The following is a 113108-nucleotide window of genomic DNA, read 5'->3' as shown; positions in this document are numbered from 1 at the left end:
GTGGCCTGGTGCTGAGCAAGCGCATTGCCGAGGCGTTGGTGGAGCGCGGCGGGGTATTTGCCCACGGCCTGACCTATTCCGGCCACCCGGTGGCGGCGGCAGTGGCCATCGCCAACCTGAAGGCGCTGCGTGACGAAGGCATCGTGCGCCAGGTGAAGGACGACACGGGGCCGTACCTGCAGCGCATCCTGCGGGAAGTGTTTGCCGACCACCCATTGATCGGCCAGGTGCAAGGGGCCGGGCTGGTGGCGGCGCTGCAGTTCGCCGAGCACAAGCCGACGCGCAAGCGCTTTGCCAACGAGAACGACCTGGCCTGGCAGTGCCGCACCTTTGGTTTCGAGGAAGGGGTGATCATTCGCTCGACCCTGGGCCGGATGATCATGGCCCCGGCCTTGATCGCCAACCACAGCGAGCTGGATGAGCTGGTGGAGAAGACCCGGATAGCCGTAGACCGCACGGCGCGGCTGGTCGGCAAGCTCTAAGCCGCTGACAAGGGCAACGCACTTCCCTGTGGGAGCGGGCACGCCCGCGAACACCGGCGAAGCCGGTGCCATCCACCGTGTCGCCTGATTCGCGGGCATGCCCGCTCCCACAGAGGGAGTGCGGCGTGCTTGCGGACTGTGTGGTACCTGTTACTTGCGCAAGAAGGACCGCCACGACGGTCGTCTGGAGTACAAATGTACACTCTCGAATTCTGGCAACAACGCGCCTCGGACCTCTACCTTCCGGCCCATGCACTGATCGACGGCAAACCCGTCAACGCACAGGATGGCGCCACGTTCGCAGCCATCAACCCCGCCACCAACAACGTAATGGCACAGGTTGCCGCCTGCGGCCATGCCGAGGTCGACCTGGCTGTCGCCAGCGCCCGTCGAGCCTTCGAGCAAGGCCCCTGGCCGCGCATGGCGCCGGGCGAGCGCAAGAAAGTGCTGCTGCGCCTGGCCGAGCTGATCATGGCCCATCGTGAAGAACTGGCATTGCTGGACTCGCTGAACATGGGCAAGCCGGTGATGGATGCCTACAACATCGACGTGCCGGGCTCGGCACATGTGTTCGGCTGGTACGGCGAAGCGCTGGACAAGCTGTATGACCAGGTGGCGCCCACTGCTGCCAATGCGCTGGCCACCATCACCCGCGAAGCCCTCGGCGTGGTCGCTGCCGTGGTGCCATGGAACTTCCCGCTCGACATGGCCGCCTGGAAGCTGGCCCCGGCGCTGGCTGCCGGCAACAGCGTGGTACTCAAGCCCGCCGAGCAATCACCGTTCTCGGCCCTGCGCCTGGCCCAACTGGCGCTGGAAGCGGGGTTGCCGGAAGGCGTACTGAACGTGGTGCCGGGCCTGGGCGAGCAGGCCGGGCAGGCGCTGGGCCTGCACCCGGATGTGGACTGCCTGGTATTCACCGGCTCCACCCAGGTGGGCAAGTACTTCATGCAGTACTCGGCGCAGTCCAACCTCAAGCAGGTGTGGCTGGAGTGCGGCGGCAAGAGCCCAAACCTGGTGTTCGACAACTGCCAGGACCTGGACCTGGCGGCGGAAAAGGCCGCCTTCGGCATTTTCTTCAACCAGGGCGAGGTGTGTTCGGCCAACTCGCGGCTGTACGTGCAGCGTGCCATCCACGATGAGTTCATCGAGCGCCTGCAGGCCAAGGCTCGCCAGTGGCTGCCCGGTAACCCGCTGGATCCGGCGAGCCGCGCCGGGGCCATTGTCGATGCCGGGCAGACCGGCCGCATCGAGGCCGCCATCGTGCGTGCCGGGCAAGAGGGCGCGCGATTGGTGTGTGGCGGCCGACGCCTGACCATCGAAGGTTCGGACAACTACATCGAGCCGACCATTTTTGCCGGTGTCGAGGGCCGCATGAGCCTGGCGCGCGAGGAGGTGTTCGGCCCGGTACTGGCGGTCAGCGCTTTCGACACGGAAGAAGAAGCCGTGCGCCTGGCCAACGACAGCATCTATGGCCTGGCAGCCTCGGTGTGGAGCGACGACTTCAACCAGGTGCACCGGGTAGCCCGGGCGTTGAAAGCCGGTACCGTATCGGTGAACACAGTCGATGCGCTGGATGTGACGGTGCCGTTCGGTGGGGGCAAGCAGTCGGGGTTTGGCCGCGATCTGTCACTGCATTCGTTCGACAAGTATTCGCAGCTCAAGACCACCTGGTACCAGTTGCGCGGCTGATGTATTGATCATTGACCGCGTCGTCTGCTTCGCGGGCATGCCCGCTCCCAGGTTTCAGCACAAGTCTGAGGGTTGTGCTGGACCTGTGGGAGCGGGCGCGCCCGCGAAGAGGCCGTATCTGGCGCCGCAGCGGGACCCGGTTAGAAGTCCACGCTAGCCGAAAGCTGATAGGTCCGCGGCGCCCCCAACCCCAGGGTCTGGGTCAGTGGCACACCCCAGTAGTCCTTGTCCCCCAGGTTGGCGATGTTCGCTCGCAAGGTGACCGGCTTGTTGGCGACCTGGGTCACAAAGCGGGCGCCAACGTCGAAGATCGTGTAACCCGGAATCGACAGGCTGTTCTCGGCATTGATGTATTGCTTGGACTGTGAGGTCACGTTGCCGGTCAGGGTCAGCCCATCCAGGCCGGGGATGTCCCACTCCATGCCCAGCTTGCCCTGCACCTTGGGGTAGGCCGTGGCGGTCTTGCCATCGTTGGCACCGCCTGCGGTCTTGGTCAGCTTGGGGTCGACATAAGCCACGCCCCCCATCAGGCGCACGTCGGGCAGAGGGGCACCGAAGAAGCTCCATTCCACGCCCCGATTACGCTGCTCGCCACCGAACGAAAAGATGTTGGTGACCGGGTCGGTATAGCTGCCCGGGCGCTTGATTTCATACAGCGCCAAGGTGTGGCTGAAGGTGCCCAGGTCGAGCTTGAGGCCGATTTCCTTCTGTTTTGATTTGTACGGCGCGAACACGTCGCCATAGTTGGCAGCGGTGATCGGTGCGGCCGCGCCTTTGCTCAGGCCTTCGATGTAGTTGGCGTACAGCGACAGCTCATCGGTCAGCTTGAACAGGATGGCCCCGGCAGGGGTGGTGGCGTGGGTGTCATAGCCTGGTTTGTTGCGGGCACCGGTATTGGTGTTGTAAGTGTCGGTGACCACTTCCTGGCGACGTACGCCGAGGGTTAGTTGCACCCGGTCATCCAGCACCGACAGGGTGTCGGCGATGCCATAACTTTTCAGGTCGTTTTCCGTGTGGGCAATCAGTGGCCAGGCCTCCGATACCTTCGGGCCCCAGACAGGGTTGTAGATATTGGTCGTCCAGTTCGAGCCGGCGGCGCGGCGGCCGAAGTCCTTTTGCGTGTCGCTGTACTGGGTGGCGTTGACCGACCATTGGTGGTTGATGCCGAAGGTGTCGAAATGGCCACGCAGCCCCACCTCGGCAGAAGTCTTGTGGATCTCCATCTGCAACTGGCCCATCGCGGTGGTGAAATCACCGGCGCTGTTGTTCACCGTTGCTGTGAGTGCGCCGCTGTAGCGATAGTCCGTCTTGCTGGTGCCGACCGCGCCATAGGCCAGCAACTGGTCGTTCAGCTCGTACTCACCACGCAGGATGACGCCCTTGTCCTTGGTTTCCACATAAGCCCAGTCGGGGTTGAGCAGTGTGTCGTTTTTTGGCGGTTTGGGGACTGGTACCCCAGCGGCCAGGCCCATGCCGCGGTTCTGGCCGCTGATGTGGTCGTCGGTATCGAACAGGTCGAGCGACAGCTTGCCACGTTCGCCACGCCAGTCCAGGGCCAGAGAAGACAGCACATTGCGCTGGCGTTGATCGTCGATGGCAGTGTCGCCGTCGCGGTACATGCCGTTGAAGCGCACGCCAAACTGGTTGCCCTCACCGAAGCGCCGGCCAACGTCGACATGGCCGCCAAGCTGGGCATCGGAAGCGTAGGTGGCGGTCAGCCGGGTCAGCGGCGTGTCGCCAGCGCGCTTGGGAATCAGGTTGACAATACCGCCCACCGAACCGCCGGGCGGCATGCCGTTAAGCAGCGCCGACGGGCCTTTGAGTACTTCGATGCGTTCGTACATTTCGGGTGAGGCGCGGTAGTAGGGGGCCATGCCGAACAGGCCATCGATAGTCATGTCACTGACGCTGGTCTGGAAGCCGCGGATCGAGTAGTTCTCGCTGTAGGTGCCGGTCAGGCCGTTGCTGAACACTGACGGGTCGGTGGCGGCGATAACGTCGGTGATGTCCCGGGCCTGCAGATCCTGAATGTAGGTGTCGGTGTAGCTGACGGTGCTGAACGGCGTTTCCATGAAGTCTTTGTTGCCCAGCAGGCCCACCCGCCCGCCGGTGGCCACCTGGCCGCCGGCATACACCGGTGGCAGTGGATCGGCAGCGCTGGCTTGGGCGTCGATCAGGGTGGCGGGCAATTCCGGGGCGGCGGTTTTTTCTTCAGCGGCCTCGTGGGGGTTGGCTGCGTCGGCGTGTGCGGCGATTGGCGCCAGTGTGCAGCTACCAAGGGCCAGGCCAATGAATACGGCATGTGCCAGCGGGGTGCGCGGCAGCGCAGGCAATGCCAGGGCAGGGGACGAGAGTGTGTGCAAGGTACGGATGGACACGCGATGGCTCCAGAGGGACAGATGGCGGGTTGTGTTTTTGCATTTAAAAAGCGAAGACGTAAGGCAAATGAGAATCACGTGCTAACGCAGTAGCAGGCATTTGCAAAAAGGCAGTGCCTAGTCCTGATAGCCCCTGATCACGTCATCCGCGATCAAAGCCAGTGAGGTCGGGCTGGCGGCCGTGACGTACCAGGCCTGCGGGTCGACGAACACCACGCGGCCGTGCTTCCAGGCGTTGGTCTGGCGCAGCAGGGGGTTGTCCAAGGTGTCTGCCGTCATCATTGGGCGGTGCTCCATGACGGCGGTGCGATCCACCACATAGAGGATGTCGGGGTTGGCCTGCTGGATGAACTCACTGGAAATCGGCTGGCCATGCAGGCCGGTATCCAGGGTAGTGGTGGCCGGCTTGACGCCCAGGTCATTGAAGATGAAGCCGTAGCGCGACTGCACGCCGAAGGCGCTGAAGGCGCCGTTGTTGTGCAGCACCACCAGGGCCCGCTCCGGGCGGTCGCGGGTGACGCTGCGCACCTGGGCCAGCTTGGCCTCCAGTGCGTCAGCCTTGCGCTGGGCCAAGCCTTGCTTGCCGAACACCTGCCCAAGGCTGAGCAGGTGCTGCCTGACCATGGCGACATGCCCGGTTTCGCTGTCGCGATAGTCCACATCGAAGTGCAGGGTCGGCGCCATTTCGCTCAGTTCGTCATAGTGGTTGGCCTGCAGCGAGGTGATCAGGATCAGGTCAGGCCGCGCCGCATGCACCCGCTCCAGGTTGGGCTGCACGATCGAGCCGACATCTGCCGTTTGCCCGGCATCCTTATAGCGTGCAAGAAAGTTCGGCACGAAGTCCTTGGGCATGCCCGCCACGGGTACGCCCAACTGGTCGAGGAAGTCCACTTCGTTCATGTCCAGAGCCACCGTGCGCTGTGGCAGTTGACTGATCACTGTGGTGCCCAGTTTGTGCTGTACGGTTAACGGCGTGTAGTCGCCATGGTGCGTGGTGTTCGCCGGTGCCGCTGTGGCTGCCGTGGGCTCGTTGCAGCCGTGCAGGGCGAAGGTGGCGGCTAGCAGTAGCGCCAATGGCCAGCCGTTGGCGGGGTGGTTGCGGTTCATTGCTGTTCTCCGGGTGGGTTGAAGTAGTTGCACAGGCGGCCGCGCGCGCTGTGGGTGATGTCGAAATCCAGCCCGTACAGCGCGTGCAGCTGTCGCTCGGTCACAACCTGCTCGACGCTGCCGCTGCAATGCACACGGCCACCCTGCATGGCGACGATGCAGTCGGAGTAGGCGGCGGCAAAGTTGATGTCGTGCACCACCAAAATCACCGTGCGGCCGAACTCGTCGCACAGCCGACGCAGGGCGCGCATGATCTGCACGGCGTGGCGCATGTCGAGGTTGTTCAACGGCTCGTCCAGCAGCAGATAGTCGGTCTGTTGGGCGATGGTCATGGCCAGAAAGGCCATTTGCCGCTGGCCGCCGCTGAGTTCATCGAGGTAGGCCTGGCGCAGCGGCTCCAGGGACAGAAAGGCAATGGCCTGGTCGATGGCCCGACGGTCTGCAGCGGTGAGCGCACCACGGCTGTAGGGGAAGCGGCCGAACGCGACCAGTTCGTCGACGGTCAGGCGCAGGTTGAAGTCGACCGACTGGCGCAGGGTGGCCACGCGCCGGGCATAGTCGCCGATGGCGATGCTGTCGATGCTTTGCCCGTCCAGGCGTATGTCACCGCTGGCAGGCGCCAGCAGCCGGGCCAGCATCATCAGCAAGGTGGACTTGCCGGCGCCATTGGGGCCGATCAGCGAGGTCAGCTGCCCGCGCGGGAAGCTGGCGCTTACCCCGCTCAACACCTCTTTGCTGCCATAGGTTTTGTGCAGGTCGTGGACAGTAATCATGCGGCTCCCCGGTTGCGCACCATCAGGGCGAGGAAGTAGGTGCCACACACCAGGTTCACGAGGATGCCGACGGTGGTCCTGTAGTTGAAGACATGCTCGACCAGCAACTGGGCGGCAATGAACACGGCAATGGCCACGGCGCTGCCGAGGGCCAGGGTGACCCGGTGGCGGAAGGTACCGGCCATCGCATAGGTGATGTTGGCGACGAACACGCCCATGAATGCCGTGGGCCCCAACAGGCTGGTCGACACCGCGACCAACGCTGCGATCAGCGCCAGCAGCAGGCGCACGTTGCGCCGGTAGTCCACGCCCAGTGAAATGGCCTGGTCGCGCCCGAGTGCCAGCACGTCCAGCACCGGTACGGCCCGGGCCAGCAGCACACACACGCCCGCCACCAGCACGGCCGAATACAGCAGCAACTGCGGCGATGCCCGGTTGAACGAAGCCTGGGTGTAGCCCAGCAGCATCGAGAACTCGCCGGGGCTGACTTTCAGCTGGACGAACTGGGTGAACGTGGCCATGACCATGGTCAGCACCAGGCCGACCAGCAGCAGGAAGTACACGTTGTTTTTGCCGTCACGAAACAGCCAGCGGTGCAGGGCCCAGGAGTAGCCGAGCATCAGTAGCATCGAGAGCAGGAAATTGCCGTCACTGCCGAGCACGATCAGCCCCTGCACGCCCATGCCCAGCACCAGCAGCGCCTGCAGCAGCAGGTAAACGGCTTCGTAGCCCATGATCGCCGGGGTGAGGATGCGATTGCCGGAAAGGGTCTGGAAGGCGATGGCGGAGCAGGCCACGCACACGCCACCGATCACCATGGCCGCCAGGCGCACAAGGCGCTTGGGGATGAGGTATGCGAAATCCGCCCCGGCGTTGACGAACACGAACAGCGTGGCCAGAGCGACCACGGCCAGCCACAAGCAGTGTCGGCCTTTCATCGCTGCCTCCAGATGATCAGCCCGAGGAAGATCAGCCCGCCCAGGCCGCCTGCAGTCAGGCCGATGGGCACTTCGAACGGGTAGATCAGCAACCGCCCGAGCAGGTCGCAGACCAGCAGCAAGGCCGCACCGCCCAGCGCCACCAGTGGCAGGGTGCGGCGCAGGTTGTCGCCATGGCGCAGGGCGACCAGGTTGGGCACCACCAGGCCGACGAAGGGGATGGCGCCGACGATGATCACGCTGGCCGACACCGTCACTGCTACCAGCAGCAGGCCCACCGTCACGTTGGTGGTGTAGTTCAGGCCCAGGCTGGTGGCCATGCCTTCGCCCATGCCCAGCACGGTGAAGCGCTGTGCGTACAGGTAGGTGAGCAACACGATCGGTACAATCAGGTAGAGAATTTCGTAGCGGCCCTGCACCACCTTGGAAAAATCACCCAGTAACCAGCCCTGCATGCTTTGCAGCAGGTTGAAGCGGTAGGCGTAGAACTCGGCCAGCGCACTCAGCACGCCGCCGTACATCAGGCCGATGACCGGCACCAGCACCGCGTTGCGGGCGCGTATGCGGCGGATGAGGGCGACAAACAGCAGGCTGGCGGCAAAGCACACGGCCAGTGCCAACAGCATGCGCAGCAGTGCCCCGGCCGCGGGCGCCAGGCCCAGCGACAGCAGGATGCCCAGGCGCGCGGCATCGAGCCCGCCGGTGGTGCCGGGTTCAACGAAACGGTTGCGCACGATCTGCTGCAGGATCACACCGCATACCGCCAGCCCGACACCCACCAGTATCAATGCGGCCAGCCGTGGCAGGCGGCTTGCGGTCAGGGTCAGCCAGGCGTCGCCTTGCAGGGTAAGCAGCTGAGACCAGGCCAGCTCACGAACGCCGACAGCCAATGAGGCCGCGCACAACACCAGGAACAGGATGAGGCATGCAACACGCATCAGTCGTGTTCCACCCTCGGTGCCCCGATGCGCCAGCCGTTGGCGGCGTGGCGCTGTTCGAGCATGCGTGCATAGTGCCCGCCATTGGCGCGCAGTGTGGCCGGTGTGCCTTGCTCGACAACCTGCCCGGCGTCCAGCACCACGATATGGTCGGCCATGGCCACGGTGCTGAGCTGGTGTGCGATGACCACCAAGGTGCAACGCCCATGCAGGCTGTGCAGCGTCTGGGCAATCACGGCCTGGTTCTCGGCATCAAGGGCGGCGGTGGCTTCGTCCACCAGCAGTACTGGTGCTTGCCTGATCAGCGCACGGGCAATGGTCACACGCTGGCGTTCGCCACCGGAAAGCTGCGCACCACCTTCGCCCACGGACGTATCGAGGCCCCCGCGCAGCCGTTCGAGGGTGTGTCCCAAGCCGGCCATGTGTGCCGCTTGCAGTACCTCGGCGTCGCTGGCATCGGGTTTGCCGATACGGATGTTGTCGGCGATGCTGCCCTGGAACAGCCAGGTGTCCTGCAGTACTTGGCTGACTGTGTCGGTCAGGCTGGCGCGGGCCATTTGCCGCACGTCGACGCCGCCAATGCGCACACTGCCTTCGGTGGTATCGAAGAACCGTGCAATCAGGCGCATCAGTGATGTCTTGCCTGAGCCCGAGGCGCCGATGACGGCGGTCATGCTGCCTGCCGGGATGTGCAGGTTCACGTTTTGCAGCACGTCGGGCCCGGTGGGGTTGTAGCGCAAGCTCACCCCTTGCAGGTTGATTGCGCCGCCCGCCGGCCGGTGGGGCGAGACGGGTTCTGGCAACGGCTTGGCTGCCAGGATCCGTTCGATTTCCTGCAGCTGGCCATGGGCCCCGCGCAGGATCTCGACATGGCTGGCCACGTCCTGCAGCGGGTCGATGAAGCGGCACACCAGCACCAGTGCCACGATCACCGCAACTGCGTCCTGCGCTTGGCCACCCGCCTGATCGCCGAACCACAGGCCGGCGGCCACCAACAGCGCGGCAAATGTTGCCTGCACGGCCCAACTGTTGAGCAGTGCTGACAGCGAAGCACGAATGATCAGGCCCATGCCGCTGCTGCGCTGGCGCTCCAGGCTTTGCGCCAGCAACCGTGTGCCCCCACCCTCCCCATTGAAGGCCCGCAGCACCGACTGTGCCTGGGCGAACTCCACCATACGCTGGCTGGCGGCGGCGAAGTGCTGGTGAAAGGCGTGATCGGCCCTGCGCCCCAGGCGTGCGCTAAACAGCAGCACTGCAGCCAGCGCCGGCAGCGCTAGCAGGGCGACAAGCCCCAGCGGCGGGTGCAGGATGAACAGTGCTACCAACAGCACCAGCGGCGTGACGCTGCCACTGATCAAGGGCGTGAGCACATGGGCCGGCAGTTGAGCCACAGCCATCGTGCCCTGGGTGATCACATGCCCGAGCCGCGCGGTGTTGTCAGGGGTGAACCAACCCAGTGGCAGCTGTGCTACTTGGGCGCCAATGTGCTGGCGGCCGCCTTGCAGCACCGCTACCGCCAAGCTTATGCCGGCCTTTTCCACCTGGCGTCGCCAGGCCCAGCACAGCGTCATGCCGGCGGCCAGCACGACCAACCAGGCACTGGCAGCGTGTATTTCGCTGTTCAGCAGATGCAGCATGAGCGGCGCCAGGGTACTGATGGTCAGGCCACTGAATACCCCGTACAGCACGGTCATCAGCAGGTAACGGCGCCAGGCCGGGGCGCATTCGCCCAGCAGTCGAACGAAGGTTTTCAGCATGCTGGCAGCGCCTTTTTCACGGTGTCCTGATAACCACCCTGCGCCCACAGCCGTGCATAAAGGCCTTGGCGGGTGAGCAATTCGCTGTGGCGCCCTTGTTCACACAGGGCGCCTTGGTCCAGCACCAGGATCTGGTCGGCATGCATCACCGTGTCCAGCCGGTGGGCGATGACCAGTAGGGTGCGACCCCGGGCGAAACGCGACAAGGCATCCTGGATCGCCGCCTCGCTCTCGGCGTCGGCGGCTGCGGTGGCCTCGTCCAGTACCAGCACGGGCGGGTCGAGCAGCACGGCGCGAGCAATGCTCAGGCGCTGCTGTTCGCCCCCGGACAATTGCGCGTCTTCGCCCACCACTGAGTCATAGCCACGCGGCAGTTGCAGGATGCGTGTGTGAATGTTGGCCAGGCGCGCAGCCGCTTCGACTTGTTCGCGGGTTGCAGCCGGTTTGCCCAGGGCGATGTTGTCGGCCACGCTTGCATGGATCAGCCGCACCTCCTGCAGCACGAAACCTATGCGTCGGTACAGTTCGCGGCTCTCGATCTGCCGCAGGTCGACGCCACCCAGGGTGATGCGCCCGGCGTCTGGGTCGAAAAACCGTAGCAGCAGGCGCGCCAGGGTCGACTTGCCGGCGCCAGAGGGGCCGACGATGGCGGTCGTGGTGCCGGGGGCCAAGGTGAAGCTGACGTCATCGAGCACGTTGTTGCCGGGGGCGTAGGCATGGCTCAGTTGCTCCACGCGCAGTTCGCTGCCGTTGGGCAGGCTGCCAACCGCAGGGGCCGGCAGCACCGGGGTGTCCAGCAGGGCCTGCACCCGCTGGGCCGCCCCTACCGCGTTGTTGAGGTCGTGGGTGATGTAGTGCAACAACTGTAGCGGCGCGCACAACCCAGGTGCGACCAAGGCAAAGGGCAGTATCTGTAGCGGCTCTATCCAGCCCAGGGCCACGAACGCCATGCCTGCCAGCAGCACCACACCCACTACCGTCACCGGCGCGATCAAGGCATTGGCCCGTGCCATCGCCGCAACCAGTGGGCGGGTGAAACCGGTGAAGGTGTTGGCAAAGGCATCGACCGCGGCACGGTAGCGGTCCTGCGCGTTGCCGCGCCCGCCGAATGCTTTGACCAGCGGCATGCCATTGACGAACTCGACCACCGCGTTGTCGATGCGCGCCATGCCCGCAACCACATCACCCATATGCGCTGCGCTGGCCTTGATGGCACGGTGCAGAAACAGGAAGAACGCCGGGAAGGGCAGCAGCACGACCACGGCAAGGCGCCAGTCCATGGCGAACAGGTAGGCCACGGAAATCAGCACGGCGCCCACGGTGCGGCCCAGTGTGGTGAAAAAGTGCGCGGTCAGGCTGTGCAGTGTGCCGATGTCGTCCTGCATGGCCCGTTTCACTTCGCTTGATGCCCGCTCGCTGAACCAGCCGAGCGGCACTTGCATCAGGCGCTGGCCGATCGCCACGCGCAGGTGATGGGTGATGTGGTTGTCGGCCTGGTGCGCCAGCATTTCGGCTGCGGTGATCAGGGTCATGCCAGTGAACAGGCTGGCGATGCTGGCTGCGATGGCCCGGCCAATGGCGCCCGATGTGGCGGTTTCGCTCAACGCCAGGTGTGCGATGTGCGCAATGCCTGCCAGCGGTACCAAAGCCAGCATCGAACCCGCCGCAGCCAGCACCGCCGACAGCGCCAGCCGCCCGCGAATGGGGGAAAGCACACGGCTGAGCGGGCTGCGGGCTTTGTTTGTTGAAGGGGCGGCATCGTCAAGGGGCGTTGATGAATCGGACATGAAGCGGGCCTGGAAAGCTGCAAATTAATTAGTTGCATGACTATAAACTAATTTGCGAAAACCCGACAAGGCAGCTACAAGACTGTCTTCACAAAGCCTGGAGGAACCGATGCAACCACCACAACGCACCCCCGGACGCGGTCGCCCTCGCACCATCACCCGTGAACGGATTGCCGACGTGAGCATCGCCATCGGCTTGCCCAACCTCACGTTCGTTGGCGTGGCCGCTGCGTTGGGCGTAAGCCACATGGCGCTGTACAAGCATGTGCCGAACATCGAAGCACTCAAGTGCCTGGTGGCCGAGGAGATCTTTCAGCGCTGGCAGATCCCTAGGGCAGACGGGAATTGTGTAGAAGGGTTGCAGTCCTACCTGACGCGCTTTGCCACGTCGGTACAGGCATTCGTCAAGGCCCACCCGGGTCTGACGCCCTATGTGATCCGCAGGCTGGCAGCGACAGAAGCGATGATCGACAAGATCAATGACCACCAGGCGCACATCGCCCAGGCCTACGGCCTGAGCCTGGAACAGGCGCGCTGGTTGTTGTCGACGGTGGCGTTCCATGGCTTTGCCGTGGCCGATACGGTGTACACGGTGTCGGGGCGCGAGCCGCTGCTGGAGGCCGACCGGGCTGGCGAAGAATCGGAGATGGAAGTGGAGTTGCTTGAGGGCATGCAGGCGCTGATTGTCGGGGCGTTGGTCATGCTGGAGCAGCGGGGTTGAGCCTCATGTAACGGCTGTGCGCCTTTTACTGCCCAGGTTAACTTTTTTGCCATCCCGGCAGAAAGCCCACGTACGCTCTACACTGCTGCCAAGATGGACCAGGGCAGCTTGCCAACATTTGGCCCGTCACGCTGCCTGCGAATGGCCCTGGCCTGCATGATCGTTCTGGCTGCTCCTTCAAACTGCCACACATGGAGTACCTGGAATGGGCTGCGTGTCGAATGGCCGTGTTGCCGGTAAAGCCGGGCGTGGCATCTCGCTGCAATGGCTGGTGGCGCTGGCCATCGTGCTGGGCATGCTGCTGCTCGGCGCCGCCCTGGCCTGGCAGGGTTACCGCGGAATTCGCCAAACCCTCGTGGCCGCCGCTGGTGATGCCGCCCAGCAGGTTGCCAAGACGATCGACGAGCGCGCCAGGCGCCTGATCGAGCCGGCGCAAAGCAGCATTCGCCTGCTGGCCCACAACACGACGGTGCACACCCAGGCACAGCGCCTGGATCGGCTGCCACAGCTGGTGGAAATGCTGGACGCCAACCGCATGCTCAGCGCCGCGTATCTGGGTTACCCCAGCGGCGAGTTCCTGTTGGTGCGTCGCCTGCGTGACCCACAGCTGATGCAGCGTTTCGCCGCTCCACCGGGCACGGCTTTTCTGGTGCAGAGCGTCAGCCATGGCGACGGCGCCAAGGTGCAGGGCGAGTGGCGCTTTTATGATCGGGCGCTGAACTTGTTGCAGGCCCAGGCCAAACCTGACTATCGCTACGATCCACGCCTGCGCCCCTGGTTCGCTGAAGCCACGGTACAACCCTCTACTGTGCTGACGCGCCCCTATGTGTTCTTCACCACCCGCGAGGTCGGCTTGACCATGGCCCAACGTAGCGTCGACGGTGGGGCCGTGATCGGCCTGGACGTTTCGGTCAACGACCTGGCCAGCGAGACTCAGGACCTGCGCATGACCCCGGGTACCGAGATCGTGGTGGTCGATGACCAGGGCAACGTTGTGGCCTATCCGGACCCGCAGCGGGCAATCGTGCACGAAGGGCAAGGCGTGCGCCTGTCGCGGGTCGCCGAGCTGGGCGCTCCCAGCCTGGCGCAGCTATACGCTGACCTGCCGAAGGGCAACCAGCCTCAGCCTTATCAGGTGGACGGCCAGACCTGGTATGGCATTCGTGTGCAGCTGACCACCCTGGCCGGGCACGACTTGCACGTGCTGATTGCCGTACCAGGCCAGGAGCTGCTGGTGGGGGCACGCAAAGTCTTGTTCGAGCAGTTGCTCTGGACCGTGGCGCTGATGGCCGTGTTGCTGGTGCTCGGCGGTGTGCTTGGCCGGCGCATTGGCCGCCCGCTGCGGCTGTTGCGCGAGCAGGTTCAAGGTTTGGCCAGTTTTGATTTCAGCCGTGAAGTGGGCGTGCACTCGCGGGTTTCCGAGGTGCGTGAGCTGAGCCGTGTGCTGAGCCGCATGTCCGGTACTATTCGCCACTTTCAGGCGATTACCCTTGCGCTCAGCCGCGAGCGAGACCTCGAGCGCATGCTCGATGGCGTGCTGAGCCATCTGGTAGAAGCTGCCGGGGGCGACGCCGGCGGGGTTTACCTGTACGACGCTGAACAGACTTTGCTGCGCCTGGCCGCCTCGTGCCGCGGTGAACACTACCCAAGCGAGCTGGCAGTGGATGAAGGCGCCCGGCAGCACTTGGCTGCAACAGTGACCCAGGCCCTCGGCCTGCACGAGCGCAGCCTGGCCGTGGTGCTTAATGACCGTAGCCGGGCACTGTTGGGCATCCTGGTCCTGCAAATGGACGAAGAGCAGGCGCAGGAGCGGGTGGGCGAGGCATTTCGGCGCTTTGTCGAGGAATTGTCCGGAGTGGCTGCGGTGGCTATCGAAACCCGCCAGTTGGTCGAAGCCCAGCAACGCCTGCTGGACGCCATGATCAAGCTGCTGGCAGACGCCATCGATGCCAAGAGCCCCTATACCGGTGGCCACTGCGAGCGAGTGCCTCAGCTGGCGCAGATGCTGCTGGATCAGGCAGTAGCAGCCGACAGCGGTCCGTTCGCCAGCTTCAGCATGACCGAGGCAGAGCGGTACGAGTTCCGTGTGGCAGCGTGGCTGCACGATTGTGGCAAGGTCACCAGTCCCGAGTACGTGGTGGACAAGGCGACCAAGCTGGAGACCCTTTACAACCGCATCCACGAAGTACGCATGCGTTTCGAAGTGCTGTGGCGCGATGCGGAGCTGGCCTACTGGCAAGGCCTGGCCAGTGGCGCCGACCAGCAGGTGCTGAAAGCCGCACTGCAGCGAAGCCAGGCCGAGCTGCAGGACGACTTCGCTTTCGTCGCCCAGGCCAACATCGGCGGCGAGTTGATGCAGGACACCGATATCCAGCGCTTGCAGGTGATCGGCAAGCGCCGCTGGCTGCGCCATTTCGATAACCGCCTGGGCATCTCCCGTGACGAGGCGGAACGCCTTGTTGGCGTGCCGCAGCCTGAACTACCGACAGAGGAGCCATTGCTGGCCGACCGCCCCGAGCACTGCGTGCCCTGGGGTACCCGCACGCCGCCGGTGGTGAAGGGCGACCCGCGTAATATCTGGGGGTTCGACATGCACCTGCCAGGCCACGCCAGCAACTACGGCGAGCTGTACAACCTGTCGATCCGCCGTGGCACGCTGACTGACGAAGAACGCTTCAAGATCAACGAACACATCGTGCAGACCATCATCATGCTCAGTTCACTGCCGCTCCCGCGCCACCTCAAGCGGGTGCCCGACATCGCCGGCAACCACCACGAAAAGATGAACGGCAGCGGCTATCCGCGCCGGTTGGACGGGCAGGACCTGGGCATCGCCGAGCGAGTGATGGCGATTGCCGACATCTTCGAAGCACTGACGGCAGCAGACCGGCCATACAAACCCCCGAAAACGCTGTCCGAATCGGTGAAGATCCTGGTGTCCATGGCCCGCGAGGGGCACGTAGACGGGCAACTGCTACAGCTGTTCCTCAGCAGCGGGGTATACCGCCAATATGCCGAGCGCTTCCTGCGCACCGAGCAGATCGACGAGGTGGATGTGGCCTACTGGCTGGCGCAAATTCAGGAGCGCAGCGCGGCGAGACCTGTGAGCTGAGGGGCGACAGCACTGAACAATCAGACCGCGTGGCGCTCGATTCAAGCGTCACGGCCTTTCCCTGCGTCCTCCAGCAGAGCGCCGACCACCCGGGTATTGTGGGTCAGCTCACTCATACCCCTGCACCCCGGCAATGTGCCGTCCGGCGACATAGCCAAAGGTCAGCGCCGGCCCCAGGTTGATACCGCCCGACGGGTACCAGCCACCAAACACGCTGGCCATGTCGGTACCTGCTGCGTACAGGCCTGCAATCGGTTGCCCGGCCTCATCCAGTACACGGGCATTGCCGTCGGTGCGCAATCCGGCAAAGGTGCCAAAACAGCCGGGCTTTACTTTCACCGCATAGAACGGCCCGTGCTCGATGGGCGCCACGCAAGGGTTAGGGCCCTTGTGCTGTGGGTCACCCTGCTTGCGGTTGAACGGCGTGGAACCACGGCCAAACGCCGGGTCCTGGCCGTTACGGGCATGGCTATTGAAGTCAGTGACCGTGGCGCGCAGCCCGGACGGGTCAATGCCGCAGGCCTGGGCGAGCTGCTCGAGCGTGGCGCCGCGTTTCAGGTAGCCGTTGCGCACATGCGGCCCTACCGGCAGCGGTGCCGGGCGGGCATGCCCCAGGCCATAGCGGCGCAAGAAGCGATGATCGCAAACCAGCCACGAGCACACCTCCTGACCCTGCGGCACTGCAGCGACCATGGCCGACACATAGTCGTAATAGCCATGCGCTTCGTTGACGAAACGCTTGCCGTTGGCCAGCACGCCGATAACGCCCGGTTTGCCGCGCTCGATAATGTGCGGGAAGTGGCCGATGCTGCCGTCGCGATGCGGCACCTGTGAAACCGGTGCCCAAGCCACTGGCGACCTCAGGTCGGTATCAACCACACCGCCGGCGGACTCGCCCAGCCGCAGGCCATCGCCAGAACACCCCTTGGGTGGCAGCGCCAGATTGTCGTGGCCGCTGGCATCGCGCGGGAACAGTTGCTGGCGCCGGGCGTTGTCATTGGGGAAACCACCTGCCGCCAGCACCACGGCCTTGGCGCGTATCAGCTGCTCGCCCTGTGGCGTCGCGACCCACGCCCCGCGCACCTGGCCATCCTCGATCAGCAGGCGTTTGGCCGGCGCCGACGCTTGCAGGTGTACACCCAGGTCCTGTGCCGATTTAGCCAGGCGCGCCACCAGCGCCACACCGTTGACCAGGTGCATGGCCCGACCATGGCGGGCCAGGTGGTACAGGTGGCGGCCAAAGCGCTTGCACACGTGCAGCAGGGCTTTGGGCGAGCGGGTCATGTTGAGGAAGGCGGCAAGGTCGGCACCGGCCATGATCGGCATGCCCATGAACGAGGTTTCGCGCATGGTCTTGCGCAAGCGTGGCAGCAGGGCGCCAACCTCGCGGGCATCGTAGGGCGCGGCGATCACCTGGTGGCCGCCAAGGGCTGCCCCTGGCGTATCGCCATGCATGTCCGGGATGCCGTTGCCGTCGGCAAACTGCAACGCCGTGTACTTCTCGAAAAACGCCACCATGTGCGGGCACGCCTCAAGGAAGGCATCGACGCGCTCGGCATTGTAGTTTGCCCCCAGCTCATGGCGCAGATAAGTCCGCGGCTGTTCGATGTCTTCCTCGATGCCGGCCCTGCGCGCCAGCGGGTTGCGTGGCACCCAGGCCCAGCCGCCGGACCAGGCGGTGGCACCGCCAAACACCGGTTCTTTCTCCGCCACGATCACCTTCTGCCCATGCCAGGCAGCCGTGACGGCCGCCGCCAGCCCGGCGGCGCCAGAACCTATGACCAGTACATCGCATTCGGTTTCGAGAGGAGCGGAAGGCATTGCGGGTTTCCTGTGCTTTTATTAGAACAATGTTCCACATTCTTATCAGCAGCGGGTGGTCCTGCAAGGTCAGGTTGGTCATGTCAGGCAAGAACTGGGCGATCATCGGACATTCGAGGTGGCCCGAGCTGCGCTGGCTAGCGACGATGTGGAATCATCTTCTAGAATTCGCAAAAAAATCAGGGACCTGTGACATGGCTGGTAGTCAGATCGAACGCGCCTTCAGTCTTGTAGAAAGCCTTACCGGTGAACCCCAAGGGCTGCCGTTACAAACCCTGGCCGAGCGCCTGGACATTCCCAAAAGCGCCGCCCACCGCATGCTCACTGAGCTGGTGCGGCTGGGCTACGTGCGCCAGAACCGGGAAAGCAGCCGCTATCAGCTGTCGGCCAAGCTGGTAGCGCTGGGCTTTCGTTACCTGGCCAGCAGCGGTGCCGACATCATTCAGCCGATTCTTGACCGCCTGGCCCAGGACAGCGGCGAACTGGTGCGCCTTGGGGTGATCGACGGTGCCCGGCAAATCTGGATCGCCAAGTCCCAAGGGGCCCGCTCCGGACTGCGCTACGACCCGGATATGGGGCGCGACGCGCCGCTGTTCTATACCGCCTCCGGGCATGCCTGGCTGGCCAGCCTGGACGATGAGCAGGCGCTGCAGATGGTGTTGCGCCAAGGTATAGCCGACCCCGACCAGTTCGGCCCGAACGCGCCACGCTCCACCGACGAGCTGCTCGCCTACCTGCACCGCGCGCGCGAGCGCGGTTATGCCTGGGTCGAGGAAACGTCCGCCATCGGCACATCAGCCCTGGCCGCAGTGGTGCGCCGCCCGCAAAGTGACGAGGTGATCGGCGTGCTGAGCATCGCCGGGCCCAGCGCGCGGCTGGCACAGAGCCGCCTTACAGCGCTGGCACCGCTATTGCTGGCGGCGGCAGAAGAGCTGTCGGCGGCCAGTCCCGCCAGCGAGCTTTTTGCCTGAGGGGATATTCCGGTCGATTACCGCACAGTCTGTTCCGCCTGTTCTTCTGAAAAGCTGAACTTGGTTCTAAATTGTCGAGTGTGAATTGTGGAACCAGGTTTCAGAATTTCATGACAACAATGACAAGAGGACAGGCTGTTGAACGCACCCCTTCGTATTGCCTTGATTGGCGCCGGCATCATGGGCCGGCAGCATTACCAGCATTTGCGCAATGTGCCGCAAGCCCAACTGTGTGCCGTGGCCGACCCCGGCCAGCAGGCCGAGGCCTTCGCTGCCGAGTGCGGCGTGCCCTGCTTTGCCGACCACCGGCAAATGCTGGAGCAGGTGCGCCCTGAGGCAGTGATCGTCGCCAACCCCAACAACCTGCATGTCGCCACCGCCCTGGATTGTGTCGAGGCCGGGGTGCCGGTGCTGGTGGAAAAACCGGTGGGCGTGAACCTGGATGAAGTGCGTGCACTGGTGGAAGCCTCACGCCGCCGAGGTGTACCGGTGCTTGTAGGGCACCATCGCCGACACAATCCGCTGATCGCCAAGGCGCACCAGGTGATCAACGAAGGCAAGCTTGGCCGTCTGATCAATGTCACCGCGCTGTGGCAGCTGCAAAAGCCCGACAGCTATTTCGAAACGCCCTGGCGCCGCGAGCCAGGGGCCGGTTTCTTGCTGACCAACCTGATCCACGACCTTGACCTGTTGCGTTACCTGTGCGGCGAAGTGGTGCAGGTGCAGGCCTTCACCCGCAACGATGTACGCGGTTTTGCCAACGAAGACAGCGCCGCGGTGCTGCTGCAGTTTGCCAACGGTGCCCTGGGCAGCCTGACCGGGTCCGACGCGGTGGCTGCACCGTGGAGCTGGGAGCTGGACGCTGGCGAAAGCCCCGTGTACCCGCGCCAGGATGGCCAGCCGTGCTATCTGCTGGCCGGTACCCAAGGTGCACTGAGCATTCCCCAGCTCAAGCGCTGGCATTACGCCGAGGCAGGCTCGGGCTGGCATACGCCCCTGTTGCAAAGTTCGGAAAGCATCCCTGCCGGCGAGGCATTGACCCTGCAACTGCAGCATTTTGTGCGGGTTGCCCGGGGTGAACAGGCGCCGCTGATCGACGCTGCCGACGGAGGGCGCACACTGGCGCTGATCGAAGCGATAAGGCAGGCAGCCCAGAGCGGTCGGGCTTGCGCGCCCGCGCACATTGGCTGATGCAACCTTACTATTGCTGGTGATGATTAATGACTGATCGAATTTTTTCCCTCGCGGCCCTGACGGTGCTCGAGCTGTCTCCACCGGACATGGTCGAGGCCGCCGCCCGAGCGGGTTACAGCCATGTCGGCCTACGGCTGGTGCCAGCCACCGAACAGGAGCGGCATTTCCCGTTGATCGCCGATGCCGAACTGCGTCGGCAAACCCAGGCGCGCCTGCGCGACACGGGCATCAAGGTGCTCGACCTGGAGATCCTGCGTCTTGAGCCGGCAACCTGTGTGGCCGATTTCGAAGCGATCCTGGCGGTGGGCGCCGAGCTGGGTGGCACTGAATTGCTGGTAGCGGGCAACGACCCCGACGAAGCGCGCCTGACCGAACGCTTTGCCGCATTGTGCGAGCTGGCGTCGCGCTACGGCATTCACCCTCACCTGGAGTTCATGCCCTGGACCGACGTACGTGACCTGCGCCAGGCCATGCGGGTGGTGGCCAACGCCGACCGCGCCAATGGCTGCGTGCTGGTGGATGCCTTCCACTTCAACCGCTCTGGCTCTTCGTTGGACGACCTGGCGCAGCTGAAGCCGCAGCGCATGCGCTATGCCCAACTGTGTGACGTTGCTGGCCCGGTACCGGCCGACATGGACGAGATCCTGCGCCAGGCGCGTAACGAGCGTCGCTTCCCGGGTGATGGAGATGCCGACCTGGTTGGCCTGTTGCGCGCCTTGCCGCCGAGCGTGCCGCTGAGCCTGGAAATCCCCACGCGGCAATTGCTGGAGCAGGGCATCAGCGGCGAACAGCGCGCGCGCATGGCGCTGGAGAAAGCCAAGGCGGTGTTGGCCACCGTCTGATCGAGCGAACGTGGCGCCTGTCACCGACTGCGTCACGTTCGTGAGTGAACCCACACCGAACGCTGCATTGTCGTTGTCCGCTTCTCAAGAAACGCCAAGCCAAAAAAAGGGCCCGCAAGGGCCCCGTAGAGGTAAGTGGCTAGCGCTCTCAGGCGCTCTCGACCTTGCGCGGTGCCATGAAATACATCCACACCAGCGCCAGGAAGTACATGGCGGGGATCATGGTAAACAGCACGGCATAGTTGTTGTTGGTAGCGGTCAGCACGCTGCCGACAATCTGCGTCATGAACATTCCGCCAATTGCCGCACACATGCTGCCGAAGCCGAATACGGTGCTCACCAGATGCTTGGGTGTGTAGTCCATCACCAGGCTCCAGATATTCGCCGTCCACGCCTGGTGCGCGCCTACCGCGATCGAGATGGCCGCCACCGCGACCCACAGTCCACTGGCGTTGGCGGCAAAGATGACGCTGAGCATGGTGCAGGCAAAGATCAGCATGGACACCAAGCGCGCTGTCGTGGCACGCACGCCCCGGCCGATCAGCCACGACGACAGGATGCCTCCCCCGATACTGCCGAAGTCTGCCGTCAGCCAGATGATGATGAGCGGGATGCCCATCTGGGTCACGTTGATGCCCAGGCTGTATTGCTGGTTCAGGAACGGCGGCAGCCAGTACAGGTAGAACCAGAACACCGGCGCGGTAATCGCATAGGCCACTGCAAAAGCCCAGGTGCCACGCAGGCGCAGGATACGGCTGAACGGCACGCGGGTCGGCTCGGGCTCGTCATCCTGCTGGATGTACTGCACCTCGCTCTGACGCACGCGGGGGTGGTCTTCAGGGTTGTAGTACTTCAGCACCCAAAACACGACCCACACCAGGCCCAGGCTGCCCATGGCGATGAACGCAGCCTGCCAGCCCCACACAGCCAGGATCAGCGGCAACAGCGCGGGGGTGACCATGGCGCCAACATTGGTACCGGCGTTGAACAGCCCCGTTGCAATGGCCCGCTCACCCGCCGGGAACCACAGGCGCACGGTCTTGACGCAGGCCGGGTAGTTGGCGGCCTCGGTCAGGCCGAGGATGAAGCGGCAGACCATGAAACCTGCCGCCGAGGTGGCCAGGCCGTGGGCACCCGTGGCCAGGCTCCACAGCAGTACAGCGAAGAAGAACGCCCGTTTGACCCCGACCTTGTCGATCAGCCGGCCTTGCAGCAGAAAACCGATGGCGTAGCCGACCTGGAACCAGAAATTGATGTTGGCGTAGTCCATCGCCGTCCAGCTCATTTCCTTGGCCAGCACGGGCTGCATGATGCCGAGGGCGGCGCGGTCGATGTAGTTCAGGGTGGTGGCGAAGAACACCAGGGCGAGCATGCCCCAACGGGTCTTGCCGACGCCGAAGGCGCCGCGGAGCTTGTCGCCGATCGAGCCCTGGGACATCCGGGGCGCGGCGGGGGGGATCTTGGAGTGGTTCATAGACTGCTCGTTTCTTGAAATTGTATTCAGCTGCGGTGCTACGGGTACGTGACCGTTTCCCAGGCAGGGGGGGCACGCAAGGCCGGTGCATGGTGAGCAGTGAAGACGGCAGCGTCAATTCAAGAGACGGGCTACTGTTCGGTTATCGAACGGTTGCGTTGGCCGGCGGGCGCGGCAGGTATTCACCTCACTGAAGGGTAGAAGGCTTTGGCCCTGGTTGCCTGATGCGCGCAAAACCGACATCAATGATGCGCACAGCCCCCGCTCAACGCTCTACCGGCCAGATACCCGAAGGTCATCCCTGGGCCAAGGGTAATGCCGCCGCTCGGGTAGTACCCACCCATCACGCTGTGCATGTCGTTACCCACTGCAAACAACCCGGGTATCGGCTGCCCTGCGTGGCCCAGTACGCGGGCCGAGGCGTCTGTGTCCAGGCCGGCGAAGGTGCCAAGGCTGCCTGGCAGCAGTTTCACCGCATGGAACGGCCCCTTCAGCAACGGCCGAAGCGACGGGTTAGGTGCCTGCTGCGGGTCGCCTTGGGCCCGGTTGTAGGCCGACGCGCCACGCAGAAAGGTAGGGTCTTCACCTTGTGCTGCGTGATGGTTGAAGCCCTCCACCGTGCGCTGCAACTGCTCGGCGTCGATCCCGCAGCGCTGCGCCAGTTGCGCCAGGGTAGCGCCGCTGTGCAAATAGCCACTGCGCTGATAGAAGCGGGTAGGGAAGGGAAAGGGCTTGGCCCAACCGATGCCATAGCGCCGTTGCGCAGCATGGTCGCAGATCAGCCAGGCCTCCGGCTGCTCAGCCTGCGGCGTGGCGGCGAACAGCGCGTTCATGAAGTCGTGGTAGCAATCGGCTTCGTTGACGAAGCGCCGACCATCGCGGCGCACGGCGATGAAACCGGGCTTGGCACGGTCGATCAGGTGTGGGAAATGGCCGAAATGGCCATTGCGGCGCGGTACCTGCGATACCGGCGCCCAGGCGCCCCCGTGGGCGCCTGCCGCAGACACCCGCCCACCCGCCTGTTCGCCCAGGCGCAAACCATCACCGCTATTCTCCCTGGGCGCAGCGGAGTAATGCTGGTCACCGTCCGGCGCGTGCGGCATCAGTTGCGAGATACGCTGGCGATCATGTGGGAAGCCACCGCAGGCCAGCACCACACCACGCCGTGCGTAGATCGCTTGGCCATCGGCAAACAGCGCGCCGTTGACCCGTTCTTCGCACAACAACAGACGGCTGGCCGCTTTCTCGGTCAGCAATGTCACGCCACGATCAAGGGCGCTGCGCAGCAGGCGCGCCACCAGCGCGTTGCCATTGACCAGATGCAAGCCGCGACGGTGCAGCAGCAAGTCTCGGCCATGGCGCAACAGGCGCTTGCCAACATGCAGCGCTGCCTTGGGCGAGCGTGTGGCGTTGAAGAAGGCAGCCATGTCGGCGCCCCCGGCAATGCCCATGCCGGCCAGGCTGACGATGTCCAGCGGTGGGCGTAACTTGTGCAGCCAAGGCCCTAGCCGTCGCCCGTCGTAAGGTAATGCACACAGCGAGCGACCGCCGCGTGCACTGCCATCGCCTTCACGCATGTCGGGCATACGGCTACCGCACTGGAACTGCACGGCTGTGTGTTGCTCGAAGAACGCCACCATTTCCGGACCATGGCGCAGGAAGGCGCGTTGACGCGGGTCCAGCTCGCGGGTGTGGGTTTGCGCACGCAGATAGCGCTCCGGGGCATCGTCGGCTTCGATGATGCCTTCGGCGATGGCCAGCGGGTTGCGCGGTATCCACAACCAGCCCCCCGACCAGGCGCTGGTGCCGCCCAGCTGGCTGGCTTTTTCCGCGACGACCACTGTCAGGCCATGATGCGCGGCGGTTACGGCGGCAGCCAGGCCAGAGGCGCCGGAGCCGATGACGAGTACGTCACATTCAAGGGGGGGCATGGAAGGGGTCCGCTCGGATGTTGGAAGAAGTGGCGTGTGGCTTACTGCAGCGGCGAGAAACCGGTCGGGCGCAGCAGCCGCGATTGCAGGCGCAGTACCGCGCCCAGCTCGCGGTTGCGTCGCGAGAATTCCGCCCAGCGCGAGTCTGCCGCCATGGCTGACCGGCCTGCCATGCCGGGTCGGCCAGCAGCTTGCGCTGCTGTTGCAAGGTCTCGCTGGCCTGTGCCAACAACGGCGAAGCCGGGTAACGCTGAAGAAAGGCTTGCCAGGCTGCCGCGCTGGTGGCACTCACTGCTTGCCCGGACAGGTAGTCGAACTCGCGCTGGGCAGCGGCATCCCGTGCACCCTTGGCGCCATAACAACGCCAATAAGGAGGTAAGCATGATTCGAGGTTCCACTGAACTGGTCGCCATCGTCGGTTCGCCCATCGCCCAGGTGAAGTCCCCGCAAAACTTCAACACCTGGTTCAACCACAACAACTGCAACCTCGCCATGCTGCCCATCGACCTGCACGAGGCGGCGCTGGACAGCTTTGCGGGAACCCTGCGTGGCTGGCAAAACCTGCGCGGTTGCGTGGTCACCGTGCCTTACAAGCAGGCGCTGGCCAACCGCGTGGACGGCCTGAGCGTGCGCGCAGCTGCCCTGGGTTCGGTCAATGTGATACGCCGCGAGCGCGACGGACGCCTGCTGGGCGACAACGTGGACGGCGCCGGCTTCCTCGGCGCTGCGCACAAGCATGGCTTCAAGCCGGCGGGCAAACGGGCACTGGTGATCGGTTGCGGCGGTGTTGGCAGTGCCATTGCCTATGCACTGGCTGAGGCAGGGACCGCCAGTATTACCCTCAGCGACCCCAGCACAGCACGCATGGGTGCTGTATGCGAACTGCTCGGCAACGGCTTCCCCGGGCTTACGGTCAGCACACAGTTCAGTGGGCTGGAAGACTTCGACCTGGTGGCCAACGCGTCCCCAGTCGGCATGGGCACCCGCGCAGAGCTGCCGTTGTCCGCCGCCCTGCTGGCTACCCTGCTGCCAGACACTCTGGTTGCCGACGTGGTCACCTCACCCGAGATCACCCCGCTGCTGAACCGCGCGCGGCAAGTAGGTTGCAGGATCCAGACTGGCCCGGAAATGGCCTTCGCCCAACTGGGCCACCTTGGCGCCTTCATGGGCGTCACGCCGTTGGAGATCTGAGGCCATGACGACTCTGGAGCACACACACAACAGCTTCGACCTGGTTGTGCTGGGCAGCGGTGCCGGTGGTTTTGCCGCTGCCGCCACCGCGGCCCGCCGTGGGCTGAAGGTGCTGATGGTGGAAAAGGCCGAACGCTTTGGCGGCACCTCGGCGATTTCTGGCGGCGCGGTGTGGCTGTACGGCACCGACCAAGCCCGTGATGCCGGCGCCAAGGATTCCCCCGAGGCAATGCGCACCTACCTCAAGCAGGTCATCGGCGACGGCTACGACCCCGCCTTGGGCGACGCCTTCATCGAGCATGGCCACCAGGCGCTGCGCTGGCTGGAGCAGAACACCGAACTGCGTTATGCCCTGCGCCCACTCTCGCCCGACTATTACCCGGATGCACCCGGCGCCACTCAGTTCGGCCGGGCGCTGGAAATGGTCGAGTACGACGGCAAGCGCCTGGGCACACGCTTCAAGGACCTGCAGATGCCACCACCCGGCATGCTGCTGTTCGGCGGCATGATGGTCAACCGGGTGGATATCCAGCATTTCCTCAGCATTCGTCGCTCACCCAGGTCGCTGTGGCATTGCCTGAAGTTGATGGCGCGTTACGCGCGCGACCGCCTGCAGCACCCACGCGGCACCCGGCTTACCACCGGCAACGCATTGATCGCCCGCCTGGCCACCAGCGCCTTCGCCCACGGCACGCAGTTGTGGTTGCGCAGCGAAGCCGTGGAGCTGATCGCCGAGCACGGCGTGATCACGGGCGTGGTCGTACAGCGCGAAGGCCGACGTGAGCGGGTAATGGCCCGTGGTGGCGTGGTGTGCGCCATGGGCGGATTCGCAGCAGGCGCAATGGCCGCCGACTACCGCCCGGCTCAAAAGGCGCCGCACCTGACCCTGTCACCACCGGCCAACGACGGAGCCGCCCTGCGCCTTGCCCAGGCCGTGGCAGCAGCCGAGGGCGAGGGCCTGGCGGCCAACTTCTTCTGGGCACCGGTTTCCGAACTGCGTCATGCCGATGGTGAACGTGAGCGCTTCCCGCACCTGGTCACCGACCGCGCCAAGCCGGGCGTGATTGCGGTAGACCAAACCGGGCGGCGCTTCGTCAACGAGTCCGACTCCTACCACCACTTCGTGCACACCATGTTCGCCAAAGGCATTGCCAGCTGCTGGCTGGTCTGCGATGCCGAGGCAATGAACCGCTACGGGCTTGGCCTGGCGCGGCCCAAGCCCGTCAACAACCAGGCGTTGATCGACGCAGGCTACCTGTATCGCGCCACCACATCGCAGGCACTGGCCCTGGCCATCGGTGTCGATCCACAGGTGTTTGCGCAAACACTTGCACAGTTCAACAGCGATGCCGGCAATGGCATCGACCGCGCCTTTGGCAAAGGCGGCAACAGTTACAACCGCTACATGGGCGACCCACAACATACGCCCAACCCATGCTTGGCACCCCTTACCAAGGGGCCGTTCTACGCCATCCGCATTCACACCGGCGACCTCGGTTCAGCCCGTGGCCTGGTGACCAACGCCGATGCCAACGTGCTGAACCGCAGCGGCTTGCCGATTCCCGGGCTGTATGCGGTGGGCAACGACATGAACTCACTGATGAAGGGCACCTACCCCGGCCCCGGCATCACCCTGGGCCCTGCCCTCACCTTCGGCTGGCTTGCTGCCAACCACGTCACCGCGCGCCTGCAGGCGCCGGCTACCCCTACGGAGAACCCGGCATGTACTACGAACTGAGAACCTACACCCTCGACCCATTGAAAATGGCCGACTGGCTGGCCCTGTACCAAAGCCACGCACTCGAGGTGCAGAGCGAACATCTGGGCAACCTGGTGGGCTTTTTCACCAGCGAGTTCGGCGACGTCAACCAAGTGGTGCACATCTGGGGCTATGCCAGCCTCGACGACCGCATGGCACGCCGCGCAACGGGGTAAGGCATTGCTCGACAAGGGCCGTAATGTCGAAGCCGAAACGCAGCTGCGCCGCGCCCTGCGCCAGTACCCGGGCGATGCCAGCCTGCATGGGGCCCTCGGTTATGCGTTGATGCGCCAGGGCCGCCATGGAGACGCCCATGCGGCGTTTCGCGCGGCGAGCGCCAAGGAGCAGGACACCTACTGGATCAGCCAATGGAAGGACCTGGAGTCGTCCAGCCAGTATTGGGCCCTGCTGAAAAAAGCCGAGCGGGCCCTGGAGGTGAAAGACGTGCGCGGTGCGCGCGCACTTTACCAGCAGGCTCGCCAGCAACGGCCAAAGGATGAATACGCGTTGTTGGGCCTGGCAGATGTCTCGCTGGCCGAGGGCGATGTGGCGGCTGCCGAGCGGCAGTACCTGCAGGTACGGCGTATGGCGCCGGATAACGAAAGTGCCGTGCGTGGCTTGATGCGCGTTTACCAGGCGCAATCGCCAGACAAGGCGCAGGCATACCTGGACAGCCTGCCACCACGGCAGCAGGCGCAGTTCGCCAGCCTGCGACGCAGCCTGGAACTTGCGCGGCTGCGCCAGCAAGGGGACGAAGCCCTGCAGCGCGAGGACTGGTCGACGGCCAGCCACGTGCTGGGCCAGGCTTCGGCCCTGGCCCCCGATGAGCCTTGGCTGGTGTATCAGCTGGCCAACAGTCTGCGTCACCAAGGGCGCAATGGCGAGGCCGACGCGGCGTTTGCCAGGCTGGTGCAGCACCAGCCACGTGATCCGGCAACGCGCTATGCCCACGGCCTGTTCCTGGAGTCCAGCGACCGTGATGCCTTGGCTCTGGACAGTCTGAGGGCGGTACCTCAGGCGATCTGGAGCGCGGACATGCACGCGCTGGAGCAACGTGTTCAACGGCGTATGACCCTGGCCTCTGCGCAGCAGTTGCAGGCACAAGGCCGCAGTGCCGAGGCGACAGCCTTGCTTGAAGCCGGCCTGGCGCGTGGTGAAGGTAGCCCGGACGACTTGATGCTGTTGGCTGACTGGGCAGCCGCGCGTGGTGAACATGGCAAGGCGCGCAGCTATTACCAGCGTGTGCTGGTCGTGCAGCCTGGGCGTCCTGATGCACGCCTTGGGGTGATGGAAAGCGCCGTGGCCGAAGGCAACCTGCAGCAGGCCCGGCACATGCTGGGCGTGAAGGTGCCACAATTTGCCGCTGATGACAGCAACGCCCAGCGGCGCCTGGCGGCGGTGTGGACCGCGTTGGGCGAACACGATCAGGCGGCCAGGCTGCTTGACCGGATTGCCGCGCAGCAGACGCGACCCGATCCGTTGTTGCGGCGCGACGCAGCCCGCCTGGTAGCGCAGGATGACCCTCAACGAGCACTGGACCTTTACGCGGCAGCGATGGCCGATGCGCAGTTGCTGGACCGTGCTGCCGTAGCGCCACGGGATGACCGTGCATTGACCCTGGCCAGCCGCGAGCAAGAGGGCGACGACTGGCTGGCCCGCAGCCTGCGCAGTGATGTGGACGCCCTGTATCGCCAGCGCAATACCCATGTGACGCTGATGCATGACTACGGCTGGCGCGAGGATGACGGTACGCCCGGCACGTCGGAACTGAGTACCCAGTCGACCTTGTTGCATGTCGACACCCCTTGGCAGGAGGGCACCGCGTTTGCGCGGGTAGAGCGCATTGGCATGGATGCGGGGTCGTTCGAGCCGAACGATCAGGGGCGCTACACCCCCGACTTCGGCAGCTGCCAGTTTGTTGGTCAGACCGCTGACGGCAAAACACTGCCCGCGTGCACGGGGGGATCGCAGACTGCAAACGGCAGCCTGTTGGCGTTGGGTTGGCAGGGCAGCCGCTGGGCGTTCGACCTGGGCACCACCCAGGGCTATGCAATCAACAACTGGCTGGGCGGCGCAACGGTCAACGGTGACCTCGGGCAGGTTGGCTGGTCGCTGACCGCCTCGCGCCGGCCGATGAGCAATTCATTGCTGTCGTTCGCCGGCGCACGCGACCGCCCGACGGGCGTGCGCTGGGGCGGGGTCACTGCCAATGGCGCCACGCTCGGCCTGAGCTGGGACCAAGGTGGCGACAACGGGGTGTGGGCCAGCCTGGGGCACCATTGGCTGTACGGCGAAAACGTGGCCGACAACCAGCGGACCCGGGCCATGGCCGGCTTTTACCACCGCGTGGTGGAAAAGGCCGACGAGCGTGTACGTGTTGGCGTGACGCTGATGCACTGGCGCCATGACAAGGACCTGGGCGGCTACAGCCTGGGGCAGGGCGGTTACTACAGCCCGCAGCGCTACAGTTCGGTGGGCGTGCCGGTCAGTTATGCCTGGCGCAACTACGACTGGTCGCTGCTGCTGGAAGGTTCCGTCAGCTGGTCTCAGGCCCATAGTGGCAGTAGCCGCTTGTACCCGGACGCACACATCAACCGCAAGGTACTGGCGCACTATGGCGTCGATTCCAACATCGATGCGATGACTGAAGCCAGCGACAGCAGTGGGTTGGGCTACCGCCTGCGCGGTCTGTTCGAACGGCGCCTGAGTGACCAGTGGGTACTGGGCGGCGGCTTCGACTGGCAGCACAGCGATGACTATGCGCCTAGCCATGGCATGCTCTACCTGCGCTACCTGTTCGAACCGTGGCGAGGCAACCTGGCCCTGCCGGTGACACCACTGGAGCCTTACGGCGAGTGGCGGTGACGGCAATTGCTGCGTTGCAAGGGGCGCGCCTGCACGGGGCGATGCGGACCAAGGGTTGACACCAGGCACGGCGCCCCACCATTATCCAGCCATACCTACGCAACGGGCTTGCCAGCATGTCCACATCCAACCACGCCATTCTCGCTTCGGGCTTCATCGCCCAGGCAGGCGCGTGCGTTGCCGTTGCCAAGAAATCCAAGAAACAGCCGCTCATCTGACCGAGGCGCGCTGTCTCGTCAGGTGGGCTGACGAGACAGAAGGCGCCAGGTATCCCTGCCACCACTTCCACTCTTCGCCCTGCTGACGCTGACTTTCGGTCAACATCAGGAGTTTTTGCATGTCGAATTTCCGTGGTATCTGGATCGCCCTCGTCACGCCAATGCGCGCCAATGAAATCGACTTCCCAGGCCTGGAAAAGCTGGTGAAGAAGCTGCTCGAAGACGGTGTGGCCGGTTTTGTGGTGTGCGGTACCACGGGTGAGGCGGCGGCGTTGTCCAAGGCCGAGCAACTGGCGCTGCTGGATGCCGTGCTGGCCTGGGTGGAGCCGGGCAGGGTGGTGATGGGCCTGTCAGGTTACAACCTGCGTGAGTTGCTGGCCTTCCAGGCTGAAATCCAGCAGCGTGACATTGGCGGGCTGCTGGTGCCCGCACCTTGCTATATCCGCCCTTCGCAGGCCGGCATCGAAGCCTTCTTCGCCACCGTGGCCGATGCCGCCAGCGTGCCAGTGATCGTCTACGACATTCCCTACCGCACTGGCGTACGCATCGAGCGTGAAACCCTGCGCCGTATCGTGCGCCATCCACGCATTGCGGCGGTGAAAGACTGTGGCGGTGACAACGAGACGACCATGGCCCTGATCGAGGACGGCCACGCTCAGGTGCTGGCCGGTGAAGACCTGCAGATCTTCAATAACCTGTGCCTGGGTGGGGCTGGCGCCATTTCGGCCTCCGCGCATGTGCGCGCCGACCTGTACGTACGCATGGTGCAGCAGGTCGACAGCGGCGACTGGGCCGCCGCGCGTGGTACGTTCTACCAGTTGCTGCCCTGGATCAAGGTGGCCTTTGCCGAGCCCAACCCGGCCGTGGTCAAGGCGGCGTTGCAGCTGCAAAGCCTGATTGCAGACGAGCTGCGCGAGCCCATGCAGGCGTGCACGAATACCACCCGAGACAAGCTGCAAAGCGTGCTGTGTTCGCTCGGCGCCTGAAGCGGCAACGGTTGATGGCGGGTTGACAAGCCGCCACACCCTTGGTCGGTTCGGGGTCGGCGGGTGCCTCGCGAGCGGATCTCTGCCAGCTACGCGCTGAGACAGAGTATTGCCAGGGCCGCTTTGCGGCCCTGTCGCGACCCCAGGTTGCTCCTACGCTGGCTGGGTCGGCAGGCGCTTTTCCATCGGCTGATACACCAGCCCGGCAAACTCACCCACGTCGCCTGCCAGGGTGAATCCGTAGCGTTGGTAGGCGGGTACAGAAGACAGTGATGCCTTTACCGTCACCACCTCAGCGCTGGCATGCTCCAGTGCTGCGTTCATCAGGCGCTTGCCTATACCCTGGCGTTGCAGGCCTGGTGCAATGAACAGCATCGCAACGTGACGGCCTTCCTTGAGCTCGATCAGCCCCGCGATAGCGCCTTCGACAAAACAGGCCAGCATGAGGTTGTCACCCTGCATGCGCTCGGCAAACGCCTGGGGTGCCGACACCTGGGTAAAGGTCTCGATACCTTGCGCCGACAGCGTGGGCGCGACTGCCTGCATGAAGGCATCCATGCACAAGGCGCAGGCCTGGGGGAGGTCGTCAGGGGTGAGCGTGCGTACTTGCATGGTAATCGTCCTTGTATGGTTTCCTTCTGCTGCCAACTTTAACCTGTTACGGGTTCAAGGGCCGAGCCTTGAGGCGTTAACCCAAAGCACACAGCGCGTGCTTTGATTGGCGGCATCAAGCTGCCGTGGCAGCGCCCGGCTTGCGCTCGCCAATCAGGATGTCTTCGAAGAATGCCCCGACAGGTTCGGTAGGGTGGCACAGCTGTATCTCCAGCACCCACACCACCTCGCTCGGGACAATCTCCACCTCGGCCAGCTTGTCCTGGCTATACAACACATGCGGGAAGTCGGCGATGCGATGCCCGGCCAGGTTGCGCTCCAGCTGCCAACCTTTGGCCTGGGCACTGCGCTCGGCGAAGTCATACAGTTCACGCCCGGTCAACCCGCGGCCCCAGGCCTGGCGGGTCTCGTCGAACACTTCATGCAGTGCCTTCACGCAGGCGTGGTGCAGGGCGTGCTGGCCAAACACGAACGTATCGCCATAGTCACCTTCATAGCCATCCCATACCGGGCCAACGTCGACCACGACGATGTCCGTGGCGCGTAGCGCACGTTGAAGGTCAATGCCTTGCCGTGGCGTACGCACGGTATCGTCACCAAAACGGATGTAGGTGGGGTGCCAGGTGTGTGAGGCGCCCATCGCCTGCAGGGTATGCGCGGCCATCTCCAGGGCCTGGGCAGTGGTCATGCCGACCTGCAGTTGGCTGGCAATGGCAGCCACGGCCCGCACCGACTGTTCGCGGGCCGCGAGCATGCCGTCCAGCGAATAACGTGGGCCGACCTTTTCCAGCTCAGGGTGCAGTGTGCTGGCTGCTGAAGCCTGCGTTTTCAGTGCACCACTGGCGACAAAGGCCTCGGCCACAAAACGATGGGGCTGTACCCCTGCCGCAAGGCATTGCTCGCGAGTCTGACTGATCATCTTGGCATTGCCACAGGCGTAGACCTGGGCTTCGCCCCAGCGATGCGTCTGGCTGAGCGCCACCTGCTGTATACGGGCCTGGGCCGAGAGTACCGGTTGCCAGTGGAAGTGTGGGTGCACACTGCTGGACACGTCGAGAAATTCGCGGTCATAGAAATCCGCCGGCGATGAGCCACCCCAGTACAACGTGACTTCGGCATCGCCGGCCAAGGCCGTCAGCAGCAGCGGCTTGATGCCGGCGTAACCTGTGCCGGTGGCGAAAAGGATCAGCGGGCGTTGGTCATCGTGCTGCCAGGTACAGGCGCCCAGCGGGCCTTCGAGCTTTACCGTTGCACCTGCTTGCAGGGTGGGCAGCAAACCTTCGGTGAACAGCCCACCGCTGACCTTGCGAATGTGAAACACCAGTTGCCCTTGTTCCCGGGCAGGCAGGTTGGCAATGGAGAAACAGCGGCTGTCGCCGTTGTCCAGCTGGAACCGCATGTACTGGCCCGCCCGCACCTCCAGCGGCTGAGCAGGCTGCAACACCAGCTCGACGATATCTGCGCTCAGCGCGCGCTTGCCAACAACCTGTGCCTGGGTTTCCAGTGCCGGGGCGTCCAGTGACCAGCCGGGTATTTCCAGGCGCATGTCGCTGCAGGCGTGGCTCTGGCACAGCAACATCTCGTCGGCGGCCAAGGGGTAGGAAGGCGGCGGTGTGTCCGCATCCCGCTGCTTGTCCTGATGCTGCCCTGAGACCACCTTGACCTTGCAGGAGCCGCAGGCGCCGCGGCGGCATGAAAAGGGTACCGGCAGGCCGCTGGCGAGCATGGCATCGAGCAGCAGCTCCTGGCTGGCTTCGAAGGTTTTGCCCGAGGGCGACAATTCAATGACGTGGCGGCTTTGCATGAGCACCTCGGGGCAAATGGAGGTTCGATTGTTGCTATAGTCCAGGACCAGCAGAACCCCCAGTTTTGGATATTTCATATGGTCCAGCTTCGTAAATGGCAGCCACTGCTCAGGCTCGATGGGGCACAGGCTTCGTACCGACAGATCGTCGAAGGGCTGGTGGCCGCAATCAGCGAGGGTCGCCTGCGCCCTGGCACGCCGTTGCCGGGCACGCGGGAGATGGCGCAATTGCTGAACGTCAATCGCAAGACCGTGATCCTTGCTTATGAGGAAGCCGAAACCAAAGGCTGGCTGCAAAGCGTGCAACGCCGGGGCACCTTCGTCAGCCAGCAGCTGGCGCCTGGCACAGCGGCCGTTTCCGGTGCCGTGCGGCCTTTTGCCCTGGCGCTGCCAGAGGAACCTGCCGTTGCCTACTTCAAGGCGAACGAACAGGCTGTAGCGCAGCAAGGGCGGCCGGGGGCCTTGTTCTTCGACAACGGCGCCTGTGACCATCGCCTGCTGCCACAGGCTGTACTGCATCGCTATTACCGCAATGCCTTGCGCAGCAGCTTCACCAGCAACAGCGTGCGCCACGGCAGCGAGTGCAGCAGCCGCAATCTGCGCAGCGCCCTGGCCGACATGCTGCGGCACAACCGCAGCCTGAACGTTGGCGCCGAGCATATCTGCCTGACCCAGGGGGTGCAGATGTCACTATCCCTGGTGGCCAGTGTGTTGCTCAAGCCGGGTGACGTTGTGCTGGTCGAGCGCCTGAGTTACCCCCCTGCCTGGGAGATCTTCCGTCAGCTGGGTGCCCGCCTGGTGACCGTGGAGCTGGACCATGAGGGTTGCCGGGTCGACCAGCTCGATGCCCTGTGCCGGCAGCACAAGGTGCGGATGATGTACATAACGCCCCATCACCAGTTCCCGACCACGGTCAGCCTGCCAGCCGGGCGCAGGCAACAGCTGCTGGAGCTGGCGCGCCAGCATGCCTTTTGCGTGGTCGAAGAAGATTACGACTACGAATACCACTTTGCCGGGCGGCCCTATCTGCCTTTGGCCAGCGACCGCCAGCAGCGGCACGTGATTTACATTGGCTCACTGTCCAAGCCTTTGGGCAGCACGTTCCGTTGCAGCTATATCGTGGCACCGGTGGAAGTGACAACCGTGCTGGAACGCAGGGCGATGCTGACCCTGGGGCAGGGCGATGCAGTCATGCAGCAGATGTTGGCGGACCTGATCAATGATGGGGAGCTGAAGAAGCACTTGCGCCGGGTCAACCGCGAGTACCGGCGCCGGCGTGAGACCTTGTTGGGGTGTTTGCGCGATGCGTTCGGTGAGCAGATCAGCGTGCAGGCGCCAGAAGGTGGTCTGGCGCTGTGGGTGAGGTTTGCCGATGGGATCAACGTGGATCAGTTGGTCGACCAAGCGCTGGAACGGGACCTGGTGGTGCGCAGTGGGCGGCAGTTTTCACCGTTTGGCCATGCCGAGAATGCCTTGCGCCTGGGGTTTGCTTCGCTGGATGCGGATGAGATCCGGCAGGCGACCCAACGCCTGGCAGACGCAGCGAAAGCGATTGGCAAGGCGCGGTAGCGGATGGCACGGGCTTCGCCCGTGTTCGCGGGCAAGCCCGCTCCCACAGTGATCGCGCTGGCCTCAGGATTTATGCAAAAGGGTTATGCCCTCAAGGGTTTCAAGGCCTCTGGGTCTCAACGCATTCCGTTCGGTTACCGCACATAACCGCATCGCGGCGCCTCAAGCCTGCGCCAGTACCTCCGATAGCAGCACACCCACCCTCGAATCATCGATCAGAAGTGGTGCCAACAAGGAGTACTGCCCGCATGCTTGCCAACCTGAAAATTCGCACCGGAATGTTCTGGGTGTTGTCGCTGTTCAGCCTGACCTTGCTGTTTTCGACCGCCAGTGCCTGGTGGGCCGCCTTGGGTAGCGACCAGCAGATCACTGAACTGGACCAGACTGCGCACCAGTCGGACCGGTTGAACAATGCGTTGCTGATGGCGATTCGTTCCAGCGCCAACGTGTCTTCGGGTTTTATCGAGCAGTTGGGTGGCCATGACGAGAGTGCAGGCAAACGCATGGCGCTGTCGGTGGAGCTGAACAACAAGAGCCAGGCGCTGGTCGACGAATTTGTCGAAAACGCCCGCGAACCCGCCCTTCGCGGGTTGGCAACCGAGCTGCAGGCTACCTTTGCCGAATACGCCAAGGCGGTGGCTGGGCAGCGTGAAGCGACCCGCCAGCGTTCGCTGGAGCAGTATTTCAAGGTCAACAGCGATGCCGGTAATGCCATGGGGCGGTTGCAAACCCTGCGCCAGCAGCTGGTGACCACACTGAGCGAACGTGGCCAGCAAATCATGCTCGAGTCCGACCGGCGTCTGGCCCGGGCACAATTGCTGAGCCTGTGCCTGCTGGGCGTGACCGTGGTGCTGGCGGTGCTGTGCTGGGCGTTCATTGCCCAGCGTGTGTTGCACCCCCTGCGTGAAGCCGGTGGGCATTTCCGGCGCATTGCCAGTGGCGACCTGAGTGTGCCGGTGCAAGGGCAGGGCAACAACGAGATCGGCCAACTGTTCCATGAGCTGCAGCGCATGCAGCAGAGCCAGCGCGACACCCTTGGGCAGATCAACAACTGTGCCCGGCAGCTGGACGCCGCCGCCACGGCGTTGAACGCGGTCACCGAGGAAAGCGCCAACAACCTGCGTCAGCAGGGGCAGGAGCTGGAGCAGGCCGCGACTGCCGTGACCGAAATGACCACGGCAGTGGAGGAGGTTGCGCGCAACGCGATCACCACCTCGCAAACCACCAGTGAATCCAACCAGCTGGCCGCGCAAAGCCGCCGGCAAGTCAGCGAAAATATCGACGGCACCGAAGCCATGACCCGCGAAATCCAGACCAGCAGTGCGCACCTGCAGCAGTTGGTGGGGCAGGTGCGGGACATCGGCAAGGTGCTGGAAGTGATCCGCTCGGTGTCCGAGCAGACCAACCTGCTGGCGCTCAATGCTGCCATCGAGGCGGCCCGTGCCGGTGAGGCCGGGCGCGGCTTTGCGGTGGTGGCGGATGAGGTGCGCACACTGGCCTACCGCACGCAACAGTCGACCCAGGAAATCGAGCAGATGATCGGCAGCGTGCAGGCGGGGACCGAAGCTGCGGTGGCTTCCATGCAGGCCAGCACCAACCGCGCCCAGTCGACACTGGACGTGACCCTGGCCTCGGGGCAAGTGCTGGAGGGCATCTACAGTGCGATCGGCGAAATCAACGAGCGCAATCTGGTCATTGCCAGTGCGGCCGAAGAGCAGGCTCAGGTGGCGCGGGAAGTAGACCGCAACTTGCTGAACATCCGCGAACTGTCCAACCATTCCGCTGCGGGTGCGCAGCAGACCAGCGAGGCGAGCAAGGCGTTGTCGGGGCTGGTGGGGGAGATGACGGCGTTGGTGGGGCGGTTCAAGGTTTGAGGCGCTGCGCCTGCGTGGAACATTAAGATAAGGTTAAACTTATTTAAAGTTTCCCTTGCGGGTTGACTTCGATACTACGCTTGAATAAAGTTCGACCGCCCCGAGCGCGGGGCCTTTTTTCCCTTCACTGAAGAATTCAATGGACACAGTATCTCGTCGCTGCCTGATCTCTGCCGAATGGCCTGGTCAGGCACTTGAACCGGAACACCGGTCCCGACACCCTGGTCGGGCAAGCCGCGCCAGAGCCTGATGCTCCGCCGTGACTTGCCGCCGCCGGTGTTGGCCGGTTGGAGGCAAGCTCATGAACCTCACTTCATTCGTTTCACATCGCCAGCCTGCGTGCCTTGCGCCGCAGCAGGCCGGCGCCTGGCCGCGGCGTCTGCACGGCTACCTTGACCACCACCAGCACCCCCCAAGTAGTTGCGGGGTGCTGGTGCGTGTTCATGCACGCTTGAGCCCCCGCACTGCTCACTGAATAAAAGATATTGAACGGTATCTTTGTGCTCGAACTTTTTACCTTAAAAGTTCGCGGGATGACTATTGCCCTGTGTTTATTAAAAGGAATCAAACCATGGATTGCGCGAGTAGAAAGTTCGCTGCCGAAACAACTTCCGACTCTCGGCAGCGGACAGACAACTGTCGGAAAGAACCAGCATTATTCAGCGACCCGACATGCCTTCGTTCACCGCCTGAGTGAAACGTCTGTGTGTCGTGCCGCCGCAGCGGCAGGAGCACAGCAACATGACTGTCAAACACCGTAACACCTCATCGGCCAAAGCCGAACGCGAAACCCGCCTGTCCACCCGCGCCGCCCGTGAAGCGCGCAATGGCCTGGCGGTCACCCTCGCCAACCTCGATGCCAGCGAACAGGGCTTGACCGAGCACGAAGCCGCCAAGCGCCTGGTGCGCGATGGGGCCAACCAGGTTGCCCACGACCCGCAACCCCACGCCCTGGTGCAGTTGCTCAAGGCCCTGAACAACCCGTTCATCTATGTACTGCTGACCCTGGCCGGGATCAGCTTCGTCACCGACTACTGGCTGCCGGTCAGTGCAGGCGAAGCAGACGACGCCGACCTGACCAAGGTCATCATCATCATGACCATGGTCAGCCTCAGCAGCCTGCTGCGCTTCTGGCAGGAGTACCGCTCGAACAAGGCTGCCGACGCGCTCAAGGCAATGGTGCGCACTACGGCCACCGTGTTGCGCCGCGAGCAGACCGGGCAAGCCCCGCGCCTGCGCGAAGTGCCCATGGACGAACTGGTGGCCGGCGACATCGTGCAGCTTTCTGCAGGTGACATGATTCCCGCCGATATCCGCCTGCTCGAAGCGCGAGACCTGTTCATCAGCCAGGCCGTGCTCACCGGCGAAGCGTTGCCGGTCGAAAAGTACGACACCTTGGGTAATGTCGCGCAGAAGTCCGCCGCCGAGCATGGCGCATATCAGGACAACCTGCTCGAGTTGCCGAACATCTGCTTCATGGGGACCAATGTGGTCAGTGGCCGCGCCCGCGCCGTGGTGGTCGCCACCGGCCGACGCACCTATTTTGGCTCGCTGGCCAAGGCCATTGCCGGTTCGCGCAGCCAGACCGCTTTTGACCGCGGCGTGAACAGCGTCAGCAGCCTGCTGATCCGCTTCATGCTGGTGATGGTGCCGGTGGTGTTCATGATCAACGGTGTGGTGAAAGGCGACTGGGGTGATGCCTTCCTCTTCGCGCTTGCCGTGGCAGTGGGCCTGACCCCGGAAATGCTGCCGATGATCGTCAGCGCCAACCTGGCCAAGGGCGCCGTGGCCATGGCCCGGCGCAAGGTGGTGGTCAAACGCCTGAACGCCATCCAGAACCTGGGCTCCATGGATGTACTGTGCACCGACAAGACCGGCACGCTCACCCAGGATCGGATCATCCTTGAGCACCATGTGCGCTTCGACGGCCAAACCGACAAGCACATCCTAGAGCTGGCCTGGCTCAACAGCCATCACCAAAGCGGCATCCGCAACCTGATGGACCAGGCCGTGCTGCATTTCGCCGGCCAGGACCAACAGTTCCAGGCGCCTTACGCCTACGTAAAGGTCGACGAATTGCCGTTCGACTTCATCCGCCGCCGCCTGTCAGTGGTGGTGAAGAATGCCTTGGGCGATCACCTGCTGGTAAGCAAAGGGGCGGTCGAGGAGATGCTCGCCATCGCCACCCATGTGCAGGAAGGCGACAAGGTCGTTGCCCTTGATCCGTGCCGTCGCCAGCAGCTGATGGCCAGGGTCGATGCCTTCAACCAGGACGGCTTCCGCGTGCTGGTGGTTGCCACCCGGCAGATCCCGGCGGCCGAAGGCAAGGCGCAGTATCACACCGAAGATGAGCGCGATCTGGTCATCCAGGGCTTGCTGACCTTCCTCGACCCGCCCAAGGAAACGGCCGGCCCGGCCATCGCCGCCTTGCGCGACATGGGCGTGCAGGTAAAGGTACTGACCGGCGACAACCCGGTGGTCACGTCCAAGGTGTGCCGGGAAGTAGGCCTGGCGCCAGGCCAGCCGTTGCTCGGCCAGGACATCGAGGGCATGGACGACACCACCCTGAAGCTTCAGGTGGAGGAGCGCACCGTCTTCGCCAAGCTCACCCCGTTGCAGAAATCGCGCGTGCTCAAGGCCCTGCAAGCCAATGGTCACACCGTGGGCTTTCTTGGCGACGGCATCAACGATGCCGCCGCCCTGCGCGATGCTGACGTCGGTATCTCGGTGGACAGCGGCACCGACATCGCCAAGGAATCGGCCGACATCATTTTGCTGGAAAAGAGCCTGATGGTGCTCGAGGAGGGCGTGCTCAAAGGCCGCGAAACCTTCGGCAACATCATGAAGTACCTGTGCATGACTGCCAGTTCCAATTTCGGCAACGTGTTCTCGGTCCTGGTGGCCAGTGCGTTTATCCCGTTCCTGCCGATGCTGGCGATCCACTTGTTGCTGCAAAACCTGATGTATGACTTTTCCCAGCTGTCGCTGCCCTGGGACCGCATGGACAAGGCGTTCCTCAGCAAGCCACGCAAATGGGATGCCCGCAACATCGGCCGCTTCATGTTGTGGATAGGTCCTACGTCGTCGATCTTCGACATCACCACGTTCGCCCTGATGTGGTACGTGTTCGCCGCCAACAGCGTCGAAATGCAGGCGCTGTTCCAGTCTGGCTGGTTCATCGAGGGCTTGCTGTCACAGACGCTGGTAGTGCACATGCTGCGCACTCGCAAGGTACCGTTCTTCCAGAGCACCGCTGCATTGCCGGTGGTATTGGCAACGGGGCTGGTCATGGCATTGGGTATCTACATCCCGTTCTCCCCGGTGGGCGCGATGGTCGGCCTGGTGCCGCTGCCGTGGGAGTACTTCCCTTGGCTGGCCGCCACCCTGCTGGGCTACTGCGTGGTCGCCCAGGCCATGAAGACCCTCTATATCCGCCGTTTCGGCCAGTGGTTCTGAGCGATGCAAGGAGAGCAGACCATGCGAGTACTGATTTGTGCAGGGCGCAACTACGCCGACACCCGACGCTGCCGCCAGGCCCTGGACGACGTCCAGCGCCAGCGGCCGATCCGGGTATTGATCCACGGTGGCAGCCAGTTTCTTGGTGGGGAAATCGAAAGCTGGGCGCGCGAGCATGGCGCCGATCTGGTGCGTTACCCGCCAAACTGGCAGCTGCACGGCAAGCAGGCCGAACGCTTGCGCAACCTGTTCATGCTCAATGACAGCCGCCCTGACCTGTTGCTTGCCTTGCCCGGTGGCGATGACACCGAGGAGCTGCTGGCCAGGGCCCGTGGCGCCGAGCTTCAGGTGGTGTGCGCCAGGCAACCACGCCAGCCTGAGCGGGACGATTGCAGCTAATGCAAGCGCCTGGAGCCGTACGGTACCTGTAGGAGCGGGCTTGCCCGCGAAGCAGGCGCCTCGGTTTCACGGCCCCACGCTTTGAGCAGCCGCCCTGTGCGGCTGCTCAGCCTGGCTGCGCCGCCAGATCGTTGCTGACGTTGCGCCCCAGCACCAGCACGGTGACAAAGCCACAGCCCACCAGCGCCGTGGCCAGGCTCAGCAGTACCGCCGTGCCCATATGGTCTACGACTTGCCCGCCGAAGAACGAGCCCACGGCAATGATCACCTGGAACAGGGCCACGAACAGCGGCATGCCACGTTCGACATCCTTGGGCGCCACGACAAACATCCAGATATTGGCACAGGCCGGGAACGCACCGAAGGCAAAGCCCCACAGCGCGATCAGCATGGCGGCGCCCGTCATGCCGGTGGCGAAGTGCGGGAACAGGGCGGTGCTGACTGCGATCATGAGCGCGACCAGCATCAGGGTATGCCGCACGCTGCGGTTGGCCGCAAAGCCGGCGAAGATGTTGCCCATGAAGCCGGCCACGCCATACAGCAGCAACAATGAACCGATCGTAGGCCCGTCAAAGCCGGCATTCTGTTTGAAGAACGGTGCGACGTAGGTGTACGCCGCAAAGTGCGCCAGGCCGATCAGCAACACGGCGATCAAACCGACCCGTGCTTGCGGGTTGATGAACAACGCCGGCAGGTCGCGGATGCGAATGGCCTTTTCCGGCATCAGCCGCGGCAGCAGGAAGACCTGTGCCAGCAGCACCGGTACGCCTACCAGTGCAGTGACCAGGAACGTCATGCGCCAGCCCATCAGGCCACTCAGCCAGGTGCCGACAGGCACGCCCACTACCGTCGCCAGGGTTACGCCAGCCATGATGATGGAGTTGGCTTTGGCTACGCCCATTCCGTCAGGTGCCAGGCGGCCGCTGAGGGCGATGGCTGTCGCCCAGAAGCCGCCAATACTGATACCCAGTAGCACACGGCCGACCAACAGCAGGTTGAAGTCACCGGCATAGGCCACGATGGCGTTGGCGATGATCATGATCAGCGTCAGGCCGATCAGCAGGTAGCGCCGGTCCAGTGCGCCGACGCCTACGGAAATCAACGGGGCGGCTAACGCAGCCATGATGCCGGGCAGGGTCACCATCAGGCCGGCAAGGCCTGCACTGATGCCCAGGTCGCTGGCCACATCGTTGAGCACCCCCACCGGGAGGAATTCACTGGTGACCAGGGCGAAAGCGCCCACGGCTACCGAGAGGATTGCCAGCCATTGCTGGGTCACGCTTTGTTGGCTGTGTTCGGGAAGGCCGCGAGGGGCCTGGCTGTTGCTTGGCATGGGTTAGGTTCCATGAGGGATCTCGCCTGTAGCAGGCGCAGGAGCGGGGGGATTTGCAGGGGATTGTAGAGGCGGCCGTGCCCGACCGACAGGCAGGCCGCTCGATAGTAATCATCAGTGCAATCGATGAAACGCCTTGTGTAGAGCGCCCTGGCAGCGATTACGCCCTACCGGTGCCGCACCGGTGCAGGCCATGGCGATTTGCAGCCTGCAGCGTCAGCTTCTCTTTCCTGCGTCGTATACCGGGGGGCCAGCGAGTGATCGAACGCACCGTACGGGCTTCGCCGTCGGCTAGGTATGCTGTTGCTCACCCTCCACCCACTGCTGGTAGGTGATGCGGCTGATGTGCTCAGTACGATAGTCGTCGAGGAAGCGGTTGTGCTTGTTTTCTTCGGTGTGATGATGACGGAAGCCACACTTCGCCTGGGCAGCCTGTGACTGGCTGTTGTCAGTGTAGTAGCCACACCACAGTGCCTGCAGTTTCAGGGTTTCGAAGGCGTGGCGCATGACTTCCCGCACAGCCTCCGGAACCAGGCCTTTGCCCCAGTAGGGAACCCCGATCCAGTAGGAAATTTCACCTTCCTGTTCACTGATCTCGAAGTTGCTGTTACTGCCAGTCAGCAGGCCGACACAGCCTACGGCACGTTGATTCTGCTTGAGCTCAAGGGCGTACACTTCGGGGTGGTTGAACACTTCGCGAATGACCTCGCGGCTGTGCTCCACACTGGTGTGCACAGGCCAGCCCGCAACGGGGCCGACGCGCTCGTCCTTGGCATATTCGTACAAATCAGCAGCGTCGCTCTCCAGCCAAGGGCGAAGCAGCAAACGTTCGGTTTCCAATTTCATGTCCTGTACTCGTGTCTGGTCCGTTGGGCCAGCGTATGGCCGACTGGCCACGCGGTAAACGTCACTACCTTGGCATTATCGGTACTTTTCGAAACTGGACGGGTGCTTGATGCTAGGCTGTTGTCTCTATCTGGCGGTGGTACCGAGTGCGATGCATCACATTCCGAAACTTTACGCGGCTGGTGATCCGATCCAGACAGGTGAAAGCACGCTTGCCGATGGGCAGGGGGCGCCACTGTCGTTCGGTCATGCCTATCTGACACTGCTTGTGTGCCTGTCCGGGGCTGCCCGTTTCACGCTGAACTTCAAAGAACATGCTGTCAGGCGCGCAGATGTGCTGGTGCTGGCCGAAGACACCATAGCCTTGCTCAAATGTCGCTCACGATGCTTCAAGGTGTTTTTCTGCCTGATACCACAAGCACTTGCTGCCGAGGTCGCCTACCCACTGCCCAATTCATTGTTCGTCTTTCTGCACGACCATCCGCACTGTGTACTTGCCGAAAGCGAGAGGCCGCTGCTGGAAGGGTGGCTGATGCAGATGCGCGATATTGTGCGGTGCTGTGCCACTTATCAGCACATCATGCTGCGCAACCAGTTACAGAACCTTTTCCTGAAGATTGCCGAGCAGCTTCCCGTGTTACCGACAGCAGGCAGGGCGTTCAGCCGCAAGGAAGCGCTGAGTTGGCGATTCTGGGAGCTGGTAGGCAAACACAGCACCCGGCAGCGCGAGGTTAAGTTCTATGCCGACGCGCTTAACATCACCCCGTTCTATCTGTCGCAACTGACAAAGGTGTATTTCAATTCCAGCCCGAAAGGTTTGATCGATCGGCAGGTGACCCTGGAAATCAAGGCACTGCTTTCCTACAGTAATCACACTGTCGGGCAAATTGCCGATGCGCTCAATTTTGCCGACGCGTCTTACCTGTGCCGCTATTTCAAGCGTCAGACCGGTTTTTCGCTTTCCAGCTACCGCAGGCAAGCGCAGAACGTGCAAGGGCAGGGCTGACGCTTGCACAGCGGCGCCTGCCGAGGGCGCTTATCAGCGTGCTCGGCAGGCACGTTACGCTATGGCGAGACCAGCACATCACACTGCGATTCGTTCAGTACATGCTTGGTGACGCTGCCCACCAGCAGTTCCTCCAGCGCGCTTGCCCCCTGCTTGCCGACAACGATCAGGTCGCACTCCAGTTCCTGTTCCTGCTCGGCAATGCGCCAGCCAGGGTCACCGTGCACCAGGATCTGCCGTGCATCGGCCAGGCCGGCAGCCTCACTCAGCGCCGCGAGCTGTACTTGTGCATCCTTGCGGATGACATTGCGGTAGTGGGTGAGGGTGTCGTGGTCGAGATGGGCGAAGCGCACGCTGGCTTCGAACGGGGCTTCGTACGCATGCAGCAGAATGATCTCTGCTTGCGGGGCAATGGCCTTGGCCAATTCGATCGTGCGCAGTGAAACGGACGAAAAATCGACTGGCACCAGCACGGTGCGGTAGGCATCACGAGGGGCCGGCTTGACCACCAGCAAAGGGCAGGGCATGCGGTTGAGCAGTTTCTGCACAGTTGAACCCAGCAGCAGGCGCCGCGCTACGTTCTGGCCCCTGGCCCCACACACCAGCAGGTCGCTGTGCTTGTCCTGCACCACCCGGTTGATCTCCGTGATCACCGAGCCGCTGGCGACCTGCACGCCAGCGGAGATACCGTAACGCTGGAACAGCAGCGCTGCCAGTGCGTGGGTTTTCTCGCCTGCGCTATCCAGTACGCGTTTCAACAGATCGTCATCAGGCGTCACCAACTGTTTGAGGCGCTCGAAGGGTGCCGGGTTGGCAACGTAGACCAGGTCCAGCGAGGCCTGTTGCGCATCGCTCAGGTAGGCAGCGCGCTCAGCGGCGTTGCGGGCATGTGGGGAAAGGTCGGTGGCAACCAGTATGTGTTTCAGCGGGTTCATGTGGGGCTCCTTGGTCAAGGCGCGCACAGCGATCAAGCGGTAAACCTTGCGCACTGTGCACCTGTCGGTACTTGAGTCATTCCTTGCGTGCAGCCATCGTCGCGCGAACCCGGCGCGAGGGCTTGATTTGGGTCAATGGCGTGCAGGTGTAGCGGCAGGTCATGCCTGCCAACAGCACTGCCGGTGTAGCTGCAAGGCTGATTACCCTGGGCTGGCGGGCTGCCTCATTACTGTCTTGACCCTCAGCCTTTCCGCCCGGATTTCCCAGCGACCTGCCATGAAACCGCATCAACTGTCGCAGCGCTGTCGGCCCTGCAACAGCAGCAGTTCGGTGAGCGTGTCCATGGCCGGTGTTGCCTGGCTGCCTTTACGGGTCACCAGCTCGTAGGGGTCGCTGACCGAGCCCATGCTCAAGGGCAGTATGCTGACCTGCTGATTCATCGCACATTGCCGGGCCACGTCGATCGACACCAGCGCAACGAAGTCAGGACGGTTTTGCAACAGCGACAAGGTCGCCAGGATCGAAGTGGTTTCAACCAGGTGCAGCGGGAAGCGCAGCCCGGCATCGTGAAATTCGCGCTCCAGTTGCACGCGCATGGGCATGTTGGCCCGGTAGACGATCCAGCGGCTCTCGGCCAGGTCGGCAAGGCTCAGGCTTGGCGCATGCTTCAGCGGGTGGTCGATGTTGGCGATGACCGCCAGTGTCTCATCCTGGACAAAGGTGCTGGCGAACAGCTGCGGCGTATTGCTGACACTGGTGCGGCACAGGGCGATGTCCAGGCGGCCGCTCTCGATCTGCGTCAGCAGCGACTGGCTGGTGTCTTCGATGATTTCGAACGACATCTGTGGCTGGATGCTGGCCAGCTGTGACACCGCCTTCATCAGCAACGGCACCGCCCCCATGATCGCCCCCACTGCCAGCCGGCCGCCGACCCCACGCAGGATTGCATCCAGATCGTGCCGCAGGTTGGCGATATCGGTCTGCAACAGGCGTGCGTAGCGGATGGCGCAGTGCCCGGCGGCCGTGGGCTCCAGGCCTCGGTTGGTGCGGTTGAACAGCACGGTGCCGAAGGTGGTTTCGATTTCCTGCAAGGCCTTGCTGGCACCAGGCTGGGTAAGCCCGACGCTGCTTGCTGCACCGAGCAGCGAGCGGTGCTCGTCCAACTCGATCAACAAGCGCAGGTGGCGGGCGTGCAGGCGGGACATGATCGAATTGAGCGATGGGGTCATCTGGTATTCGTCCTGGTTATACCGATATGGATTGTTCTCAATACCATGGCCAGCCGCGCATTCCTATACTGGCGCTGCACAGTGTCGCATCCAGTGCGGCTGAAACGCCCAGAACAATAAAGCCAGGAGCCTGCCAAGCCTTATGTCCCTGATCAACTACATCACCCAGATCCAATTCGATATCGGTGCCATTGCATGCCTGCCTGCCGAATGTGAGCGCATTGGTATAACCAGGCCTTTGATCGTGACCGACCGTGGCGTGCGTGCCGCCGGTATCGTCGATACGGCGTTGAACACCTTCGGCAGCGACACCGCACAACTGCCTATCTACGACGGTACGCCACCCAACCCCAACGAGCATGCCGTGCGTGAGGCCGTGGCCATGTTCAAGGCAAATGGCTGTGATGGCATTATCGCCATTGGCGGTGGCTCGGCGATCGACCTGGCCAAGGGGGTGGCCGTGTGTGCCCGGCACGACGGCCCGTTGAAGAGCTTTGCGGTGATCGAGGGCGGCCTGGCCCGGATCACCCCGGCAACCGCGCCGGTGATTGCGGTGCCGACCACGGCCGGCACGGGGAGCGAGGTCGGGCGCGGCGCCATCCTGATACTCGAGGACGGGCGCAAGGTGGGGGTGATCTCGCCCCATGTGGTGCCCAAGGTGGCCATCTGTGACCCGGCACTGACGCTCGGGCTGCCAGCACAACTCACGGCTGCCACCGGCATGGACGCGATTGCCCACTGCCTGGAAACTTTCATGGCACCTGCGTTCAACCCGCCTGCCGACGGCATTGCCCTGGACGGCCTGTGGCGGGCCTGGCGCTTCATCGAACGAGCCACCCGCGAGCCGGGCAACCTGGACGGGCGCATCAACATGATGAGCGCATCGCTGCAAGGTGCGCTGGCCTTCCAGAAAGGCCTGGGCTGCGTGCACAGCCTTAGCCATGCGTTGGGCGGGATCAACCCGCGCCTGCACCACGGCACCCTCAATGCGATCTTCCTGCCTGCCGTCATCAGCTTCAACCGCACGGCCGAAACGGTGGTGAGTGAACACAAGATGCAACGCATCGCCCAGGCGATGGGGCTGGCCGATGACAGCCAGATCGAAGATGCCATTCGCGACATGACCCGTACGCTGGGCCTGCCGACCGGTCTTGGCGAACTGGATGTCAACCCGGACCTGTTCCCGCGCATCGTCCAGGGCGCGTTGGCCGATCACAGCCACCGCACCAACCCACGTGAGGCATCTGCCGAGGACTACCAGTGGCTGCTTGAAGCGTCGATGTAAGCCGTTACCTGCTGTTCAACCAATAACAACAAAAGTGAACGCCCATGAATACCAAATATGCGCAACCCGGGCTTGCCCGCGAACCTGAAGCGGTCGCCAGCTCGAACCCGTTCAGAAAGTACCAGGTCATCACCGTCAGCCTGTTGCTGGTGATCGGCATCATCAACTACGTCGACCGCAGTGCGCTGTCGATTGCCAATACGTCCATCCAGCGCGACATGGGCATCACGCCGTCACAGATGGGCATTCTGCTGTCGGCATTTTCCCTGGCGTATGCCTTTTCGCAACTGCCCTTGGGCATGATCATTGACCGCCTGGGCAGCAAGATTTCTTTGGGGGCGGCCCTGCTGGGCTGGTCGGTGGCACAGACGGCTTCGGGCCTGATCAACAGTTTTTCTGCATTCATCGGGCTCAGGGTGGTGCTGGGAATTGGCGAGGCGCCGATGTTCCCGTCGGCGGCCAAGGCGCTGGCGGAGTGGTTCGAGGCCGAGAAGCGGGGGACGCCGACCGGCATCGTGCTGTCATCGACCTGCATCGGGCCGTGTCTGGCGCCGCCGTTGCTGACGCTGCTGATGGTCACCTGGGGCTGGCGCGGCATGTTCATCGTCACCGGAGTGTTCGGCATTCTGGTTGCCGCCTGCTGGTTCGCCTTCTACAAAAGCAAGGCGCGGTACCTGGCTGAACTGCCTGCCGAGGCGCGTGAGCAACTGCTGGCGGCCCAGGCGCATAAACAGGCGGTGCCAAGCGCCAGGCCCAGTGTGCAGGCACAACTGGCGGCGTGGGCCGAACTGTTCCGCCACAAGAGCACCTGGGGCGCAGTATTGGGCTTCATGGGGGTGATCTACATGCTGTGGCTGCACCTGACCTGGCTGCCAGGCTACTTCGAGCGCGAGCATGGCTTGAGCCTGTACCAGACAGCCTGGGTGGTTTCACTGGCCTATGTGTTCGGCGCGTTGGGCACCATTGTTGCGGGCCGCATCTGCGACCGCCTGGTGAAGCACGGTGCCAGTGTGCTGGGTAGCCGCAAGCGGGTTGTAGTGACTGCGTTGCTCGCGGCGGCCGCATTCACCGTTCCCCTGTCGTTCGGTAGCGGCTTCCTGCTCAGCGTGGCGCTGCTGTGTTGCGCGCTGTTCAGCGTGAACATGGCCAGCTCTACCGCATGGATGATCGCCAACACCGTGGTCGATAGCCAGCGCGTGGCCTCGTTTGGCTCGATCCAGAACTTCGGTGGCTACCTGGCAGGCTCTGTGGCGCCCATCGTGACCGGGTTCAGCATTCAGCAGACCGGGTCCTTCGCTTCGGCATTCCTGATCAGTGCCGCCGTGGCCGCGGTTGCTGCGATGGCTTATGTGTTGTTGTTGAAGCAGCCGGTTTCCACTGATCGCTGAGCATGCCCCTGCAGGCGGATTTCATCAGGTAGCTCAATAACAATTTGTGATGATTGGCATCATGACAATATATTTATCATTATCAATTTCAGGCCATAGCATCTGTTGCCCGCCATCGCCTATCTCAATGAGGTCTTGATGAACCGTTCGCTCTTCGTACACCAACGTACTGCAGCCTTGCTACTGCAACACTGGCGCAGCGGTGACCTGCTGACGGAACTGCCCGCCAGCCTCAAGCCCGAGACATTGAAACAAGGCTATGACAGCCAGGACCAGTTGTTTGCTGCTGCCGCAGGCCAGCGCGCCGGGTGGAAGCTTGGCGTCGGCAGCCCGGCAGGCATGCGTGCCGGCAAGTTGTCGCGGCCCTTGATTGGCCAACTGGAAGCGGGGCGTTGCCATGCCGATGGCGCACATATCCAGCTGCCAGCGGTTACGCCGGTGACCATCGAATGCGAAATTGCCTTCGTGCTGGACCGGGATATTCCTCCGCAAGCCGGGCGCGTACCGGTGAGTGAGGATATTCGCGCCACGTGCGTCACCTTTGAAGTGGTGCGTTCGCGCTTTGTCGACCGCAAGGCTGTCGGCTGGCCAAGTTTTGTGGCTGACAACGTGGGGTTTGAAGCATTGGTGGTCGGCAATAGCCTGGGCGCCGGTATCAATGTGCCGTTGCTCGCCGACCTGGCCGAAACCACCGAGGTGCATGTGGATGGCCAACGGCGCGTCGGTGGCTTGTCTGGCGATGCGGCCACCGACCCGCTGGTGTCGCTGGCTCACCTGTACGCGCACGCTGCCGAGCGTGGCCAGACCCTGAAGGCCGGGGATGTCGTGACCACCGGGGCCATGTGCCAGCCGTTCGACCTGCATGAAACAGGCCACCAGGTCAGCGCCAGGTTCCTTGGCCAGGCCCTGACGTTTACGCTGTAACGGCCGACCACTGCTCGAACGCTGCCTGCATTCTTTGTCGAGTCTGAGGGTCGGCGGGGATCAGGTGTTCGATGCGCAGTGACTGCACGGTGACATCCTGCGGCATGCCAAAGGTGGTGAACGTGGACAGGAACCGCAGCTCACCATATGGGGTGTTCACGCGGGTCAGCAGCAGAGGGGTGGTTGTCGTCATCTGCCGCGGGCTTGCCGGGGCCGGCAAGTCGCGCAAGCGCGCTGCCAGTGCCGGATTGCCTGCGGCCTCCCTGGATGCACGTTGCCAGGCTGCAGCGCGTATTTCCGGCGCGTTGGCCAGGTGATCACCCAGACCACCCGGGCTCAGCAGTGTCTGCAGCAGGTTGAGGCCGGTTGCCGGCTGTGCGCTGACACCGGCCATCGCCAACAGCAGCCCGGTACTGGCGTTGGCGGCGATGACGTCCCAGTGGCTGTCGATGACGATCGCCGGAGCGGGGTTGTTCACCTGCAGAATATGCTCGATGGCAGTATTCACCAAGGCCAGTTCAGGCGCATCGAGTGGCGTGGCGGCGTAGCGGGGCGCGTATCCTGCAGCAACGAACACTTCGTTGCACCGCTCCAGCGGCGCATCCAGGGCCGAGAGGAGGGCATGCAAGGTGCCTGGGCTGGCTTTGGCGCGTCCTGTTTCCACACAGCTCAGGTGACGCTGCGACAGCCCCGTCAGCAGCGCCAGTTCCAGCTGGCTGAGGTTGGCCTGAAGGCGCAGTTCGCGAAGATGCTGGCCCGCTGAGATGTGCGGGGCAGGGGTGCTGCGATGGAACAGATGCTGATTCATGCGTTGCCCTGATCGTCCTTGAGTGCAATGTCCATGACCTCACGGGTCATTGAGTGCAAGCAACCCTATCACTACTGTGCCGGCAAACCCTATCAAGGAGAGCTATATGGGCTTGCGTATCTGCGCGCTGGCAATACTGGTGCCGTTTTCGCTGTATACCGGCTGGACCATGCTGATTGCCGAGCAATCGCTGCTGGCGTTCGGGCTGGCACTGCTGGCGCGGCCGGACACGGCCCAGGTGGTCATCGACCTGTACCTGATGGCCGGGCTGGCCGGTTGCTGGATGGTGAGAGACAACCGCATGCGCGGCAGCGCCGGGATCGCGGTGCTGCCTTACCTGCTGCTGACCGTCGTGTTCGTTTCGCTGGGGCCGTTGCTGTACCTGGTGATCAGAGGCGTTGCCGAGGGGCGCCAGCCATGAGCAGTGCCTTGCAGGCCTATGCGCTGTGTGTGGTGGTGCTGTTCCTCAAGATGTTCCTGGTTTCCTGCTATCAGGGCTATCACCGCTTGCGCTTCGTCGCGTTCACCAACCCGGAGGACGCTGCCGTGTTCGGGCGCGTCGCCCAGGCCGCAGAACGCCCGCAGGTGATACGGGCTGCCAAGGTATGGGCCAACGACCTGGAGAATATTCCCCTGTTCTTTGCCCTCGGCGGGCTGGCTGTTGCGCTGGAAGCCGCCACGCTACCGGTGTTGTGGCTGAGTGTGGTGTTCACGGTTGCCAGGGTCTTGCACACGCTGGCCTACCTGCGGGGTTTGCAGCCCTGGAGAACGTTGTTCTATGGCATCGGGGTCATTTGCCTGCTGGGATTCTGCTTAGTCATCACCGCGAGAATAGGCAGCTGAACCAAAATATTGCATGAGTCATCTTGATGCTTTCACATAGCAGTACTAATACTTAAGCACTGCCGAAGGGGATGATCATGCAGACACGCTTCGTTGTGGTTCCCGCAGTGCCACTCAAGAAAGAGGCTTATCCTCGGCGGCTTGGCTTTCCTGCCGCACTGGGGGAGGGTTACGACCTCTACGACACCCAGGACAAGATGCGTCTGAGCCTGAACTTTTCCACCCGTGCCCAGGCTGAGTTCGAATGTGCATGCCGCAACCGCTGTGGGGATGGCGGTGATACAGGTCTCGCCGGCATCGGCTGATCGCCTGCAGTGGCCAGGTTCCTGTTCCTGGTGCTGCGTTGCAGGGTCTATCGACACCTTCAAGCGTTTGCGTCGAAGCCGGAGCCGTTTCAGGATTCCGGCTCGGCGCCTGATGGCACAGTCGATAAGCTCTACCGCGCGGCCTGCCATTCAATAGTCACAAAGTTGTAACACAGCTGATGCAAAGTGTGCCGGCCATCACATGGAGCACATTTTGATGAAACGCCTGATGAAGTCTGCTGCACTCGCCGTTGCCGTTTCCCTTTGCGCCACCTCGGCAGCCTTTGCTGCAGAAAACGTTCGGTTGACCGGTTCGGGCGCCAGCTTCCCTGCACCGATCTACCTGACCTGGTTCAAGGACTTCAGCAAGAACACGGCTGGCGTCACCGTCGATTACCAGTCCAAGGGCAGCGGCGCGGGCGTTCAGGACTTCCTGAACAAGACCGTCGACTTCGCCGCCAGCGACTCGGCCATGAGCGAAGCAGACATTGCCAAGGTTGGCGAAGGCGTGCAGTTGCTGCCAATGACCGCCGGTGAAATCGTCCTGGCTTACAACCTGCCGGGCAACCCTAAAGGTCTGAAGCTGCCGCGCGACGTCTACTCCAATATCTTCCTCGGCAAGATCACCCAGTGGAACGACCCGCAAATCGCGGCGGCCAACCCTGACCTGAAGCTGCCTGCCACCCCGATCACCGTGGTCGTGCGTGCCGACTCCAGCGGCACCACTGCCGTCTTCACCAAGCACCTGTCGGCCATCAACGCTGACTTCAAGCAAGGGCTGGGCGAAGGCAACACCGTCAACTGGCCGGCCACCGACAAGTTCATCAAGTCGCCGAAGAACGACGGCGTAACCGCCACCGTCCGCCAGACCCCGGGCGCCATCGGCTACATCGAGTACGGCTTCGCCAAGCTGGCCAAGGTCGACTTCGCCATGTTGCAGAACAAGGCTGGCCAATACGTCGTGCCGAATGCCGAGAGCGGTGCCGAAGCACTGGCTGCGGTGAAAATGCCGGAAAACCTGGTGGCCTGGCTGCCTGACCCGGACGGTGCCAAGTCCTACCCGATCACTTCCTATACCTGGATGATTTTCCGCAAGGACAACGGCAACCCGGAAAAAGCCAAGGCCATGCGTGAAATGGTCGAGTACAGCCTGACCAAAGGCCAGACCATCGCCGACTCGATGGGTTACATCCCGCTGCCGCCGTCGGTAGTCGACCAGGTGCGTAAAGCGTCCGCCAACATCCAGTAATACCCAGGCGCTCCCGGTATTGGCATGAAGCCATGCCGGGGGTGTTTGTCCCTTGTCCCGGAACTCGCCAATGAACACTCCTTTTGCCATACCGGATAACCCCGACTCCGCGTGCCAGCCACCGTCAGCGAAAGACTTTCTGGTCGATCGCACCTTCCGTGCGCTTGCGCGCATTGGCGTGGTGCTGGTGCTGGCGCTGGTCTTCGCGCTGGTCTACGAAGTCGGCCGCAAGGCACTACCTGGGATTGAAAAGCACGGTTTTGACGTGTTGTTCGGCAGCGTCTGGGACGTTAACCAAGGCAAGTACGGTATTCTGCCAGCGATCTGGGGTACGCTGTACAGCGCCTTGATCGCCTTGTTGATCGCCGGTTTCTTCGGCGTCAGCATGGCCATTTTCCTGACCCAGGATTTCCTTCCGGCCAAGCTTGCCGCGGTGTTTCGCACCATCGTCGAGTTGCTCGCCGCCATCCCCAGCGTGGTGTACGGCCTGTGGGGCATCTATGTGGTCATCCCGGCGATTCGCCCGCTGACCGCCTGGCTGAACAGCGAGCTGGGCTGGATCCCGTTTTTCGGCACCTCCCTCAGTGGCCCAGGCCTGCTGCCTGCGGCGCTGGTACTGGCGATCATGATCCTGCCGACCATCGCTGCAGTTTCCCAGGATGCGCTGACCAGCGTACCGATGAAAACCAAGCAGGCTGCCTACGGCATGGGTACCACCCACTGGGAAGCCATCCTCAAGGTGATGGTGCCCTCGGCGGCTACCGGCATCTTCGGTTCGCTGGTGCTGGGCCTGGGCCGTGCACTCGGTGAAACCATGGCGCTGGCCATGCTGGTCGGCAACGCCAACACCATTTCCCTGTCCTTGTTCGCACCGGCCAACACCCTGGCGGCGCTGCTGGCGCTGAACTTCCCGGAAGCCGGGCCGAACGAGGTCGAAGTGCTGATGTACGCGGCACTGGTACTGATGTTCATCACCCTGCTGGTGAACGTGCTCGGCTCGATGATCATGCTCTACGCCCAGCGTGGTAACAAACAATGACTGACCTGACGACTCCTGTAGCCGCGTTGCCCAGCCTGCAGCGCAAGCTGGAAGGCCGCGCCCTGCGCAGCCTGGTATTGACCACCCTGGCATGGTTCGCGGCACTGGTGGCCAGCGTGCCGCTGATTTCCGTGCTGTACATGCTGATCACCCGCGGTGGCGCACGGCTCAACCTGGAAGTGTTCACCGAACTGCCACCTACCGGTTTCGAAATGGGCGGCGGCTTCGGCAACGCCATGGCCGGTACCTTCGTCATGGTCGGCATTGCCGCCGCCATCGCTGTGCCGGTCGGTATCCTGGCAGCGGTGTTCCTGGCCGAGCTCGGCCCCGACAGCAAGCTGGCCAACACCGCGCGCTTTGCCGCCAAGATGCTCACTGGCCTGCCATCGATCCTGGCCGGGGTGTTTGCCTACGCCCTGGTAGTGATGACCACCGGTACCTACTCGGCACCGGCAGGCGGCGTGGCCCTGGCGGTGCTGATGCTGCCGATCGTGGTGCTCACCGCTGAAGAGTCGATGAAGATGGTGCCCAAGATCATGAAGGATGCTGCCTACGGCATGGGCTGCACCCGTGCCCAGGTGATCTGGAAGATCGTCCTGCCCACCGGCCTGCCGGCCATCCTTACCGGGGTGATGCTGGCCGTGGCCCGCGCGGCTGGCGAAACCGCGCCACTGCTGTTCACCGCATTGTTCAGCAACTACTGGATCTACCACGACGGCGACCTGGCGGTGATGAACCCCACAGCCTCGCTTGCGGTACTGATCTACAACTTCTCCGGCATGCCGTTCGACAACCAGCTGGAGCTCGCCTGGGCGGCCTCGCTGGTGCTGGTAATGATCGTGCTGGTCATCAACATTTTGAGCCGAGTCTTCGGCAAGCCCAAGTATTGAGAAAGGGAGCATCCAACTTGAACGTATCCACTGCGCAAAGAGCCGCTCCCATGGTCAGCGAAGCCCCCATCGTCATGGACTGCAAGCTCGACAAGATTTTCTACGGTAACTTCATGGCCGTGCGTGACAGCCATGTGCCGATCAGGAAAAACGAGATCACCGGTTTCATCGGCCCTTCGGGCTGCGGCAAGAGTACCGTGCTGCGTAGCTTGAACCGTATGAATGACCTGGTGAAGGGCTTCCGTTTCGAAGGCCATGTGCACTTTCTTGGGCAGGATGTCTACGGCAAGGGCGTCGACCCTGTTGTAGTACGCCGCTATATCGGCATGGTGTTCCAGCAGCCCAACCCGTTCTCGATGAGCATCTTCGACAATGTGGCCTTCGGCCTGCGCCTGAACCGCTACAAAGGCGACTTGGGCGATCGCGTGAAGCACGCCTTGCAAGGCGCCGCGCTGTGGGACGAAGTGAAGGACAAGCTCAAGGTCAGCGGGCTGTCACTGTCCGGTGGCCAGCAGCAGCGCCTGTGCATCGCCCGTGCCATCGCCACCGAGCCGGAAGTGCTGTTGCTGGACGAGCCCTGCTCGGCACTCGACCCGATTGCCACCCGCCGCGTGGAGGAGCTGATGGTCGAGCTGAAAAAGGACTACACCATCGCCCTGGTGACCCATAACATGCAGCAGGCGATTCGTGTGGCCGACACCACCGCTTTCTTCTCGGTGGATATTTCCCAGGGCACCCGCACCGGCTACCTGGTCGAGATGGGCCCGACCGCGCAGATTTTCCAGAACCCGCGCGAGCAGCTGACCAGCGACTACATCAGCGGCAAGTTCAGCTAAACCCTGCAAGCTCAAGGTGGGCGGGTGTTGCAGCCAGGAAGGTTGCAACACCCGGCCGCGTTACCTTCCGTTAAAGTGTTACCCGGGATTACCAATGCGAGCGACGCGTCGTCTTGATCTGTCAGCGGTAGAGTGCGCACTGCGCGAGGTGCAGGGCCGTTTTGCCGAACTCAGCCAGCATTTCACCGAACCGCGGGACCCGTTTACCGACGAGGTGCTGCTGAATGTGGTTGAAGGCTATGCGCTGATTGACGACTATGTCGCTCGCGGTATCGACCTGTTCGACCTGCAACAGCTGAACCTGATGCTGGAAATCAATGCCACCGTGCTATGCGGCAGCGATCCGGCCCGTCGCCTGGAATTCGCCCCGCACCTTGCGGCAACCGAAGCGCACTTTTTCAACAACGTGGAAGGTGGCATCAAGGATTTGTACAACTGGTACTGCTCGTACCGCAGCGATTCCATCTGGAAGCGGGCAGCGGGTGTGTATGTACGGATCCTCAGCAAGCCGCAGCTGTTCATCGAAGGCAACAACCGCACGGGTTCGCTTATTGTCAGCTATTTGCTGATGCGTGCCGGGCTGCCGCCATTCGTGCTGTCGCTGGACAACGCCGAGGGTTACTTCAACCCGTCCTCGGTCATACGCAACTCCGCCAAACACGGTGTCAAGGCTTTGTACGAACTCCCCAAGATCAAGAAAAAGTACGCTGCTTTCCTGGAAGCGAAAGCACCTGAGCCCGGCAAGTTCTTCCTGAACGGCGCGCCCGTGCCTGCCTGCGAGGGGAGCCGCTGATGCAAGGTTCATCCCTGTTCGCACGAGGGCGGCAAGCCATCGAACGCAAGCTCAAGCGTGGCCAGGTACGCATTTCGTTCGATATCGACGACACGCTGGCCTGCCTGCCCGAACACGCCGCCGCCGAGGACAGCAAGCTGCCAGGTTTCGTCCATCGCTGGCTGGGTGAGCCCCTGCGCAGCGGTACCCGCGAACTGATCCGCGACCTGCGCCGCCAGGGCTGCAGCATCTGGATCTACACCTCCTCGGGGCGTACCCCGGCTTACATCCGCCGCTGGCTGATGCTTTACGGCATTCATGTCGATGGCGTGGTCAACAGCGGTCGGCACCAGCACATCCTGGCCCAGCGCGGGCTGGAAAACTCACCCTCCAAGCTGCCTTCGGCTTTTGATATCGACCTGCACGTGGATGATTCCGAAGGTGTGCGCCTGGAAGGTGTCGACCACGGTTTCCGCGTGGTGGTGGTGTGCCCGAAGGATGAGCACTGGGCGCAGAAGGTGAAGGACGCGGTGGTGGATGTGCAGGCACGGCTGGCCTGGCAGCAACCGCACCGCTATGAGATGCCCGCTTGCCAGCGTCCGCAGGCACTGGCTTCCTGAAGCCAGGAGATTCCGCTCAGACAATGTAATGGGGGCTGCTTCGCAGCCCTTCGCGGGCTCGCCCGCTCCCACAGGGGGCGTGGATATCCTGAAATTGTGGGAGCGGGCGAGCCCGCGAAGGGCCGCAAGGCGGCCCCGGTTCATTCAATCGTATTGATACCCGCCTGCCACTCCTACCTGAGCCATAAGTCTCGAACCAGGACCCAAGCTGGTACCGGGACCAAATCACCGGGCCGCACCCTCCCGCCCCAAAGCACTCGCCACCCCACGCCAAAGCAGCGTTCCTGGCAATTTGCCCCCTTCTGATAATCGCCTCCGACATCCCGTCCCCGTTTGGAGCGCGCCATGCACAACAACAATAAGCACCTGCCGCCTCGTTTTCTCGCAGCCGCCATCGCCAGTTTTTCTGCGCTTGGCCTGAGCAGCGTCGCCGAAGCCGAGATCATGCTGTACGACAAGGACCAGACGACGTTTTCCACCGATGGCTATATCAACGCCTTCTACGTCAACAGCGAGGTCGACCGTGAGGGCGAGCAGTTTGACCGCCGCCAGTCGCGGGTGAAGATGGGCTTCTTGCCCAACTACCTCGGCTTCAACATGGGCAAGCAGGTGGATGACCTGAAGCTCGGCGCCCGTGCCTCGTTCTGGGTAACCATCAACGACAGTGAAACCAACGGCACCGACACCGCCATCGACGTGCGCCAGTTCTATGGCACGGTGGCCAACCCCGAGTGGGGCGAGGTGCTGATCGGCAAGGACTTCGGGCTGTTCGCCCGTTCCAACATTCTGCTCGACGAACTGCTGGCCGGCTATGGCCAGGTCAGCGACACCCTGGGGCTGGTGGACGGCGGCGGGGTGTCGTTCGGCAACATTGGCAGCGGTTACCCATACCCGTTCCCTACCTCGCAGATCACCTACCGTACGCCCGTGATGGAGGGCCTGCGGGTGGCGGTGGGCATCATGGACCCGGTCGACACCAACGACAGCAGCCCGACCGGAAAGGCCTACCAGGAAAACCCACGCACCGAGAGCGAGATCACCTACCAGTTCGACCTGGGTGGGGCGCAGATCTACAGCTGGGTCAACGGCAGTTACCAGACCTCGGACAATACTGACTCCACGGTAGAAACGATCACTTCCAAGGGGGTGGGTTACGGGGTGCAGGCAAAGATGGGCGGCTGGTCGCTGACCGGCTCGGGGTTCCAGGCCAAGGGCATCAACCCGTTCTTCACCAACAATGCCGGCGAACCGGTTTTGCGCAACGTCGACAGTGATGGCTACCTGCTGCAGGGCTCGTACAAGTTCGGCAAGAACCGCGTGGCGCTGTCCTATGGCAAGACCAAGGACGATGGCAACGGTGCGGTTGGCAGCGGCGCGGACTACGAGACCCGGGGTGTGGCGCTGTTCCATGACATCAACGACAACCTGAAACTGGTTGCCGAGTACAACCAGTTTTCCATCGACGGGCATGACACCAGTGCGCAGAACGAAGACACCGATACCTTTGCGGTGGGCGCGGTGTTGACCTGGTAAGCGGCCGGGGCCGCAAGGCGGCCCCGAATGACCCGGTCTTTTACGCCCATGGAACCGCCCACCCGCTACCCAAGTAGCATTCGTCACCCACCACCCGCTCCTTAAACTGATCACTCAGCCACCCCGTGCCGGAGACCACGATGCAGCAGGCTCATAACGACGGTGTGGTCAGTGCCATGTCTCAGGCTACCGACGCACGGCTGGCCGCTCAGGACCTGGCGCGGCAGTTGTTGCACCCGCACCTGGGGTTCGTGCTGTTCTTCTGCTCCGCCGAATACGACTTGCAGGCTTTGGGCGAAGCATTGGAACAGGACTTTGGTGGCATACGCCTGGTCGGCTGCACCAGCGCCGGTGAAATCACCCCGCTGGGCTACGGCCGCAATTGCGTGACGGCGGTGGGCTTCGATCACCGGCACTTTTCGATCGCCACCGCGTTGATCGATGAGATGGAGCGCTTCAGCCTGATCGACGCGCAGCAGATGGTCGAGCGGCTGGTCGGCACCTGCCGCAGCAATACCCTGGCGCCAATCAAGGGCCACAGCTTTGCACTCACGCTGCTCGATGGCTTGTCCAGCCGCGAGGAGATGGTGCTTGCCGCACTCAGCGCAGCACTGGGGGATATCCCGCACTTCGGCGGCTCGGCCGGTGACGACAACTACCTGAACCGCACCCATGTGTATTACGGCGGTACATTCCACAACGGTGCAGCCGTGGTGGTGCTGGTCAACACCTGGCTCGACTTCGAAGTGTTCACCACGCATCACATCCTGCCGCGCCAGGAAAAGCTGGTGGTCACCGGTGCCGACAGCGCCCAGCGCCGGGTTTTCGAACTGAATGCCGAGCCGGCGGCCGAGGAATATGCCCGCCACATCGGTGTGCCCGTGGCTGCGCTCGATCACCGGGTGTTCGCCGCCCACCCGCTGGCCGTGCGCATTCATGATCAGTACTACGTGCGGGCGATCCAGCAAATGCATCCTGACCTCAGTTTGAGCTTCTACTGCGCGGTGGAGAACGGCATCGTGCTCACGGCCATGACCCCGGGCCCGCTGTTGCCGAACCTGCACCAGCTGTTCGATGGCCTGCACCAGCGTCTCGGACCATTGCTGCTGACCATCGGTTGTGATTGTTTCCTGCGGCGGCTGGAACTGGAGGCCCATCACGGCCTGGAGCCGGTCGGCGCGTTCCTGCGCGAGCAACGGGTGATTGGCTTCAACACCTACGGAGAACAGTTCAATGGCATGCACATCAACCAGACCTTCACCGGGGTCGCCATTGCCCGCAACCGGCCTCCTGTCGGTCGCTGAACTGCAGGCCGAGCTGACCCGGCTGCAGCATCAGAACCACAAGCTGCAGCGCATCAATGACGCACTGATCGAGCGCATCGAGTCGGGCGTGACCCGGGGCAACGACCCATACGCCGCGTTCCAGCATTCGGTGGTGCTGGCCGAACAGGTGCGCGAACGCACCGATGCGTTGAACCAGGCCATGGCCGAGCTCAAGGCCGTCAACCGCCTGCTCAGCGAGGCCCGGCAGCGGGCCGAGACGGCCCACCAGCACCAGATTCGCCTGATTACCGACAACGTACCGGCACTGATCGCCTACCTGAACGCCGATCTGGTCTACGAATTCACCAACAAGGTTTACGAAGAATGGTATTGCTGGCCGCATGGCGTGATGCTGGGCCAGAGCCTGCGCGAGGCCCACAGCGAGCAGCACTACCAGCGCCTGGAAGGCTATGTGGCGCGGGCGCTGGCGGGGGAGAGCGTGACGTTCGAGTTCGCCGAGACCAATATCAACGGCCAGGAACGCTACATGCTGCGTTCCTACGTGCCGAACCGCCTGGCCAGTGGCGAAGTGGTGGGTATCTTCGTGCTGATCCGCGACATCACCGAGCGCCGCAACACCGCACAGGCGTTGCACCAGGCGTATCAGCACCTGGAGCAACGGGTGCGCGAGCGCACTGCCGAACTGACCAGCCTCAACGACCAGTTGCTGCGCGAAATCGAAGAGCGCAGCCAGGCCGAGTCGCGTCTGCGCGAGGCCAAGCGCGAGGCCGAGCAGGCCAACCTGTCGAAAACCAAGTTCCTTGCTGCGGTCAGCCATGACTTGCTGCAACCGCTGAACGCGGCGCGGCTGTTCACCAGTGCATTGCTCGAGCGCGACGAGCCGCAAAACGCTGCCCACCTGGTGCGAAATGTCAGCAATTCACTGGAGGATGTGGAAAACCTGTTGGGTACCCTGGTGGATATTTCCAAGCTCGATGCCGGGGTGATCAAGGCCGATGTCGCCCCGTTTGCCCTCCACGAACTGATGGACAACCTGGCTGCCGAATACGCCCAGGTGGCGCGTAGCGAAGGGTTAGAGCTGCATTTTGTGGGGTGTTCTGCCGTCGTGCGCAGTGACATCCAGCTGCTGGCGCGCATCCTGCGCAACCTGCTCAGCAATGCCATCCGCTACACCCGCAGCGGGCGCGTGGTGCTGGGGTGTCGGCGCCAGCGCGGTGGCGTGCGGATTGAAGTGTGGGACAGCGGCATCGGCATTGCCGAAGAACACCTGGAAGACATGTTCCTGGAGTTCAAACGGGGTGATGTGCAGCGCCCGGACCAGGACCGTGGGCTGGGCCTGGGCCTGGCAATCGTGGAGAAGATCGCCGGCATCCTCGGCCACCGGATCCGCGTGCGGTCATGGCTGGGCAAAGGCTCGGTGTTCGCTGTCGAGGTGCCGCTGAGCGCCACTGCACCCAAGGCCCAGCCGAGCCAGGCGATCTGCGAGCCAATGCTCGAACGCCTGCGCGGGGCGCGGGTGTGGGTACTGGATAACGATGCGGCGATTTGCGCGGGCATGCGCACCTTGCTGGAAGGTTGGGGCTGCCGGGTGGTCACTGCGCTGTCGGAAGAAGACCTGGCGCGCCAGGTGGACAACTACCACGCCGAGGCCGACCTGCTGATTGCCGACTACCACCTGGACAATGACTGCAATGGTGTCGACGCCGTAGCGCGGATCAATGCCCGCCGTGCCCAGCCGCTACCGGCGCTGATGATCACTGCCAACTACAGCAACGATCTCAAGCAGCAGATCCGCGAGTTGGGTCACACGCTGATGCACAAGCCCGTACGGCCAATGAAGCTCAAGACGGCGATGAGCCATCTGCTGGCCAGTGGCGTGGCATAGCGGTTGGCCGCTTCGCGGGTTTACCCGCGAAGCGGCCGGAACAGGTCAACGGCGCAGATAATCAGCAAAATCGATATCGCCAGCACTGAGGATGGCTTGTACCCGGTTGTGCACATTGAGTTTGCGCAAGATCGCCGAAACGTGGGCCTTGACTGTGGTTTCGGCGATGTCCAGCGTGTAGGCGATCTGCTTGTTCGATTCGCCTTTGGTCATGCGCTCGAGCACCAGCAGTTGCTTGCGGGTCAGGGCCTGGAGCATTTCCGGCGGGAAGCTCGGGGCATCGTTATGGCGCCGGCTGGTACTGCTTTTTTGCGCGCGGATGATGTCTGGCGGCAGGTAGACGTTGCCATTGAGGATCTGCTCGATCGCTTCGATCATCTGTGAGCGTGGCGACGACTTGGTGATGAAGCCCACGGCACCGTAGGTAATGGCCTGCAGCACGATCTGCTTTTCCTGCTCGGCCGAAACGATGACCACCGGAGTGGTCGGCGCCTCGTTGCGCAGGGTGATCAGGCCGTTGAGGCCGTGCATGCCGGGCATGTTCAGGTCGAGCAGGATCAGGTCGAGGTCGTCATGCGCCTGGGTCAGGGCCAGGGCGCTTTCAAGGTCGGCGGTCTCCATGACCTCGCTGCCCTGGAAACCATCGCTGATGACATTGTGGATGGCTTCGCGAAACAGGGGGTGATCGTCGGCAATCAGAATTTTGTACATGGCCTTTTCACCTTGTTTTTATTGGATGGAGCGGGGCACGCATACGCAGGCATTTCAGGGGAACGGCACCGGTTGTGCCGGCTGCAATGGCAGGTTGGCTTGCTGCCAGGCATCCAGGCCGTCGCGGTACCAATACAGGTTGTTATAGCCCAAGGCTTTCGCGCGTTTTACCGCGTTCCAGCTTAACCAGCAATCGGAGCGGCAGTAAAAGACCAGTGGTTGGTCCGGGTGCCCGGCCGTGGCTTTTTGCAGGTTGCGCACGAAGTAGTCCTGCCAGGCCGGGTTCAGTTCGCCGTCGCCGGTGTTGGCCAGCCACAGGCTGCCGGGGAGGTTGCTGTGCGGTTCGTCTTCGATGAAGCGACCTTGCAGCCATTGACGGCGATAGACGTCGATCAGCACCGGCCGGGGCGTCTGACCCAGCAGGCCTTGCAGTGTGGCGGTGTCGACGACCTGGCCGCCTTCGACCTGTTGCGGGGTCGGGCTGCGATAGTGCGTGGTGCGATAGCCGTCGGCGGAGAACAGCGGCGCCGTGTCAGCCTGGGCGATACCTAGCGTCAGGCTCAGCGAAAGTACCGCCAGCAAGGGGCGTGGCAGCCGGGGCAGGGCACGTGGCATGGAGGTTTTTCCTTTTTGTTATGGACTCATTACATGCCAGTGGCGGTGCTTTGTGAATGCGACGATAGACAGTAAATGCAGTACTAAAGTAGTAGATGGCCGGGCGCCTGAAGGCATGGAGACGCCCTAGGTGGGAGCAACTGTCTTGCTCAATTTCTGAAAGCTGGCGCGATCCGTGTGGGAGCGGCCTTGCGTCGCGAAAGGGCCGCAAAGCGGCCCCCGATTTCAGCTGCACCGCACACATGGCCGGGGCTGCTGCGCAGCCCAATCGCGACACAAGGCCGCTCCCACACGCGTTGCACGCCAGGTGTTCAGCGCGGCTTGCGCAGCGCTGCATGCTGGGGGTTGAAGGTGAGGATCGCCAGCAGGGTGAACAATGCGGTCAAGCCCAGGCACACCGCCAGCGCCAGCAAATTCAGCCGCTCATACAGTGCAAACCGCACCAGCTCTACGGCATGGGTGAACGGGTTCACAGCACACAGCCAGTACAACCACTGGCTGGCCTCGCGCATTTTCCACAGCGGGTACAGCGCCGACGACAGGAAGAACAGCGGGAAGATCACGAAGTTCATCACCCCGGCAAAGTTCTCCAGCTGGCGGATGGCGTTCGACAGCAATAGCCCCAGGGCACTGAGCATGAAGGCCACCAGCAGCAACGCTGGCAGCGCCATCAGCAAGCCCGCTGCCGGTGGTTGTACCCCGTATAACCAGGCGATGGCGAGGAATGCATAGACTTGCAGCAGGGAAATCAATGAAGTTGCCAGCAGTTTGCTGCCCAGCAGGAACGGGCGTGGCAGCGGGCTGGTCAGCAACACGCGCATGCTGCCCATCTCGCGGTCGTAGACCATCGACAGCGAGCCCTGCATGCCGTTGAACAGCAGAATCATGCAGGCCAGGCCGGGGATGATGTACACCTCGTAGGGGATGTAGGTGTCGTAGGGTTCGATGATGGCAATGCCCAGCGCTGCGCGAAACCCGGCAGCGAATACCAGCAACCACAGCAGCGGGCGCACCAGCGCGCTGAGCAGGCGTGTACGCTGCAGCACGAAGCGCAGCCATTCGCGCAGCATGATGCCGTTGAAACATTGCCAGTAAGCGTTCATCGGGCGTTGGCTCCTGAGGGGGCGTTGGTCAGGCGGGCAAAGGCGTGATCGAGGTCACCGCCGTGCTCAAGGCTCAGCGCATCGGCGGTGCCACTGGCCACCAGGCGCCCCTGATGCAGAATCAACAGGTCATCGCTGGGCTGCACTTCGTCCAGCAGGTGAGTGGCCCACAGCACACTGAGCTGCTGCTCGCGGCACAGCCGGCGCAGGTGCTGGTTAAGCGCCAGGCGGCTGGCCGGATCGAGGCCGACGCTGGCTTCGTCCAGCAGCAGCAGGCGCGGTTCATGCAGCAGCGCGCGGGCAATTTCCACCCGCCGCCGATGGCCGATGTTCAGCTCACGCACACGATCGCGCCGGCGTTCGCCAAGGCCTTGGCGTGCGAGTTCGGCCTCGACCCGCAGGTGGCTCTGACGCCGCGACAGGCCATGCAAGGCGGCGTGGTAGCGCAGGTTCTGCTCAACGCTCAGGTCCAGGTCCAGGGTGCTTTGCTGAAACACCACACCCAGCTGGCGCAAGGCCGGGCGTGCAGCGTTGCGTAGCGAGCAGCCGCACACGCGGATGTCGCCATGCTGCAGGTCGTACAGGCGCGTGAGCAGGGCGATCAAGGTCGACTTGCCGGCACCATTGGGGCCCAGCAACGCGGCGAAGCGCCCGGGTGCCAGGCTGAAACCGACCTGCCGGAGTGCCTCGCGCTGGCCATAGGCAAAGCTCACGTCACTGACGTCGAGGGCGTTCATGGTGTCACCACCACGCCCCAGGGGTAGCGCCCGACCTTCACCGACTTGAGCACTTTGAGCTGCTGCGCATCGATGACCGAAACGTCACCGCTGACACCGTTGGTGGCCAGCAACTGGCTCTGGTCCGGGGTGAATGCCAGCTGCCAGACCCGCCGCCCGACCAGCAGGTAGTCGAGCACATCAAAGGTCTTGGCATCGATCACCGCCACGTGGTTGGCCGGGCCCAAGGCGACGAAGGCGTACTTGCCATCGGCGCTGAGCTTGATGCCCACTGGCTGGACTTTGTCCGGGTGCACGCCCTTGATCTGGAAGTTCAGGGTTTTCAGCACCTGGCGCGTGGCCACGTCGAGTATGGTCACCGTGCCGCCGATTTCTGCCGAGGCCCACAGGCGCGAACCGTCTTTGCTGAACTCGACGAAGCGCGGGCGCTGGTCGACCAGCGTGCTGTCGGCCAGGGTCTGGGTGCTGGTGTCGATCCAGTGCAGCATGTTGGTGGTTTCGCTGGTGTTGACCGCCCACTTGCCGTCGGGGCTGACCGCCATGCCTTCGGGTTCGATGCCGACTTCGATCTGGCCGAGCACCTTGTCGGTGACGGTGTCGATCACCGTCACCAGCGCATCGTCCTCGTTTGATACATACAGCCAGCGGTCGTTGGGGTGCAGGGCGAACTGCTCGGGGTCCTTGCCGGAAGGCAGCTCCTTGATGATCTTGCGGGTGGCCACGTCCATCACCTGCACCCGGTCCGAATCGCTGGCGCAGATGTACAGCAGCTTGCTGTCGTGTGACAGCAGCAAGCCACGCGGGCGCTGGCCCACCGGCAGGGTTTCGGTGACTTCCAGCGTTTGCAGGTCGATCAGGCTGAGGCTGTTGTCCTTCTCGTTGGAGACCCAGGCGGTGGCAGCCATGGCGTGACTGCTGGCCAGCGCCAGGGCGCCCGACAGCAGGCTGGGGTAAAGCAGGGCCCGGTGGAAGAGGGGGAGGCGCATGGCGGATTCCTTATTGTTGTGGTTGTCGGGTCAGGGGTAGCTACACGTCACTTCGGGCTTGTCATAGCCCAGGCTGTCCATTTCGTTGAAGGGATGCAGGAAGCCCTCCTGCGGCGAGGTGCTGACCAGGGCGCGGGGCTGAACCAACGGGATCGGCTGGCGCAGTTCGCCGTTCCACGGGCGGTAACTGAGCTTGCGCCCCTTGAAGCCGTCCAGCGGCAACTGCTCGCTGAGCAGCAGTTGCTGCAGCGCGCGAGGTTCGGCCAGGCGCAGCTTGCTGGCCGCACTGGCGACACTGCGCACAGCCATCCAGGCGGCGAAGTCACGGTCATTCATCCAGCGCCCGGCCTGGGCCTCGAAGCGTTTTTGCAACTGCGCCGCCCCGAAGGTTTCCACGGTCTTGTGCCAGCCCGTGGGGGTCAGGCCCTGGGTACCGGCCACCGGGCGTGGATACCACGTCTGGTAGGGCAGGTACTCGCCGAAGTCACCGCGCTCGTCGGCCACCAGTACCACGTCGTATTCGGCAGTCTGGGTGAACAGCGGCATGTCGGCCTGGGCGCTGCGGCGCTGGTCGTTGTCGAAGGTCCAGGTTTTTTCCGCGACCAGTTGCACGCCAAAGCGCTTCACCGACCGCCGCAGGGCAGCGGCGTAAGCCTGGTCGTCCGGGGTCTGGCCGACCACCAGCAATGCCCGTTGCCATTTGCGCAGTACCAGGAACTGCGCCAAGGCATCGGCCAGCATGGCCCGGCTCGGCAGGCTGTGCAGGACATTGCTCAGGCACTGGCTGCTGCGCAGGCTGTCGTCGGGGCTGCCGGCGTTGAACAACAGGCTGTCGGGCAGGGCGGTAGACAGCGCGCGCAGGCTGGCGGCCGGGGCATTTACCACGAACAGGCGCAGGCCTTGTTCATGTTGGGCCCTGGCGGCTTGCAGCAGGGCCTCGGGGCTGTCGACATTGGCGCTGGTCAGCTGAAATTGCTGCTTCAGGAAGCGCCCGGTGCTGTTGCTGTCGACAATGGCCAGTTCGGCACCTTGTAGCCCGGCATCGCCGGGTTCGGGGATGACGTTGGACAGCAGCGGGCCAGCGGCGGGGCGATAGCCCAGGTAGCCGATGCGTATCTGCAACGGGGCTGCGGCCTGTCCCTGAGCGGCGGGCGCCTGGGGCGTAGCCAGCGTTGCGGCCAAGGCCAGCAGGCAGGTCAAGGCAAGGTGGGCAGGCTGGCGCATAACACACTCCACGGCAGATGGCGCCAGCATAGGAAGCCCGCCGGGAGGGGGAAATATGCAGAAAGTAGCGCTCGGCCGGTACCAAGGTAGTAATTCAGTGCGGGGGCCGCAGTTTTACGATGGTCCACAACGGCCTGAGGAGAACCGCTTGTGCGCCTTGTCAACTTGTCGGCCCTGTGGCGAGTCAACCTCTGGGTCACGTTGTGCTTCGCCTTGGTGACGCTGGCTTGTGCCGGGGTGCTGTTGCACCAGGCGGTGGCCGACGTCGAGCGTGAGTTGCAGTCAGCCGAAGCCGTGGTGGCATACCTGGGCGACACCGCCGAACGCGACCCGGCAAACCTGCAACCCGGCTTGACCAAGAGCCTGCGCCATGTGCGGGTGCATTGGCTGGCAGCGGGTGAGGTGCCAAGGCTGCCGCAAGAGGCCGGTATCGATGCCTGGCTCGGCCGCCAGTTGTTCGGCGAGCGCTACCAAAGCAGCCGGCTGCTGGACTTGAGTGATGGCCGTCGCGTGTTGATTGCCGTGGATGCGCGGGATGAAATCGATGAAGTCTGGGACTCCCTGCAACAACTGCTCGGCGTTTGTGGCCTGGCATTGTTGCTTAGCCTGTTGACCATCCGCTGGGCGGTACGGCGGGCCATGGGCCTTCTGGATGAGCTGCTGGGCGCCTTGCACCAGGTCTCAGGCGGGCAATTGACGGCACGCCTGCGCGAAGCCGGCCTGCCGGAAGCGCGCCAGCTGGCCAAACATTTCAACCGCATGGCCGCAGCCCTGGAGCAGGCCCAGGCCGACAATACCCAACTGACCCAGGCCCTGCTGGCAGTGCAGGAGCAGGAGCGTACACAGCTGGCGCAGACCCTGCACGATGATCTGGGGCAATACCTGGCAGGCATGCGTGCCCAGCTATGCCTGCTGCGTATGGTGGCCGAACAGCCTGAAGTGGTGACGCAGACGGCGCAGGCCCTTGAATTCAATTGCGAGCGCCTGCAGCAAGGTTTTCGCGCGCTGGTGCACAACTTGTATCCGGTGGCGCTGCACTACATGCCGCTGGCCGAGGCCTTCGGGCTGTTGGTGAGCCAGTGGCAGGCCAGCCAGGGCATCGAATGCCGGCTGCGGGTTGGCGAGCACTTGCCGGCGCTGACTGGGCCGAGCAGAACGCATTTGTACCGCTTGCTGCAGGAGGCGTTGACCAACGTCGCCCGGCATGCCGGTGCCAGCCAGGTGCGGGTACGCCTGCAGCGCAGTCGCAAGGGCTTGCGCCTGTTCATTCGCGACAACGGCTGCGGCGCCCACCAGCCCCAGCGCCCAGGGGTAGGCCTGCACTCGATGGCCGAGCGCGCCCGCAGCCTTGGGGGGGAGTTACGCATTTTCAGCCGCCCGGGCGGTGGCTGGGCGCTGGCCCTTAACATTCCCCAGGAGGTGTGATGAATATCGTGTTGGTCGATGACCACGCCGTGGTCCGCCAGGGCTACGCCAGCTTGCTGCGGGCGGTGCTGCCATTGGTGCAGGTGCGTGAGGCCGCCAGTGGTGAAGAGGCGCTGGCCAGGGTACAGGAGCAGGTGCCCAACCTGGTGATCATGGATTTTGGCCTGCCCGGTATCAGTGGCCTGGAAACCACCCGCCGCCTGCGCCAGCGCCTGCCGCAGTTGCGGGTGCTGTTTTTCAGCATGCACGACGAGCTGCCGCTGGTGCGCCAGGCGTTGGATGCGGGGGCTTCGGGCTACCTGACCAAGAACTCGGCGCCCGAGGTGCTGATCGAGGCGGTGCAGCGGGTGTTGGCCGGGCATGCCTACATCGAGCAGCCCCTGGCCACCCAGCTGGCTTGCCTGTCACAGCAAAGCACCAGTGACCCGCGGTTGCAGCGCATGACCCAGCGCGAACTGGAGATATTCACGATGCTGGCCAAGGGAACCCCGGCGCGGGTGATTGCCGAGCAGTTGTGTATCAGTGCCAAGACCGTGTCCAACCACCTGACCTTGCTCAAGAGCAAGTTGCAGGTGAGCTCGCATGCCGAACTGGTGCATCTGGGGATTGACCTGGGGGTGGTGCGGGTGGCGGGGTGAGGTATTTCATTGCACCTGTTGGGGCAGCGTCGCAGCCCACCGCGCACCACGGAATGTGTCCCCCCCGACATGTGTCCACCACCGATCTGTGTGTGTAGGAGCGGGTTTACCCGCGAATACGGTAGCGGCGGCAACGGTGAACGGCGGGTGGAGATTGGCCAGCAGGCCCGGCCCTTTCGCGGGTGAACCCGCTCCTACACGACGGGCTGTGTCCAACCGTCGATGTGTGTCCACCACCGATCTGTGTGTGTAGGAGCGGGTTTACCCGCGAATACGGTGGCGGCGGCAACGGTGAACGGCGGGTGGAGATTGGCCAGCAGGCCCGGCCCTTTCGCGGGTAAACCCGCTCCTACAGGCCTCATTTGTCCCAGGTCTCAGGGCACCCCTTGCACCCCTCCATGTTGGCCTCCTGAAAATTCCCGTAATGCTGCCGCGCCCCGCGCAAATCGGCGTGTGCCAGGTTGCTCTGGCCAAACTTGGCCTCCTGCAGGTTGGCATCGCCCAGGTTGGCCGCTTGCAGGTCGGCCTTGCTCAACCAGGCCATCTCCAGGTCCGCCGCCTGCAAGTTGGCCTGCTGCAGCTTTGCCCCGGACAGCCTGGCGAACTGCAGGTAGGCTGCGCGCAGGTCCGCCTTTTCAAACTGTGCACCCTGGGCGAACAAGCCCCAGCCTTGAATGGCCACCAGCCTGCTGTTGCTCAGGTCAGCCAGGCGCAGATTGCTCTGTTGCAGGCTGGCGCGGGTCAGGTTGGCACCTTGCAGGCGGGCTTTTTCCAGATTTGCCAGGTCCAGCTGGGCATGACGCAGGTCGGCATCGCGCAGGTCGGCACCGGCCAGGTTCATCTTGCGCAGGTCCTGGTTGGCCAGGTTGGCGCCGCGCAGGTTGGCCCCCGGGCACTGGCTGGCTTCGGCAATCACACAGCCGTTGATGGTCAAGGGGGTATCGTTGCCGGCGTCGTCGGCGCTCACTGCCAAGGCAGGGGATAGCGCCAGCAGCAAGGTAAAGGGCAGGTAATTCATGGCAAAAGCCTCTGGGCAGGAGAAGGGCAGAAACGGGGAGGGGCGCAGGCCGCTCCCCGCTGCAGGTCAACGCTGTGCAGTCTTGTTGTCCCAGCTCGGGATCTTGAACACCCAGAACGAACCACCCTGAGCCACCGGTTTGGTCAGCTCGGCCATGTCGCCGCCCCACAGCGGTACTGCACCGCCGTAGCCCACGGTCACGCCGATGTACTGCTCGCCGTCCTGCTCCCAGGTGATGGGCGGCGAGACGATGCCGCTGCCGGTCTGGAACTTCCACAGCTCTTTGCCCGTCTTGGCGTCGAAGGCCTTGAAGAAGCCGTCGCCCGTGCCGGTGAACACCAGGTTGCCCTTGGTCGCCAACACCCCGGCCCATAACGGCAGGTGCTCCTTGTGTTCCCAGACCAGCTTGCCGGTGGTCGGGTCCATGGCGCGCAACGTGCCGACGTGGTCGTCGTACATGCGCTTGATACGGAAGCCCATGCCCAGATAAGCCGAGCCCTTCTTGTAGTTCACTTCCTCGGTCCAGTATTCCTCTTTCCACTGGTTGCCGGGGATGTAGAACAGCCCGGTGTCCTGGCTGTAGGCCATGGGGTTCCAGTTCTTGCCGCCCAGGAACGGTGGCGAGACTTCCACCGGCTTGCCCTTGGTTTCACCCGGCAGCGGCTTGGCCGGGCGTTGGCCGGGGTTTTCCACCGGGCGCCCGGTCTTCAGGTCGATATGGCTGGCCCAGGTGATGTTGTCGACGAAGGGGAAAGCGTTCTGCAGCTTGCCGTTGTTCCGGTCAACCACATAGAAGAAACCGTTGCGGTCGGCGTGGGCGGTGGCCTTGACCACGTTGCCGTTCTTGTCCTTGTAGTCGAACAGCACCAGTTCGTTGTTGCCGGAGAAGTCCCAGGCATCGTTGGGGGTGTGCTGGTAGAACCACTTGACCTCGCCGGTGCTCGGGTCGACACCGACCTGGCCGGAGGTGTACAGGCTGTCGAAGTCATGCGGGTTGCCGTCCTTCGACGTGCGCGCCCAGGTATTCCAAGGGCCGGGGTTGCCAGCGCCGACAATGATGGTGTTGGTTTCGGGGTCGAAGCTCGCGCTTTGCCAAGGGGCACCGCCGCCGTGGCTCCAGGCTTCGACCTTGCCGGTTTCGGTGGTAGGGTCGTCTGGCCAGGACGGCGCCTTGACGTCACCGGTCGGGGTGCTGTCCTTGCCGTTCAGGCGGCCCATGTGGCCCTCGACGAAGGGCCGCATCCACACTTCTTCGCCGGTGTCCGGGTCGCGCGCGAACAGCTGGCCGACCACGCCGAATTCATCGCCGGAGCTACCGTGGATCAGCAGCACCTTGCCGCTGGTCTTGTCCTTGATCAGCACTGGCGCACCGGTCATGGTGTAGCCGGCGCCGTGGTCGCCGAACTTCTTGTTCCACACCACTTTGCCGGTGCGCTTGTCGAGGGCGATGACTCGCGCATCGAGGGTGCCGAAGTAGATCTTGTCACCGTAGATCGCCGCGCCGCGGTTGACCACGTCGCAGCAGGGACGAATGTTGTCGGGCAGGCGGTGGTTGTAGGTCCACAGGCGTTTGCCGGTCTTGGCATCGAGGGCGAATACCCGCGAGTACGAGCCGGTGACGTAGACCACGCCATCGCTGACGATGGCCTGGGATTCCTGGCCGCGCTGCTTCTCGTCGCCGAAGGAGTAGGACCAGGCCGGGGTCAGCTTGAACACGTTCTTGTCATTGACTTGGGCCAGCGGGCTCCAGCGCTGGGCATTGGTGCCCATGCCGTACTGCAGCACGTCCTGGGTGGTCAGGTGGTCATTGGCGATGTCTTCCCAGGTGACGTTCTTGCCGGCAGGTGCAGCGGGTGTGCTCGCCGCTGTTGCCACATTGCCCAGGGCCAGGCTACCGGCCATCAGCAGGACGCGCATGCTCAGGGCCAGCGGGGAAAGGGCGGGTAGCGATCTTATTGTCATGGTTGCAGTTCCCAGTGGAGGTTTTGGCCTGCACAGGGTGGGGCGCAGCGGCTGTCACGGGATACGGAAAAAGTCCCGCCCTTGCCGGGAATAGTTCCCGCGCGGCACCTCAATTGGCCCTTCGCCACAAGCCCTACTACCAAGGGATTAAGGCCCGGCCACCAAAGCAGCATTCGGCCGCCCGCGGGCTGTTTCTAAGATGGCGGCACGGCCTCTGTGGTTGAGGCTTTGTGTGCAATGGTGAGGGCATAACAATGACAACAAAATGCAATGTGTTGCTTGCTGCTGGGTTGCTGGCCGCAGCCGTGCTGACCGGTACAGCCTGGGCCCATGGCAACGTGGTGCCCCAGGCAGTGGAGACCAAGGGCCTGACCCCGATCAAGGACACTGGCGTGAGCCTGGACGGCGACGGCTGGGCCGCGGTCAACCCGTACCGCAGCTCGCCCGAGCACGACAAGGCCGTGGAAATCGGCGCCTCGGCTTACAACCAGAACTGCGCTGCCTGTCATGGCCTGGAGGCCAAGTCCGGTGGTATCGCGCCTGACTTGCGCATGCTCGACGCGGGTGATGCCGGCGATGAATGGTTCGTCGAGCGGGTCCGCCACGGCGCGGTTCGCGACGGCCGCGTGTACATGCCGAAGATGGCCGATTACCTCAGCCAGGAAGCCCTGTGGGCGGTGCGCACCTACCTGGACAGCGTGCACGTCGAGGAGTGACGGCCATGCGTCTGTGGGCGGTGCTGTTGAGTGGCCTGCTGCTGTGGTGCGCGGCGGCCCAGGCGCAGGTGCGCAACTATGACGCGATCATCGCCGCCGGCGAGCTCAAGGTGGCGGTGTACAAGGATTTCGCCCCCTACAGTTTTCAGGACCACGGCCAGCCGCGTGGTGTCGATGTGGAGCTGGCGCAGGCCCTGGCCACGGCCTTGGGGGTACGCCTGCAACTGATCTGGGCGCCACCCGGAGAAAAGCTCGACGATGACCTGCGCGACTACATCTGGCGTGGCAGCCCGCTGCGTCATCAGCAATTGGCCGACCTGATGATGCGGGTGCCTTACGATCGCGCCTACGCGCAGCGGCGCAACGAGCTGGGGGAGCTGGAAAACGCCCAGGTGGTCATGTTCGGCCCCTATCAGCAGGAGCGTTGGCAGGTGGCCTACGATCGCCGTCGCCTGGCCTCGGTGGCCAGTGTCGCGGTATTCCAGCAGCATCCTATCGGGGTCGAGGTGGACAGCGTGCCGTCGTTCTACCTGACATCGGTGTTCAACGGCATGCTCAGCGCCAGGACCCACCATTACCCCAGCGTGCAGCAAGCTTTCGCTGCCATGCAGGCCGGCCAGGTGGACGCAGTGATGGCGATGCGCGGCGAGGTTGACTGGCAGCTGCACCAGGCCGCCGACCCGCAACTGGCCTTGGCAGAAAACGCCTACCCGAACCTTGGCAAACAGGCCTGGGAAATCGGCATGGCCGTGCATGAAAGCAACCGGCAGCTGGCCTATGCCGTGGAGGAGGCCATGGAAGCGATGATTCGCGATGGCCGGCTCAAGGCGATGTATGCCGCATACGGCCTGCGTTACGAGGTCCCGGAGATGTATCAATAGGAGTGGCCATGAACTGGCGAGCAACTTTCCTGCTGGCCTGCTGGATGCCCTGGGCCGCCCAGGCTGCGACACAAGGCACCCACACAGACCCGGTGCCTTCCGTGATGTGGGACTTCTACCACAAGCAGTTGCTGGGGCAGGCGGCGTTCGTGTTCGATGACCGTGTGAAGCTTCTGGCGCCGCCCTTTGCCGAGGATGCACGGCAGGTACCGCTGGAAATCGACGCCCGGGCGTTCACGGGCGAGGTGGTGCGGATTATCGCCTGGGCAGAGCTGAACCCTCTGCCGCGCATCGTCGACTTTCAGCCCGGCGAGCGCGTGTTGCCCTGGTTGTCGATCCGCATCCGCATCGAACAGGCCACACCGTTGCGCGCCGCCGTACTGACACGCGATGGCCTGTGGCACGTCGGTTCGACCCTGATCGATGCTGCCGGCGGCGGTTGTACCGCACCCAGCGTGGTGCGCACCCAGCCCGGCTGGGAGGAGCATCTCGGTGAGGTGCTGGGCGGGCGCTACCCGCGTGGCGACAGCAGCCGCCTGCGCCTGCAGGTGGCCCACCCGATGGATAACGGCCTGGTCAGCGGCATTCCTGAATTCTTTCTCAATCATGCCGAGTTGCAAGGTGCAGATGGCCAGCGCCTGGCCAGCCTGGAACTGTACCCGGCGGTCAGCGAAAACCCCAACCTGGGCTTTGACATTCAGGGCCCTGGGCCAACACGGCTGCTGTTGCAGGACAACAGCGGCAACCAGTTCGAGGCGGCGCTGCCCTGAGCGCGTTGTCTGATTTCACCCTGACCCGAGGCACCGTCATGCGTTGGATCCTGCTGTTGCTGCTGTGCCTGGGGCTGCCGGCCCAGGCTGATCTGGCGTACCGGCTCACCCCCCGGCAGATCGCCGAGGGCACCTGGTTGCTCGAAGGCAGCACCGACAATTTCGCCAAGGCCAATGGCGGCAATGTGGTCAACACCGCGTTCATCGTCACCGACAGCGGTGTGGTGGTGATCGACAGCGGGCCGTCGAAGGGCTATGGCGAGGCATTGCGCAAGGTAATTGCCACCCTCACCGACAAGCCGGTAGTGGAGGTGCTGCTGACCCATCATCATCCGGACCATGTGCTGGGCAACCAGGCCTTTGCCGATGTGCCGATCGGTGCCCTGGCCGGCACCCGCGACCTGCTGCGCCAGCAAGGCGATGCCATGGCCGAGAACATGTATCGCCTGGTCGGCGACTGGATGCGTGGTACCGAGGTGGTGCTGCCGACCCGGGTGCTGCAGCCGGGGGTGCATGAGGTGGGCGGGCACCGCCTGAGGTTGCTGGGGCTGGGCGGGCATACGGGTGCCGACCTGGCGATTTTCGATGAAAAGACCGGCGTGCTGTTTGCTGGCGACCTGGTGTTCTACCAACGCGCCCTGACCACGCCCAACAGCCCGGGGCTGGACGTGTGGCTCAAGGACCTGGATACCCTGCAGGCACTGCCCTGGAAACAGCTTGTACCCGGGCATGGCCCGTTGGCCAGTGATGCGCAGCCGTTCGTGCAGATGCGTGACTACCTGGGCTGGCTCGATGGCCTGATGCGCGATGGCGCGGCGCGCGGTGACGACATGGCCGAGATGATCCGCAGCCCCATTCCCGAACGGTTTGCCGGGATAAGCCTGACGCGTTATGAGCTGATCCGCAGTGTCAGCCACCTGTACCCGCGTTACGAGCGCCAGCAGTTGCAGCGCTTGCCATGACATTTTTTGTGCCTGTCAGCCCCCGTGCCGCCCACCCATCGCTCAGGCCGCTACCAAGGAACTAGAAAACTCCGCACTGCGAGCAATTGTTGGCAATCGGGTCGGGACCAAGAATTCCCGACACACCGGGAAATTTTCCCGGGCACAACAAAAAAACCAAAGGTAGCCGTCATGACCCGATCCCCACGTCGCCCCTTGTTCGCCGTGAGCCTGGTGCTCAGCGCCATGCTGCTTGCCGGCGCGGCTCACGCCGCTGTCAGCAATGAAGAAATCCTCCAGGACCCGAAGAACCCGCAGCAGATCGTGACCAATGGCCTGGGCGTGCAGGGCCAGCGCTACAGCCCGCTGGACCTGCTCAACGTCAATAATGTCAAGGAGCTGCGCCCGGTCTGGGCGTTCTCCTTCGGTGGGGAGAAGCAGCGCGGCCAGCAGGCCCAACCGCTGATCAAGGACGGGGTGATGTACCTGACCGGCTCCTACTCGCGGGTGTTCGCCGTGGATGCCCGCACCGGCAAGAAACTGTGGCAATACGATGCACGTCTGCCGGATGACATCCGCCCTTGCTGCGACGTGATCAACCGCGGCGTCGCGCTGTACGGCAACCTGGTGTTCTTCGGCACGCTGGACGCCAAGCTGGTGGCCCTGAACAAGGACACCGGCAAGGTGGTCTGGAGCAAGAAGGTCGCCGACCACAAAGAAGGCTACTCCATCAGCGCCGCGCCGATGATCGTCAATGGCAAGCTGATCACAGGCGTTGCCGGCGGCGAGTTCGGCGTGGTGGGCAAGATCCAGGCCTACAACCCGGAAAACGGCGAGCTGCTGTGGATGCGCCCCACCGTGGAAGGGCACATGGGCTATGTGTACAAGGACGGCAAGGCGATCGAGAACGGTATTTCCGGCGGTGAGGCGGGCAAGACCTGGCCTGGCGACCTGTGGAAGACCGGCGGCGCTGCGCCTTGGTTGGGCGGTTACTACGACCCGGAAACCAACCTGATCCTGTTCGGTACCGGCAACCCGGCACCGTGGAACTCGCACCTGCGCCCCGGTGACAACCTGTACTCCTCCTCACGCCTGGCGCTGAACCCGGACGACGGCACCATCAAATGGCACTTCCAGAGCACGCCGCATGACGGCTGGGACTTCGACGGCGTCAACGAGCTGATCTCGTTCAACTACAAGGACGGCGGCAAGGAGATCAAGGCTGCCGCCACGGCCGACCGCAACGGTTTCTTCTACGTGCTCGATCGCACCAACGGCAAGTTCATCCGCGGCTTCCCCTTCGTTGACAAGATCACCTGGGCCACTGGCCTGGACAAGGACGGCCGGCCGATCTACAACGACGCCAGCCGCCCGGGCGCACCCGGCAGCGAGGCCAAGGGCAGCTCGGTGTTCGTCGCGCCGGCCTTCCTCGGCGCCAAGAACTGGATGCCGATGGCCTACAACAAGGACACAGGGCTGTTCTACGTGCCGTCCAACGAGTGGGGCATGGACATCTGGAACGAGGGTATCGCCTACAAGAAAGGTGCGGCGTTCCTCGGCGCCGGTTTCACCATCAAGCCGCTCAACGAAGACTACATCGGCGTGCTGCGCGCCATTGACCCGGTCAGCGGCAAGGAAGTGTGGCGCCACAAGAATTACGCGCCGCTGTGGGGCGGTGTGCTGACCACCAAGGGCAACCTGGTGTTCACGGGCACGCCAGAGGGCTTCCTGCAGGCATTCAACGCCAAGACCGGCGACAAGGTCTGGGAATTCCAGACCGGCTCAGGCGTGCTTGGCTCGCCCGTCACCTGGGAAATGGACGGCGAGCAATACGTTTCGGTGGTCTCCGGCTGGGGCGGCGCGGTGCCGCTGTGGGGCGGCGAAGTGGCCAAACGGGTCAAGGACTTCAACCAGGGCGGCATGCTCTGGACCTTCAAGTTGCCCAAGCAGTTGCAGCAAACGGCAAGCGCCAAGCCATAACGCCTGCCTACTGCCGCTTGCTGCCGCTGATCTGCTGGCAAGCGGCCCTACTACCAAATGACGAGAGCCCCGCTGCCAACGATGCATTCGCCCGGCACGCGGGGCTTCTTACCATCGGTGCATCGCCTGTCGTGGGACAGGCACCGACCCGCAGAGGCTCAGCATGATCTACGCACAACCCGGAACTCCAGGCGCCGTCGTATCCTTCAAACCCCGTTATGGCAACTTCATCGGTGGCGAGTTCGTGCAGCCGTTGGCTGGCCAGTACTTCACCAACAGCTCGCCGGTCAATGGCCAGCCGATTGCCGAATTCCCGCGCTCCACGGCCCAGGACGTCGAGCGCGCCCTGGACGCCGCGCATGCCGCCGCCGAAGCCTGGGGCAAGACCTCGGTGCAAGACCGTGCGCGGGTACTGCTGAAAATTGCCGACCGCATCGAACAGAACCTGGAAGTGCTGGCGGTTACCGAAAGCTGGGACAACGGCAAGGCCATACGCGAAACCTTGAATGCCGACGTGCCGCTGGCAGCGGACCACTTTCGCTATTTTGCCGGTTGCATCCGCGCCCAGGAGGGTGGCGTAGGCGAGATCAACGAAGGCACCGTGGCTTATCACATCCACGAGCCGCTGGGTGTGGTGGGGCAGATCATCCCGTGGAACTTCCCGCTGCTGATGGCCGCCTGGAAGCTTGCCCCGGCCTTGGCCGCTGGCAACTGCGTGGTGCTCAAGCCCGCGGAGCAGACGCCGCTGTCGATTACCGTCTTTGCCGAACTGATCGCCGACCTGTTGCCGGCAGGCGTACTGAACATCGTCCAGGGCTTTGGCCGTGAGGCCGGCGAGGCGCTGGCCACCAGCAAGCGCATTGCCAAGATCGCTTTCACTGGGTCCACCCCGGTGGGCTCGCACATCATGAAGTGCGCGGCCGAGAACATCATCCCGTCCACCGTCGAACTGGGCGGCAAGTCGCCGAACATTTTCTTCGAAGACATCATGCAGGCCGAGCCGGCGTTCATCGAGAAGGCTGCCGAAGGCCTGGTGCTGGCGTTCTTCAACCAGGGCGAGGTATGCACCTGCCCGTCACGGGCGCTGATCCAGGAGTCGATCTACGAACCGTTCATGGCCGAGGTGATGAAGAAGATCGCCAAGATCACCCGCGGCAACCCGCTGGATACCGAAACCATGGTGGGTGCCCAGGCGTCCGAGCAACAGTACGACAAGATCCTTTCGTACCTGGAGATTGCCCGGGAAGAGGGCGCGCAGCTGCTCACCGGCGGTGGTGCCGAGCGGCTGCAGGGTGACCTGGCCAGCGGTTACTACATTCAGCCAACGCTGCTCAAGGGCAACAACAAGATGCGCGTGTTCCAGGAAGAAATCTTCGGGCCGGTGGTGGGCGTGACCACCTTCAAGGACGAAGCCGAAGCGCTGGCGATCGCCAACGACAGTGAATTCGGCCTGGGCGCCGGCCTGTGGACCCGCGACATCAACCGTGCCTACCGCATGGGCCGCGGGATCAAGGCCGGGCGAGTGTGGACCAACTGCTACCACTTGTACCCGGCGCATGCGGCGTTCGGGGGGTACAAGAAGTCCGGTGTTGGCCGTGAGACCCACAAGATGATGCTTGACCATTATCAGCAGACCAAGAACCTGCTGGTGAGCTACGACATCAATCCGCTGGGCTTCTTCTAGACCGCGTCGCGGCCTTCGCGGGCTCGCCCGCTCCCACAGGTTCACCGCTGGTTCCAGAACCGGTGAAGAACCTGTGGGTGCGGGCGAGCCCGCAAAAGGGCCGGCACATGCATGGGCTACCCGTACCAACGCACCCCGCAAGTTCGTTCCAAAGTAGCATTCGGTCCGGTCCGCACCCGTGCATTAATGCTTCTACCGGAATCCTCCGGCACAAGAAGAGGACTTGCCCTATGTGGACTAAACCCGCCTATACCGACCTGCGCATTGGCTTCGAAGTGACGATGTATTTCGCCAACCGTTGATGACGGCCCGGCCATCGCCACGGTGGCCGGATCCTCCTGGAGCATGCGCCTGTGAACCTCATCGATCGCCAGCAGGCCCTTGCCTTGGGGCGAGGCTTGCGCCTGGGCTGGGAGCCACAGAAGGCTTGCCACGTGCTGTTGTACGCCGGGGGCATCATCGAGCTCAACGCCAGTGCCGGCTGGGTCCTGGAGCTGCTGGACGGCCACAGTACCGTGGCAACGGTCATCGACCGCCTGGCACAACGCTTCCCCGATGTACCGGGGCTCGAAGAGGACGTACTGGCGTTTCTGGAGGTGGCCCGCGCCAAATCCTGGATAGAATGACCGGTAGCCCCGCTTTGGTCTGGTTGCTTTCGTGGTGGGATGCTTTACGCTGGCGGTTATCTTCCAGAACAATAAGAACAGGCTTACCGATGAGCCAGAGTTTCAGCCCCCTTCGCAAGTTCGTATCGCCTGAAATCATCTTTGGTGCCGGCTGCCGGCACAATGTGGCCAATTACGCCAAAACCTTCGGTGCGCGCAAGGTACTGGTGGTCAGCGACCCTGGCGTGATCGCCGCCGGCTGGGTGGCGGATGTGGAGGCCAGCCTGCAGGCCCAGGGTATCGACTACTGCCTGTACACAGCGGTGTCACCCAACCCGCGGGTCGAGGAGGTGATGCTCGGCGCCGAGATCTATCGGCAGAACCACTGTGACGTGATCGTCGCCGTCGGTGGCGGCAGCCCGATGGATTGCGGCAAGGCCATCGGTATCGTGGTGGCCCATGGGCGCAGCATCCTCGAATTCGAAGGCGTGGACATGATCCGCGTGCCCAGCCCGCCGCTGATCCTGATCCCGACCACCGCCGGCACCTCGGCGGACGTGTCGCAGTTCGTGATCATTTCCAACCAGCAGGAACGCATGAAGTTCTCCATCGTCAGCAAGGCGGTGGTGCCGGACGTGTCGCTGATCGACCCGCAGACCACCCTGAGCATGGACCCGTTCCTGTCGGCCTGCACCGGCATCGATGCGTTGGTGCATGCCATCGAGGCCTTCGTGTCTACCGGCCACGGACCGCTGACCGATCCCCATGCGCTGGAAGCCATGCGCCTGATCAATGGCAACCTGGTGGAGATGATCGCCAACCCTACTGATATTGCGCTGCGCGAGAAGATCATGCTCGGCAGCATGCAGGCGGGTCTGGCGTTCTCCAATGCGATCCTGGGCGCAGTGCACGCCATGTCGCACAGCCTGGGCGGCTTCCTCGACTTGCCCCATGGCTTGTGCAATGCGGTGCTGGTGGAGCACGTGGTGGCGTTCAACTACAGCTCGGCGCCGGAGCGTTTCAAGGTGATCGCCGAGGTGTTCGGTATCGACTGCCGCGGTCTCAATCACCGGCAGATCTGCGGGCGGCTGGTGGAGCACCTGATTGCCCTGAAGCGTGCCATCGGCTTCCATGAAACCCTGGGCCTGCACGGGGTGCGCACGTCCGATATCCCGTTCCTGTCGCAACACGCGATGGACGACCCGTGCATCCTCACCAACCCCCGTGCGTCCAGCCAGCGTGATGTCGAGGTGGTCTATGGCGAGGCCCTCTGACGAGCAGCAGCGGGCGTTGGCCGGGCTGCTGGGGCTGGGTGACCACTCGGCGCGCAAAAGCCATTACCCGGAGCTGTCCGCCCGCCTGGACGAACTGGAAGCCGAACGCAACCGTTACAAATGGCTGTTCGAAAACGCCGTGCACGGTATTTTCCAGGCCAGCCTTCAGGACGGCATGCGTGCCGCCAACCCGGCGCTGGCCCGCATGCTCGGCTATGACGACCCGCAGGCGGTGCTTTTTTCCCTGACTGACCTGGCCGCCAACCTGTTTGATGGCGGTGCCGAGGAGTTGCAGGCCATTACCGCGGTGCTCGCCCGTGAGCACAGCCTGCACGGCTACGAAACCCGTCTGCGGCGCAAGGACGGCACCCATCTCGATGTGCTGATGAACCTGCTGCTCAAACCCGGCCATGAAGGGCTGGTGGAGGGGTTCGTCGCCGACATTACCGAACGCAAGCTGGCCCAGCAGCGCCTGCAACAACTCAATGACGAACTGGAGCAACGGGTCGCTGCGCGTACCGATGAATTGCTGGAGGCGCGCGATGCCGCCGAAGCCGCCAACCGCAGCAAGGACAAATACCTCGCCGCCGCCAGCCATGACCTGCTGCAACCGTTGAACGCTGCCCGCTTGCTGATTTCGACCTTGCGCGAGCGGCCGTTGCCAGAGCCCGAGCATGTGCTGGTGGAGCGTACCCACCAGGCCCTGGAGGGCGCGGAAGACCTGCTGACCGACCTGCTGGACATTTCCCGGCTCGACCAGGCGGCGGTAAAGCCGGATGTGGCCGTGTACCGCCTGGACGAGCTGTTCGCGCCGCTGGTCTCGGAGTTCAGCCCGGTGGCCGAGGCGGCGGGCCTGAAGCTGCACGCACGCATAGCCGACTATGCCATCAGCACTGACCTGCGGTTGCTCACACGCATCCTGCGCAACTTCCTCAGCAACGCTTGCCGGTATACCGAGGAGGGGCGGATCCTGCTCGGGGCAAGGCGCCGCGGTGGTCATTTGCGGCTGGAGGTGTGGGATACCGGACGGGGCATTGCGCAGGACCGGCTGCAGGACATATTCCTCGAGTTCAATCAGCTGGATGTGGGGCGTGCAGCGGATCGCAAGGGCGTTGGCCTCGGGCTGGCCATCGTCGAGCGGATCGCCAAGATACTCGGTTATCGGATCCAGGTGCGGTCGTGGCCAGGGCGTGGCTCGGTGTTCAGCATCGAGGTACCTCTTGGCAAAGAAGTGCCGCTGGCTGTTCACCAGGCTGTGCCGCTGCCCAGCGTCGGTGATCCGCTGCCGGGCCGCCGCCTGCTGGTACTGGACAACGAAGTGAGCATACTCGAGAGCATGGGCGCGCTGTTGGGGCAGTGGGGGTGCGAAGTGGTCACGGCTACTGACCAGGAGGGCGCCTTGCTGGCGTTGCAGGGGCGAGCCCCGGAACTGATCCTGGCCGACTACCACCTGGACCATGGCGTAGTGGGTTGCGAGGTGGTGAGGTACCTGCGTGAGCATTTTGCGGCTGCCATACCGGCAGTGATCATTACCGCAGACCGCAGCGATCAGTGCCGGCGTGGATTGCAGAAGCTAGGGGCGCCGCTACTGAACAAACCTGTGAAACCCGGAAAACTGCGGGCGGTGTTGAGCCAGTTGCTCCTGGTGCATTGATAGGGTACTCGTTCCCACTCGGCGAAATAGAGCACTTAAATGGCCTGTCGCGAAGTTTGGATCCACTGGCCTTTGAAACTTACCATTCGGTCAGCTTGCAAGAAGTTAGTAAACTAACTAATACGGCTTTAAATACCGCTGGTCGGTGCTTTTGCTCAAGAAATGAACGATTTGCCAGTGGGTCGCTCATATTTGCCAGCAAGTGTGTTCTTAAAGCAGCGCACTTCGCACCTCTCCCCAGAACGTAATGGACGTTCAACTTGATCTGAATCGCAGGGATGCACACGGGGCTTTTTTACCTCTGACGATGGAGTAACGCCATGCCCAACCGAGGCTCAACGGTTGAGCCACTGTGTGCAATTGAGTAACCATTCGCTGTTTCAATTAACGATATGAATTTGGTCTTCCCGGTGCGATCAAGTCGTACGCATGCTTGTTGCAAGGCCATCTAGCGCTGATGCATTACGTGGAGAATTCGACGTGGAGTTTAATACAATTATTAGCCTGTTCGGGCAGAAAGAATCCATGGAGCTGGTGCGGTTGTCGGTCATTTATGTTCATTTACTGGCCTGTTGTATCGCCATCGGCCTGGTATTTACCAGTGATGCCGAGATGGTCAGGGACTTGTTGAAGGGGCATCAACAGGCCAGCCATGACGGTAAGCACATGGCGCGATTGCAGGCGTCCGTTGCCAATGCCTTGATATTCCTGTGGCTTACCGGTGCCGCGGTCATTGGTATCGATTACCTTGAAAAAGGCATGAGTTATTTTGCCAATCCCAAACTTCACGCCAAGGTCATTATTGTCTTGCTCCTGACCTTCAATGGCATGTTGTTGCATCGTTATGTATTACCTGCCTTGCTCAAGGCCGGTTCTTTGCTTGACCTGAATATAGGCGTGCGGATGTTTGCGTTGTTTTCTGGTGCACTGTCAGGTGTTTCCTGGTTATATGCAGCGATGCTGGGCGTCGGTCGGCCACTGGCCTGGAAGTATTCGCTGACCGAGTTGCTGTTGGCCTATCCGGTGATGATCCTGCTTGGCTTTGCCCTGATGGCCGCACTGACCCAGTGGGCGCGAAAACGCAATATGGCCAAAGCGACGCCAGCACCTGTGTGGCCGCGGGTGGGCATTCCTTGCTGATGGCCTGAGGCACTGCAACGGCGCCGCGAAGCGGCGCTCGCGGTTACGCGTTTGCCTGCACGCTGCGCCCTTTTGCCAGATAGGCATTGAACTCATCTTCCGGCACCATGCTGCCCCCCGTTCCCCAGACAAGATGGGTGGCCTGCTGCAGCCGGGCTGGGGTGAAGCCTTGGCGAGCCAGGTACTCGCCGGCTTGCAGCAGCCGTAGCATACCGGGTACGCCGGCCAGGGCAGAAGGTTCCAGTTTGACCTTGTCCTGCTCATGGGCGATGACCATCAAACGGTACAGTTCTTCGTCGGTCACGGTGTAGTAACCATCGATCAGCCGCTGCATGGCTTTGCCGACAAACCCTGATGGGCGCCCGACCGCCAGGCCGTCTGCGGCGGTGACGTTGTCGATGCCGAAGTCCTGCACGCAGGTTTCATCATGCAGGCCGGTGTAGACACCCAGCAGCATGCAGGGGGAGTGGGTGGGCTCGGCAAAGATGCAGTGCACCGCATCGCCGAACACCAGCTTCAGCCCGAATGCGACACCGCCCGGGCCGCCCCCTACGCCGCACGGCAGGTACACGAACAACGGGTGATCTGCGTTCACCTGGATGCCAGCCTGGTCGAATTGCCGCGCCAACCGTTCGGCGGCGACGGCATAGCCGAGAAACAGCTGTGGGGAGTTTTCGTCGTCGACAAAATAACAATTGGGGTCTGAGGCTGCCTGCTGGCGACCCTGCTCGACCGCTACGCTGTAGTCGCACGCGTGTTCTACCACGGTCACGCCGTTGGCCCGCAACTTGTCCTTCTTCCATTGCCGGGCGTCTGACGACATGTGCACGCTCACCTTAAAACCCAGCTTGGCGCTCATGATGCCAATCGACAGCCCCAGGTTGCCGGTCGAACCCACGGCGATCGTGTACTGGCTGAAGAATGCGCGGGCCTGGTCGCTCGCCAGTTTGGTGTAGTCATCCGTTGGCGTGATCAATCCGGCCGCCAGGGCCAGGTCTTCGGCGTGCTTGAGCACTTCATGGATACCGCCCCGGGCCTTGATCGAACCGGAGATGGGCAGGTCACTGTCCGCCTTGAGCCACAGGCTGCCTGCGTTCTGCAGTGATCCTTCTTCGACAAGCACCCGGCGCAGCTGTGGCAGCGGGATGACAGGCGACTCGATGACCCCGCCGGCAGCGGCTGTTTCGGGGAACACGGTGGCCAGGTAAGGCGCGAACCGCTGCAGCCGCGCGCTGGCCGCTTGCACGTCGGCAGCCGACAGGCCCACATCGTGCAGGGCTTCTGCAGCCTTGGCGATACCAGGGTTGAACCAGCTGGTCTGCTTCAGGGCAACCAGCTCGGCGATGATCGGGTGGCTTTGTTGCCAGGCTTCCAGGGTTTTTCCGTGAATCATGATTTCACCTGCAGTGCAGTCTGTGGGCCGCCAGCAGCAGTCTCGTGACAGGGGGAAGGGGCAGGATAACCCACGGAGTCTCGAACATTACACATTGGCTTTACTGAGGTGTTGCCTGTACCGGCCCCTTCGCGAGCTCGCCCGTTCCCACAGGACATCACAGCCTTCAAGGCTTGCACAGTACCTGTGGGAGCGGGCAAGCCCGCGAAGGGGCCGCTACAGGCAAAGGATCTGATCCGTTTGCTTACTCAGCCATAAGGCGGCGCTGGCAGTTCGGCCAGCAGGGTTTTCAAGCCGTCGCTCCACTGCCTGCGAATCTGTTGGTAATAGGCATCGTCGCTGGTAATGCGCTTGCGCGTCATGCTTTCCAGGCTGTTATTGCGGTACACCAGCAAGTCCAGCGGCATGCCCACCGACAGGTTGCTGCGGATGGTGGAGTCGAACGAAATCAGGCCGCAGCGCAGCGCTTCATCGAGCGGCGTGCGGTAATCCAGGTTGCGGTCGAGTATTGGCCTGCCGTACTTGCTTTCACCCAGTTGCAGAAACGGGGTGTCCGGTGTGGCCTGGAAGAAATTTCCTTGTGCATACACGTTGTAGATGGCCATGGGGCCGCCGGCTATCTGGCCGCCGACAATGAATGAACTGCTAAGGTCGATATCGGCCGTGAGCTTGCTGCGGTCTCTTTTGACCACCTCGCGCAGGGTGTCGGCGACCAGCACCGTTGCATCGTAGAGCGTGGCAACGTTCAGCAGGTGGGGGCCGTTGCCCTGGGTGCGTTGCTGCAGCAGGTTTACCACCGACTGCGAGGTCGCCAGATTGCCGGCGGTCTGCAGCACGATCAGCCGCTCGCCCGGGACGCTGAAGACGAACAACTTGGTGAACGTGGAGATCTGGTCGATGCCGGCATTGGTGCGTGAGTCGCTGATGAAGACAAGCCCGTCCTCCAGGTGCATGGCGACACAGTAAGTCATGCGGTTTCCCTTGTGTTGCGTGTGGAAGGGTCTTGCCGCACTCGCGCGGCAAGACCGGTCTGACGCCAGCCTGTCACTGGCGATGCACGTGGACGCTGGCCTGCATCGATTCGGCGCCGCCGCCGCGGCGTACGCCCCTGACCGGACAGGCATCGAGGTAGTCCAGGCCCACCGCCAGCTTCAGGTGACGCTCTGGCCGGGTCAGGCGATTGGTAATGTCGAAGCTGTACCAGGCATCGTCGACCCAGGCTTCGGCCCAGGCGTGGCTGGCCAGGTGTTGTTCGTCCTCGGTGCACAGGTAGCCGGACACATAGCGTGCCGGTACCCCCAGGCTGCGTGCGCAGGCCAGGAAGGCGTGCGTGTGGTCCTGACACACACCTGCGCCACCGTTGAAGGCTTCGATGGCCGTGGTGCCCACTGACGTGGCCCCCGGGCTGTAGGGCATGTGCTCGGCCAGGCCTTGCATCAGCCCGATCAGTGCTGCCCGGTCGCGGTGACTGCCACATTGCCGGACGGCGAAAGCAGTCAGGGTGTTGTCGGCCAGCGTCAGGTGGCTGCCGCGCAGGAACGGCAGGGGCGACTGGCTCTCGGTTTCGTGTTCGCAATCCGGGTCGATCTCGACCTGGCCGTGTGCGGTAAGCGCCAGGTGGCCATGGGGTTTGTCCAGTGTCAGCACATGCAGGATGTTGCCGTAAGGGTCGATCTGGCCCTTGACCTTGCAGGGCAGGTCCAGTTGCCATTGATTGATACGCTGGCGTTCGCTGCTGCGCGGCGTCAGGCGCAGGAACTGGATACTGTTGCACACGTCGCTGGCGTAGCTATAGGTCGTGTCATGGCGAATGGACAGTTTCATACAACCTCCAGGTAGGAGTGATGGACGGCCTGGCCCAGTTGGTTGATGCGGCCGATGAAGTCGCTCAGCCAGGGGTGCAACCCGGCATCAAGGATTTCGTCGATGGCGGTGTAGCGCAGGCGCGCGTTTAGTTCGGCGGCCATGCGCTGGGCGGCACGCCCGGTACTGCCCGGCAGGCCCGCCAGGATCAGGTCCAGTTCCTCGATGCAGGCATGCAGCGAGCGCGGCACGTCCACCCGCAACAGCAACAGCTCGGACACCGGCCGGGCGCTGGGCGCGGCGCGATAGAGCTCGTTGAAGGCCTCGTACGAGGTCAGCGCGCGCAGCAGGGCGCTCCATTGGTAATAGCCGCGGGCAGAGTCGTCGCTGACCTCTTCGGAGGCCTCGCCGAACATTTCATAGCGCGAATCGAGCAGGCGCAGGGTATTGTCCGCCCGCTCCAGGAAGGTCCCCAGGCGAATGAAGCTGTAGGCATCGTTGCGCATGATGGTGCCGGAGGTCGCACCGCGGAACAGGTGCGATCGTTCCTTGACCCAGTCGCAGAACTGGCTGATGCCATAGCGACCCAGGCCATTGCTGGCGATGTTGCGCATTTCGATCCAGGTGGCGTTGATGTTCTCCCACATGTCGGCGGTGATACGGCCGCGCACTGCATGGGCATTGGTCCTGGCGGCCTGCAGGCAGCAATAGATACTGCTGGGGTTGGTGGCGTCGAGGGCGAAGAAGTGCAGCATGCGCTCGGTGTCGAGTTCCTTGTGCCGACGCAGGTAGTCGTCCAGCATGCCCGAGGCCATCAGCGACATTGCCAGTTCGGCATGGCCGTCGCTGCGCCCGGCCTGGGGCATCAGCGATAGCGAGTAGCTGACCTCGAGCATGCGTGCGAGGTTTTCTGCACGCTCCAGGTAGCGGGACATCCAGTACAGGTCGGAAGCGGTTCGCGAAAGCATGGCTCAGTCCTCCACCACCCAGGTGTCCTTGGTACCGCCGCCTTGCGACGAGTTGACCACCAGCGAGCCTTCCTTGAGCGCCACGCGCGTCAGGCCACCGGGCACCAGGCGGGTTTCACTGCCCGACAACACGAACGGGCGCAGGTCGATGTGACGCGGTGCGATGCCGCTGTCGACGAAGGTCGGGCAGGTTGACAGGCACAGCGTCGGTTGAGCGATATAGGCGTGCGGGCGGGCTTTGATGCGCGCGCGGAAGTCCTCGATCTGGGCTTTGGTCGAAGCGGGCCCGACCAACATGCCATAGCCGCCGGAGCCCTGGGTTTCCTTGACCACCAGTTCGGGCAGGTGGGCCAGTACATGGGACAGGTCCGCCGGCTTGCGGCACTGCCAGGTCGGCACGTTGTTCAGGATCGGTTCTTCGCTCAGGTAAAAGCGGATCATGTCGTCGACGAAGGGGTAGATGGATTTGTCATCGGCCACGCCAGTGCCGACGGCGTTGGCCAATACCACATTGCCGGCGCGGTAAACGGAGATCAGCCCCGGCACGCCCAGCATGGAGTCAGGGTTGAAGGACAGCGGGTCGAGGTAGTCGTCGTCCAGGCGACGATAGATCACGTCCACCTGTTGGGGGCCGGCAGTGGTGCGCATGTAGACATGCTCATCACGCACGAACAGGTCGGCGCCTTCGACCAGCTCGATGCCCATTTCCCGGGCCAGGAAAGCATGCTCGAAATAGGCGCTGTTGAAACGGCCGGGCGTGAGCAGCACCGCGGTGGGGTTGTCCATTGGGCTGGCGCTCTTGAGCGTGTCCAGCAGCAGGTTGGGGTAGTGATCGATGGGCGCGATGCGCTGGGCGGCAAACAGTTCGGGGAACAGGCGCATCATCATCTTGCGGTCTTCGAGCATGTAGCTGACGCCGCTGGGGGTGCGCAGGTTGTCTTCCAGCACGAAGTAGCTGCCATCGCCGTCACGTACCAGGTCGACACCGGCAATATGCGCATACAGCCCACGGTGAAGGTCCAGGCCCTGCATGGCGATCTGGTAGCCCTCGTTGGCCAGCACTTGCTCTGGTGGGATGATGCCGGCCTTGAGAATGCGCTGGTCGTGGTAGATGTCCTGCAGGAACAGGTTCAGCGCCTGTACCCGTTGAATGCAGCCACGCTCGACCGTGCGCCATTCGCTGGCGCGGATGCTGCGCGGGATGATATCGAAGGGGATCAGGCGCTCGGTATCCTGCTTGTCGCCATACAAGGTGAAGGTGATGCCTGCGCGGTGAAACAGCAGGTCGGCCTCGCGCCGGCGCTGTTCCAGCAACTCCAGCGGGGTGTTGGCCAGCCAGCGGGCGAACTCCTGGTAATGCGGACGGCAGTTGCCGTTCGCTTCGTACATTTCATTGAAAAAAGCCCGGGACATACCCACTCCTTGCCGCCGTTGCCGGCAGCTTCATTGCGGTTCATCTGCGTCTTTCAGGGTGCTGCCTTGCTGGGGTAAGTGGGAGCTGTGTCTCGCGTTAACCTCGGTCTTGGTAGATTGCCTGTGCGTTGAGCACAATCAGTCTGTGCAATAAAAGTGCCGAACACGCCTGGCGGCTCTGGGGGGCGGGAAATGTGAGGGGCACAACCGATGTGAGCTGCCTGGCCGCAAGGGCCGGCGCATCAAAAAAGGGCGCTATTGATCCGGGCGCGGCTTTTGAACCGAAATGGGGCGCAGGCCGGTACCTGGCGGGCGAAAAAGGGAATATTCCGGGTGCATGACGTGGGGCGGAGGGGGCATGCATCGAGCGCCGCGCGGGCGGCACTCGATTGCGCGAACGCTGAATATCGTGAGACGGGCGCCTTCAGGGCGTCAGAGGCAGGCGTAGACCACCAGTTCCACCAACATTTCTTCCCGGGCGAGGCCAGCCACCACTACGGCCGCGCGGTTGGGGTAGGGTGCCTGGAAATACTCGGCGTACACGGCATTTACAGTTGCCAGATAACGGCGGTCGGTCACGTAGATCAGCACCTGGGTCACGGCATCCAGCGAGCTGCCAGCGGCTTCCAGGGTGTGGCGCAGGTTGTCCAGTGTCTGGCGGGCCTGGGCCTCGATGCCGCCGGCAACCACCTGGCCCTGCGTATCGATTGGGATCTGAGCCGTGTACAACGTACCGTTGCCGACGACCGCCCATTCCAGTGGCGCCCTGGAGGCGAACAGCTCGGTCTTTATCGCATGCTTCATGGGTTGTTTCCTCAGTGGCAAGGGTGTTCAGTCGGCGTCGCTGCCGCCGCCTGCACCGTGGCGGCGTGAGGCATCGGTGCTCTCGACAAGGATGTGTTCGGCCAGCTGCCTGAGCCTTTGCCAGGTATGTTCGTCGACTGTAAAACCTTGCTGCAGTGTGCGCTGCGGGTCGGTTATTGCCTGGGCGGTCTGGCCTGCTCGAGTGAACAGCACCGTTACGTCCTGCGCGGCCGCTTCAATGGCCTGGGGCCGGGTTTCACTGCTCAGTTCCGGGCGCGGCATGCCGGCGGTAAAATCGGCCCAGTGGCATTGGCGGGCGTCCTCCCAGCGGGCTTGCACGTGCAGTCCCTGCACCGCTGCCCGGCTCAGGTAGCCCAGCAACAGCAAACGGTTGTGGCAGTGGCGTATGCGCAGTTCGGCCTGACCACAGCGCATGGCCTTGGCTGCCGCCAGTTCCACCACCGTGGCGGCGCAGCGCAACACGCTCTGGCCCTTGGCGTCGATCACCAGCAGGGCGTTATCCTCATGGCACAAGGCGTATGGCCGTGCAGCTTCGCCTTGCAGATAACGCAACGCCTTTTCCAGTGCACCGACGCCATCGAGCCCCTGCAGTTGCAACCAGCCCACGAGTTCGGCGGCATCCTCGCAGTCGCCCGGGGCGAAGCCCATGCCTTCGAATGCCTTGCGGCACATCACCTGTATTTCGTTAAGCGATACGCGCATGGTCAAAGCTCCCTTTGCGGCATGACTGCGAAATTCCAGTCGTCTGCGAACGGCTGACCGATGTCGCTGACCAGCGGCGCGCCCTGGAACAGCGTGATACGCACCCAGCGGCTTGACTTGGGGTCGAATTTCCCCGCGCCGAAAAATGCCAGTTTGCAGCGCAGCAGGTGAATCGGCAGCATGTCCCGGGCCAGCAGGTTGGCACGGATTTCACCGTAGTTCGTTTTTGCCATGCCTTGCAGGCGGCGTACCGCGCCCTTGAACATCGGTTGGGCGATCAGGAAGTGAGCGGTCAGCGCCTGAGGCTGCAGTTGCAGGTGCTCCAGCAGCGCGCTATGGCACTGTTGGATATTGCGGGCGATACCCAGCTGCATTTCTTTTTCGGCCCCTGGCTCCTCTGCGCGAATGCCCAGGCGCGGCTCTTCTTTTTCAGCTGAGCGGTACCAGAAGAAGTGCTCCGCATCGGCAGCACTGAAGTCGTAGCGCAACGCCCAGCCATACTGCTGCTCGATGAGCTGGCGCAGTTGCCCAAGGGGCATCTGGGCGTCCAGCTGCCAGCTTTCGTTGACCCCCATGTGCTCGGCCAGGGGCGTGACCTGCTCGGGGTACAGCTCCAGCAGCAGGCTGACCAGAAGCTCCTGACAGCCCACCCCCGTATGTAATTGCGCCCAGGCCAGCAGACGCGGCCAAAGGCCCGCGCCGTCGGCTTGCGTGCCAAGCCAGGTGGCCAGTAAAGCAAGCTCGGCCAAGGTTTGCAGGTTCTGCTCATGCTGGCGCTGGTCTTCGGTCCGGGACTGGCTCAGGTGCAACTGGGCGCGCGCCAGCAATTGCTGCAGGCGTGCCAATTGGTCGGGCTCCGCCGACTGCGCCAGTACCAGTGCCAGGGCCGTTTCCCGCGTACTGATCCAGTGCTCCACCAGTTGAGGGTGGTTGATCAGAAAAGGGGCCATTCCCAGCCCGGTCGCGTTGCCTACCCCCAGGTAGCGCTGGAGCGCCGGGGCCAGTTGCACTGCCCGTTGCGGGGCGAGTGCCTGGGCCATGTGGTTGATCTGCTCGATGCTGAAGTGACGCAGCAGGTAGACGGTGAACATCTGCGCGCTGAACGGCTGGTTGAAGTCCGGGTTATCTTGCAGGCAACCAAAATCGGCGATGCCGAACTTGCCGTTACCGTAAACAGCTGTAGTGCGATACAGGTAGCCGACTTCAGCCAGTTGCTGTGGATCGGGCTGGCGACCTTCTGCCAGCGCCGCCAGAAACCGGTCGAAATTGCGCAAGCTACGGTTGGCCCGCGACAACACCAGCACGCGTGCATCGAAGCGGCCTGCTTCCTGCAGCGGCACGTTGCGTTGCAGGTCGGCCAGCTGTGCCGAGTCGACATCGCCGGCCACCAGCACGAAGCTGACGTCCCACTGGTCGGCGATGACCCGATCGCTGCGCTTTTCCGGCGGCAGGTAGGCCGAGAAGATCACGCAGTGGTAATGGCCGTTCGGCGTTTCGATGCGGTAGATCGCAGTGCCGAAGCCTTGGCCATCGAGGTCGAAACAGCTGCGCCGGATTTGCCAGCGCTGTTGCATCATCCGCCGCATGCTGCTGCGCACGAAGCTTAGCGGGCTCTGGAAGTGGCTACCCAGCCGGGCCAGGTCCATGACTTGGCTGGCAGGGCGCAACGCGGGTATTGCAAGCACGCTGTTGGGCATTGTTGTTGTACCTGGATGGATCATGTTCAGACGCCTTGTTCACGGGCCATGTGTCGAGCGATGCGCACGGCATCCCACAGGGCTGGCAGGATCACCAGCGACACCGGCACCGCGGTGATGACAATGAAGGATTGCAGGGCCGTCACACCGCCTGCGCCAATGGTGATCAGCACCACCGCCGCCAGGCCCATGCCGATTGCCCAGAAACCGCGCAACCACTTCTTCGGTTTATCGTCGCTGGACATCGCCAGCGCCACGGTGAAGGCCATGGCGTCGCCATTGGTGGCCACCGAGATGAAACTCAGGAACAGGAACAGCGCGCTGACAAGGCCACCCAGTGGCAGGTTCTGCGTCACTCCCAGCAACAGGTCTTCAGGCTTGGCGCCATGGGCGGTGACGCTGCCTGGCGTTTGCAGCTCCAGGCCGATCCCGGTACCGCCTACCACGGTGAACCAGAACATGGTCACCAGCGGTGCGATGATCGACAGCGTCATGATGATCTCGCGGATGGTGCGGCCCCGCGAGATCCGCGCGACGTACAGTGCCACCATGGGCGCGTAGCCGATGAACCAACCCCAGTAGAACACCGTCCACCAGTCCAGCCATTTGGGGTCGGCGCGGAACATCGTCAGGGGGATGAAGTGCTCCACGTGCAGGGCAAAGGCCGCCGGGAAACCGCCGAGGATGAACAGCGTCGGTCCGAATACCACCATGAACAGTGCCAGGCCGATCATCAACCAGACGTTGATCTCGCTGACAAAGCGGATGCCTTTGAGGCCCACCAGGCACGAGACAGTGTACATCGCGGTGACCAGGACAATGGTCAGCGACTGGGTGACGATAGTGTTGGGCAACCCCCACACGGCGTGCATGGCGCTGCTGATCTGCAGGCCAAGGAAACCGATCGGACCGATGGTGCCGGCCACTACCGCGATGATCGAGGCAGCGTCGGCCAAGGTGCCGATCGGGCCCTTGAGCGCTCGCTTGCCGAACAGGGGGTAGAGCAGGGTACGCGGCGCCAGCGGAAGGCCTTTATCGTAATGCAGGTGCATCAGCACGATCGCCAGCAGGCTACCCAGAACGGCCCAGGCCAGGAAGCCCCAGTGCACGAACGATTGCGCCAGTGCCGCGGTGGCCGCTGCTTCACTGTGCGGTTGCAGGCCGGCGAAGAAGGGCGGTGGGCTGGCAAAGTGCATCAAGGGTTCGGCAGCGGCCCAGAAGGCGCCACCACCTGCCAGCAAGGCGCACATGATCACTGCGATCCAGTTGAAGGTGCTGACGTCCGGGCGCTGGGTGACCCCGCCCAGGCGTACACGCCCGCATCTGGAAAACCCGATGAACAGGCTGACGGCGAAGGTTGCCAGCATCAGCACTTGCCAATAGAGGCCAAAGGCCTTTGTCGACCAGGCGAACAGGGTATTGACCAGCGCCGACACGGTGTCGATGTCGATCAGCGCCGCCAGCAGGAAGGCGCCGAGGAATCCGCCGCTGATCAGGAACAACGGCCAGTCGATATCGCGTGCCATAGGCAGGCCCATGGCCTGGCCGTCGGCCTGCAAGGTGGTTGGGTTTTTCATGAAACCTCCGGAACCTGCGATTTTTTTTATTGTTGATGCTGTCCGTGCAAGGGGTTCAGGCCTGTGCCGTGGTGGCGGTCTCCAGCAAGCGCAACCAGTTCAGCCCCATGATGTTGCCCACGTCGTGCTCGGCAAAGCCGCGGGCGCGCAGGCCCTGGGCAATGTTGCGGAAGTCGCGGCTGTCGCGGAACCACTGCAAGGGCGCCGGCCAGTTGGCGTTGTCCCTGGAGCCTTCGCCGTAGTCCTTGTCCTTGCTCCAGCGGCCGTTGCGCATCCATTCCAGCACAGACAAGGGTTGCGCCTGGCACAGGTCGGTGCCGATGCCGATGTGCTCCACACCCATCAGGTCGGCGGTGCGCGCGACCATGTCGCAGAAACTTTCCAGGCTACAGTCCGAGGCACCCTTGAGATGGAACGGGTAGGTGCTGAACCCCAGCAGCCCGCCGGACTCTGCGATCCCGCGTAGCACCGCATCGGACTTGTTGCGCTTGGCGGCGTGGAAGCTGGCAGGGTTGGCGTGGGAGATGATCACCGGTCGGCTCGACAGTTCGATGGCCTCAAGCGTGCTTCGCTCGGCGCTGTGAGACATGTCGATGAGCATGCCGACGCGGTTCATTTCGGCGATCACCTGGCGGCCGAAGCGGCTGATGCCGTTGTCCTCGCGCTCATAGCAGCCGCTGGCCAGCAGGCTTTGGTTGTTGTAGGTCAGCTGCATGACGAACACCCCGAGCTGGCGGAAAACCTCCACCAGGGCAATGTCGTCCTCGATCGGCGAGCAGTTCTGGAAGCCGAAGAAGATGCCCACCCGGCCCTCCTCGTGGGCCAGGCGGATGTCGCTGGCCGTGCGTACCGGGCGGATCAGCTCGGGCCATGTCTCGAAGCGGCGGTTCCACTCGCCCAGGCGCGACAGGGTTTCGCGGGCGTTTTCGTGGTAGGCGATGGTGGCGTGCACCGCGCTCAGGCCACCGGCCTGCATCTGCTGGAATATTTCCTGGCTCCAGTTGGAGTACTGCAGGCCGTCGATCATCAAGAGGTCGTGCATGGCATGTATTCCTTCAGGGCCGCAGGTAGGTGGTCTTGACCACGGTGTAGAACTCGCGAGCGTATTGCCCCTGTTCCCGAGGGCCGAAACTCGAGGCTTTACGGCCCCCGAATGGCACGTGGTAGTCGGTGCCGGCGGTGGGCAGGTTGACCATCACGCAGCCGGTCTGGGCGCGGCGTTTGAAGTGGCTGGCGTGGCGTAGCGACTGGGTGATGATCCCGGCGGTGAGGCCGTACTCGGTATCATTGAGCGTGGCCAGCGCCTCTTCAAAATCGCGCACGCGGATCACGCAGGCGATGGGGCCGAACACTTCCTCGCGGTTGATGCGCATGTCGTTGCGGCTGTTGATGAACAAGGCAGGGCGCATGTAGTAGCCATCGCAGGCCAGTTGCAGGCGCTCGCCACCTTCGATCAGGGTGGCGCCTTCGGCCTGGGCCAGTTGCAGGTAGGCCAGGTTCTGTTCCAGCTGGCGCGCGTCAGCTACCGGGCCGATCTGGACGCCAGCCTCCAGTGCATGGCCGACCTTGAGCTGGCGCATGCGCAGGCGCAGCGCCTCGACGAAGCGGTCGTGGATGCCGTCGCAGACGATCAGCCGTGACGACGCGGTGCATTTCTGCCCGGTGCCGAAGAAGGCCCCGTTGAGCGCGCATTCCACGGCCAGTTCGAGGTCGGCGTCGTCCATGACCACCAGGGCATTCTTGCTACCCATTTCCAGCTGGCAGCGCACCAGGTTACCGGCGGTGGCCACCGCTACGCGTCGGCCCGTCTGCAGAGAACCGGTGAACGTCAGGGCATCGATCTCGGCGGACTGGATCAGGGCCTCGCCGACGTCGGCACCGCTGCCCATCACCAGGTTGAAAGTGCCGCTGGGCAGGCCCTGACGGCTGATGATCTCGGTGAGCGCCCAGGCACTGGCCGGCACCAGGTTGGCCGGCTTGAACACCACGGCGTTGCCGAAGGCCAGGGCCGGGGCGATTTTCCAGGCGGCGGTGGCCATGGGGAAGTTCCATGGGGTAATGATGCCCACCACACCCACCGGTTCACGATGCACTTCGATGTCGACCCCAGGGCGCACCGAGGCGGCAGTCTCGCCCATCTGGCGCAGCACTTCGGCGGCGTAGTAATGGAAGAACTGGCCGCTGCGATTGACCTCGCCGATGCCTTCGGCCAAGGGTTTGCCTTCTTCTCGCGACAGCAGTTCGCCGAGCTCTTCCTTGCGGGCGATCAGCTCGTCGCCGATGGCCATCAGCACTTGCTGGCGGCTTTCCAGACCACTGGCGGCCCACAGGGGTTGAGCGGCGCGGGCGGCCTGGATGGCCTGGCGGGCCTGTTCGGCGCTGGCCTGATGGTACTGGCCGATCAGGTCGCCAGTGTCCGAGGGGCTGTAGTTGCCCAAAGTGGCGTGGCCTTCACACCACTGGCCATCGATGTAGTTGTTGTAGGTCTTGTGTGACATGGATGAACGCCTCCGTTTGCATGGCATTCATCATGCGAGCAATATGCAGCAAATAAAAATTAATAAAAAAAATGCTTTGATAAGGAATGCTAACCATGTTGCCCGAGCTGAAAATCGCCCAGTTGCGTTACTTCGTACTGGTCGCCGAACTCAAGAGTTTCCACGCGGCCGCCCGCCAGGCCTTTCGCACCCAGCCTGCGATATCCCTGGCCCTGCGTGAACTGGAGCAGAAGCTGGGGCAGGCACTGGTCGAAAAGGGCGGTGGCCGGGTAGAGCTGACGCCATATGGCGAGCATTGCCTCCCGTTGTTTCGTGGCTTGATCGAGCACCATGACCGTATTGCGCGTGAAGCCATGCTGTTTGCCCGGCATGAAATCGGCCAGGTCAGCATCGCCACCGTGCCTTCTGTGGCCAGCCGAATGCTGCCAGGGCCACTGGCCCGCTTTGTGGCCGCGCACCCCAATGTGCAGGTCAGCATTCAGGACGGCACGGCCGAACGTGTGCAGCAGTTGCTCGCTCAAGGGCAGGTGGATTTCGGCATCAGCAGCCTGTGGGTGGACGATGACCAGCTCGAATTCGCCCCCATCGTGAATGATCAGGTTGGCGTGGTGTGCCGCAGCGACCACCCGCTGGCGCAGGCGGGGGGGCGGCTGCATTGGGCGCAGTTGCTGGGCGTGCCGATGATCCGCAACGGTACCTCGCAATTGCTGGCGGGTACCGAGGCCGAGGGTTTGCTGGCCGATAGCCGGCTGTTCATTTCCAACATGATTTCGTTGATCGCCATGCTGGAGGAGGGGGTAGGGATCAGTACCTTGCCGTACCTCGCTTTTCCGCAGGAGAACGACAAACTGGCGTTCGTCCCCCTTGAGGAGCCCAGGGTAGAACGGCATATCGGCATGCTTACCCGCAAAGGGCGCAGCTTGTCACCTGTGGCGGGGGCACTGATGGCGTTTCTGCAAGTGCAGTTGGCGAAGGCTGGCTGATTCGTTGGCGGTACGGGCATGGCGCGCCATGGCCGGCACTGAGGTTCGCAAACGCACGCCCGGCTTTCAGAGAACCGGGCCTGACGCCACGCTGACACCGGCCAGCGTGGTGAACGAGATGTCCTTGGCCGTGAGCAGAAAATCACGCACGTACGGCACCTCCAGCATGTCACTGCGCAGCGCAGCATAAAGGTTTGCCTGCAGGCCGTGTTCGCCAAGGCGCTTGGCGGTTACATAGCCGCGCGAACTGTATTCGTGCACGGCCCAGTTGGGCAGGCAGCAGACGCCGCGCCCGGACGCAACCAGTTGCATCATCATCACGGTAAGTTCCGAAGTACGTACCTGTGCGGGCTCGACGTCGGCGGGGTCGAGGAAGCGGGTGAAGATGTCCAGGCGGGTGCGTTCGATCGGGTAGGTGATCAGTGTCTGGCTGGCGATATCGGCGGGCTCCAGGTACGGCTTGTGGCGCATGGCGTGGTGGTTGTCGATGGCCAGCAGTGCCTCGTAGCTGAACAACGGCACGTAGCTGATACCCGGCAGTGTCACCGGGTCTGAGGTCACCACCAGGTCCAGGTCGCCGCGCTCCAGGGCTGGCAGTGGCGCGAAGGAAAAACCCGAGGCGAGGTCCAGTTCCACCTCAGGCCAGGCGCCGCGGAACTCATCCACTGAAGGCATCAGCCACTGGTAGCAGCTGTGGCACTCGATGGCGATGTGCAGCCGTCCGGCGCAGCCCCCGGCCAGTTTGCCCAGGTCCCGTTCGGTATTGCGGATCTGAGGCAGCACCTGATCGGCCAGCTGCAGCAGCTTCAGCCCGGCGCTGGTGAAGCGCACCGGCCTGGATTTGCGCACGAACAGTGGCATGCCGATGCGCTCTTCCATATCGCGGAACTGGTGCGACAGGGCTGATTGGGTCAGGTGCAGGCGCTCGGCGGCCTCGTGCAGGCTGTCGGTTTCACGCAGCGCGTGGAGGGTTCGCAGGTGGCGTAAATCGATCATGAGTAAAATGGCGGATCAACGCAGTAATGGCGGGTTTTCTTCACTGCTGCGTGATCCTGACAATTCCTTTGATGGGTTTTCCGTGAGTGGGGTGAGGCTCAAGCCGCGTGATGCGCGGCGAGGTTGCAGTACTGCCCCTTGAAATACAGCAGCGGCTGCGTGGCAGCAGTTGCCTGCAGGTTCAACGCTTTGACTTCGCCAATCACGATCAGGTGGTCCCCGGCGGCATGTTCGGCGTGAATTTCGCAATCAAGCCAGTGCAGGCTGCCGGCAATGATCGGGTTGCCCAACGGCGACGCTTGCCATTCGACGCCGTGCCACTTGTTGGCGCCGCGCCGGGCAAACTGGTTGGAAATGCCGACCTGCTCACCTGACAGGATGTTGACCGTGAAGCGGCCAGCCTGGCGAATTTTCGGGTAGCTGGCCGAACTGGACATCACACTGAATGACACCAGCGGCGGGCTCATCGATACGCTGTAGAACGACTGGCAGGTGAAGCCGATCGGCTCACCTTCGTGGTGCGATGTAATCACCGTGATGCCGGATGCGTAGTGCCCGAGTGCCTGGCGAAAAGTCGACGGCTCGATCGCCGTACCGGAAAGCAACATGGTAGGTCCTGTGGCTGCATTCATTTCAGCGTGCGTTAGCGAGTTCCTGACGGACGATGGCTGCGCCTGCACTCAAGGCCTTGAGCTTGCCGCTGGCTACCTGGCGGGGCAGGGGCGCCATGCCGCAGTTGGTGCAAGGGTAGAGCTTGTCGGCATCGACGAATTGCAGTGCCTTGCGCAGGGTGGCGGCGACCTGTTCGGGTGTTTCAATGACATGGGTGGCCACATCGATGGCGCCGACCATGACTTTCTTGCCGCGAATCAGCTCGAGCAGGTCCATCGGAACATGCGAGTTATGGCATTCCAGCGAAATGATATCGATGCTGGACTGCTGCAGTTTGGGGAAGGCCTGTTCATATTGCCGCCATTCTGAACCGAGGGTTTTTTTCCAGTCGGTGTTGGCCTTGATGCCATAGCCATAGCAAATATGGACGGCCGTTTCGCACTTGAGGCCCTCGATGGCCCTTTCCAGGGTAGCCACGCCCCAGTCATTCACGTCGTCAAAGAAAACATTGAATGCCGGTTCGTCGAACTGAATGATGTCCACGCCCGCGGCTTCCAGTTCTCTGGCTTCCTGGTTGAGAATCTTGGCGAATTCCCAGGCCAGTTTCTCGCGGCTTTTGTAGTGGTTGTCATACAGTGTGTCGATCATGGTCATGGGGCCGGGCAGCGCCCACTTTATCGGCTGTGTGGTGTGCTGGCGCAAGAATTTGGCATCTTCGACAAACACCGGTTTTTGTCGAGCGACAGCACCCACAACCGTCGGTACGCTCGCATCGTAGCGATCACGGATTCTGACGGTTTTCCGTTGTTCGAAATCAACGCCGCTGAGGTGCTCGATAAACGTGGTGACAAAGTGCTGGCGGGTTTGTTCGCCGTCACTGACGATGTCGATACCGGCGTGTTGTTGTTCTTGCAAGGCCAGGCGCAAGGCATCCTGTTTGCCTTCGACCAGTTGCTCGTCTTGCAACTTCCACGGTGACCAGAGTGTTTCGGGTTGAGCAAGCCAGGCGGGTTTAGGCAGGCTGCCGGCCGTGGAGGTGGGTAGCAATTTGTTCATGAACAGTGACCTTGTGCTTTGAATGTTCAACGTGCGTATTGAGCGGACCATTGCGCCAGCGTGGCCTGGTAGGGTTTGACAAATTGCTCCTCGGCAAATTTGCCCTGCTCGATCGCCAGGCGGCTGCGCTCTTCCCGGTCATAGACAATGCGCGTGAGCGAGTAGTCCTGGTTCTTCAGGCTGGGCTGGTAGGCCTTGCCCGCAGGAGAATTGGCGTTGTAGATCTCGGGTCGGTAGATTTTCTGGAAGGTGTCCATGGTGCTGATGGTGCTGATCAGTTCAAGGTTGGTGTAGTCAGCCAGCAAGTCGCCGGCAAAATAAAATGCCAACGGGGCGACGCTGTTCGGCGGCATGAAATAGCGCACCTTCAAGCCCATTTTTTTGAAGTAGTCATCCGTCAGCGAGTACTCATCCTGCTGGTACTCAACACCTAGCACAGGGTGCTGATTTTCGGTGCGCAGGTAAGTCCTGCTGCTCGATACGCTCAGGCAGATAACCGGTGGTTTGCTGAAGTGCTCCTGGTAGGTTGGCGAGTTGACGAAACACTTGAACAGGTTGCCGTGCAGCTCACCGAAATGATCGGGTGTGCTGAAGGTCGACCGATGCTTGTTATGCTCCAGTAACAGTACGCTGAAGTCGTAATCGCGCACGTACGAGGAGAAGTTGTTGCCTACCATGCCTTCGAGGCGAGTATTGTTCTTGCGGTCGATAATATAGGTTTTCAATATTTCGATCAGCGGCAGGGCATTGCCGTGCTGCGCGTTTTCAATGTTCATTTCCACCGATATGATGTCCAGCTCTACGCGGTAGCGATCATGTTCGGGGTTGTCCCAGTGCGCCAGCGCATTGAAACGGTTGTTGATCATCGCCAAGGTATTGCGCAGGTTTTGCTGACGGTTTGCACCCCGTGCCAAATTGGCGAAGTTGGTCGTAATGCGGGTGTTTTCGGCAGGGTGATAATGTTCGTCGAACGCAATGCGCTTGACGGTGAATGTTGGCGCTTTATCCATGGTAACGGCTTCCAGGTGCCTGAGTGTGAGCGATCCAGTGCTGGTCAGTTGCGTAGCTGAGTCGTTCACAGCGTAATCTTGATGTGTTTGATTGAGGCGTATCCTAGGTGGGGCGCTGCATGAATGATATTGAAGTTATTTCACAGGTTTTTTAGCTCTGCTCATGATGCGTTGCCTGGTTGACTGCGGCATCATGGCTGCCTGGCCTTCACCTCACCCAGGAGACAGCGATGATCAAAACCGGCGATCAATTGCCCGACGTTACCCTTTATCAATACAACAACGACGCAGGCGCCTGCGCGATCGGCCCCAAGGCCTTTTCCATTCGCGAGCGTTGCAAGCACAAGAAGGTGCTGATCTTCGCATTGCCGGGCGCGTTCACGCCGACGTGCTCTGAACGTCATGTTCCCGGTTATGTCGCGGCGGCCCCTGCGTTGTTCGCAGCTGGCATTGACGAGATCCTGTGCGTCTCGGTGAACGATGCCTTTGTCATGAACGCCTGGGGCAACAGCTTGCAGGTCGGGGATGCGGTCAAGATGATCGGCGATGGCAATGGCGAATTCAGCGAGGCGCTGGGCCTGACCCAGGACCTTTCGGCACGCGGTTTGGGGCGGCGCTCGCAGCGGTATGCGATGTTGGTCGACGACCAGGTAGTCCAGTACATTGCGGTTGAAAGCCCCGGCAAGTTCGAGGTCAGCGATGCGGCCAGCCTGCTGGCTGTGTTGCGCTAGCCATACCTTTCAGGCCTTGCCGACAACGGCTGTCAGGGCTGCCAGAACACCTTTCGAATCGGCCGCTAACAACAAGGTACAGACGGTTGAAACTTCACCAACTCAGGGCGCTGGTCGCCATTCATAACGCAGGCAGCATCCTCGAAGCCTCCAAGCTCATGCACATTACTCAGCCCGCGCTGAGCCGTTCGATCAAGGAGCTGGAGCGGGAGGTGGGGTTTACCCTGTTGCAGCGGTCGCACAAAGGCATGGCCCTTACCGAGGAAGGCAAGCGTGTCATCCGCCACGCCAACCTCGTGGTAGAGAGCATACGCCGCCTGCAGATCGAAGCGGCGAGCATTCAGGATGCGGCGCTGGGCGCCGTGTCGATCGGGGTGACGTCGTTGACGGCGATGCTCGATGGCGTCGATGAAAGTATCCTGGCCTTTCGGCGCAAGTACCCGCGGGTGAAGATCACCATCACCGACTTGCGCCCCAGCCAGATCCTGCAGCGCTTGCGCGATGGCAGCCTGGACTTTGCCATTACTTCGCAGCAACCGCTGAGTCGGCTGAGCCTGGACTGGGAGGCGCTGGGCAGTATCAAGGGCAGGGTGATTTGCCACGCCTCGAATCGGCAGAAGTTCAGCCAGTCACTGCGCACCTTGCAATACGCCCCCTGGATCAGCCTGGACGAGTTGTCCGACCAGGCTTCGCAGTTTCACCAACTGTTCGAGGCCAACGGCCTTCGGGTGCCACAGAACACCGTTGAATGCACTTCAGTGATGATGGCGCTGAAGCTGTTGAAGAACACGGAATCGTTGATGACCATCAGCGAACTGGCGGTGGACCAAGGGTTTACCTACGGTATCGATTGCGAGTTCGTCGCCATGGAGGTGCAGGAGTTGATTCCGGATTACCCCATCAACCTGGTCTGCATTGACCGCCACAGCCTCACGGCGCCTGCCCAGGAGCTGTTCCACAGCTTGCGCGGGCAGGTGCTCAAGCAGACCCGCCCCGTGGGGTCAGAAGTGGTAGTACATGCCTAGCGAGACGTTGCTTGGGTTATCGCCCGCCTGATCCACCGGGGTGCCGGCGTAGGTGACCGACGAGGCGCGCTGGTTGGCGATCATGCCGAGGCGTCCATAAAGGGCCCAGCGGGGGTTGATGAAATGGTCGTAGCCGATCATCACACCCCACGCGTCCTTGTCGCGGGCGCTGACCTGGCGTTGCATCACCGCCAGGCGCAGCACGTCCAGCTCGCCCACCGGCGCCATCATGCCGAAGGTGTAGAGCGTGGTGCTGGGCGTGCCGGCCTGGTCCACGTCCTGACGTTGCCAGGTGAGGCTGGTGGCCAGCGGGCCGAAATCGTAGAACGCCGACAGGCTCTTGAAGTCGTTGGCGGTCTGGCGTGAGACACCACCGTCGTCCCATGGGTCGCTGTAGTACCGGTTGTATGAGGCCAGCAACATCACCCGGCTGTTGCGGTATTGCAGCCGGGCGCCACCGCCACGCACGGTGCGCCCAGCGCTGGCGGCATCGTCGAAGCCGAAGCTCAGCGCGGTACCGAGGCTGAAGCCGCTGAAGGTCGGGCTGGTGTAGGCCAGGGTGTGCTTGGGGCGCAGGTCAAGGTAAAAGGCGCCCTTGCCGGCGGCAGGCAGGGCCAGGTAGGTGTAGGGCGAGCCATAGGTGGCCAGGAACGGGTCGGCGTAGGTGGGCGTGGCCATGCCGTAGGTCTTGCCGAACTCGAGCCTGCCCAGGGTGCGCGAGCGCAGGGCGACTGTCGCCAGGCGCAGGGTGCCGACGGTATCCCAGGTGCCCTCCAGGGCCTCGCCATTGAGGTTGAAACCCTCCTCGACGTCAAGCTCCACCACGGTATCGGGGTCAAGCGCCTTGCGTGCGTACAGCCCGAGCTTGTTGGTCCAGGCGCCGCCACCGGCCAGCCTGAAACCCGAGTGGTGCTGTGAGTCGTGATAGCTGGCGAATGCATCCACGGTGCCGTACACCTTGAGCGTGTCATCGAAGCCGTAATCCAGCCCGTAATAACCAAAACCCGGCGCAATCCGCGCGAGCGTCGGAAAACCCTCTGCCTGTGCCTGCGCAGCAAGGCAAGCCCCTTGGATCATCAACAGCAACGACGTAATGCGAGTGTTCATTCACGACTCCAGGCCAGCACGGTGATGTGGTGGCTTTAGCGTCGGTGAACAGAACGTTGCAGCGTGATTGCTTATTCGGTCAGGTCATGCCGTTTGGTTAATCAGGGGCTGGCGCGGCGTGTGGATTGGCGAGCGCATCCGCGTTAGACAGGCTTCGTACCCGCGCCAACGCTGCGCTACGGATGCTGATCTGTGGGCGTTATTGGGGCCGCGCGCGGAGCGAGGGCGGACTGTGCGCCAGCTCAGGGCAATTTGGCCAACGATCGCGCCGGCAAATTGCTAATTGGTTATCCCTATGCCGAAACTGCAAGTGTATTGGGTGCCCGATTGGCTGATATTCGCTGCACGCCGCGATTTGCCAACGGAGACAACAATGATCAGACCGCTACCCACATCGCCAAGCCTGCAAAAAGGTGCGCATTCAGCCGCGCAGGTATCGTCCTCCCGTAAAACCTTGGTCGCCTGCTCGTTGGGCAATGCGCTGGAAATGTACGACTTCACGATCTACAGCTTCTTCGCTGTACTGATCGGCAAGCACTTCTTCCCCTCTGACTCGGCCATGGCGTCGTTGTTGATGTCGCTGGCCACCTTTGGCGTCGGTTTCCTGATGCGCCCGGTCGGGGCGATGGTCATCGGTCGCTATGCTGACCGGCATGGACGCAAGGCCGCTTTGAGCCTGACCATCGGGCTGATGACCCTGGGCACCGCAATGATTGCCTTCGCGCCCACGTATTCACAGATCGGGATTTTCGCCACCTTGCTACTGGTGACCGGCCGGCTCATCCAGGGCATGTCGGCAGGCGGAGAGGTCGGTACCGCGTCGGTGTTCCTGATGGAATCCAGTGCGGTCGGCAATCGCTGCCAGAGCGTCAGCTGGCAGGCCGCCAGCCAAGGCTATGCCGCCTTGGTGGGGGCCGGCTTTGGCCTGGCCCTCAGCCAGTTGCTCGACCCTGCCGCGCTGGAAAGCTGGGGATGGCGCATACCGTTCATCTTCGGCCTGCTGATCGGGCCAGTCGGTTGGTACATACGCACGCGGTTGCCGGAAACCCATGAGGCCGCACCGGCGCAGAAGGCAGCGCAGGGGCTGGATGCCGAACTGCTCAAACGCATCGCCCAAGGCATCGGCCTGATGGCCAGCTCGACCATTGGCATGTACCTGTTCGTGTTCTACATGCCGACCTACCTGACCACCGCCTTGCATTATCCACCCGGCAGCGCGATGGCGATTGCCTGCATCAGTAGCGGTTGCATGGCCGTCATCTGCCCGTTGGCCGGCAAATTCGCCGACAAGTATCAGCTCAGAAAACGCCTGCTGGTGTGGACGGTCGCCGCGCCGGTGGTGTTGACCCTGCCCGTGTTCTATCTGCTTGGGCAAGTGCAGCACATGGGCCTGGCCATGATGGGCGTGGCGATCCTGATCTTGCCGACCTGTATCGGTGCCGGTGCGTTCTTCGCGCTGATCATGGAGGGCTTCCCGAAGGCCAGGCGCTCGTTCGGCACCTCGGTCAGCTACAGCCTGGGGGTGACCCTGTTCGGTGGTTTTTCGCCGTTGGTGGCCACCTGGCTGATTGCAGCGCTGGGCACGCCGTTGGCGCCAGCCTACTTCCTGCTGGCCGGCGGCGTCGTCAGCCTGGCCTGCCTCAGATACTTCCCTGAAAACAAAGGATGCGAGTGATATGGGTATTTTGCAGAGCAATCAAACACCGGGCTCAGCCGCCGAGCTGGATGAGTTCGTCATGCTGCGCCGGCAGATCCACGCTGCGCCGGAAATTGGCGGCGACACCCCCGATACGGCGGCCCTGGTAGCCGACAAGCTGCAAGCTTTGGGCTATGAAGTGCATCGCAATGTGGGCGGGCATGGTGTGGTCGGCGTGCTGAAAGTGGGGGACAGCCCGCGCAGCATCGGTTTGCGTGCAGACATGGACGCACTGCCCATGGGCGAAAAGAATGCGTTTGCGCATGCCAGCAAGATCCCCGGCCGCATGCATGCCTGTGGCCATGACGGGCATACCGCGATCCTGCTGGCAGCCGCTGCGCAACTGGCGACTACACGCCAGTTCAACGGGACGTTGAATGTGATATTCCAGCCCGACGAGGAGGGCCTGGCAGGGGCCAAGGCGATGATCGACGACGGCCTGTTCGAGCGCTTTCCGTGCGACTCGGTGTATGCGCTGCATAACATGCCCGGCTTGCCGGTGGGCACGTGCGTGGTGCAGGCGGGGCCTACCATGGCGTCTTCCGAACGTGTCAGCATTCGGATTACCGGTAAAGGCGGGCATGGTGCGATGCCGGAACTGTCGGTAGACCCGGTGATGGCGTTGAACAGCCTGATCAGTGGCATCCAGACCATCAAGTCGCGCAACCTGAGCGTCGAGGACTACGCCGTGATCAGCATCGGCATGATCCAGGCCGGCACCGTCTACAACATCATCCCTGACGAGGCCTGCATGTTGCTGAGCGTGCGCACTGACACGGCCCAGACCCAGCAGAAGATCAACAGCCGCATTGACGCCTTGGCCAAGGGGCACGCAGAAAGCTATGGCGTGGAGATCGAGGTGCAATTCACCCAACTGGCGCCCGCCTTGTGCAACAGCGATCACGAAAGCACGTTGCTGCGTGACAGCCTGAGGCCGTTGTTCGCCGACGGCGCGCTGCTGGACAAGATGCCGAAGAAGGTCATGGGCACCGAAGACTTTGCCTACATGTTGCAGGCGCGGCCTGGCTGTTACTTCATGCTGGGCAATGGCACGGGCGAGTTCCATGGGTGCTCGGTGCATAACCCCCACTACGATTTCAATGATGCGTTGGTGAAGATTGGCGCTGATTGTTGGGTGAAGTGGGTTCAGGACTATCTGCGTTGACCCCTTTGTCGGGGCTTGCCGGGGCTTCCACAGCTCCGGCAGGTGCCGCCTTTGCCGCGGAGAATGCCCGGCGGTGCATGGCACCGACTTCGCCGGTGTTCGCGGGCAAGCCCGCGCCTGCAGGCTGGACTGCCTTTTGACCCTGCATCATCTGCGCAGGCCGAGGCAGGGTCAGGTTTGCCTCCTGTCGAGCCAGGCACTGCGTGTCATCTCCCATACCTCTACCCGCATCTGCCCAGCGACAAAATGCCCGTCTCGCGTTGCCACCCTGCGCATGCCCTCATACTCCGAAACCCTGCGTGAAGCATGGTTGGCAACCGCTTTGGGAACCTGCATGACCGGACGCGACAATGTCTCGAACCAGTATGTGTTGATGACCTGACATGCTTCGCGCATATAGCCTTGCCCCCACCACTGCGGTGCAAGCCAGAAGCCTCGGTTGTTTCCAGGCTGTTCATACAGGCTGATGCTGCCAATGGCGTTCTCGGTTGCATCGCGCAGCCGGATCATCCAGTGCCATTCGCGGCCCGCCACCATGGCCGGCAGGGCGATATCGCGCACATAGATCAATGCGCCGTCTTCCGGGTAAGGCCACGGCACACGACGGTTCAGATAACGGACGATCTCCCACTGGGGGAACAGTTTCTGAATGGTTGCTGCATCTCCCAACTGAAGGGGTGTGAGAACAAGACGGTCTGTGAACAGCGTTGGAAGGCAATCCATGGCACTCGCTCCTGAGCTTGCGGATAATGCGTCTGAGACTTGTGAAACCTGGTATCCATGCGTCTGCGCCGAAATAGTCTACGCTCTTAGCCGAAGCGCGTCGTGACAGGCTTCATCCCGTTATCGTCGCTCTGGCGATTCACACCGACGGACCAGGCTCGGTCCAAAGAGGGTGCTGCAATGGCGACTATCGACACCGAGAACCTTGCAAAGGGGCTGCAGCAGGTTGAAGCCTGCTGGCAGGCGTATACCTCGTCACAGCGGCTTGTCGAAGGCCTCAAGGGCAGCGACCTGAGCAGTGCCATTGAAACCGCCAACCGCGATTTCACCAGGTTTCAGAACCAGTGCCAGCTGTTTTATGCCGAAGTGCGCAAGAGGGCAGCGGATGCGAACAAGCTGGAGAGCGACATGGCACGGTACCCCCATTACTTTCAGTGACGTCCTGATTGAACGTCGCGCTGTGCCCGGGTTCTGACAAGCAAAGGGTACAGCGAGGACGCTTTCATGAGCATCGAACGCAACATTCCCGAGCTTGAAGCCTGGTACGCCCAGTACGACGACATCAGTTACCGGCGCGCGTCACCGGATGCCTACCACCATGAACTGCTTCGCACAGCCGAGGCCCTGCGCGACGACGGTGCCATCGACTGGGACGACTGGTTGGCGCTCAAGGCGCTGGCCGATGAGGCGCATATCCGCGCGCTGGAAGATGCCGTGCAGGCCCATGTGAGCGACCCGGACGCATGAAAGCGCTGAAGATTGCCACCTTCAACATCAATGGCATCCGCAGCCGTTTGCCGGCGCTGCTGGCCTGGCTGGAGCGGGAGCAGCCCGACATTGCCTGCCTGCAGGAGCTGAAGGCGGCCGATCAGCAGTTCCCTCGCGCGGAGCTTGAGGCAGCAGGCTATGGCAGCCTTCATCATGGGCAACCGTCATGGAACGGCGTGGCCATTCTGGTGCGGGGCAGGGATCCGCTCGAGGTTCGCCGCGGCTTGCCCGGCCTGGAAGAGGACAGCCAGAGCCGCTATCTGGAAGCTGCGGCACACGGGGTGTTGGTCGCTTGTCTCTACCTGCCGAACGGCAACCCGCAGCCCGGGCCCAAGTTCGATTACAAGCTGCACTGGTTCGAATGCCTGATCCAGCATGCGCGCAGCCTCCAGGAAAGTGGCCACCCCACGCTGCTGGCAGGGGATTTCAATGTCGTGCCCACCGACATGGACATCTATAACCCGCGTTCCTGGCTGAAGGACGCACTGCTGCAGCCTGAGTCGCGAGCGTGTTACCAACGACTGCTTGACCAGGGCTGGCTCGATGCCATACGCCATCTGTACCCGGACGAGCGTGTCTACACCTTCTGGGACTATTTCCGTAACCACTGGGCCCGCAATGCCGGGTTGCGAATCGATCACCTGTTGCTCAATCGCGAGCTTGCGCCTTATCTGAAACGGGCGGGTGTCGATGCATGGGTGCGCAACGAGGCCAAGGCCAGCGACCATGCGCCCGTCTGGATCGAGCTGGGTACGCGTCGTGCTCGGTCATAGTCGGTTCAGCACATGAACGAGCGCCGGGCTGAGGCGCTCCGACAGTAGCCGACTTCAGATTGCATTCAGATTCGGCCCCGATAATTTCCTCCGTCGCACCTAGGCGGGGGAAACTTCATGACTCAGTCTCATCAATGGCACAGTTTGCTTCCGTTACCCATCGGTAGCCATGCCGATCATCAGGCGCACCTTTCTCTTCACCTTAGCGGCGATCATGGGCGAGGCGAGCTGGAGCACTTCATACACGAGCGCTTTGCCAGTGTGCACCAGGCGGATGTGCAGCATTACCTGCCGGAGCTGCTTGCCTTGCAGGGTAGCCACGGTCGGCTGATTGCGGCGGCGGGCATGCGACCGGCCAGCGAAGGGCCGCTCTTTCTTGAGCGGTACCTGGACGAGCCTCTGGAATCCGCTGTTTCACGGGTAACCGGTGCCTCACCGGATCGCAACTGCATGGTAGAAGTAGGCAACCTGGCCTCGCTCAGCGCCGGTAGCGCTCGAATAATGATCATCGCCGTGACGTGGTTGCTGGCCATGCGCGGTCTGGAGTGGGTCGCATTCACGGGCGCCGCGACACTGTTCAACAGTTTCCGGCGACTGGGGCTGGTGCCTACTGTTCTGGCCTCAGCGGATCCTGCGCGCTTGCAGGGCCAAGTGGACCAGTGGGGGACCTATTACGACCAGCGACCCCAGGTATTTGCCGGCAACATAGGCGTTGGCTTCGATGCCCTGAAGCAGGCGGGCATGTTCGAGCGGCTTGGGTTTCCCATGTTAGCCCTGGAGACCGGCCATGCGGCATGAACTGACAGCCTTTCAGGCACTGTTGCGCCAGCACGCCGTGGAGCATCCTGACGCCGTGGCCGTTCAGGGCGATGCGCAGCGTTACACCTACCGGCAACTGCTCGACGAAGTCGAATCTCGTGCGGGCTGCCTGCGCAGCCAATCACCGGGAACCTTCGCTGTGGTGCTGGATAACGGGCCCGAAGCGCTATTCTGGGATTTGGCGGCGCTGTTCGCCGAACGCGCCAGTGTGACAGTGCCGCCGTTTTTCAGCGCGACCCAGTTCCAGCACTGCTTGCAGCAAAGCGGAGTGACGGCGGTCGTGTGTGAGGCGCAGTGGGCCGAACAGCTCATTGCGCTTGGCTTTGCCCGGCAGGCGCCAGCTGGCGTGTGGCAGCGTGACAGTTTTGTCGCCCCGGCGCTGCCTGAGGGCACTGCCAAGATCACTTATACCTCCGGTAGCACCGGCACGCCCAAAGGCGTGTGCCTGAGCGCTGAAACCCTGTTGCGTGTGGCGCATGAGCTGGAGGCCGCCAGCCGCCCAACCGCGCCGCAGCGATACCTGGCGGTACTGCCACTGGGCGTTTTGCTGGAAAACCTGGGCGTCTACGCCGCGCTCATGGCTGGCGCTTGTGTGCAGCTCTATCCGCAGCAGCAGTTGGGGATGGGAGGGGCAAGCCAGGTCGATTTCAAGCGCCTGCTGGGCGCAATCGCCCTCAGTGGGGCGCAGAGCCTGATCCTTGTGCCGCAGCTGCTGATGGGGTTGGTGACAGCGATCGAGCGTGGGCTGATGCGGGTCGGCCCACTGCGTTTGGTGGCGGTAGGCGGTGCTCGGGTATCGCCAAGCCTGCTCGCGCGGGCCGAGGCGGTCGGTTTGCCGGTGTTCGAAGGTTACGGCTTGTCCGAGTGCGCCTCGGTAGTGGCGCTCAACCGCACAGGGGCTGTGCGCCCTGGGAGCGTCGGCAAGCCATTGCCGCATGTGCAGGTGCGCATCGCCGAGGATGGCGAAGTCCTGGTGGCCGGCTCGACACTGCTGGGCTACCTGGGAGAGCCGCCTGTAACAGGGCAGTGGTGGGCAACAGGCGATGTAGGCCACCTCGATGAGGAGGGCTACCTCTACCTGAATGGCCGCAAGAAGCATCAGTTCATCACCAGTTTCGGGCGCAACGTCAACCCGGAGTGGGTGGAAGCCGAGCTGAGCCAAAGTGGCGTGATCGCCCAGGCTTTCGTGCATGGCGAGGCCTTGCCACGCAACCTTGCCTTGCTCTGGCCGCTGGATCCCGGCATCAGCGACGAGGCCATCGAACAGGCCGTACAGCAATGCAACGCGCGATTGCCCGATTACGCCAGGGTGCAAGCCTGGCGCCGCTTGCCAATGCCTCTGAGCACGCTTGACGAAACCCTGACTGCCAATGGCCGCCCGCGACGTGAGGCGATCTTGCAGCGTTACCACACCCTGTTGTCCGACATCTCGTTGTGAGGTTCACAATGTCCTTTTTCGACACCCTGCAAGTACAAACCGCCCAAGAGCGTCAGGCGCTGTTCGCCGTACCGGTGATCCGCGAAGCGCTGGCCGGCCAGGTCAGCCTGGACAGCTACGTCGCGTTCCTGACCCAGGCCTATTACCACGTGCGTCATACCGTGCCACTGATGATGGCCTGTGGGGCTCGATTGCCGCTGCGGCTGGAGTGGCTGCGCGGTGCGGTCTGCGAATACATTGAAGAGGAATACGGCCACGAGCAGTGGATCCTCAACGACATCAGAGCGTGCGGTGGTGACTGGGAGGCCGTGCGCGATGGCCAGCCGGTGCAATCCATCGAGCTGATGGTCGCCTACCTGTACGACCTGATCGCCCGTGGCAACCCGGTCGGGTTGTTCGGCATGGTCAACGTGCTCGAAGGCACCAGCATCGCCCTTGCCACCCAGGCGGCGGGCGTTATCCAGAGCACATTGGCCCTGCCTGACCAGGCGTTCAGCTACCTCAGCTCGCACGGTGCGCTCGACCAGGAGCACATGGTGACCTACAAACGGTTGATGGACCGCCTCGACGATGCCGGTGACCAGCAGGCCGTCCTCCACGCGGCCAAGGTCGTCTACCGCTTGTACACCGAGATGTTCCAGGGCTTGCCGCGTGCCGGGCAGCAAGAGGTGCACCATGCGTTTGGCTGAGTCCGTGGTAATCCTCACCGGCGCCAGTGGGGGCATAGGCCTGGCGCTGGCTGAACAGCTCTGCGCTGCCGGTGCCCAGGTGTTGGCCGTCAGTCGGCATATGGGCAAGCTGGCTGGCCTGATGAACCGGTACCCTGATCGTCTGCGCTGGCAGGAAGCCGACCTGCGCAGCCCGTCAGGGCGCGAACAGGTCATCGAGCGGGCACGCGAGATGGGGGCTGTGAATGTGCTGATCAACGCTGCTGGCGTGAATCGCTTCGCTCTGCTCGACCAGCTGGATGAGTATGCGCTGGACGAGCTATTGGACATCAACCTGAAGGCTCCCCTGCAACTGACACGCGCCTGCCTGCCGTTGCTGCGCGCTCAACCCAAGGCGTTGGTGGTCAATGTCGGGTCGACCTATGGCTCGATCGGCTACCCCGGCTACGCCACCTACTGCGCCAGCAAGTTTGCGCTGCGTGGTTTTTCGGAAGCGCTGCGCCGCGAGTTGGCCGATACCACGGTGAACGTGCTGTATGCCGCCCCCCGGGCGACCCGCACAACGATGAACAGCAGCGCTGCGACTGCGCTCAATCAAGCGCTGAAAGTTGGTATGGACGACCCGGCGGACGTCGCCCGTGCTGTGCTCCAGGCGGTGCAATCCGAGCGCACCGAGCTTTACCTGGGGTGGCCGGAAAAGCTCTTCGTGCGTATCAACGGCATGTTGCCGGGCATAGTCGATCGCGCACTGCGCAAGCAACTGCCAGTCATTCGCCGCTATATCGGCAGCCACTCCAAGGAGTCGAACAAATGAAGCGTCTGTTCATTGCCAGCTTGCTGGCATTTGCACCCTTCACCTGGGCATTGGACCAGGCAGGCAGCCAGCGCCTGAGTGATCTGCAGCAGCGCTGGGCGCAGATTCAGTACCAAATGCCCA

99 protein-coding genes and 4 pseudogenes (2 of these 103 cut by a window edge) are annotated in these 113108 nt (G+C 62.9%); 58 read left to right on the top strand and 45 right to left on the bottom strand.

Features of this window, described 5'->3' with window-relative positions; genetic code table 11:
- Both AC3RCM_RS16325 and AC3RCM_RS16320 read left to right on the top strand, forming a co-directional pair.
- Nucleotides 1-482, top strand: the 3' end of a protein-coding gene (locus AC3RCM_RS16325; RefSeq protein WP_003250846.1) for an aspartate aminotransferase family protein. 901 nt of this gene lie to the left of the window's left edge; 482 of the gene's 1383 nt are visible here — the last part of the coding sequence; its start codon lies beyond the left edge, outside the window; it ends in the stop codon at nt 480-482.
- A 195-nt stretch (nt 483-677) separates the two neighbouring features.
- The gene (locus AC3RCM_RS16320; RefSeq protein ID WP_104887421.1) at nt 678-2171 is read left to right on the top strand and encodes an aldehyde dehydrogenase; all 1494 of its coding nucleotides are present in this window, start codon (nt 678-680) and stop codon (nt 2169-2171) included.
- Nucleotides 2172-2311: 140 nt separating this feature from the next.
- Here AC3RCM_RS16320 and AC3RCM_RS16315 read toward each other — a convergent pair whose 3' ends face one another.
- The 7 genes from AC3RCM_RS16315 to AC3RCM_RS16285 form a co-directional block, all read right to left on the bottom strand.
- Nucleotides 2312-4549: a TonB-dependent receptor gene (locus tag AC3RCM_RS16315; protein WP_104887422.1), complete on the bottom strand. Its 2238-nt coding sequence runs from the start codon at nt 4547-4549 to the stop codon at nt 2312-2314.
- A gap of 117 nt (nt 4550-4666) precedes the next feature.
- The gene (locus tag AC3RCM_RS16310; RefSeq protein ID WP_064491493.1) at nt 4667-5656 is read right to left on the bottom strand and encodes a siderophore ABC transporter substrate-binding protein; all 990 of its coding nucleotides are present in this window, start codon (nt 5654-5656) and stop codon (nt 4667-4669) included.
- A complete protein-coding gene (locus AC3RCM_RS16305) occupies nt 5653-6429 on the bottom strand; it encodes an iron ABC transporter ATP-binding protein (protein WP_064491494.1) in 777 nt (258 codons plus the stop codon). The genes AC3RCM_RS16310 and AC3RCM_RS16305 overlap by 4 nt, the downstream gene beginning before the upstream one ends.
- Nucleotides 6426-7367 carry an iron chelate uptake ABC transporter family permease subunit gene (locus AC3RCM_RS16300; protein ID WP_019438991.1) on the bottom strand — a complete coding sequence of 314 codons (942 nt, stop codon included), beginning with the start codon at nt 7365-7367 and terminating at the stop codon, nt 6426-6428. The genes AC3RCM_RS16305 and AC3RCM_RS16300 overlap by 4 nt, the downstream gene beginning before the upstream one ends.
- Nucleotides 7364-8305 (bottom strand): ABC transporter permease, encoded by a 942-nt coding sequence (locus AC3RCM_RS16295; RefSeq protein ID WP_064491495.1) that lies wholly within the window; start codon nt 8303-8305, stop codon nt 7364-7366. Before AC3RCM_RS16295 ends, AC3RCM_RS16300 begins: the two co-directional genes overlap by 4 nt.
- Nucleotides 8305-10062 (bottom strand): ABC transporter ATP-binding protein, encoded by a 1758-nt coding sequence (locus tag AC3RCM_RS16290; RefSeq protein WP_104887423.1) that lies wholly within the window; start codon nt 10060-10062, stop codon nt 8305-8307. Before AC3RCM_RS16290 ends, AC3RCM_RS16295 begins: the two co-directional genes overlap by 1 nt.
- Nucleotides 10056-11849 (bottom strand): ABC transporter ATP-binding protein, encoded by a 1794-nt coding sequence (locus AC3RCM_RS16285; protein ID WP_104887424.1) that lies wholly within the window; start codon nt 11847-11849, stop codon nt 10056-10058. Before AC3RCM_RS16285 ends, AC3RCM_RS16290 begins: the two co-directional genes overlap by 7 nt.
- Nucleotides 11850-11958: 109 nt before the next feature.
- Here AC3RCM_RS16285 and AC3RCM_RS16280 point away from each other — a divergent pair, with 109 nt between their 5' ends.
- Both AC3RCM_RS16280 and AC3RCM_RS16275 read left to right on the top strand, forming a co-directional pair.
- A complete protein-coding gene (locus AC3RCM_RS16280) occupies nt 11959-12570 on the top strand; it encodes a TetR/AcrR family transcriptional regulator (RefSeq protein WP_064491497.1) in 612 nt (203 codons plus the stop codon).
- A gap of 205 nt (nt 12571-12775) precedes the next feature.
- Nucleotides 12776-15682, top strand: a complete 2907-nt coding sequence (locus tag AC3RCM_RS16275; protein WP_492629022.1) for an HD domain-containing phosphohydrolase — start codon at nt 12776-12778, stop codon at nt 15680-15682.
- A 108-nt stretch (nt 15683-15790) separates the two neighbouring features.
- On the opposite strand, the gene AC3RCM_RS16270 is transcribed toward AC3RCM_RS16275, so the two are convergent.
- Nucleotides 15791-17503 (bottom strand): FAD-dependent oxidoreductase, encoded by a 1713-nt coding sequence (locus AC3RCM_RS16270; protein ID WP_064491499.1) that lies wholly within the window; start codon nt 17501-17503, stop codon nt 15791-15793.
- A 194-nt stretch (nt 17504-17697) separates the two neighbouring features.
- Between AC3RCM_RS16270 and AC3RCM_RS16265 the strand changes: the two genes are divergently transcribed.
- The 3 genes from AC3RCM_RS16265 (at nt 17698) to AC3RCM_RS16255 (ending at nt 20510) form a co-directional block, all read left to right on the top strand.
- The gene (locus AC3RCM_RS16265) at nt 17698-18474 is read left to right on the top strand and encodes an IclR family transcriptional regulator (protein ID WP_198748182.1); all 777 of its coding nucleotides are present in this window, start codon (nt 17698-17700) and stop codon (nt 18472-18474) included.
- A gap of 138 nt (nt 18475-18612) precedes the next feature.
- Entirely contained in the window at nt 18613-19665 is a 1053-nt protein-coding gene (locus tag AC3RCM_RS16260) for a Gfo/Idh/MocA family protein (RefSeq protein ID WP_064491500.1), read from the top strand.
- A 29-nt stretch (nt 19666-19694) separates the two neighbouring features.
- Nucleotides 19695-20510, top strand: a complete 816-nt coding sequence (locus tag AC3RCM_RS16255; RefSeq protein WP_020190771.1) for a sugar phosphate isomerase/epimerase family protein — start codon at nt 19695-19697, stop codon at nt 20508-20510.
- A 148-nt stretch (nt 20511-20658) separates the two neighbouring features.
- Here AC3RCM_RS16255 and AC3RCM_RS16250 read toward each other — a convergent pair whose 3' ends face one another.
- The 4 genes and pseudogenes from AC3RCM_RS16250 to AC3RCM_RS16235 form a co-directional block, all read right to left on the bottom strand.
- Nucleotides 20659-21984, bottom strand: a complete 1326-nt coding sequence (locus AC3RCM_RS16250) for an MFS transporter (protein WP_012052802.1) — start codon at nt 21982-21984, stop codon at nt 20659-20661.
- A 242-nt stretch (nt 21985-22226) separates the two neighbouring features.
- Entirely contained in the window at nt 22227-23915 is a 1689-nt protein-coding gene (locus AC3RCM_RS16245; RefSeq protein ID WP_492629021.1) for an FAD-dependent oxidoreductase, read from the bottom strand.
- Nucleotides 23916-23956: 41 nt separating this feature from the next.
- A pseudogene (locus tag AC3RCM_RS16240) lies at nt 23957-24088 on the bottom strand (NIPSNAP family protein); the annotation flags it as partial.
- Nucleotides 24028-24261: pseudogene (locus AC3RCM_RS16235) on the bottom strand (hypothetical protein); the annotation flags it as partial. The pseudogenes AC3RCM_RS16240 and AC3RCM_RS16235, both read right to left, overlap by 61 nt.
- Before the next feature lie 35 nt (nt 24262-24296).
- Here AC3RCM_RS16235 and AC3RCM_RS16230 point away from each other — a divergent pair.
- From AC3RCM_RS16230 to dapA, 5 genes and pseudogenes are all read left to right on the top strand, one after another.
- Nucleotides 24297-25106, top strand: a complete 810-nt coding sequence (locus AC3RCM_RS16230; RefSeq protein WP_104887428.1) for a shikimate dehydrogenase family protein — start codon at nt 24297-24299, stop codon at nt 25104-25106.
- Nucleotides 25107-25110: 4 nt separating this feature from the next.
- A complete protein-coding gene (locus AC3RCM_RS16225; protein ID WP_198748180.1) occupies nt 25111-26844 on the top strand; it encodes an FAD-dependent oxidoreductase in 1734 nt (577 codons plus the stop codon).
- Nucleotides 26829-27032: pseudogene (locus AC3RCM_RS16220) on the top strand (NIPSNAP family protein); the annotation flags it as partial. The gene AC3RCM_RS16225 and the pseudogene AC3RCM_RS16220, both read left to right, overlap by 16 nt.
- Nucleotides 26950-29730, top strand: a pseudogene (gene bcsC / locus AC3RCM_RS16215) (cellulose synthase complex outer membrane protein BcsC); the annotation flags it as partial. The pseudogenes AC3RCM_RS16220 and bcsC, both read left to right, overlap by 83 nt.
- A gap of 337 nt (nt 29731-30067) precedes the next feature.
- Entirely contained in the window at nt 30068-30934 is an 867-nt protein-coding gene (gene dapA / locus AC3RCM_RS16210) for a 4-hydroxy-tetrahydrodipicolinate synthase (RefSeq protein WP_457251294.1), read from the top strand.
- Nucleotides 30935-31087: 153 nt separating this feature from the next.
- Here the strand turns inward: dapA and AC3RCM_RS16205 are convergent, their stop codons facing one another.
- Together AC3RCM_RS16205 and AC3RCM_RS16200 are read right to left on the bottom strand one after the other, a co-directional pair.
- Nucleotides 31088-31546, bottom strand: coding sequence for a GNAT family N-acetyltransferase (locus AC3RCM_RS16205; RefSeq protein WP_060538219.1), 459 nt, complete (start codon nt 31544-31546; stop codon nt 31088-31090).
- 115 nt (nt 31547-31661) lie between these two features.
- A complete protein-coding gene (locus AC3RCM_RS16200) occupies nt 31662-33428 on the bottom strand; it encodes a M24 family metallopeptidase (protein ID WP_492629020.1) in 1767 nt (588 codons plus the stop codon).
- On the opposite strand from AC3RCM_RS16200, the gene pdxR reads away from it, so the two are divergent.
- Nucleotides 33429-34919 carry a MocR-like pyridoxine biosynthesis transcription factor PdxR gene (pdxR, locus tag AC3RCM_RS16195; protein ID WP_064491580.1) on the top strand — a complete coding sequence of 497 codons (1491 nt, stop codon included), beginning with the start codon at nt 33429-33431 and terminating at the stop codon, nt 34917-34919. It abuts the gene before it with no gap.
- 248 nt (nt 34920-35167) lie between these two features.
- Entirely contained in the window at nt 35168-36793 is a 1626-nt protein-coding gene (locus AC3RCM_RS16190) for a methyl-accepting chemotaxis protein (RefSeq protein ID WP_020192192.1), read from the top strand.
- A gap of 322 nt (nt 36794-37115) precedes the next feature.
- On the opposite strand, the gene AC3RCM_RS16185 is transcribed toward AC3RCM_RS16190, so the two are convergent.
- Entirely contained in the window at nt 37116-37238 is a 123-nt protein-coding gene (locus tag AC3RCM_RS16185; RefSeq protein WP_254913451.1) for a hypothetical protein, read from the bottom strand.
- A gap of 296 nt (nt 37239-37534) precedes the next feature.
- Here AC3RCM_RS16185 and mgtA point away from each other — a divergent pair, with 296 nt between their 5' ends.
- The gene (mgtA, locus tag AC3RCM_RS16180) at nt 37535-40249 is read left to right on the top strand and encodes a magnesium-translocating P-type ATPase (protein WP_492629019.1); all 2715 of its coding nucleotides are present in this window, start codon (nt 37535-37537) and stop codon (nt 40247-40249) included.
- A gap of 21 nt (nt 40250-40270) precedes the next feature.
- Nucleotides 40271-40648 carry a DUF2493 domain-containing protein gene (locus AC3RCM_RS16175; RefSeq protein WP_104887441.1) on the top strand — a complete coding sequence of 126 codons (378 nt, stop codon included), beginning with the start codon at nt 40271-40273 and terminating at the stop codon, nt 40646-40648.
- 106 nt (nt 40649-40754) lie between these two features.
- Here AC3RCM_RS16175 and AC3RCM_RS16170 read toward each other — a convergent pair whose 3' ends face one another.
- On the bottom strand, nt 40755-41981 hold the full coding sequence (locus AC3RCM_RS16170; RefSeq protein ID WP_003254145.1) for an MFS transporter: 1227 nt from the start codon (nt 41979-41981) through the stop codon (nt 40755-40757).
- 291 nt (nt 41982-42272) lie between these two features.
- Nucleotides 42273-42827, bottom strand: coding sequence for a GNAT family N-acetyltransferase (locus AC3RCM_RS16165; protein WP_064491583.1), 555 nt, complete (start codon nt 42825-42827; stop codon nt 42273-42275).
- 151 nt (nt 42828-42978) lie between these two features.
- Between AC3RCM_RS16165 and AC3RCM_RS16160 the strand changes: the two genes are divergently transcribed.
- Nucleotides 42979-43833, top strand: coding sequence for a helix-turn-helix domain-containing protein (locus tag AC3RCM_RS16160; protein ID WP_064491594.1), 855 nt, complete (start codon nt 42979-42981; stop codon nt 43831-43833).
- A gap of 59 nt (nt 43834-43892) precedes the next feature.
- On the opposite strand, the gene AC3RCM_RS16155 is transcribed toward AC3RCM_RS16160, so the two are convergent.
- Nucleotides 43893-44768 carry a universal stress protein gene (locus AC3RCM_RS16155; protein ID WP_064491595.1) on the bottom strand — a complete coding sequence of 292 codons (876 nt, stop codon included), beginning with the start codon at nt 44766-44768 and terminating at the stop codon, nt 43893-43895.
- 288 nt (nt 44769-45056) lie between these two features.
- Entirely contained in the window at nt 45057-45998 is a 942-nt protein-coding gene (locus AC3RCM_RS16150; RefSeq protein ID WP_010953569.1) for a LysR family transcriptional regulator, read from the bottom strand.
- A 142-nt stretch (nt 45999-46140) separates the two neighbouring features.
- On the opposite strand from AC3RCM_RS16150, the gene gbd reads away from it, so the two are divergent.
- From gbd to AC3RCM_RS16135, 3 genes are all read left to right on the top strand, one after another.
- Entirely contained in the window at nt 46141-47283 is a 1143-nt protein-coding gene (gbd, locus tag AC3RCM_RS16145; RefSeq protein WP_104887443.1) for a 4-hydroxybutyrate dehydrogenase, read from the top strand.
- Between the two features lie 44 nt (nt 47284-47327).
- Nucleotides 47328-48671, top strand: a complete 1344-nt coding sequence (locus AC3RCM_RS16140; protein WP_014860440.1) for an MFS transporter — start codon at nt 47328-47330, stop codon at nt 48669-48671.
- Nucleotides 48672-48809: 138 nt separating this feature from the next.
- The gene (locus tag AC3RCM_RS16135; protein ID WP_064491586.1) at nt 48810-49595 is read left to right on the top strand and encodes a 2-keto-4-pentenoate hydratase; all 786 of its coding nucleotides are present in this window, start codon (nt 48810-48812) and stop codon (nt 49593-49595) included.
- Here AC3RCM_RS16135 and AC3RCM_RS16130 read toward each other — a convergent pair.
- Complete coding sequence (locus AC3RCM_RS16130; protein ID WP_064491587.1) at nt 49585-50403, bottom strand: helix-turn-helix domain-containing protein; 819 nt, start codon at nt 50401-50403, stop codon at nt 49585-49587. The genes AC3RCM_RS16135 and AC3RCM_RS16130 overlap by 11 nt on opposite strands.
- 106 nt (nt 50404-50509) lie before the next feature.
- Here AC3RCM_RS16130 and AC3RCM_RS16125 point away from each other — a divergent pair, with 106 nt between their 5' ends.
- The 12 genes from AC3RCM_RS16125 (at nt 50510) to AC3RCM_RS16070 (ending at nt 61661) form a co-directional block, all read left to right on the top strand.
- Entirely contained in the window at nt 50510-50824 is a 315-nt protein-coding gene (locus AC3RCM_RS16125; RefSeq protein WP_064491588.1) for a hypothetical protein, read from the top strand.
- Nucleotides 50821-51246, top strand: a complete 426-nt coding sequence (locus AC3RCM_RS16120; RefSeq protein WP_064491589.1) for an MAPEG family protein — start codon at nt 50821-50823, stop codon at nt 51244-51246. The genes AC3RCM_RS16125 and AC3RCM_RS16120 overlap by 4 nt, the downstream gene beginning before the upstream one ends.
- 71 nt (nt 51247-51317) lie before the next feature.
- Complete coding sequence (locus AC3RCM_RS16115; RefSeq protein ID WP_054889537.1) at nt 51318-51551, top strand: hypothetical protein; 234 nt, start codon at nt 51318-51320, stop codon at nt 51549-51551.
- Between the two features lie 217 nt (nt 51552-51768).
- A complete protein-coding gene (gene pstS, locus AC3RCM_RS16110) occupies nt 51769-52800 on the top strand; it encodes a phosphate ABC transporter substrate-binding protein PstS (protein WP_014591398.1) in 1032 nt (343 codons plus the stop codon).
- A 70-nt stretch (nt 52801-52870) separates the two neighbouring features.
- The gene (gene pstC / locus AC3RCM_RS16105) at nt 52871-53839 is read left to right on the top strand and encodes a phosphate ABC transporter permease subunit PstC (RefSeq protein ID WP_004574212.1); all 969 of its coding nucleotides are present in this window, start codon (nt 52871-52873) and stop codon (nt 53837-53839) included.
- Nucleotides 53836-54729, top strand: coding sequence for a phosphate ABC transporter permease PstA (gene pstA / locus AC3RCM_RS16100; protein WP_104887448.1), 894 nt, complete (start codon nt 53836-53838; stop codon nt 54727-54729). Before pstC ends, pstA begins: the two co-directional genes overlap by 4 nt.
- Nucleotides 54730-54779: 50 nt before the next feature.
- A complete protein-coding gene (gene pstB / locus AC3RCM_RS16095; protein ID WP_003254117.1) occupies nt 54780-55565 on the top strand; it encodes a phosphate ABC transporter ATP-binding protein PstB in 786 nt (261 codons plus the stop codon).
- Between the two features lie 94 nt (nt 55566-55659).
- A complete protein-coding gene (locus AC3RCM_RS16090) occupies nt 55660-56358 on the top strand; it encodes a hypothetical protein (RefSeq protein ID WP_064491591.1) in 699 nt (232 codons plus the stop codon).
- A complete protein-coding gene (locus tag AC3RCM_RS16085) occupies nt 56358-56957 on the top strand; it encodes a trehalose-phosphatase (protein ID WP_274144188.1) in 600 nt (199 codons plus the stop codon). Before AC3RCM_RS16090 ends, AC3RCM_RS16085 begins: the two co-directional genes overlap by 1 nt.
- A 345-nt stretch (nt 56958-57302) precedes the next feature.
- Nucleotides 57303-58490: a porin gene (locus tag AC3RCM_RS16080; protein ID WP_010953581.1), complete on the top strand. Its 1188-nt coding sequence runs from the start codon at nt 57303-57305 to the stop codon at nt 58488-58490.
- A 140-nt stretch (nt 58491-58630) separates the two neighbouring features.
- Entirely contained in the window at nt 58631-59794 is a 1164-nt protein-coding gene (gene nosP, locus AC3RCM_RS16075) for a nitric oxide-sensing protein NosP (protein ID WP_003254110.1), read from the top strand.
- The gene (locus AC3RCM_RS16070; RefSeq protein ID WP_014860443.1) at nt 59763-61661 is read left to right on the top strand and encodes a PAS domain-containing hybrid sensor histidine kinase/response regulator; all 1899 of its coding nucleotides are present in this window, start codon (nt 59763-59765) and stop codon (nt 61659-61661) included. Before nosP ends, AC3RCM_RS16070 begins: the two co-directional genes overlap by 32 nt.
- 45 nt (nt 61662-61706) lie before the next feature.
- Here AC3RCM_RS16070 and AC3RCM_RS16065 read toward each other — a convergent pair whose 3' ends face one another.
- From AC3RCM_RS16065 to AC3RCM_RS16040, 6 genes are all read right to left on the bottom strand, one after another.
- A complete protein-coding gene (locus AC3RCM_RS16065) occupies nt 61707-62372 on the bottom strand; it encodes a response regulator (RefSeq protein WP_003254108.1) in 666 nt (221 codons plus the stop codon).
- Between the two features lie 54 nt (nt 62373-62426).
- Nucleotides 62427-62987, bottom strand: a complete 561-nt coding sequence (locus AC3RCM_RS16060; protein ID WP_064490934.1) for a PQQ-dependent catabolism-associated CXXCW motif protein — start codon at nt 62985-62987, stop codon at nt 62427-62429.
- Between the two features lie 311 nt (nt 62988-63298).
- The gene (locus AC3RCM_RS16055) at nt 63299-64090 is read right to left on the bottom strand and encodes an ABC transporter permease (protein ID WP_010953586.1); all 792 of its coding nucleotides are present in this window, start codon (nt 64088-64090) and stop codon (nt 63299-63301) included.
- On the bottom strand, nt 64087-64827 hold the full coding sequence (locus tag AC3RCM_RS16050; RefSeq protein ID WP_003254104.1) for an ABC transporter ATP-binding protein: 741 nt from the start codon (nt 64825-64827) through the stop codon (nt 64087-64089). Before AC3RCM_RS16050 ends, AC3RCM_RS16055 begins: the two co-directional genes overlap by 4 nt.
- Entirely contained in the window at nt 64824-65813 is a 990-nt protein-coding gene (locus AC3RCM_RS16045; RefSeq protein ID WP_064490936.1) for a YVTN family beta-propeller repeat protein, read from the bottom strand. The genes AC3RCM_RS16050 and AC3RCM_RS16045 overlap by 4 nt, the downstream gene beginning before the upstream one ends.
- Before the next feature lie 30 nt (nt 65814-65843).
- On the bottom strand, nt 65844-67037 hold the full coding sequence (locus tag AC3RCM_RS16040; protein ID WP_198747230.1) for an ABC transporter substrate-binding protein: 1194 nt from the start codon (nt 67035-67037) through the stop codon (nt 65844-65846).
- A 150-nt stretch (nt 67038-67187) separates the two neighbouring features.
- On the opposite strand from AC3RCM_RS16040, the gene AC3RCM_RS16035 reads away from it, so the two are divergent.
- Together AC3RCM_RS16035 and AC3RCM_RS16030 are read left to right on the top strand one after the other, a co-directional pair.
- Nucleotides 67188-68462, top strand: a complete 1275-nt coding sequence (locus AC3RCM_RS16035) for a HAMP domain-containing sensor histidine kinase (RefSeq protein ID WP_198747231.1) — start codon at nt 67188-67190, stop codon at nt 68460-68462.
- Complete coding sequence (locus tag AC3RCM_RS16030) at nt 68462-69100, top strand: response regulator (RefSeq protein ID WP_003254098.1); 639 nt, start codon at nt 68462-68464, stop codon at nt 69098-69100. The genes AC3RCM_RS16035 and AC3RCM_RS16030 overlap by 1 nt, the downstream gene beginning before the upstream one ends.
- A gap of 358 nt (nt 69101-69458) precedes the next feature.
- Here AC3RCM_RS16030 and AC3RCM_RS16025 read toward each other — a convergent pair whose 3' ends face one another.
- Together AC3RCM_RS16025 and exaA are read right to left on the bottom strand one after the other, a co-directional pair.
- Nucleotides 69459-70118, bottom strand: a complete 660-nt coding sequence (locus AC3RCM_RS16025) for a pentapeptide repeat-containing protein (protein ID WP_003254096.1) — start codon at nt 70116-70118, stop codon at nt 69459-69461.
- A gap of 66 nt (nt 70119-70184) precedes the next feature.
- Nucleotides 70185-72080, bottom strand: a complete 1896-nt coding sequence (gene exaA, locus AC3RCM_RS16020) for a quinoprotein ethanol dehydrogenase (protein ID WP_198747233.1) — start codon at nt 72078-72080, stop codon at nt 70185-70187.
- Between the two features lie 254 nt (nt 72081-72334).
- Between exaA and pedF the strand changes: the two genes are divergently transcribed.
- The 11 genes from pedF to AC3RCM_RS15965 all read left to right on the top strand — a co-directional run bounded on the left by pedF (nt 72335) and on the right by AC3RCM_RS15965 (nt 83725).
- Nucleotides 72335-72796: a cytochrome c-550 PedF gene (pedF, locus tag AC3RCM_RS16015; protein WP_010953594.1), complete on the top strand. Its 462-nt coding sequence runs from the start codon at nt 72335-72337 to the stop codon at nt 72794-72796.
- A gap of 5 nt (nt 72797-72801) precedes the next feature.
- Complete coding sequence (locus AC3RCM_RS16010; protein ID WP_064490940.1) at nt 72802-73677, top strand: substrate-binding periplasmic protein; 876 nt, start codon at nt 72802-72804, stop codon at nt 73675-73677.
- 8 nt (nt 73678-73685) lie between these two features.
- Complete coding sequence (locus tag AC3RCM_RS16005) at nt 73686-74447, top strand: quinoprotein dehydrogenase-associated SoxYZ-like carrier (protein WP_003254091.1); 762 nt, start codon at nt 73686-73688, stop codon at nt 74445-74447.
- A 38-nt stretch (nt 74448-74485) separates the two neighbouring features.
- Nucleotides 74486-75409: a quinoprotein relay system zinc metallohydrolase 1 gene (locus tag AC3RCM_RS16000; RefSeq protein WP_409263266.1), complete on the top strand. Its 924-nt coding sequence runs from the start codon at nt 74486-74488 to the stop codon at nt 75407-75409.
- Nucleotides 75410-75580: 171 nt separating this feature from the next.
- Nucleotides 75581-77368 carry a PQQ-dependent alcohol dehydrogenase PedH gene (pedH, locus tag AC3RCM_RS15995; protein WP_064490942.1) on the top strand — a complete coding sequence of 596 codons (1788 nt, stop codon included), beginning with the start codon at nt 75581-75583 and terminating at the stop codon, nt 77366-77368.
- A 163-nt stretch (nt 77369-77531) separates the two neighbouring features.
- Nucleotides 77532-79052 carry an acetaldehyde dehydrogenase ExaC gene (gene exaC, locus AC3RCM_RS15990; RefSeq protein WP_003254088.1) on the top strand — a complete coding sequence of 507 codons (1521 nt, stop codon included), beginning with the start codon at nt 77532-77534 and terminating at the stop codon, nt 79050-79052.
- 230 nt (nt 79053-79282) lie between these two features.
- Complete coding sequence (gene pqqA, locus AC3RCM_RS15985; RefSeq protein ID WP_003243383.1) at nt 79283-79354, top strand: pyrroloquinoline quinone precursor peptide PqqA; 72 nt, start codon at nt 79283-79285, stop codon at nt 79352-79354.
- Nucleotides 79355-79405: 51 nt separating this feature from the next.
- A complete protein-coding gene (pqqD, locus tag AC3RCM_RS15980; protein ID WP_064490943.1) occupies nt 79406-79678 on the top strand; it encodes a pyrroloquinoline quinone biosynthesis peptide chaperone PqqD in 273 nt (90 codons plus the stop codon).
- 89 nt (nt 79679-79767) lie between these two features.
- A complete protein-coding gene (gene ercA / locus AC3RCM_RS15975; protein WP_004576476.1) occupies nt 79768-80931 on the top strand; it encodes an alcohol dehydrogenase-like regulatory protein ErcA in 1164 nt (387 codons plus the stop codon).
- Entirely contained in the window at nt 80915-82585 is a 1671-nt protein-coding gene (locus tag AC3RCM_RS15970; RefSeq protein ID WP_198747235.1) for a PAS domain-containing hybrid sensor histidine kinase/response regulator, read from the top strand. Before ercA ends, AC3RCM_RS15970 begins: the two co-directional genes overlap by 17 nt.
- Before the next feature lie 525 nt (nt 82586-83110).
- Nucleotides 83111-83725 carry a hypothetical protein gene (locus AC3RCM_RS15965; RefSeq protein ID WP_064490945.1) on the top strand — a complete coding sequence of 205 codons (615 nt, stop codon included), beginning with the start codon at nt 83111-83113 and terminating at the stop codon, nt 83723-83725.
- Between the two features lie 43 nt (nt 83726-83768).
- Here AC3RCM_RS15965 and dsdA read toward each other — a convergent pair whose 3' ends face one another.
- The 11 genes from dsdA to AC3RCM_RS15910 all read right to left on the bottom strand — a co-directional run bounded on the left by dsdA (nt 83769) and on the right by AC3RCM_RS15910 (nt 96601).
- Nucleotides 83769-85118 (bottom strand): D-serine ammonia-lyase, encoded by a 1350-nt coding sequence (dsdA, locus tag AC3RCM_RS15960; protein ID WP_336087989.1) that lies wholly within the window; start codon nt 85116-85118, stop codon nt 83769-83771.
- Between the two features lie 248 nt (nt 85119-85366).
- Nucleotides 85367-86089 (bottom strand): proteasome-type protease, encoded by a 723-nt coding sequence (locus tag AC3RCM_RS15955; RefSeq protein ID WP_014756324.1) that lies wholly within the window; start codon nt 86087-86089, stop codon nt 85367-85369.
- Between the two features lie 73 nt (nt 86090-86162).
- Nucleotides 86163-86942 (bottom strand): transglutaminase family protein, encoded by a 780-nt coding sequence (locus AC3RCM_RS15950; RefSeq protein ID WP_020189941.1) that lies wholly within the window; start codon nt 86940-86942, stop codon nt 86163-86165.
- The gene (locus AC3RCM_RS15945) at nt 86939-87889 is read right to left on the bottom strand and encodes an alpha-E domain-containing protein (RefSeq protein ID WP_003254074.1); all 951 of its coding nucleotides are present in this window, start codon (nt 87887-87889) and stop codon (nt 86939-86941) included. Before AC3RCM_RS15945 ends, AC3RCM_RS15950 begins: the two co-directional genes overlap by 4 nt.
- Before the next feature lie 3 nt (nt 87890-87892).
- Nucleotides 87893-89302, bottom strand: a complete 1410-nt coding sequence (locus tag AC3RCM_RS15940; protein WP_064490946.1) for a circularly permuted type 2 ATP-grasp protein — start codon at nt 89300-89302, stop codon at nt 87893-87895.
- Nucleotides 89303-89734: 432 nt separating this feature from the next.
- Nucleotides 89735-90106, bottom strand: coding sequence for a RidA family protein (locus tag AC3RCM_RS15935; protein ID WP_003254071.1), 372 nt, complete (start codon nt 90104-90106; stop codon nt 89735-89737).
- A 27-nt stretch (nt 90107-90133) separates the two neighbouring features.
- The gene (locus tag AC3RCM_RS15930) at nt 90134-90829 is read right to left on the bottom strand and encodes a DUF3726 domain-containing protein (RefSeq protein WP_019751161.1); all 696 of its coding nucleotides are present in this window, start codon (nt 90827-90829) and stop codon (nt 90134-90136) included.
- A 2-nt stretch (nt 90830-90831) separates the two neighbouring features.
- Nucleotides 90832-92526 carry a hypothetical protein gene (locus AC3RCM_RS15925; RefSeq protein ID WP_492629018.1) on the bottom strand — a complete coding sequence of 565 codons (1695 nt, stop codon included), beginning with the start codon at nt 92524-92526 and terminating at the stop codon, nt 90832-90834.
- Between the two features lie 26 nt (nt 92527-92552).
- A complete protein-coding gene (locus tag AC3RCM_RS15920) occupies nt 92553-94103 on the bottom strand; it encodes a BCCT family transporter (protein ID WP_064490949.1) in 1551 nt (516 codons plus the stop codon).
- A gap of 55 nt (nt 94104-94158) precedes the next feature.
- Complete coding sequence (locus AC3RCM_RS15915) at nt 94159-95145, bottom strand: dipeptidase (protein ID WP_003254063.1); 987 nt, start codon at nt 95143-95145, stop codon at nt 94159-94161.
- Nucleotides 95146-95158: 13 nt separating this feature from the next.
- A complete protein-coding gene (locus tag AC3RCM_RS15910; protein ID WP_492629017.1) occupies nt 95159-96601 on the bottom strand; it encodes an aldehyde dehydrogenase family protein in 1443 nt (480 codons plus the stop codon).
- Nucleotides 96602-96696: 95 nt separating this feature from the next.
- On the opposite strand from AC3RCM_RS15910, the gene AC3RCM_RS15905 reads away from it, so the two are divergent.
- Entirely contained in the window at nt 96697-97584 is an 888-nt protein-coding gene (locus AC3RCM_RS15905; RefSeq protein ID WP_049586259.1) for a LysR substrate-binding domain-containing protein, read from the top strand.
- Between the two features lie 66 nt (nt 97585-97650).
- Here AC3RCM_RS15905 and AC3RCM_RS15900 read toward each other — a convergent pair whose 3' ends face one another.
- From AC3RCM_RS15900 to AC3RCM_RS15885, 4 genes are all read right to left on the bottom strand, one after another.
- The gene (locus AC3RCM_RS15900; RefSeq protein WP_020191787.1) at nt 97651-98580 is read right to left on the bottom strand and encodes a LysR family transcriptional regulator; all 930 of its coding nucleotides are present in this window, start codon (nt 98578-98580) and stop codon (nt 97651-97653) included.
- A 98-nt stretch (nt 98581-98678) separates the two neighbouring features.
- Nucleotides 98679-99188, bottom strand: coding sequence for a flavin reductase family protein (locus tag AC3RCM_RS15895; protein WP_492629016.1), 510 nt, complete (start codon nt 99186-99188; stop codon nt 98679-98681).
- Nucleotides 99189-99213: 25 nt separating this feature from the next.
- Nucleotides 99214-100248, bottom strand: a complete 1035-nt coding sequence (locus tag AC3RCM_RS15890; protein ID WP_064490951.1) for a methionine synthase — start codon at nt 100246-100248, stop codon at nt 99214-99216.
- A gap of 26 nt (nt 100249-100274) precedes the next feature.
- The gene (locus AC3RCM_RS15885; RefSeq protein ID WP_492629015.1) at nt 100275-101258 is read right to left on the bottom strand and encodes a DUF1852 domain-containing protein; all 984 of its coding nucleotides are present in this window, start codon (nt 101256-101258) and stop codon (nt 100275-100277) included.
- Between the two features lie 230 nt (nt 101259-101488).
- Between AC3RCM_RS15885 and AC3RCM_RS15880 the strand changes: the two genes are divergently transcribed.
- Together AC3RCM_RS15880 and AC3RCM_RS15875 are read left to right on the top strand one after the other, a co-directional pair.
- On the top strand, nt 101489-101989 hold the full coding sequence (locus AC3RCM_RS15880; RefSeq protein ID WP_010953616.1) for a peroxiredoxin: 501 nt from the start codon (nt 101489-101491) through the stop codon (nt 101987-101989).
- 86 nt (nt 101990-102075) lie between these two features.
- Nucleotides 102076-103014: a LysR family transcriptional regulator gene (locus tag AC3RCM_RS15875; protein ID WP_492629014.1), complete on the top strand. Its 939-nt coding sequence runs from the start codon at nt 102076-102078 to the stop codon at nt 103012-103014.
- Here AC3RCM_RS15875 and AC3RCM_RS15870 read toward each other — a convergent pair.
- On the bottom strand, nt 102991-104121 hold the full coding sequence (locus AC3RCM_RS15870) for a porin (protein ID WP_064490953.1): 1131 nt from the start codon (nt 104119-104121) through the stop codon (nt 102991-102993). The two genes, AC3RCM_RS15875 and AC3RCM_RS15870, sit on opposite strands and share 24 nt — an antisense overlap.
- A gap of 373 nt (nt 104122-104494) precedes the next feature.
- Here AC3RCM_RS15870 and AC3RCM_RS15865 point away from each other — a divergent pair, with 373 nt between their 5' ends.
- Together AC3RCM_RS15865 and AC3RCM_RS15860 are read left to right on the top strand one after the other, a co-directional pair.
- The gene (locus AC3RCM_RS15865) at nt 104495-105796 is read left to right on the top strand and encodes an MFS transporter (RefSeq protein ID WP_064490954.1); all 1302 of its coding nucleotides are present in this window, start codon (nt 104495-104497) and stop codon (nt 105794-105796) included.
- Between the two features lies 1 nt (nt 105797).
- The gene (locus tag AC3RCM_RS15860) at nt 105798-106982 is read left to right on the top strand and encodes a M20 aminoacylase family protein (protein WP_104887456.1); all 1185 of its coding nucleotides are present in this window, start codon (nt 105798-105800) and stop codon (nt 106980-106982) included.
- 171 nt (nt 106983-107153) lie between these two features.
- On the opposite strand, the gene AC3RCM_RS15855 is transcribed toward AC3RCM_RS15860, so the two are convergent.
- On the bottom strand, nt 107154-107705 hold the full coding sequence (locus AC3RCM_RS15855; protein WP_492629013.1) for a GNAT family N-acetyltransferase: 552 nt from the start codon (nt 107703-107705) through the stop codon (nt 107154-107156).
- 102 nt (nt 107706-107807) lie between these two features.
- Here AC3RCM_RS15855 and AC3RCM_RS15850 point away from each other — a divergent pair, with 102 nt between their 5' ends.
- From AC3RCM_RS15850 to AC3RCM_RS15815, 8 genes are all read left to right on the top strand, one after another.
- A complete protein-coding gene (locus tag AC3RCM_RS15850) occupies nt 107808-108143 on the top strand; it encodes a hypothetical protein (RefSeq protein ID WP_232968615.1) in 336 nt (111 codons plus the stop codon).
- A gap of 66 nt (nt 108144-108209) precedes the next feature.
- Nucleotides 108210-108452 (top strand): hypothetical protein, encoded by a 243-nt coding sequence (locus AC3RCM_RS15845; protein WP_003254042.1) that lies wholly within the window; start codon nt 108210-108212, stop codon nt 108450-108452.
- Nucleotides 108449-109246 carry an exodeoxyribonuclease III gene (xth, locus tag AC3RCM_RS15840; protein WP_104887459.1) on the top strand — a complete coding sequence of 266 codons (798 nt, stop codon included), beginning with the start codon at nt 108449-108451 and terminating at the stop codon, nt 109244-109246. The genes AC3RCM_RS15845 and xth overlap by 4 nt, the downstream gene beginning before the upstream one ends.
- A 117-nt stretch (nt 109247-109363) precedes the next feature.
- Nucleotides 109364-110044 (top strand): thermostable hemolysin, encoded by a 681-nt coding sequence (locus AC3RCM_RS15835; protein WP_010953624.1) that lies wholly within the window; start codon nt 109364-109366, stop codon nt 110042-110044.
- Nucleotides 110034-111503: an AMP-binding protein gene (locus tag AC3RCM_RS15830; protein WP_492629012.1), complete on the top strand. Its 1470-nt coding sequence runs from the start codon at nt 110034-110036 to the stop codon at nt 111501-111503. Before AC3RCM_RS15835 ends, AC3RCM_RS15830 begins: the two co-directional genes overlap by 11 nt.
- A gap of 8 nt (nt 111504-111511) precedes the next feature.
- On the top strand, nt 111512-112192 hold the full coding sequence (locus AC3RCM_RS15825; RefSeq protein WP_064493335.1) for an iron-containing redox enzyme family protein: 681 nt from the start codon (nt 111512-111514) through the stop codon (nt 112190-112192).
- Complete coding sequence (locus AC3RCM_RS15820) at nt 112179-112985, top strand: SDR family oxidoreductase (RefSeq protein ID WP_336087958.1); 807 nt, start codon at nt 112179-112181, stop codon at nt 112983-112985. The genes AC3RCM_RS15825 and AC3RCM_RS15820 overlap by 14 nt, the downstream gene beginning before the upstream one ends.
- Nucleotides 112982-113108: the 5' end (the start) of a hypothetical protein gene (locus AC3RCM_RS15815; RefSeq protein ID WP_104961945.1), read on the top strand. 515 nt of this gene lie beyond the right edge of the window; only the first 127 of its 642 coding nucleotides appear in the window; the start codon lies at nt 112982-112984; the stop codon falls past the right edge of the window. The genes AC3RCM_RS15820 and AC3RCM_RS15815 overlap by 4 nt, the downstream gene beginning before the upstream one ends.

The sequence above is a fragment of the Pseudomonas sp. GW823-FHT05G12 genome, from assembly GCF_058795575.1.
The sequence above is the reverse complement of the archived record's forward strand: the minus strand, read 5'-3'. Positions and strand labels throughout refer to the sequence as shown.

Excerpts from the sequence above, each read along its gene's own strand:
- AC3RCM_RS16275 (WP_492629022.1), top strand. The coding sequence starts at position 12,776 with ATGGGCTGCGTGTCGAATGGCCGTGTTGCCGGTAAAGCCGGGCGTGGC.
- AC3RCM_RS15955 (WP_014756324.1), bottom strand. The coding sequence starts at position 86,089 with ATGACTTACTGTGTCGCCATGCACCTGGAGGACGGGCTTGTCTTCATC.
- AC3RCM_RS16155 (WP_064491595.1), bottom strand. The coding sequence starts at position 44,768 with ATGAACCCGCTGAAACACATACTGGTTGCCACCGACCTTTCCCCACAT.
- AC3RCM_RS16060 (WP_064490934.1), bottom strand. The coding sequence starts at position 62,987 with ATGCCACGTGCCCTGCCCCGGCTGCCACGCCCCTTGCTGGCGGTACTT.
- AC3RCM_RS16310 (WP_064491493.1), bottom strand. The coding sequence starts at position 5,656 with ATGAACCGCAACCACCCCGCCAACGGCTGGCCATTGGCGCTACTGCTA.
- AC3RCM_RS15820 (WP_336087958.1), top strand. The coding sequence starts at position 112,179 with ATGCGTTTGGCTGAGTCCGTGGTAATCCTCACCGGCGCCAGTGGGGGC.
- AC3RCM_RS15965 (WP_064490945.1), top strand. The coding sequence starts at position 83,111 with ATGGAGCTGGTGCGGTTGTCGGTCATTTATGTTCATTTACTGGCCTGT.
- AC3RCM_RS16305 (WP_064491494.1), bottom strand. The coding sequence starts at position 6,429 with ATGATTACTGTCCACGACCTGCACAAAACCTATGGCAGCAAAGAGGTG.
- AC3RCM_RS16160 (WP_064491594.1), top strand. The coding sequence starts at position 42,979 with ATGCATCACATTCCGAAACTTTACGCGGCTGGTGATCCGATCCAGACA.
- AC3RCM_RS15900 (WP_020191787.1), bottom strand. The coding sequence starts at position 98,580 with ATGATCGATTTACGCCACCTGCGAACCCTCCACGCGCTGCGTGAAACC.
- xth (WP_104887459.1), top strand. The coding sequence starts at position 108,449 with ATGAAAGCGCTGAAGATTGCCACCTTCAACATCAATGGCATCCGCAGC.
- AC3RCM_RS16000 (WP_409263266.1), top strand. The coding sequence starts at position 74,486 with ATGCGTTGGATCCTGCTGTTGCTGCTGTGCCTGGGGCTGCCGGCCCAG.
- AC3RCM_RS16190 (WP_020192192.1), top strand. The coding sequence starts at position 35,168 with ATGCTTGCCAACCTGAAAATTCGCACCGGAATGTTCTGGGTGTTGTCG.
- AC3RCM_RS15890 (WP_064490951.1), bottom strand. The coding sequence starts at position 100,248 with ATGAACAAATTGCTACCCACCTCCACGGCCGGCAGCCTGCCTAAACCC.
- AC3RCM_RS15825 (WP_064493335.1), top strand. The coding sequence starts at position 111,512 with ATGTCCTTTTTCGACACCCTGCAAGTACAAACCGCCCAAGAGCGTCAG.
- AC3RCM_RS15895 (WP_492629016.1), bottom strand. The coding sequence starts at position 99,188 with ATGTTGCTTTCCGGTACGGCGATCGAGCCGTCGACTTTTCGCCAGGCA.
- AC3RCM_RS15925 (WP_492629018.1), bottom strand. The coding sequence starts at position 92,526 with ATGCCCAACAGCGTGCTTGCAATACCCGCGTTGCGCCCTGCCAGCCAA.
- pdxR (WP_064491580.1), top strand. The coding sequence starts at position 33,429 with ATGGTCCAGCTTCGTAAATGGCAGCCACTGCTCAGGCTCGATGGGGCA.
- AC3RCM_RS15970 (WP_198747235.1), top strand. The coding sequence starts at position 80,915 with ATGGCGAGGCCCTCTGACGAGCAGCAGCGGGCGTTGGCCGGGCTGCTG.
- exaA (WP_198747233.1), bottom strand. The coding sequence starts at position 72,080 with ATGACAATAAGATCGCTACCCGCCCTTTCCCCGCTGGCCCTGAGCATG.
- AC3RCM_RS15835 (WP_010953624.1), top strand. The coding sequence starts at position 109,364 with ATGACTCAGTCTCATCAATGGCACAGTTTGCTTCCGTTACCCATCGGT.
- pstA (WP_104887448.1), top strand. The coding sequence starts at position 53,836 with ATGACTGACCTGACGACTCCTGTAGCCGCGTTGCCCAGCCTGCAGCGC.
- AC3RCM_RS15950 (WP_020189941.1), bottom strand. The coding sequence starts at position 86,942 with ATGAAACTGTCCATTCGCCATGACACGACCTATAGCTACGCCAGCGAC.
- AC3RCM_RS16285 (WP_104887424.1), bottom strand. The coding sequence starts at position 11,849 with ATGTCCGATTCATCAACGCCCCTTGACGATGCCGCCCCTTCAACAAAC.
- nosP (WP_003254110.1), top strand. The coding sequence starts at position 58,631 with ATGCAGCAGGCTCATAACGACGGTGTGGTCAGTGCCATGTCTCAGGCT.
- pstB (WP_003254117.1), top strand. The coding sequence starts at position 54,780 with ATGGTCAGCGAAGCCCCCATCGTCATGGACTGCAAGCTCGACAAGATT.
- AC3RCM_RS16150 (WP_010953569.1), bottom strand. The coding sequence starts at position 45,998 with ATGACCCCATCGCTCAATTCGATCATGTCCCGCCTGCACGCCCGCCAC.
- AC3RCM_RS15855 (WP_492629013.1), bottom strand. The coding sequence starts at position 107,705 with ATGGATTGCCTTCCAACGCTGTTCACAGACCGTCTTGTTCTCACACCC.
- AC3RCM_RS16010 (WP_064490940.1), top strand. The coding sequence starts at position 72,802 with ATGCGTCTGTGGGCGGTGCTGTTGAGTGGCCTGCTGCTGTGGTGCGCG.
- AC3RCM_RS15910 (WP_492629017.1), bottom strand. The coding sequence starts at position 96,601 with ATGTCACACAAGACCTACAACAACTACATCGATGGCCAGTGGTGTGAA.
- AC3RCM_RS15915 (WP_003254063.1), bottom strand. The coding sequence starts at position 95,145 with ATGCACGACCTCTTGATGATCGACGGCCTGCAGTACTCCAACTGGAGC.
- AC3RCM_RS15885 (WP_492629015.1), bottom strand. The coding sequence starts at position 101,258 with ATGGATAAAGCGCCAACATTCACCGTCAAGCGCATTGCGTTCGACGAA.
- AC3RCM_RS16230 (WP_104887428.1), top strand. The coding sequence starts at position 24,297 with ATGATTCGAGGTTCCACTGAACTGGTCGCCATCGTCGGTTCGCCCATC.
- AC3RCM_RS16300 (WP_019438991.1), bottom strand. The coding sequence starts at position 7,367 with ATGAAAGGCCGACACTGCTTGTGGCTGGCCGTGGTCGCTCTGGCCACG.
- AC3RCM_RS16200 (WP_492629020.1), bottom strand. The coding sequence starts at position 33,428 with ATGAAATATCCAAAACTGGGGGTTCTGCTGGTCCTGGACTATAGCAAC.
- AC3RCM_RS16245 (WP_492629021.1), bottom strand. The coding sequence starts at position 23,915 with ATGCCCCCCCTTGAATGTGACGTACTCGTCATCGGCTCCGGCGCCTCT.
- AC3RCM_RS16265 (WP_198748182.1), top strand. The coding sequence starts at position 17,698 with ATGGCTGGTAGTCAGATCGAACGCGCCTTCAGTCTTGTAGAAAGCCTT.
- exaC (WP_003254088.1), top strand. The coding sequence starts at position 77,532 with ATGATCTACGCACAACCCGGAACTCCAGGCGCCGTCGTATCCTTCAAA.
- AC3RCM_RS15870 (WP_064490953.1), bottom strand. The coding sequence starts at position 104,121 with ATGAACACTCGCATTACGTCGTTGCTGTTGATGATCCAAGGGGCTTGC.
- AC3RCM_RS16280 (WP_064491497.1), top strand. The coding sequence starts at position 11,959 with ATGCAACCACCACAACGCACCCCCGGACGCGGTCGCCCTCGCACCATC.
- AC3RCM_RS16250 (WP_012052802.1), bottom strand. The coding sequence starts at position 21,984 with ATGAACCACTCCAAGATCCCCCCCGCCGCGCCCCGGATGTCCCAGGGC.
- AC3RCM_RS16140 (WP_014860440.1), top strand. The coding sequence starts at position 47,328 with ATGAATACCAAATATGCGCAACCCGGGCTTGCCCGCGAACCTGAAGCG.
- AC3RCM_RS15935 (WP_003254071.1), bottom strand. The coding sequence starts at position 90,106 with ATGAAGCATGCGATAAAGACCGAGCTGTTCGCCTCCAGGGCGCCACTG.
- AC3RCM_RS15830 (WP_492629012.1), top strand. The coding sequence starts at position 110,034 with ATGCGGCATGAACTGACAGCCTTTCAGGCACTGTTGCGCCAGCACGCC.
- AC3RCM_RS16080 (WP_010953581.1), top strand. The coding sequence starts at position 57,303 with ATGCACAACAACAATAAGCACCTGCCGCCTCGTTTTCTCGCAGCCGCC.
- AC3RCM_RS16120 (WP_064491589.1), top strand. The coding sequence starts at position 50,821 with ATGAGCAGTGCCTTGCAGGCCTATGCGCTGTGTGTGGTGGTGCTGTTC.
- gbd (WP_104887443.1), top strand. The coding sequence starts at position 46,141 with ATGTCCCTGATCAACTACATCACCCAGATCCAATTCGATATCGGTGCC.
- AC3RCM_RS16255 (WP_020190771.1), top strand. The coding sequence starts at position 19,695 with ATGACTGATCGAATTTTTTCCCTCGCGGCCCTGACGGTGCTCGAGCTG.
- AC3RCM_RS16290 (WP_104887423.1), bottom strand. The coding sequence starts at position 10,062 with ATGCTGAAAACCTTCGTTCGACTGCTGGGCGAATGCGCCCCGGCCTGG.
- AC3RCM_RS15865 (WP_064490954.1), top strand. The coding sequence starts at position 104,495 with ATGATCAGACCGCTACCCACATCGCCAAGCCTGCAAAAAGGTGCGCAT.
- AC3RCM_RS16130 (WP_064491587.1), bottom strand. The coding sequence starts at position 50,403 with ATGAATCAGCATCTGTTCCATCGCAGCACCCCTGCCCCGCACATCTCA.
- AC3RCM_RS15920 (WP_064490949.1), bottom strand. The coding sequence starts at position 94,103 with ATGAAAAACCCAACCACCTTGCAGGCCGACGGCCAGGCCATGGGCCTG.
- AC3RCM_RS16055 (WP_010953586.1), bottom strand. The coding sequence starts at position 64,090 with ATGAACGCTTACTGGCAATGTTTCAACGGCATCATGCTGCGCGAATGG.
- AC3RCM_RS16170 (WP_003254145.1), bottom strand. The coding sequence starts at position 41,981 with ATGCCAAGCAACAGCCAGGCCCCTCGCGGCCTTCCCGAACACAGCCAA.
- AC3RCM_RS16320 (WP_104887421.1), top strand. The coding sequence starts at position 678 with ATGTACACTCTCGAATTCTGGCAACAACGCGCCTCGGACCTCTACCTT.
- AC3RCM_RS15845 (WP_003254042.1), top strand. The coding sequence starts at position 108,210 with ATGAGCATCGAACGCAACATTCCCGAGCTTGAAGCCTGGTACGCCCAG.
- AC3RCM_RS16185 (WP_254913451.1), bottom strand. The coding sequence starts at position 37,238 with ATGAACACGCACCAGCACCCCGCAACTACTTGGGGGGTGCTGGTGGTG.
- AC3RCM_RS15945 (WP_003254074.1), bottom strand. The coding sequence starts at position 87,889 with ATGCTTTCGCGAACCGCTTCCGACCTGTACTGGATGTCCCGCTACCTG.
- AC3RCM_RS16065 (WP_003254108.1), bottom strand. The coding sequence starts at position 62,372 with ATGTACAAAATTCTGATTGCCGACGATCACCCCCTGTTTCGCGAAGCC.
- AC3RCM_RS16025 (WP_003254096.1), bottom strand. The coding sequence starts at position 70,118 with ATGAATTACCTGCCCTTTACCTTGCTGCTGGCGCTATCCCCTGCCTTG.
- AC3RCM_RS16085 (WP_274144188.1), top strand. The coding sequence starts at position 56,358 with ATGCAAGGTTCATCCCTGTTCGCACGAGGGCGGCAAGCCATCGAACGC.
- AC3RCM_RS16270 (WP_064491499.1), bottom strand. The coding sequence starts at position 17,503 with ATGCCTTCCGCTCCTCTCGAAACCGAATGCGATGTACTGGTCATAGGT.
- ercA (WP_004576476.1), top strand. The coding sequence starts at position 79,768 with ATGAGCCAGAGTTTCAGCCCCCTTCGCAAGTTCGTATCGCCTGAAATC.
- pstS (WP_014591398.1), top strand. The coding sequence starts at position 51,769 with ATGAAACGCCTGATGAAGTCTGCTGCACTCGCCGTTGCCGTTTCCCTT.
- AC3RCM_RS16090 (WP_064491591.1), top strand. The coding sequence starts at position 55,660 with ATGCGAGCGACGCGTCGTCTTGATCTGTCAGCGGTAGAGTGCGCACTG.
- AC3RCM_RS16295 (WP_064491495.1), bottom strand. The coding sequence starts at position 8,305 with ATGCGTGTTGCATGCCTCATCCTGTTCCTGGTGTTGTGCGCGGCCTCA.
- AC3RCM_RS16030 (WP_003254098.1), top strand. The coding sequence starts at position 68,462 with ATGAATATCGTGTTGGTCGATGACCACGCCGTGGTCCGCCAGGGCTAC.
- AC3RCM_RS15880 (WP_010953616.1), top strand. The coding sequence starts at position 101,489 with ATGATCAAAACCGGCGATCAATTGCCCGACGTTACCCTTTATCAATAC.
- AC3RCM_RS16040 (WP_198747230.1), bottom strand. The coding sequence starts at position 67,037 with ATGCGCCAGCCTGCCCACCTTGCCTTGACCTGCCTGCTGGCCTTGGCC.
- AC3RCM_RS16205 (WP_060538219.1), bottom strand. The coding sequence starts at position 31,546 with ATGCAAGTACGCACGCTCACCCCTGACGACCTCCCCCAGGCCTGCGCC.
- dapA (WP_457251294.1), top strand. The coding sequence starts at position 30,068 with ATGTCGAATTTCCGTGGTATCTGGATCGCCCTCGTCACGCCAATGCGC.
- pedH (WP_064490942.1), top strand. The coding sequence starts at position 75,581 with ATGACCCGATCCCCACGTCGCCCCTTGTTCGCCGTGAGCCTGGTGCTC.
- AC3RCM_RS16175 (WP_104887441.1), top strand. The coding sequence starts at position 40,271 with ATGCGAGTACTGATTTGTGCAGGGCGCAACTACGCCGACACCCGACGC.
- AC3RCM_RS16225 (WP_198748180.1), top strand. The coding sequence starts at position 25,111 with ATGACGACTCTGGAGCACACACACAACAGCTTCGACCTGGTTGTGCTG.
- pedF (WP_010953594.1), top strand. The coding sequence starts at position 72,335 with ATGACAACAAAATGCAATGTGTTGCTTGCTGCTGGGTTGCTGGCCGCA.
- AC3RCM_RS16050 (WP_003254104.1), bottom strand. The coding sequence starts at position 64,827 with ATGAACGCCCTCGACGTCAGTGACGTGAGCTTTGCCTATGGCCAGCGC.
- AC3RCM_RS15940 (WP_064490946.1), bottom strand. The coding sequence starts at position 89,302 with ATGTCCCGGGCTTTTTTCAATGAAATGTACGAAGCGAACGGCAACTGC.
- AC3RCM_RS15930 (WP_019751161.1), bottom strand. The coding sequence starts at position 90,829 with ATGCGCGTATCGCTTAACGAAATACAGGTGATGTGCCGCAAGGCATTC.
- AC3RCM_RS15905 (WP_049586259.1), top strand. The coding sequence starts at position 96,697 with ATGTTGCCCGAGCTGAAAATCGCCCAGTTGCGTTACTTCGTACTGGTC.
- AC3RCM_RS16165 (WP_064491583.1), bottom strand. The coding sequence starts at position 42,827 with ATGAAATTGGAAACCGAACGTTTGCTGCTTCGCCCTTGGCTGGAGAGC.
- AC3RCM_RS16045 (WP_064490936.1), bottom strand. The coding sequence starts at position 65,813 with ATGCGCCTCCCCCTCTTCCACCGGGCCCTGCTTTACCCCAGCCTGCTG.
- AC3RCM_RS16135 (WP_064491586.1), top strand. The coding sequence starts at position 48,810 with ATGAACCGTTCGCTCTTCGTACACCAACGTACTGCAGCCTTGCTACTG.
- pstC (WP_004574212.1), top strand. The coding sequence starts at position 52,871 with ATGAACACTCCTTTTGCCATACCGGATAACCCCGACTCCGCGTGCCAG.
- AC3RCM_RS16125 (WP_064491588.1), top strand. The coding sequence starts at position 50,510 with ATGGGCTTGCGTATCTGCGCGCTGGCAATACTGGTGCCGTTTTCGCTG.
- dsdA (WP_336087989.1), bottom strand. The coding sequence starts at position 85,118 with ATGATTCACGGAAAAACCCTGGAAGCCTGGCAACAAAGCCACCCGATC.
- AC3RCM_RS15860 (WP_104887456.1), top strand. The coding sequence starts at position 105,798 with ATGGGTATTTTGCAGAGCAATCAAACACCGGGCTCAGCCGCCGAGCTG.
- AC3RCM_RS16005 (WP_003254091.1), top strand. The coding sequence starts at position 73,686 with ATGAACTGGCGAGCAACTTTCCTGCTGGCCTGCTGGATGCCCTGGGCC.
- mgtA (WP_492629019.1), top strand. The coding sequence starts at position 37,535 with ATGACTGTCAAACACCGTAACACCTCATCGGCCAAAGCCGAACGCGAA.
- AC3RCM_RS16115 (WP_054889537.1), top strand. The coding sequence starts at position 51,318 with ATGATCATGCAGACACGCTTCGTTGTGGTTCCCGCAGTGCCACTCAAG.